The organism is Ralstonia mojiangensis, assembly GCF_023955645.1.
Taxonomy (GTDB): Bacteria; Pseudomonadota; Gammaproteobacteria; order Burkholderiales; family Burkholderiaceae; genus Ralstonia; species Ralstonia mojiangensis.
Genome location: NZ_JAMXHU010000005.1, coordinates 1 through 115,343 on the forward strand (window position 1 = coordinate 1; position 115,343 = coordinate 115,343).

Below are 115,343 nucleotides of genomic sequence, written 5' to 3' on the forward strand. Positions count from 1 at the left end.
ACATGGTGACACTGTCAGACGACGGCACCACGCGCCGCGCCGATGGCTTCCGTCTGGTGGCGTATGACATCCCGCGTGGTTGTCTGGCGGCGTATTACCCTGAGACGAATCCGCTGGTGCCGCTGTCTTCCGTGGCCGACCAGGCCCGTACGCCGACGTCCAAGTCGATTCCGGTGATGCTGGTTCCGAGCCAAGTCGAACGCACCGTTGACGCCACCGCGGCCAACACGGCGGAAGCCTGATGTCAACCGAGCCGGCGTGGTCTGCGCTGCAACTGGCGCTGCTGGCCGCATTGCGCGAGACCGATGCAGGCAAGCCGGTGTCGCTGCCGTGGCTGACCAAGCGCGTAGGCGAGCGCGCCAGCACAGTACTGCGCGCGCTGCATCCGCTGGCTGACGCCGGCCTGCTGCGCGTCGCCATGGACGACACACGCTGGCTCATCGTGCTGCTCGACGCTGGCCGCGTTCTGCCCGATTTCACTGCATGACTTTTCTGCCCCGCCACCCCGCCGGCTTGCCCGTCGTTTCCACCATCGCGACGAAGCGCACGCGCGCCGGCACGCAAGAAGACACCTCCACCGCTGTCGCCGATGAAGCACCGGTCGCGCTGGTCTTCAACGGCATCACGCATGCAGTGATGATGGCGTCGCCAGCCGATCTGGAAGACTTTGCACTGGGTTTCGCGCTGTCTGAAGGCATCATCGACAGTCGCGCCGATTGGCGTGGTGCAGATGTGGAAGCGCATCCGCATGGGCTTGAAGTGCACGCAGAAATCGCTTCGCATTGCTTCGTGCGGCTGAAGGAACGCCGCCGCGCGCTGGCCGGGCCGACCGGCTGCGGCCTGTGTGGCATTGAAAGCCTGCAGTCCTTTGAAGACGCGCCGACACCGCTTGTGCCGGCTGCATGGATGGCTTCATTGACCGACGCACAAGTGCTGGACGCCATGCAGGCGATGACGGCGCATCAGCCTGCCAACGCGCTCACCGGCGGCTTGCATGCCGCGGGCTGGGTACCTGCAGACGGCAACGCGCCGCTGCATGTGCTGGAAGACGTGGGCCGTCACAACGCGCTGGACAAGCTGGTCGGCCGGCTGGCCCGGCTCGGCATCCGCCCCGCAGACGGGTTCATCGTCATGACAAGCCGCGCGAGCTTCGAACTGTCGCGCAAGTGTGTGCAGGTACAGGTGCCGCTACTGGCAACAATCTCCGCACCGTCCTCGCTGGCGATCCGCCACGCCAAGGCCGGACAGCTGACACTGCTGGCGTTCTGCCGCGGTGATGGCGTGACGCGGTTTGCGTAGCGCACAGCACGCCCGAGGCTAAATCTCCACCTTGCTCCCCAGCTCAACCAGTCGGTTGGCAGGAATCCGGAAGAAGTCCGACGGTTTGGCGCTGTTGTGCTGCATCCAGGCAAACAACGACTCCCGCCACATCGCCATGCCGGGTAGCGGCGACGGCACCACCGTGGCGCGCGTAATGAAGAACGAGGTTTCCATATCTTCAAAAACGATGCCCAGCCGCTCACCCACGTTGCGGACAATCTCGTCAACGGCCGGTGTTTCCTTGAAGCCGAAATCGACCACAGCGGTGTGGATATCGTCGCCAATGGTTTTGATGGCCAGGCGCTTGGCAGGGTCCACATACGGCACGGCCAGCGTGCGGAAATGAATGAACAGCACGCGCTTGTGCAGCACGTGGTTGTGCTTGAGGTTGTGCAGCAACGCCAGGGGCACGAAGTCGATGCTGGGCGTGAGATACACGGCCGTGCCGTCCACCCGATACGGAGGATGGCGCAGTAGCCCTTCCATGAACGGCTCGAGCGGAATGCCGCCTTCCACATTGCGCGCCTTCAACAGCTGCGTGCCCGAGTGCCACGTCACCATCAGGAAGAAGATCAAGCCCCCCAGCAGCAGCGGGAACCAGCCACCCGCGGCAATCTTCAGCAGGTTGGCGGAGAAGAACGACAGATCCACTGCCAGGAAAACCGCGCCGATGCAGGCCACCAGCGACAGGCGCCACTTCCAGGCGTTCCGCATGACCACCGTGACCAGACCCGTCGTCAGCACCATGGTGGTCGTTACCGCAATACCGTAGGCCGCGGCCAGGTTGTCGGACTTACCGAAAGCCAACACCACCGCCACCACCAGCACCAGGAGCATGTAGTTCACCACCGGCACGTAGATCTGGCCGATCTCCACATCCGACGTATAGAGAATCTTCATGCGCGGCGCATAGCCCAGATGCACGGCCTGCGCCGTCATCGAAAACGCACCTGAGATGACAGCCTGCGACGCAATGACGGTGGCCGCGGTGGCCAGTAGCACCATCGGGCCCACTGCCCAATTTGGCATCAACAGAAAGAAGGGGTTCTGCACGGCGCTTGGCTCGCGCAGCAGCAAGGCGCCCTGGCCAAAGTAGTTCAGCAGCAGACACGGCATGGCGATGTAGAACCACGCGTAGCGGATCGGGCGTGCGCCAAAGTGGCCCATGTCGGCATACAGCGCCTCGGCGCCCGTCAGCGCCAGAAACACTGAGCCGAACACGATGAACGCCAGTACCGTGTGCCGAAACCCGAATTCGATGGCGTACACGGGGCTCAGTGCCACCAATATCTGCGGCGACTTCACCACTGAAACTATCCCCATCAGCCCCAGCAGCACGAACCAGATCACCATGATCGGCCCGAACAGGCGCCCAACCACGTGCGTGCCCTGCTTCTGGATCAAAAACAGGGCGATCAGTACGATCAGCGCGAGGGGTAACACCCATTTCTGCAACGCGGGCGCCATGATCTCCATGCCTTCAATGGCGGAGAGCACCGAAATGGCGGGTGTGATGACGGCATCGCCATAGAACATGGCGGCGCCCAGCAGGCCGAGCAGCATCAACGTGCGTGTGAACCGGGCGCTACCGCTGCTTGCACGCATGGCCAGCGCCGTGAGCGCCAGAATGCCACCTTCGCCGTTGTTGTCAGCGCGCATGACGAACAGCACGTACTTGATGGACACGACCAGCGTCATCGCCCAGAACAGCATCGACAGGATGCCGAAGACGGTCTGATCGGAAAACGGAACCCCATGCTCGGGGTTGAAGCATTCCTTTAACGCATACAGGGGGCTGGTGCCGATGTCCCCGAAGACCACGCCAATTGCGCCCACCATGGTGGCCATCAACGCGGGATTTTTCTTGGTTTTACTGGCTGCGGCGGTCGTCATGGGTAGGCTGCGACTGGAACGACGGGGGCGCACGCAATTTTCGTGCACCGTCTGCCGCGCTGGCTTTACGGTGAGCCGAGTGCGGCAGAAGCCACTAAAGCTTAGGTGAAAACGCTCGGTTTTGCGCGGGTGTTTGCACCGATAGCGAGCCTGCGCGAACCCTGCTGAGCGCCAGAAAACGACGGGGCTACCCGGTCCGAAAAGAAAGCTTAAAAAAACAGACTTTGACGGGGAGACGCGCCAAGCATATATTCACCAAACGATCGTTTGGCCGGTTAGGCCGGGTCTGCCTGCTGCGTTTGTATTTGGCCGGCGGCCGATCGATTTCTCAACTTCACGACTCAAAATCATGGCTACTGGTACCGTCAAGTGGTTCAACGACGCAAAGGGTTTCGGCTTCATTACCCCGGATGATGGCGGCGAAGACCTTTTCGCACATTTCTCCGCTATCAACTCCGCAGGCTTCAAAAGCCTGAAGGAAGGTCAGAAGGTGTCGTTCGAAGTTACGCAAGGCCCCAAGGGCAAGCAAGCTTCGAACATCGTGCCCCAGTAACTAGGAGCACGCGGGCGCGGTAGCCCGGTTTTGGCTTGCCGCGCGAGGTTTCCTCGCGCGTGTATTGGCCGGGATATTCCGCCAGGCAGGTTGTTCAGTACGTGTTTGCCATCAAGCAGTCGGATGGCCGCCGGAAGCGGTGGCCTGGTTTGACGAACCCCTATTGGGAGCATGCAATGGCCAGCCGAATTGAAGAGAACGCCGTTCAATATGATCCGCCCGCCGGGGCAGCTGCAGAAATGCATGCTGCCCCGAGTTTCATTCGGGATTCGGAAATCCAGTTTTCGCGCTCGCAGACATTCCGTGAAGGCCAGCGCGTCAGCTTTGATGTAGAGATCGGGCCCGATGGCGAACTGATCGCCGTCAACATCAAACCGATATGACACGCCGGTTTCAACTCAGCATGTTCAAAAGAAAAAGGGAGGCACTGCCTCCCTTTCTCATGGGTGATGCGCCGGCTTACTTGGCTGTCGGCATCACGAACTCGGCGCCCTTGGCGATCGAATCCGGCCAGCGTTGCATCACACTCTTGTAACGCGTGTAAAAACGCACGCCTTCTTCGCCATAGGCGTGGTGGTCTCCGAACAGCGAGCGCTTCCAGCCGCCAAAGCTGTGCCACGCCATCGGCACCGGAATCGGCACGTTGATGCCGACCATGCCCACCTGGATCTGCCGCGCAAATGCACGCGCCACGCCGCCATCGCTCGTGTAGCACGACACGCCGTTGCCGAACTCGTGCGCGTTGATCAGCTTCACCGCCTCGGCCAGATCGTGCACGCGCACCACCGACAGCACCGGACCAAAGATCTCTTCCTTGTAGATCGTCATCTCGGGCTTGACGTGGTCGAACAGCGTGCCGCCCGTGAAGAAGCCCTCGGCGTGGCCGTCGACCGTGTGGCCGCGGCCGTCCACCACCAGCTCGGCGCCCTCTTCCAAGCCCTTGGCGATGTAGCCTTCCACCTTGGCCTTGTGAGCAGCCGTCACGAGCGGACCCATTTCGCTGTCGGCCTGCATGCCGTTGCCGGTCTTGAGCGCGCGGGCGCGCTCTGCCAGGCGCGGGACCAGCTTGTCAGCCACGTCGCCCACCGCCACGGCCACCGAAATCGCCATGCAACGCTCGCCGGCCGAACCGTAGCCGGCACCGATCAGCGCATCCACCGCTTGGTCGAGGTCCGCATCGGGCATGACCACGAGATGGTTCTTTGCGCCGCCCAGGGCTTGCACGCGCTTGCCGCGCTTGGTGCCCTCAGCGTAGATGTATTCGGCGATGGGCGTGCTGCCGACGAACGAGACGGCCTGCACATCCGGATGCTCGAGCAGCGCATCGACGGCATCCTTGCCGCCCTGTACGACGTTGAACACGCCATCGGGCAGGCCAGCCTGCTTGAGCAGGTCGGCAATCATCAGACTGGGGGTCGGATCACGCTCACTCGGCTTGAGGATGAACGTGTTGCCGCACGCCAGTGCCACCGGCGCCATCCACATCGGCACCATGAACGGGAAGTTGAACGGCGTGATGCCGGCCACCACGCCCAGCGGTTGGCGCAGGTTCCAGTTGTCGATGCCGCCGCCGATGTTGTCGGTGAAGTCGGTCTTGAGCAGATTTGGAATGCCGCACGCGAACTCGACCACTTCAATGCCGCGCGTGACTTCGCCCTTGGCATCGGAGAACACCTTGCCGTGCTCCCGCGTGATGGCTGCAGCCAGGGCGTCCTGGTTCTGGTCGAGCAGCTCCTTGAACTTGAACAGAACGCGCGAGCGCTTGAGCGGCGAGGTCTCTGCCCAGTCGGCGGCGGCCGCATGCGCGGCGGCCACGGCGGCGCCCACTTCGGATTTGCCACCCAGCAGCACCTGCGCGCTCACGGCGCCCGTGGCGGGGTTGAACACATCGGCGGTGCGTGTGCCGCTGCCTGCATGGCGTTGCCCGCCAATGTAATGGCTGACAACGGATTCCGTCACGGCAGGATCAATCGGTCGGTTCATTTCAGGCTACCTCTTGCAGAACGGTGCGAACGGTGTCGAAGATACGCGCGATCTGCGCCTCTTCGATGATGAGCGGCGGGGAGAACGCCAGGATGTCGCCGGTGTAGCGCACCAGCACGCCACGCTCCAGGCATTTCAGGAAGACTTCGTAAGCGCGCGCGCCCACCGCGCCCGGCCGCGATTCCAGCTCGATGCCGGCGACCAGGCCCAGGTTGCGGATGTCCTTCACATGCGGCGCGCCCTTGACCGAATGCGCCGCTGCTTCAAACGCCGGCGACATCGCACGAGCGCGCTCGAACAGCCCTTCGCTGCGGTACAGATCCAGCGCTGCGACCGCCGCGGCCGCAGCCAGTGGGTGAGCTGAATACGTATAGCCGTGGAACAGCTCGATCGCACCTGGCGCGCCGGCATCGACGACGGTGTCGTGCACCGACTGGCGCACGGCCACGGCGCCCATCGGCACGGCGGCGTTGTTGATGCCCTTGGCCATCGTCAGCAGATCTGGCGTCACGCCAAAGAATTCCGCCGCCGTTGCCGCGCCGAGGCGGCCAAAACCGGTAATGACCTCATCGAAGATCAGGAGGATGCCGTGCTTGTCGCACAGCGCGCGCAGACGCTCCAGATAGCCCTTGGGCGGCACCAGCACGCCGGTGGAACCCGCCAGCGGCTCGACGATGACGGCAGCGATGGTGGACGCGTCGTGCAGCGTCACAAGCCGCTCCAGTTCGTCGGCCAGGTGCTCACCCCAGGCTGGCTGGCCCTTGGAAAATGCATTGTGCTCAGGCGCATGGGTGTGCGGCAGGTGGTCCACGCTCGGCAGCAGGTTGGCCGAGAACGCCTTGCGGTTCGGCGAGATGCCGCCCACCGAGATGCCGCCGAAACCCACCCCGTGATAGCCGCGCTCGCGGCCGATCAGGCGTGTGCGCTGCCCTTCGCCTCGCGCGCGGTGGTACGCCAGCGCAATCTTGAGCGCCGTATCCACCGCTTCCGAACCGGAGTTGACGAAAAAGATGCGATTCAGCCCTTCCGGCATGATCTCGGCGACCTTTTCTGCCGCACGGAACGCCAGGGGGTGGCCCATCTGGAAGGTGGGCGCGAAATCCAGCGTAGCGGCCTGCGTGGTGATGGCGTCGACGATTTCCTTGCGGCAATGGCCGGCGTTGACGCACCAGAGACCCGCCGTGCCGTCCAGCACCTCGCGGCCGTCGCCGTCGCGGTAGTACATGCCCTGGGCAGACGTCAGCAGGCGCGGCGCAGCCTTGTACTGGCGGTTGGCCGTGAACGGCATCCAGAAGTAGGACAGATCGGTGGTTTCCAGCGGGTGCGGTGCGGGTTTCATCGGTCACTCCGAAAAAACAGCGAAAGGGAATGGACTGGCAAGCCAGCCGTTGGAGCAAACTGTACAGAGTCAAATCCGACACGGACATGCACAGATGGCGGTTCTATAAGAAACTGTATAGGCGCCTACCACCGCTCCATTGCCGCATCGCAACATGCAACTCGAACTCGATCCTTCTCATCCCCAGCGTACGTTGGTCGACCAGATCGTCCAAGGCATTCGTGCCGCGGTCGACAGCCATACCCTGCTGCCGGGCACGCGGCTGCCTTCCGTGCGCAAGTTGGCACAGGCCCACGATGTAAGCACCTTTACGGTGGCGGAGGCCTACACGCGGCTGGCGGCGCTGGGCGCCATCGTCGCGCGGCCGCGCTCGGGCTACTTGGTGGCAGCGCGCACCCCCAACCAACCGGCGCCAGTGGCCCCGCGCTGGGAGCCGCCCACACTCAACGCGGCGTGGTTGCTGTCGGATGTGTTTGCCGATCGCTCCATCGCTATCAAACCGGGCTGCGGCTGGCTGCCGAACGATTGGCTGGACGAGCGCGGCGTGCAGGAAGCCATGCGCGCGGTGAGCCGGGTTTCCGCGCTGCGGGTGGCGGGCTACGGACATCCGTGGGGTTATGCCCCGCTGGGCGAATACGTGGCGCAGTCGCTTGCGCTGCGTGGGCTGCCGGTGGAACGCTCACAAGTGCTGCTGACCAGCGGCGCCACGCAGGCGCTCGACCTGATCGTCCGCACCCTGTTCAAGGCCGGCGACGTCGTCGCCGTGGATGATCCCGGCTACTGCAACGTGCTCCAGGTGCTCAAGCTGGCCGGTCTGCGGGTGGTCGGGGTGCCACGCACGCCAGATGGGCTCGACACAGCGGCATTGGAAACCATCCTCCACGCGGACGATGCGGATCGGCCGCGCGCGCTCTTCACCAGCTCCGTGCTGCAAAACCCCACCGGCTCCTCGATGACCGCGCAGAACGCTTACCGCGTGCTGCAACTGGCCGAACAGCACGGCCTCTGGATCGTTGAAGACGATCTGCACCGCGAGCTGGCCGACCCCGCCGCGCCCATGCTGGCCTCGCTCGACGGCCTGCGCCGCACGTTGTACGTGAGCGGTTTCTCCAAGACGATCTCGCCGTCATTGCGTGCGGGCTACGTGGTGGCTGACGCCGCCATCACGCGCGAGCTGGCGCGTACCAAGATGGCCGTGGCACTCACCTCGTCGGAGATCACCGAGCGCATCGTGCACGCTTTCGTCACGCGCCCCGTCTATGCAGAGCACGTGGCGCGGCTGATTGCGCGGCTTGGCGAGGCTCACACGCAAGTCGAGGCCCTCATGCGCCAACATGGTGCCGAATTGTTCGATACACCGGGGCGCGGCCTCTTTCTGTGGGCGCGGCTGCCGGGCCACGCAGATGCCTCTGCGCTGGCCAATCGGGCCATCGACCACAACATCTGGCTTGCACCGGGGCAGTATTTCCGGCCACATGACGAGCCCAGCCCGTGGCTGCGCTTCAACGTGGCGTATTCCGCTGAACCGGCACTCTGGGAATTCCTGTCGCACGCGTAACGGCGCTGCCCGCATGCGTCGCAATGACGTATTGCATGCAATCAATCACGTTACTGGCACTCAAACGTGAAATCGGCGTGACTGGATGGTTTCAGCGTCACAAAAGCGCGACACGATGCGCTGTCGCCTACCGTTCTCTTGCGCCGTACCGATTCCCAACGCCACTTGCAGCCCAACCTGCACAAGGAGTGCCATGGACATCAAAACCGTCCGCGAAACCGCGTTCGCAATGCCGCTCACGAGCCCCGCATACCCGCCAGGCCCGTACCGCTTCATCCACCGCGAATTCTTCATCATCACGTACCGCACCGACCCGGCCAAGCTGCGCGCCATGGTGCCGGAACCGCTGGAAGTGCCTGAACCCCTTGTCGCCTACGAGTTCATCCGTATGGCCGACTCCACCGGCTTTGGCGATTACACCGAGAGCGGCCAGGTCATCCCCGTCGCCTACGAAGGCAAGCCCGGCACGTACACGCTGGCGATGTATCTGGACGACCACCCGCCCCTGGCCGGCGGACGTGAAATGTGGGGTTTTCCCAAGAAGCTCGCCACGCCCAGGCTCGTGACGGACAAGGACACGCTGATCGGCACGCTGGACTACGGCCCCGTGCGCGTGGCAACCGGCACCATGGGTTACAAGCACCGCGAGCTGGATCTGGCCGAGCAGAAACGCCGCCTGGAGCGCCCCAACTTTCTGCTCAAAATCATTCCGCATGTGGACGGCAAGACCGCGCGCATCTGCGAGCTGTCGCGCAACTACATGATTGATGTCGACATGAAGGGTGCCTGGACGGGGCCGGCGTCGCTGGAGTTGGCGCACCATGCGCTGGCGCCCGTGGCCGAACTGCCCGTGCTGGAGATTGTCGAAGCCCGACACATCATTGCAGACCTGACCCTTGGCATGGGCGAGGTCGTGTTCGATTACCTCGCGCAGTAACGCCTGCCCGACGCCATCCTTTTTTTCCGTCAACCCTCGGAGTACACACATGTCTGATTTGAAAGGCAAAGTCGCTGTCGTCACGGGTGCCGCCAGCGGCATCGGCAAGCAGATCGCCCTCACGCTCGCCGGTTCGGGCGCGGCCATCGCCATCGTTGACCTGAACGAAGACGGCGCCAAGGCCGTCGCCAAAGAGATCACCGATGCGGGCGGCAAGGCGATCGGCCTGCGCATGGACGTGACCGACGAACAAGCCGTGGACAGCGGCATAGACCGCGTAGCTGAAGAGCTCGGCTCGGTCGACATCCTCGTTTCGAACGCCGGCATCCAGATCGTCAACCCGTTCGTGAGCTACTCGTTTGCCGACTGGAAGAAGATGCAGGCAATCCATGTCGACGGTGCCTTCCTGACCACGCGCGCCGCGTTGCGCCACATGTACAAGGATGACCGTGGCGGCGTGGTGATCTACATGGGGTCGGTGCACTCACACGAGGGCTCACCGCTCAAATCGGCCTACGTGGCGGCCAAGCACGCGCTGCTCGGCCTGAATAAGGTGCTGGCCAAGGAAGGCGCCGCGCATAACGTGCGTTCGCACGTGGTGTGCCCCGGTTTTGTGCGCACGCCGCTGGTCGAAAAGCAGATTCCCGAGCAGGCCAAGGAACTCGGCATTACCGAAGACGAAGTCGTGAAAAAGGTCATGCTGGGTGATACCGTGGACGGCGTGTTCACCACGGTGGAAGACGTGGCCGAGACGGTGCGCTTCCTGGCCACGTTCCCGAGCGCGGCGCTGACCGGCCAATCGTTCGTGGTGAGCCACGGCTGGTTCATGCAGTAAATCTCAGCACACGCAAGGAGGTTGGAGGAGATATGCCCGCACCCAAACTACGCGTGGCCGCAAGCAAGCGGCCCACGCCGGCAGAATCGTCGCGCCCGGCAGATGCGCCGCTCACCACGGCACAGCGCATCGTGCTGCCGGCGTACGAGAACATCGCGCTGGTGCTGCAAGGCGGCGGCGCTCTTGGCTCGTACCAGGCCGGCGTGTTCGAAGGGCTGGACGAAGCCGGCATCGTGCCGAACTGGATTGCGGGCATCTCCATCGGGGCGCTGAACACAGCCATCATTGCCGGCAATGCGCCCGAGCATCGGCAAGCAAAGCTGCGTGAGTTCTGGCAGATCATCACGCAGCCGACGTTCTCGCCGCCGCTGCCTGACATCCTGGAAAACGCCTGGTTTGACGGCAATGCGCATCTGCGCAAATGGCTGACCGCCATGCAAGCCGCCGACACATTGCTTGAAGGCCAGCGCGGCTTTTTCACACCGCGCTTTCCCGCTCCGCTGCCAGCCAACGAAGTCGACCCGCTCGAAGCCAGCTATTACGACACCACGCCGCTCAAGGCGACGCTGGAACGCCTGTGCGATTTTGATCGCATCAACGATGGCGGCATCCGCGTGTCAGTGGGCGCCGTGAACGTGCGCACTGGCAATCTGGAAGCGTTTGACAACACCGAGCGCCGTCTGCGCGCAGAGCACTTCATGGCATCGGGCGCGCTGCCGCCAGGTTTTCCGCCTGTGTTGATCGACGGCGAGTATTACTGGGACGGCGGTGTCGTCTCCAACACGCCGCTGTCGTATGTGCTCGGTACCAAGCCGCGCCGCGACACGCTGGTGTTTCAGGTGGACCTTTGGAGCGCGCTGGGTCCGGTACCCAATACGATGATCGGCGTGGCCAGCCGGCAGAAGGACTTGCAGTACTCCAGCCGCACGCGCCTTACCACCGACTGGATGGAGCGCTCGCAATCCACGCGCCGGCTCATGCGCAAGCTGCTCGATCACCTGCCACCCAAGGAGTTCGAGCGCACGCAGTGGTACAAGCACGCGCAGGAAATGGCCTGCACCAAGCGCTACAACGTCTTCCACCTCATCTACGCCGCCAAGGAACATGAAGGGCCGGGCAAGGACATCCAGTTCGGGCCGTCGACCATGCGGGACCATTGGGCCTCGGGCCTGGCGGATATTCGCGAATCGCTCTCGCATCCGGAGTGGCTGGAGATGCCCGATAACGACACGGGCTTCGTCACGCACGACATCCACCGCCACCCAAGCGTCGAGCGGGAAGACAAGCGGCTCTGAGCAGGCTACTTCTGTGCGGCCGGCATACGCAGCGCCGTCGACAGCGGCGGCCGCGGCAGCGCGGCCGTCCAGGCACGGCGGATCACCGCGCTGATCTGCTTGTAGACCTCTTTCGAGATCACCGTTTCGGCCAGCATCGTGTCGATCTTGCTCTGGCCGATATAGAGCGCGAACAGCACCAGCAGACGCTTTTCCAGCGCGGCGCTGTAGTCCCCAAACTTTCCGCGCAGTTCGGCCAGACCCTCTTCCGCCGCCTCAATCCGGGCAATCAACACGCCGTCGAGGAGGTCTGCCATGCGCTCGCCCAACACGGGCTGCAGCGACGCACGGTTGTACGCGCGCAAGCGCTCCAGCACCGTCTGGCGACAAATGAGCAATTCAAAGCGATCAGCCAGCGCGTTGGCCAGCGGGCGGTCGATATGCACCACGCGGTGCAGCCAGACCGCGAACCGGTAGCCGGCGTGCTTGGCCAGGATGCGCCGCGATGCGCGCTTGTAGCCAAGACGCCCCTCTGTGCGGGCCGCGTCGATCATGTCGGCGGTGTTGCGCATCATCGCGTCAAGGTTGCGGATCGAGACGAGGCCGTTACCGTACTCGGGAATCAACTCGCGCTCGCGCGTTGCAAGCGAAACAAGGCCGATGGTCAGGCGCTCACGTTCGGACAGCGCCTCCTCAAGGTTCAGCTCGACCGCGCCGGCCGCGACCTCCCGCCGATACACCTCCGCTGCCTGATCCGTCGCCCCCGAGGTGAAATGGAAATGGCCGCCGATGCGGCGCATGGTCGATTCCACTTCTTCCGTCGACATGTTCAGCGCCTGGCCTTGCAGGGCCTGCTCTTGCGGCGACAACTGATCCAGCCCCAGCCGGCGCATCACCCAGCGCAGCGTGGCGCCGTTGAAGAGCACGCTCACCAGCACAAAGCCGGTGGCGAGGATGGTGACGAAATGGCGATCCGCCTCGTGCACGGCCTGGTTCTCCGCCACGCCCAGTGCCAACACCAACGTGACGGCGCCACGCAAGCCGCCCCACGCAATCGCAAGCTTGTAAGCATGGCTGACTGGCGCAGAGAGCTTGAGCCACGCGAGCGCAGGCAACAGACCGAACAGCACCGCGAGTCGTGCTCCAAGCGCAGCCAACACGATCACCGCCAGCCAAAGCGCATCTTTCCACACCACGCCGTGCAACAGCTCCGGCACGCGCACCGCAGCCAGCAAAAAGACCACCGCCCCGGCCAGCGCAGCAATCTGCTCCCAAATGAGTTGCAGATGCGACCAGTTGCGCGGCGTCAGGCGCGTGCGCCCTAGCGCGCCGATCACCAGCCCCGCGCAAACCACCGACACCACGCCCGACACGCCCAGCATGTTTTCGGCCACGAGATACAGCGGATACGGCAGCGCCAGCGTCCACGCGGCTTCAGCCTGGGCAATGCCACGCAGCGCCGGCAGCAGGAATGCGGCGATGCGCCCGGCAATCAACCCGAACACGACGCCGCCACCAAACGCCTTGGCCAGTTCGCGCAGGCCGGTGCCGACGGTGGCATCACCGCCGTGGCCTGTCAGCATGGCAAGCAGCACGCCCATGATGGCAATGGCGGCCGCATCGTTCAGCAGCGCTTCGCCTTCCACCAGGCGGATCAACCGTGCTGGCGCGCCCACGTCGCGAAATACCGCAATCACAGCGGACGGATCGGTCGTGGCAATCATCGCGCCGAGCAGCAGACATGTGACGATGCCGAACGGCGTGACAGCGGCCGCAGCGAGTCCGATCACGCCCGTGGCGACCACCACGGCGACGATGGCCAGCATCAAGATCGGCGCGGCATCGGGCGCCATGCTGCGCACGTCCACCGACAGCGCTGCCTGAAAGAGCAGCGGCGGCAAGAACAGCCACAGATACGCCTCTGCCGGCCAACTCGGATCCACGAGCGGGGCGAAGAACGTGGTTGCGGAAGCCGGCGCGCTGTTCTGCACGATCACATAGGCGCCGCCGATGCCGATGCCCACCAGTGCCAGCAATGTCGATTCCGGCAGCGTCAGCCGCGAGGCCAGCATCTGCACCAGCGCCACCACGGCGAGCAAACCGCCCGCCACCAGCAACAGGATGACGACGCCGTTCACAAGGCGGCCTCCCGCGCAGCCAGCCAATCCGCGCGCTCTGCATCGGTCAGGTCCGGCACGACAGCCGTGCCGGTTTCGGCGGCGGCCACTGCGGCTTCCAGCACGGCCATGACGGCCACGGCTTGCACGGGCGGGACCGGGTTTGCGCGCTCGCCGAGGATGGCGTCGCGCACAGCTGCGTAGTAGGCGCGCTGATCGCCCGGGGGTGTTGCAATGCTGGTTTCGGCTGAGGTTGCGCCGTCGATCAGCAGGCCCGCGTCGTCGTCCGCGCCCCAGCCTTGCGCACCGGGCTGCATGCCGGCAAGTAGCTGCGCTTCCTGCTGATCCATCCGGCGCTTGATGAACGAACCGCGCGTTCCATGGACGACCCAGCGCGGCGAGCCGCCCGCCACCAGCATGCTCGCGTGAAGAACCGCTCGCCGCTCGCCCGCTTCAAGCACGACATGCGCCCAGTCCGGCGTTTCGGCGCCCGCCCGCTGGCGTGCAAACGAGGCGCTCACTGCATCCGGCAGGCCGAGCAGTTGCAGCGCTTGGTCGATCAGGTGCGGGCCAAGATCAAACCAGATGCCCGTGCCCTGCCCCGCCTGCTCACGCCAGCGGGCACGAACCTGCGGGCGATAGCGGTCGAAATGCGCCTCGACGTGCATGGCCTCGCCGATGCCGCCACCGGCAATCGCGGCTTGCACAGCGAGGAAATCGCTGTCCCAGCGGCGGTTCTGGAAGACCGACATCACGCGCCCCGTTTCACGCGCCAGCCGAGCCAGATGCCGCGCCTCTGCCAGCGTGACGGTAAACGGCTTATCCACCACGACATGCTTGCCCGCGCGCAACGCAGCTTCAGCCAAAGGCGCATGGCGGTCGTTGGGCGCGGCAATGACGACGAGGTCGACCTCCGAATGCGTTGCCGCCGCCTCGGGCGTGCAGACCACGGCGTTGGGCCGATCCGCATGCACGGCGTCAGGCCGGTTGGAGCCAATGACGTGCAAATGCAACCCCGGCGAAGCGTCGATCAATGCTGCGTGAAACAGTTTGCCGGCGTAGCCGTAGCCCACCAAAGCGGCTCTCAATGGCATCTGATGTGATGAATGCGACATGTGGAAAAAAATGGCAAAAACAGGCGAATGAGACGATGGCGGCGCAACTTGGTGCCCAAAACCTTAAGGGTAATACATGAAAAATTGCCTCGCGCGGGGCCGGCAAACGTTGCCCATCGTCAAAAACACGCCTTAACTCTCTTGTAAATAGGAATTGTTCTCATTATTATCTGCGCCTTCACATTCTGAAGGCGCCAACCTCGGGGGAGGGAGTCGCGCCCTACTTTTCACTTTACGGGAACTGCAATGCCGCCGAAACGTTTGTGCCTGTCTCTGGCCGTCCTTGGAACGCTGCCGTTTGCCCAGGTGGCAACTGCCGCCGACACTGTTGCGGCCGCCGACGCCGGCACCTTGCCGACTTCCACGGTCAAGGGCACGCGCAGCAGCACGAGCTACGACACGCCCATCGTGAACACCGCCACGAAGATTCCCGTGCCGTTGCGCGAGATTCCGCAGTCGGTGAACGTCGTGCCGCGTGCGGTGATCCAGGACCAGGGCGCGCTGTCGATCAACGACACGCTGCGCAACGTGCCGGGCGTGTCGGCATCGCTGGGCGATGCGCAGCGCGATCAGGTGACCATTCGTGGTTTCTCGTCGATCAATGACCAGTACGTCGACGGCCTGCGCGACGACTCGCTCTACTTCCGCGACCTGTCCAACATTGACCGCATTGAAGTGCTGAAGGGCCCGGCGGCCGTGCTGTATGGCCGTGGTTCGTCCGGCGGCATCATCAATCGCGTGACCAAGAAACCGCTGGCAACGCCGCTAGCCGAGGTGGGCGTGGTGGTGGGCACCGAGCGCCAGAAGCGCGCCGAGTTCGACCTGAACACGTCCATCAACGACGACGCCATCCGCGCACGCATCACCGGCGCCGTTGAAGATTCGGGCGGTTTCCGCAACGACTATTTCCTGCGCCGCCAGGCGATCTCGCCGTCGTTCCTGTTCAATCTCGCGCCGGATACCAAGTTGACGGTGCAATTCGACTACCTGCACGACAAGCGTATTGCAGACCAGGGCGTGCCGTCGTATCGCGGCCGCCCCGTCGACGTGCCGATCGAGACACGCTATGGCTCCGCCGACGCCGCTGCCGGTAACGTCGAATCCACCGTCAAGAGCGTGACCGGCACGCTGGACCACCGCTTCAACGACAAGTGGTCGTTCCACAGCGTGGTGCGCAACTATGAGTACTCGCTCGGCCGCAACAACTACACTACCGTCAGCCGCGTTACCGATGGGCCGATCCCAACCGTCACGCTCGCTGTCAACCAGCGCAACCGCAGCGACCGCGGCACCCTGTGGCAGAACGAGCTCACGCAGAAGGCCGAGACCTGGGGCATCCAGCACACGCTGCTGTACGGCATCGAGCTGGGTTACCAGGACAAGAGCGACCGCGTGGCCGCTGCCCCGGGCACCACGACCTACAACCTCTTCAACCCGACGCTGCAGGTGTTGCCGACCGTACCGGGCAACGCGGTGCCGACCAACTACGGCCTCTCGCACAACGAGACGTACGCGGCGTACGTACAGGACTTGATCAAGTTCTCGCCGCAATGGACGGTGCTCGCCGGCCTGCGCTATGAAATCCTCAAGCAAAGCCGCGACGACCTGACCCCGCGCAATGTGGATCTGTCGCGCACCGACAAGCCGGTCAGCCCGCGCTTGGGTGTTGTGTATCACCCGATCGAGCCGCTTTCGCTGTACGCGTCGTACAGCCGCTCGTTCCAGCCGCTGGCGGATAGCTTCACGTTCTTCCCGAACAGCAGCGCGCTGGCTCCCCAATCGACCACGAACTACGAGATCGGCGCCAAGTACGACCTCTCGGCCGGCGCGAGCGTCACAGCTGCGCTGTTCGACATGAAGCAGACCAACCTGACGGCGGCGGACCCCGTCACGCTGCTGGGCGTGCCCATCGGCACGCAGCGCACGCGCGGCCTGGAGCTGTCGTTCACGGGCGAGATTGTGAAAACCTGGTCGCTGATGGCGAGCTATGCCTACCTGAACGGCCGCCTGGAGAACCCGAACGACCGCAGTGGCAGCGTGGCCGTCAACGGCAATCAGCCGTCGCTCACGCCGCGGCATAGCGGCTCGGTATGGCTGAAGCACGATCTGCCGAACGGCTTCTATGTAGCCGGCGGCGTGCGTGCGGAAGCTGCGCGTTATGCATCGCAGTACAACCTGACAACGCTGCCCGGCTACATGACCGTCGACCTGGGCGCCGGTTATCGCAGCAAGCACGTTGATGTCACGCTGAACCTGCAGAACCTGTTTAACCGCGCGTACTACGTGTCGGCGCACGGCGGCGCAGAGAACTACAACATGCCGGGTGCTCCGCGCATGGCGCTGCTGGGCGTGCGCTACAAGATGTAAGTGGCTGTACGAGATGCTGCGACGGTTGCTCTTCCGCCTGCACTGGCTGATCGGTTTGTCGGCCAGTGTGGTGCTGGCCATCGTTGGCGCCACCGGCGCGCTGATGGCGTACGAAGACGAGTTGCTTCGGGCGATCAACCCCGGTGTGCTCAGCCTGCCCGCGCACACCGGCCCCGCGCCAACGCTGCCGCAAGTGGCTGCGCAGGCACGCGCTGCCATGCCCGAGCGGCCTGTCACCTTCATCACCGCCGCATCCGACCCAACCGAGCCGTGGCGCGTCTGGTATGCGTGGCCGCCCGGCAAACACGGCGGCAGCAGCCGCGGGGAGCTGCGCTACATCGATGCCGCCACCGGCACGCTGCTGCCCGAAGCGCGCGCCCAGCATTTCTTTGCCACCGTCAAACTGCTGCACCGGACGTTGCTTGCTGATGAGGTCGGCAAGCAGATCGTGGGAGCCAGCACGATTGGGCTCGTCGTGATGGCACTGTCGGGTTTGTACCTGCGCTGGCCGCGCCGCGTAACGAACTGGCGAAGCTGGCTGGTCATCCGCTGGGACCGGGCCGGCCGCATCCGCTGGTGGGATGTACATACCGTCGTCGGCACGCTGGTGCTGCCGCTGTATTTGCTGGCGGCCTTCAGCGGGCTGTATTGGGCGTATGACTGGTACCGCGATGGCCTGCAGCGCCTGGCCGGCATGCCTGTCGCCGCCAAGGCAAAACCGGTGAAAGGCGCGCGACAAGCGCTCGAAGGTGCGGCATTGGAGCGCACGTGGAACGCTTTCCTGGCCAACGCGTCCAACTACGGAACCGCCACCCTGCGTATCGACGACGCCCGTACCGGCAAGGTCGATATCAACTGGCTTCCCGCCGACGCACCGCACGACCGCGCCTTCAACCGCTTGACGATAGACGCCAGTACCGGCGCGGTCCTCCGCAACGAATCCTTCGCAAGCAAACCGCCAATGCAACGTCTGCTGGCCGGTATGTTGCCGCTTCACAATGGACGCTACTTCGGGCCGATCGGCGTCGTGCTAGTGTTGATCGGAGCACTGATGCTGCCGGTGTTTGCGGCAACGGGGTGGTGGCTGTATCTGGATCGGCGCCGACGCGCGCAACCGCAGCGCAAAAACGCATCCGCAGCGACACGTCCTTGCTGAAAACGTAGGGGCATCGACGCGATGTCGTGCGCCTCAACACAACAAGGACAACACCATGGTGATCGAGAAATCCCGCGACCTTTCCCTGCGCCCGCTGGAGCGCAATGACCTGCGTTTCGTGCACGAGCTGAACAACGACGCGAAGATCATGCGTTACTGGTTCGAAGAACCGTACGAAACCTTCACTGAACTCTCACAACTCTACGACCGCCACGTGCACGACCAGCGCGAGCGCCGCTTCATCTGCGAGAACGATGCTGGCGAAGCCGTGGGTCTGGTCGAGTTGATGGAGCTGAACTACATCCACCGCCGCGGCGAATTCCAGATCATCATCGCACCCGGCTGGCAGGGTCACGGTTATGCGTCAACGGCAACGCGACTCGCCGTCGACTACGCATTCATGGTGCTGAATCTGCACAAGCTGTATCTCGTTGTCGACGTGGTGAACGAACGTGCGATCCACGTGTACGAGAAATGCGGCTTCCAGCGCGAAGGCGAACTGATCGAGGAGTTCTTCAGCAACGGCGCGTATCACAACGCCTTGCGCATGTGTGTGTTCCAGCGCGACTACGTAAAGACGGTCCGCGACGGCAGCTAACGCACGCCGGCCAAAACTACGCCGTGTGCAGCCACGCGTGCAATTCGCGCTGCCCGGTTTCGGTCATGCTCAGTGCGCGCGAATGCTTTTGCCGCGCCAGCCACCCCAGCGCGATGCAGCGCTCCGCCACGGCGGCCCCGAGCGCGCCCGCAAGATGCGGGCGGCGTTCACTCCAATCCATGCAGCCGTAAGCGAAGCGGCGTCGGCCGTTGCGCAGTGCGTTTACGTCGACGCCGATGGCTGCCAGAGCCTGTTCACCCTCAGGCGTGACGTCATACGCGCCGTGCGTTGCGTCGAGCTGCGTCAGCCAGCCGCGCGACAGCAGTTTCTCCGACACCTCGGTGCCAAGCTGCCCGGCCAGGTGGTCATAGCACAGGCGCGCCGCACGCAGGTTTTCAGGCACGGTCGAGCGTCGTGGGTCGGCCGGCTTTTCTGGTGCGACCACCAGCAGCGATTCGATCATCTCCGCCACCGCCGGCGAGCGCAGCCCGAAGTATTTGTAGCGCCCGCTGGACAGCGAGGTAATGAGCGCATCGGCCTCAAGCCGGCGCAAGTGCGCGCTGGCCGTGGCTGGCTCCACGCCGGCGCCGTAAGCGAGTTCCTTGGCGGTAAGCGAGCGGCCCTCCATCAACAGCAGCAGCATGCGGATGCGGGTGGGGTCGCCAATGGTGGCGGCCACGCGGCCGATGTCCGGTTGGGTGGTCGATTCGGTGGCAGAGGAAGATGCGGTCATGGTTCGATGGAGACCAAACTGTTGGCGCGTGACAGGCGGGCGGGCAGTCCAGACAATGGGAGCCATCTTACTCCCGCGCCTCACGCTGATGACTGCCCTGGACATCGCCCCGCCCGCCGACGCGCTGCAAGCCATCGTGCATGCCGACCCGGCCCCCTATTACGCCGAACTTGCCGCCAAACGCCCCTTCTTCTTCGATGCCGCCCTCGGCTGGTGGGTCGCCGCCAGTGCTGAAGCCGTGGACGCGGTGCTCGGCAGCGCTGCCTGCCGCGTACGACCTGCCGATGAACCCGTGCCCCCGACCGTGGCCGCGACGCCCACGGGCGCATTCTTCGGGCGCCTCGTGCGCCAGATCGACGGGCCGGACCACAGCGCGCGCAAGGCGAAGGTGATGGCCGCGCTGGGCCGGCTGGACGTGTCGGCGCTGGCCGGCCGCGCGCAGCGGCATGCTCGCACTGCGCTGCCCGATGCAACGCATCTGCCCGCTGCGCTGGAGACCGATGCCCACTTCGCCGTGCCACTCGCCACGATCGCGCAAACGCTGCTGGGCGATCACGCCGATGCGCCTGCCTGCCAGGCTGACATTGCCGCGTACTTGGCCGCGCTCGGCCCGGGTGCCAGCGCAGCAGCCGTTGCACAAGCCGATGCCGCCGTCGACCGCCTCCAGCGCCGCTTTACCGACTCACCGCTCGCTAGCGGTGGTGATGACGGCGACGCAGAGATCACCAACCTCGCCGCCCTGCTCGCGCAAACCTACGACGCCTGCGCCGGGCTGCTCGGCAACTGCATCGTCACGCTGTCGCGGCACACTGGCTTGGCGACACGCCTGCGCGCACAACCGCATGCCATCGAGCCCTTCGTGCGCGAGGTCCTGCGCCGCGATGCGCCTGTGCAGAACACGCGCCGCTTCGTCGCGCACGATGTTGTGCTGCTTGGCCACCCGCTGCGCGCGGGCGACAAGATCCTGGTGCTCCTGGCGGCCGCCAACGTGGATGGCATAACCAACCCGGACCCGCTACGCTTCGACATCGACCGCACAGCGCCGCGCCTGTGGACGTTCGGCGGCGGCGCGCACCGCTGCCCCGCCGATGCATTGGCAACCACCATCGCGTGCGAAACGGTGCGGCATCTGCTGAGCCTGCTGGATGTCGATCGGTGGCTGGCTGGCCTCGGTGAGGTGGAGTATCGCCCCTCGCCCAATGCGCGCATTCCCCGCTTTCAGGCTTGAAGTTGCACCAACGAACGCATCACGAAAACACCTCCACAGGAGACTTGCCATGATCGCCGTCATCTTTGAAGTCGAGCCCGCACAGGGCCAGCGCGACACCTACCTCAACCTGGCCGCACAGCTGAAGCCCCTGCTCGAGCAGGTCGACGGCTTCATCTCGGTGGAGCGCTTCCAGAGCATCACCAACCCGGACAAGATGCTCTCGCTCTCGTTCTTTCGCGATGAAGAAGCCGTCAAGGCCTGGCGCAACATGGAGCAGCACCGCGGCGCCCAGCACGCCGGCCGCGACCACGCGTTTGCCGACTATCGGCTGCGCATCGCCCATGTGGTGCGCGACTACGGCATGACCGAGCGCGCCGAAGCCCCGGCCGATAGCCGCGCCGAGCACGCCTGAGCGCCCCGTACGGCGCCCCAATAGAGCCCGGTGTGACGCCTTTTGCGCTCACCGGGCACCGCCTTTGCTTAGTCAGTTAGAACCCGCACGGCCGAGCGCGCCGCACCACGGCATCGGCATGCCCCGTGCGCAACGATTGCAAAGGAATTGTCATGTCTACCGCTTTTCATGAGGCCGAACGTGAGCCGCAAGCCGCTCCTGCACGTACCGTTCAGAGTCCTGTGCGTTATGCCGTGGTCGGCGCCGGTTGGATTTCCCAAGCCGCGTTTCTGCCGGGCGTGGCACAGAGCGGCAACTCCGTCGTCACCGCGCTAGTCACCGGCGATGAGGTCAAAGCCACGGCACTGGCCGACCGCTATGGCATCGAGCACGTGCACGGTTATGCCGACTACGACCAGTTGCTGACTTCCGGAGATATCGACGCGATCTACCTCGCGCTGCCCAACGACATGCATCGGCAGTACGCCCTGCCCGCCCTGCAGCGTGGCATCCACGTCCTGCTTGAAAAGCCCATGGCGACCAGCGAGGCCGATTGCGAAGCGATGATCGAAGCGGCCCGCAACGGCAACGCGAAGTTGATGATTGCCTACCGGCTGCATTTCGAGCCCGCCACGCTGGCCGCCATTGAGCTTGTGCGCGCCGGCAAGCTCGGGCGCATCCGCGCGTTCTCGGCCATGTTCAGCCAATCGGTGGCGCCGTCCAACCATCGCGCCAACCATGGTTACTGGGCGGGGCCCGTGTCGGACATGGGCGTGTACCCCATCAATGCGGTGCGCAATCTGTTTGGCGAAGAGCCGGTGGAGGTTTCAGCCTGCGGCGTTCGAGACCCCGATCTGCCGTTCAACTTCGATGACACCGTCAGCGTGACGCTTCGCTTTGCCGATCACCGCGTTGCGCAATTCGTGGTCAGCTACAGCGGCGCAAGCATCGACCAGTACCGCATTCTGGGCACGAAGGGCGATCTGGAAGTTTCACCTGGCTTCATGTTTGGCGTGGGGCTGAAATACCGCGCCACCATCGACGGCAAGACGCACGAACAAGCGTTTGACGCGACCGACCAGTTCGGCGGCGAGCTGCAGTACTTTTCGGATTGCATTCTCAACAACCGAGAACCCGAACCCAACGGCGAGGAAGGCTTGGCCGACGTGCGCGTACTGGCCGCCATTGAACGTGCGCTGGAATCCGGCCAGCCGCAAAATCTGGGGCCGTTCCAGCGCCAGGGCCGCATGGAGACTGCGCAGGTACGCAAGCTGCTGCCTGTGCCATCGCCAGAACTGGTGGACGCGGCAGAACCTAGCCAGGGATAAGAAAAACCGGGAAAGAAAAACGCCCGCAACGAATGGCGGGCGTGGGATTCAGGATTTACAGATTGATGCGCTGGACGGCGTCGCGCATGCGCTTCCGGATCGAGACGTCCGAGTTGGTGTTGTTGCTGGAGCCGTCGGTTTCCATGGCGTTATCGCACCGCCACTCGGTGGCTTCACCGTTGTCGGTCAGCGCACAGACGCGGTGGGTCCAGCGGTCCCACACGAACACATCGCTGCCGGCCTCGCCAGAGAGCAGCGGCTCAAAACGGTACATCCACAAGTACCCGACACCCAGCAGGGTGACCAGAAAGATCGCCATCCAGGACGCTTTGATTCGGCGCCACATTCTCTTTTCTCCTCATGGAGCCGCTGCGCCGGACGCGTCTGACAGTGCGTCGCTGGGCCAAAAGCGCGGTGCTCCGAGGGGCAAATCGTAACATGGGGCACTCGCGCCCCTGCTCAAGCAGGGGCGTCAATGCGGCAGTGCCGCAACACCGATGCCTCTCCCGGCGGCCTCAGTTGAAGACGTCCTGGCGGTAGCGGCCAGATTGCATCTGCGCAGTCAACCAGTCCGACGCGGTCGCAAGGTCGCTACCGTAGCGCGCTTGATGCATGCGGATGAGCGTGTCGCGCACGGCGGGCGCCATCGCACGGCCGTCGCCACACACGTACAACGTGGCGCCCGCATCGAACGCCGCCCACACGGCTTCGCGCGCACCCCACAGCGCATGCTGGACGAAGCGATGGGGATGATCGGCCACGCATGAATACGCCGGGAAAACGCGCACGACACCTGCGTTTTCCCACGCGCGCAAGGTGTCGCGATACAGAAAGTCGTGCTCGGGGTGGCGGCAGCCGAAACACAGCAGCGACGTTGCCACCACCTCGCCTGCCGCCTGCTGCGCGGCGCGCTCTTCCAGGAAACCACGGAACGGCGCGATGCCCGTTCCGGCGCCGATCAGCACCATTGGCTTACCGGCATCGGCGCCGGGGGCAAACGGAGGGTTGGGCGTGCGCACGGCAGTAGCGATCTCTGCGCCTGCACGCAGCGTCATCAGGTAGTTCGATGCCGTCCCGCGATACGTGCCGACTCCGGACCATGCCGGCCCGGACACCGTGCCCACCGTGAGCGCGGCAACACCCGGCGACACACGCGCCGACGAAGCGATGGAATAGAAGCGCGGCCGCATTGCGCCAAGCCGCGCGAGAAACGCCTCAAGCGTCAGTTCAATCGCCGGAAAGCGGATCAGCAGGTCAAGCACGCTCACGTGCGCAGTTTGGATGTCCTGGTCGAAGCGCTGCGCTGCATCGTTGCCCTCCAGCCAGACCGCAAGTTGGCCACGCGTGAACGGACAGCGCGTGGCCGCATGCAGCGCGGTGATGTCGCGCACGGTGGCGGTGTCCTGCAGCTCGACGAAATCGCGCAGCAACTGGCGCACGGACACCGCCTGGTTGAGCGGCAAGTGCCGCACGTGAGCATGGCGCGCGGTCAGCGTGACGAGCGCGTCGCCCTCCAACCCGAGTCGCGCGATGGCCGCGTCGACACGGTCGTCGGCATTGCGCGGGTAGACGGCGAGGTGGTCTCCGGTGGCGTAGGTCACGCCGTCGGGCAACCGCACGGTGAGGTGACGCGTGGGGCCGCGCGGGGCTTCCTGCGTGAAGTCCCAGAGGCCCGTGGGGTCGCTGACGAGTTCTTCGTTCGCGAGCACCGTCATCGCGCGGGCGGCGGGCGGCAGCGTGGCGGCGCGCACGGCATCGGGGGCGAGATAGTCGACGTGGACGGATGGGCCATCGGTCTGCGCCTGACGGGCGCCCAGGGCGCTCCACAGGCTGCGCGTCCAGGCATCGACGGCGGCATCGAAACCGGCGTTGCCGTCAGCCTCGCCGCGCGGCACGATGGCTTGCGCACCGGCCGCCGCGAGCATCGCTTCCACCCGCTTCGGAAATGCCTGGTACGCGGGCCATTGCAAGTTGCCGCAGCCAAGCACTGCGTAGCGCAATCCTGTTGCCTGCCGCGTAAGCGCATCGGCAGCATCGAGCCGCGCTTCCAGCGTGCGGGCGCTATCCGGCGCACGGCCGTTGTACGTTGCGGCCACCGCGATCAGCACGCCGTGCTGCGGCAGCGCGTCGGCAATCGTATCCAGCGGCGCCACCTTGGCGTCGAAGCCGGCGCGCGATGCGGTGGCAGCAAGCTGCTCGGCGATGTCCTGGCAAGTGCCCAGGCTGCCGCCGTACAGCACATGCATCGATTCGCCGCCGCCGGCGAGCGCGGCTTCGGCGTCGTTTTGCGTGACCACCTCTGTGCGCGACGGCATGGCGATCGACAGCCGCTCCCGCGTATTACGCAACCGCGCGCGCAGGCGGAAACCGTCCGGTTTGAGGGTCAGCGTTTCTTTGATGTGAAAGCCGTAGTCGTACGGGTCGGACAACGCAAAGCGCTGCAGGATCACTGCGAGCGCCAGCTTGGCTTCAGTCAACGCAAACTGGCGGCCGATGCAGGCGCGCTCGCCGTTGCCGAAGGGCTTGTAGGCGTGCGGGTGGAGCTTGGCTTCGTTCTCTGGCAGGAAACGGTCGATATCGAAGACTTCGGGGCGATCCCACACTGCCGGATCACGATGCAGCGCCAGCAGCACGGTCACCACGCGCTGGTCCTTGCGGATGGCGTACCGGCCGCCAATGCGCGTGTCTTCATATGGCGCCACACCAAAGCTCGGGGCGGTCGGCCACAGGCGCAGCGTTTCCTTCAGCACGCGCTCGATCACGTCGAGCTGCGCGAGGTGCGCATACTGCGGCACGGTATCGCCCGGCAGCACGCGGTCAACCTCCGCGTACGCCTGCGCCAGCACCGCCGGATGGCGGAGCAGCATATACAGCGCAAAAGTCAGCAGGCCGCTCGTGGTTTCGTGCCCGGCAATCAGGAAGGTGATGACCTGGAAGCGGATGTTGGTGTCATCCAGTGGCTCGTCCGACACCGGATCGCGGGCGTTGAGCATCAACCCGAGCAAGTCGCTCGCGCCGCTGCCGCCATCTGTTGCCTGACGGCGCGCGCGGATCACCTCGTCCACCAGTTGGTGCATGGCGGCCACGTCGTGCGCAAACCGGCGATGGTGCTCGCGCATGAAGCGGTCTTTGAGCGGCAGGCGCGTGAGCTTGCCCATCGCTTCGGACAGCACCCCCACCATGGCCGCCAGGAACGGATGCAGCTCCGGCGTGTTGAACGAATCAAAGCGGTATCCGAAGCCCGCCAGCGAGATGGTGTCGAGCGTCAGCCGTGTCATGTCGTCGGCCACGGGGATATCGGCATCCGGCCCCTGGCGCGCCCATTTGTCGGCCAGCGCATTGGCCACCTCGAGCATCACGTCGAAGTAGCCCTTCATCGCGCGCTGGCTAAAAGCCGGCAGCAGAATGCGATGCGCCTTGCCCCAGTTGGGTTCGTCCTGATGCGCGGTGAAGAGGCCATCGCCCGCCCCGGCCCGCAGGAACGACAGCGGCGGCCCGATCAGCTTGCGAAAGCGCGTTTCATCGCACAGTTCGGCCACGAGATCGGCGGAATAGACGAACGGCACGCGCCGCCCGGCAAAGTCGAGCTGGTAAAGGCCTTGGGGAAACTGCCGACTGGTTTCCAGGAGCGTCTGGGCCAGGCGGTCTTTGGGAAGTTGAAGCAGGTTGCCCAGCCACGGCAGCCCCTTGGGCTGCGGGATGGGCTCCGCCGCTGCGGGCGATGCATTGGCGGGTAACTCGGAGGCGGAACGCATGCGCGGTCGACTGCGAAAATGGATTGTCCGCCAATGTACGCGCCGCCCCGCTCCACATCAAACAAAGTCGCCATGTTTGAATGCCGCCCCCTAAAAGTGAACCGGGCGGCCCGTAGGCCGCCCGATCTGGGGATGACGCGAAGCGTTGAATCAGCGCCTGCGCGGCTGTGAATTGAATGGCGCGTTGACCTGCGCTTCGAGTTCGCGGATCTGACGCTGCAGCTCGTCCACGCGCGCCCGAGCGGCACGGCGTTCGATATCCAGCGCGTCGGCTTCGGTCCGGGCAGTCTTCTGCCGTTCCTGCGCCTGGGCCTGCTGCTGACGTTGGATGTCCAGGTCGGTCTTCAGGCCACGGAGCTGTTCCTGCTGGGCGGCAATCTGGCGCTCGGAGCGCTCTTTCTGGGCTTCCAGGCGGATGCGCTGCAGCTCCAGATCGGCCATCGTGCGGGTTTGCCGGGCGAAGTCGCTGTACAGGCGTTCGGCAAAGGCTTCGTTGGTGGTCTTGATGACACGCCAGAGATCCTTCTGCTGGAACAGCGTGACGTAGTAAGTCAGGTCGCTCTGGGCAAACAGCAGGCTGGCGCCATAGGCACCGTTGTACGTGGTTCGCAACTCCGAGAGTTCGTGCGCCTGCATGCGCTGTTGCAGCTCGAATACGGCGCTGGTCGAAGCCCGGCTGCCCGTGCTGGCCGCGCCGCTGGGCGTGGCTGGCGCACTGGCAACGGGTGCAGCTGCAGCCGGCTGGCCAACCATGGCGGTCAACGCCGGCACGGGCGCAGCAGCGGCAATCGGTGCAATGGCGGTGGGCGGTGCGGCTGGGCTCTGCGCCACGGCAGATGTGCAGGCGGCCGTACCGGCCAAGACTGCGACTGCGGCCGCGATGGCCAATCCCCTCTGAAACGCCTGATGCGACGCTTTCCCTGATTGTTGTTGTGTTCTCATCTCGACCCTGTGGATTCTGCGCAGGTGTTGCAGCCGAAAACTATACGCGATCCGCCGCCCGAGTGGCGCGCCGGCCGCCCGCCCCGCAGTAGTGTGTTGTATGGCGTCACTCCAGTTCGCGCAGCTCGGCTTCGCCGTCGGCAATCTGGTATTTGCGCATCTTTTCCCACAGCACCTTGCGGCTGATGCCCAGCGTGGCGGCGGTGTCCTGGCGGCGCCAGTTGTTGGCGTCCAGCGCGGCGAGGATACGGCGACGCTCCTCTTCGCCACCCGTGCCCCCATTCCCACCGCTGCTGCGCTCGCCATAGCCGCCATGGCTGCCCTCGCGCTCGAAAGCATCGCGCTGCAGGCCGGCGAACAACGGCAGGATGCGGGCTTCGTCCCAGCGGCCGAACTGGCGCAGCGTAATGCCGATGCGCTCTGCCAGGTTGCGCAGCTCACGCACATTGCCGGCAAAGTAGGCGCGAGCGACCGACGCCCGCACCCATTCCGGCACCGGCGGCATGGCATCAAAGGTTTTATCGCCCAGCAAGTGCCGCAGGAAAGAAAGCAGCAGCGCGATCTTGTCGTCCGCGCCGCGCTGCTCCAGGCTGGGGATGCGCAGCTCGATCACAGCCAGGCGGAAATACAGATCGGCGCGGAACTTGCCCGTGGCGACCATCTCGCGCAGGTTCTTGTTGGTGGCAGCCACGAGGCGGAAATCCAGCTTGACCGGCACGGTCGAGCCCAACCGCGTGCATTCGCTGTCTTCCAGCACGCGCAACAGCTTCACCTGCTGATATAGCGGCAGATCGCCCAGCTCATCGAGGAACAGCGTGCCGCCGTTGGCCTGTTCAAAGTAGCCGCGGTGCGCGTACATGGCGCCCGTGAATGCGCCCTTGGCATGGCCGAAGAACTGCGATTCGAACAACCCATCGGGAATCGCGCCGCAGTTGACCGCCACGAACGGGCCCTTGCCGTAGACGCTGTTCTTGTCGTGCAGCAGGCGCGCAATACGTTCCTTGCCGGCGCCGGTTTCACCGTAAAGCATGACATTGCTGTCGCAATCCGCAAAAGTATCGACCTGCTCCAGCAACCCATGCATGGCCGGCGATGCGGCTACGAGGTCGCTCTGATCCTGCGCCTGGGCCTGCGCAGACGACATCGACGGCAGGACCTTGCTGATCTGCGCACGCAGCTCGGTGGCGCCAAAATCCGGACCCAGCACGTACGTGTATTCGGGCGGGAAGCGGCTCGAATCATGCTGCGTGTCCGCCGCAACCCAGATCACCGGCATGCCTTGCGCAGCCTGCCAGTCGAGCACCGTAAAGCCACCGCTTTCCACCACCGACGCGCTGATCACCGCTACCGCCGGCTTCAGTCGCGGCTCGGCCGGCTGAAAATCGATCCCGCCCGCACGGATGACCTCCGCCCCAAACGGCGCCATGAACCGTGCCACACGATCGGCAATATCGTGACGGCCTTCCCAGACAAAAATCTCAAGCGTTTCGTACGCCCAGCGATCGGTTTTCATGTCGTCGCTTCCATGTCAGTAAACCAACTCGACGGCGTCGCAGTCGAGCGAGAGGAGTTTGATGTCGGCGTAGCCGAGTTGGATGCCGAGGACTTCAAGTAGAGGGGTGAGGACCGCGTCGAGCGTCGCGCCAATCACCGCTAGCACCGGCGACAGAATTGCCGCACCAATCGGCCCCAGTGGAATTCCGAGGACCGTCAATTGCAGTTGATTGAGGTTGCTGTTCAGGACCGAACCGAACACCGCCTGTGTCGCCACGCGTGGTGGTGAATTGCCGCTCGTATCAGTCTGCGGATTCAATCCGATCTGCGTAGCGGCAATAGTTTCATCAGACCAACCAGAATTGCCTGCCGGCGACACATTGGCCTTGATACTCACTGCGCCGATCCCAAGCAGATTGACAAGAGGCGCTGGCGCGGCAGATGAACAATTCAACGCGCCACTGACTGCCGTATCCGCCCCCATAGCAATGCATAGCGAAACGGGCTGAGGTTGCACCGAGATGGTGGCTGTCGAGTTCAGACGAGGAACGACGCAATTGGTTGATTTCGCGTGCCCTTGCGCGCCGGCCACCTGCAAACCAATCGGCAATGTAATGCCGGCGAGCCCCAAGACGTTGGCATTGATGCCTAAGCCCAACCGGACCTGCGCCGTCCGTGCTTGCGTTCTCCATTGCCCCGCATTCGGCCCCGACAAAAATTGCCCCGGTGGCCCAACCGCAATGGCCGGCGGTTCAATGATCTTCAATGAGAGCGTGACCGTCCCAAGCCCTAGGATGTTGAGCGCAACAGGCGCCACATTCACGGCCGACTGGCTATTCGCAATCTGCGCAGCCGTTGTCAGGATATCCAGCACGTTGACGGTGGCATTGAGTGCAGATTGTTCATTGCCCGCCAGCGCCAGCACCTGCAGCAAGCCCGGCGACGAGGCTCCGCCATCGCCAATATTGATCGGCACATTCAGATCGTTGCCAAACGACAGCGCATTGCTGGCGCCTGCCCCACCTACCGACACCCCGGCCAGCCCGGACTGCGACGCCACCGAGATCACAGCATTGAAAAGCGTCCCCAGGCTGGGCGACAGCGACAGCAGTTCCTGCATCGAACCCGCACCCAGCGCCACCGCAAGATCGGCCAGGCGGATGTTGGTCGTGGCCAGCCCCTGATACGAAACGGCATCGATATTCAGGTTCGTGTGGAGCAGGTATCCGAGCAGCTGATTCAAGAGGCCGTTATTGACTGAGGCGAGCCCGGACCCGAGAGAGAACGCGACGATGGACGTGTTCTTTGCAATCGCCGTCGCCATCAGTTGCCGCCGGCCCACCATGAAGAAATACGGCACGTTCTGGGTAATCGTCACCTGTGCGGCGTTGGTGTTGCCGTCGACTGCTGCCTGCGCGGTGAAATACGTGGGCGCCGTGCCCGCGCTGGCATCCCAAACGCCCGGCACGACTGCCAGCGTGACATTGGTGCCATCCACCGTCAGTCCGTTCTGCACCACCGCCTGTTGTGCGGCGGCAGGCAGGTCAAGGCGCTGGGCCGCGGCCATGGCTGCCAGATCGGCCGAGCGTTGCAGCGCGCGCTGCTGATAGAACAGGTTGCCGATGTCGATCGACACCAGCACCGCCAATCCAACCGTGGCGATAAAGGTGGCCGTCATCACGCTTACCGCGCCGCGCAGGCGGCGGCGGAGCTTGGCGGCTCGACGAAGGCGGGAAGTGGCTCGTGTCACAGCGGCGTTCTGTGAAGGGTCAACGTGCGGTAGTGGCTTGACTCGAGCTTGTCGACTTCGCACTCGGAGCCGTCTGCGAGAGGCCAGGCATAGGTCGACTGAACGAATCAAGATAGCGCTGATACGCCAGCGCGGCCTGCTCCCCACGTAACGGGACGAACTCGCCCGCATACGTCCCCTCGCGCTGCGCTTTGAGCAAGGCGTGCGTGGCATCGCCCATGTTGCTACCCACGTTGGGCGCGGCTTGCGTAGCGTTCTGCGGACTGCCGCCCGAAAAGCCTTGCGCGCCAGCCGGGTTGCTCAGCAGCCATACCGCCATACCGGCAGCCATCAGAATGCGGGGGATCATTGCGCGGTCTCCAAGGTGTCAAGCAAGCGGCCGCGCTGCAATGCCAGCGGACGGGATTGAGGCGTGATAGCAGGCGTGGCCGCCCCGGCTACGCCTGAGGCAGATGGGCCGAGCGCCACCGCACGGGTGGCAACCGCCGCCGCGTCGCGAGCGATACGCCGATCGCGCCAGGCGCCGCGCACGCGTGCCACGTCTTCGTCAATGGCCTTGCGCGCGGATGCCGTCAGTTGGGCGTGCGACGCGAGCGACGCAGCATCGTCCTTGCGATCATTCACCGTGAGCCAGATCACCAGGTTGCCCGCGATCTTCGGGCTGGCTGCGGCCATCTGCTGCGCCTGCATCAACGGCACGCGGGCTTGCTCGACCTCACCCGACCGCATCAGCGCGTAGCCAAAATCGCTGGCCGTGCTGGCGTCGGTCGGATTGGCTTGGGCAGCCACCTGCAGGCGGCGGGCCGCTTCGGCAAAGTTGCCTTGACGCCCTGCAACGATGCCCAAGCCGCGCCACGCTGCGGCATTGAGCAATCCGCCTTGCGTGCCTGCGCCCATGGCAGAGGTGGCGCCCACAACCGCGCGGTACTCGGCATCGGCAGCGGCAAGTTGATCGGTTTCGCGCAGCGCATCCGCGCGTAGCAGCATGATTTCGGGTGCGCGGCCATAGCGTTGCTGGTAGGCATCAATATGCGCGAGCGATGCGTAATACAGGCCCTGCTCCTGCATCTTGCGAATCAGCGAAAGATACGTCGCCGGACTGGTGATCTCGGACTTCTCCTGGCTCTGGCGCTGACGAGCCATTTCAATGTCGGCATCGGCGCGCAGGCTCATGTCGGACGTGGCCATCGAGCCGCAGCCAGCCAGGAGGATGGTCAACATGGCCACGCCGGCCCAGCTGGCGCGCGCGGTGTTTGGGAAGCGTGTCATCTCAATGTCCCCCGGTTTTTTGCAAGCTGCGCATCACGCCCATGAAGCCCGGCCCCGCCGTGACGATCAGCAACGCGGGCAATAGCGTCAGGACCATGATCATCGTCATCTGCACGGTCAGCTTGCCCACGCGCTCCTTCAGCCGCGCGCGGCGGTTCTCCTGCAGACGGCCGCCGAACTGCCGCAGCGGCTCCTGCACCGCGCCGCCGAAGCGATCCACCTGCGTGAGAAGCGTGATGAGGCCCTTCAGGTCTTCGTTGTCGAACAGGCGTGCAATGCGCAGCAATGTCTGCTCGCGAGGGCGGCCCGAGGCGAACTGCTGGTTGGCCCGGCCAAACTCACCCGCCAGCACGGGCAGCATGCTGTGGAATTCGTTGGCAATCACCTGCAGGCTTTGGTCGATCGACAAGCCAACACCCTGAAGCAGCCGCAGCATGTCGACCATGACGGGCAGCTCATCGTCCATACGGCGCCGGCGGCTTTCCTTGCGGCGCCCGAGCAGCCACTTCGGCGCAAGGTAGCCCAACGCGATGCCGACAAAACTGAACACGAACACGAACAGGAGCGATGACGCATGCAACGCGCCGAACACAGCAAGCAGCGGCGGCAGCAGGATACGAGTCCCACCAAAGACGGTGCGGGCGTGTTCGCCGTAGTAGCCGCATTCCTCGAGCAACTTGCGGTCTTCCTCCGTCACGATGCGGCGGCCCAGGCCGGTGTCGATCCAGCGCTGCCCGACCTTGGCAATCTGTTGCTGGATCTGCTGCGCTTCACGCGGGCCGTGCGGGCGGGGCTTGGCAGCGGGCTGCACAACCGGCGACGCGGTGGGCGCTGCGGGGTTGGCCGCCGTCGCGCGCATGTCGGACAGCGCCGTATCGAGCTTGCGAGCGCTGCGATGTCGCGTGAGCGTTGCACGCAGCGCGAGTCCACCGAACACCAGCACGCCCGCGGCAGCCGCGGTCAGACTGAGGGTAACCAGGGTGTCGTCCATGCGTTCTCCTCAGACCGATTTCGCGAGCTTGGCCAGCATGACCGCACCGAGCACTTCCATGCCGAAGGCCGTCAGAATCAACGTCTTGCCGAACGGATCGCGCCACATCGACATGATGTACGCCGCGTTGAACATGACGATGACTCCGCCCACCACAATCGGCAGCAGGCCGATGATCCATGCAGACAATCGCGTCTCGGCCGACAGGGCAAACAGCTCCCGCTGGGCCTGCTGCCGGTCGCGCATGAACGCAGCGGTGCGCTCCATCACAATGTCTGCACGCCCGCCGTAGCGCAACGCCAAGCGCAGCACCGATGACAGCAGGATCAATTCGTTCACGCGGTACTGTTGGCCGACGGTCAGCACCGCAGCGTCGAGATCCTTGCCAGCGCGCTGCATTTGCGTGATGGCGATCAGGCAGTTGCGCAACGGCTGCTCGGTATTGGCGCTGGCTGCCTGAAACGCCGCGGGGACCGCGCTGCCAATGCTCATCAACCGCACCACGCCATCGAGAAAGCCAGGCAATTGCGCCAGCAGGCGCTCGTTCATCTTCCGGGTGCGGTTCCAAAACAGGAAAGCGACGATCACCACGTACAGCGCCAGCGCCGTCAGGGCTGAAAGCGCGCTCGACATCGCCCAGACGGCGAGCGCAATCATGAACGCGGGGCCAATAAGAAATATGTAGAAGCGCCGGCTCGGTTCGATATCTGCGCGGCGCAGTGCATCCTGCCAGGCGCGGTTCAGCGAGTCGGGCACGCTTGCGGGCACGGGCTCGACATTCGGTTGATAACGCGCATTGATCTGTTCGGTCTGTGCGCGTACGAAGCTGCGCGATGCCTCGCGCTCGCGACGGCGCACGGCCTCCGCCCAGAGCATGAGCGATGCACCCATCAGCAGCAGCGCGAGGCAACCGAACCAGAGCGTCATGCTAGACATGGAAACGGCCTCCGCCGCCGAATCCGGTCATGCCACCGTCCATCCCGCCGCCTTCGCTGTTGCGCATGCGGGCCAGCTTGGGCGAATGCGGCTGCAGGCCGAGCGCCGTCCAGCGGTCGACCTCTTCGCCATCCGGGCCGATGTAGGGCTCGTAGCGGTACAGCTCCTGCGTGGAGATGATGTTGTCCCCCAGCCCGGTCACTTCCGTGATCGACAGGATGCGGCGCTTGCCGTTTGACAACCGCCCGATCTGCACGATGAAATCAATGGCGTTGGTGATCTGCCGGCGCAGGCTCACCTCACTGCCTTGGAAGCCGGCAAAGCCCGCCAGCATCTCCAACCGGTAGAGGCATTCGCGCGGGCTGCTGGCGTGAATGGTGCCCATCGAGCCATCGTGGCCGGTGCTCATGGCTTGCAGCATCTCCAGCACTTCACCGCCACGCACTTCGCCCACGATAATGCGGTCGGGCCGCATGCGCAGGCTGTTGCGCAGCAGCTCCCGAATCGTGACGACGCCGGTTCCCTCAAAGCCGCCGGGCCGGCTTTCCAGGCGCACCACGTGCGGGTGGTTGAGCGACAGTTCGGCCGTGTCTTCAATGGTGATCACACGCTCTGACTCGGGAATGTGATACGCCATCGCGTTAAGCAGCGAGGTCTTGCCCGAGCTGGTGCCACCGCTCACCAGGATGTTGCAGCGGGCGCGCACAGCAGCTTCGATCAGCGCGCCGATCTCTTCACTCATCGTACCCAGGCCGAGCAGGTCTTCGGGCTTGAGCGGGTCTTTCCGAAACTTGCGGATCGACACCACTGGCCCTTCGAGCGCCAGCGGCGGAATGACCACGTTGATGCGGCCACCGTCGGGCAAGCGTGCGTCGACCATCGGGTTCGATTCATCCAGCCGGCGCCCGATCGGCGCAAGGATGCGGCGCACGATGCGCAGCAGGTGGTTGTTATCGGCAAAGCGCACCGGAATGCGCTCGAGAATGCCGTGGCGTGACACGTAAACGTCCAGATGGCCGTTGACGAGAATGTCTTCCACCGCCGGATCGGCCAGCAGATCTTCAATGGGGCCAAAGCCGGCCAACTCTTTTGTCAGCGCCTCGGCAATCTGCCGGACTTCCGTCTCGTTGACGGGAATGCGGCGCATGCGCGTGAAGCCTTCCACTTCCAGATCGACAAAGCGCTGAATGGCTGTGCGCGACCAGCGACCGAACTCGGCACCAAGTTCTTCGATGCGCGTCAGCAAGTGTTCGTGCGCGGCTTCCTTGATGTCCTGGAAGGCCTGCGAAACGGCAAACGCGCCGTTGCCGGCGTCCGGCTGGTTGGAGAACTCGATGGGTTGGGTCATGTCGCGTTCCGTTCGGTGGTACCGATATCCAGTTCAGTGGCGTCTGCCGACTTGCGTTTGGAGCGTGCGCCAAAGCGGCCGCCCAGTCGCGCACTCACGCCTGACACCCAGCTTGAGACACCTGAAGCTCGCTCGCTCTGCTGGGCGTAGCCGAGTGTCTGGGCAATCTGCGCAAGCGCGCGCACATAGGCATCGGTGGGGTGCGTTTCCGCGAGCATCGCTCCCTGGTTGGAGGCAATGACCAGCGCTTCGCGGCGGTTCGGCACGGTCAGCACCGAAGGAATTTCCAGCCGCTCGGCGATCTGCGCTGCGTCCAGCGACAAGCGCGTGTCGAATTTCGAAATGGTCAGATGCAGGTGATCGCGGTCAATTTCTCGCTTCTTGAGTTCCTGCATCAGTTCGGCCGCCGACACGATGGCGCCCACGCTCTGCTCGGTCACCAGCATCACGTCGTCGGCGGCTTTAATGATCTGCGCGATGAAGTCGATGTTGCCAAAGCCGCCCAGGTCGACGACCTGCAGGTCGAAGAACGTACGCAGCCGGCTCAGCAAGCCGAGCGCTTCAGAGAACGAAATGTCGCGCATCTCAGCCAGCGAGATCGGCAGCGGCAGGACGGCAAGCCCGTTCGGATGACGCGACAGCGCGGTCTGCACAAACACCTGATCGAAGCGGCGCAGGTTGCGCACAGCCTCGACGAAATGGAAATTGGCCTGCACGTTCAGGTACAGCGCGCCATCACGCAGCGGCTGACCGAGGTCGAGCAGCATCACATCGCTGGCCGACGTGCGGCGCACAAGCGTGGCCAGATTGGTGGCCAACGTGGTGGCGCCCACGCCAGGGCGTGCGCCCAACACGGCCAGCACGCGGCCACGGCGGGTCGGCTCAGCCGATGCGCGCTCCGCCAGCAGGCGACGCACCACGCGTACGGCCTCGGCCGGTGCGCCGTCCACATCGACGAAATCCTTGACCCCTGCGCGCAACGCAGCCAGCATCGCGCGGCCGTCGGCAGCGGAACCCACCGCCACCAGCGGCAAGCCCGGAAACAAGCGCGTGAGTTGTGCGACCAGTTGCGTCGCCTCGTTGATCGCGTCGGCCCCCTCGCCCAGCTTTTGGTCGTGATCGGGCACATCAATCAGCGTGGGCGACGAGGCAAAGCGCACAAACACGACTTCGGGGTTCACTGCGCCAATCTGCTCGATGAACGCATCGTGGCCAGTCGTCTCGGCCACCAGCACACCCAGCTCGCGAATTGCCCCGGCCAGCCAGCGGTGCACACCTGCCGCCTGGGCATCGCCCTGCATACCGCCACGCGCGCCGCCGTGCAGAAGGAAGTAATCCATGCCGGCCCCTTACTTCGAGAACCCGGGCATGGTGGCCGGATCCGCCACCCCCAGGGCAAACGGCCGCCACACAGCGTCGCCTGCGGTATCGCGATCCTGCCCGCCGCTCTGTCCCGGCAGCATCTTGTCGATCGGCGCATTGCGTGCCATCGGCTTGACCAGATGGGGCGTGACGATGATCACCAACTCCCGTTCTTCCTGGTTGTAGTTCAGGCGCTTGAAGAACGTCCCGATGATCGGCACGTCACCCAGGAACGGCACCTTGTCGACGTTGGACAGCGTCGATCGGCTGACGAGCCCGCCGATGACAAAGCTCTCGCCATCGCCGAGCTCAACGGTAGTATCGGCACGGCGCGTGACGATGGCCGGCACCGTTGCGCCATTGAGCGTGACGCCTCGGCTGAAATCCAGGTCGCTCGCTTCAGGCGCCACTTTCAGGGCGATGCGGTTTTCCGACAGGATCGTCGGCGAGACCGTCAGCCCGATGCCGAACGGCTTGTACTCGATGGTGGTGGTACCCAGCGCTTGCGGCACGGGAATTGGAATCTCGCCGCCGGCCAGAAAGTTGGCGCTCTGGCCTGACAAAGCAACCAGGCTTGGCTCGGCCAGCACGCGCGCCATGCCGTTCGATTCCATCAAACTCAGGTTGCCAAAGAGCCCCTTGCTGACTGATCCGATCAGCAGGTTGAATGCCGAGCCGATCGGCATGGTCGACTCGGTCGACAACCCTGTCGAGCCAAATGTGTACTTGGTCAGCGATGACGGGGAGAACGTGCTGAAGCTGAAACCGCCACGCGTGCGGCTAAAGGAGAAGCCCGCTTCCTTCAGCACAGTCTTGCTGAACTCCACCACACGCACGTCGACCTGCACCGTGCCCGGCACGTTCATCGAGGTGGTGTCGATGACGTTGCCGCCCTTAGGTTTTTCCCCGCCGCTGGCTACGGCGGCCGAGCGGCGCGCACGGGCAAGCGCGTAGACGTCTTTAGGCTGGCCTGACACGACGGCGCTATCGCCCTGCGCAACCACGACCGGATCGCCAGCCAGAGGCGCCGCGGCGTCCACTTGGACGTTGTAAGTCGTCGCAACGCCGCCCTGCGTCCAGACCATCACGTTGGCCGCGCCCGGCTTCTTGGCGATGATCAAAACGCTCGTGGCTGTACCGCGCCCCTTGAGCAGCAACGCATCGGCAATTTCAGGGTTGCCGATGGCAATGCGCTCGAGCGGTTTGCCCAGGCGAATTTCGCGCTGACTGCCTGTCAGGAGATGAAGCGTCTGGCCGGTCGGAGCCGTCTCGGCAAATGCGCTCGGCACGAAGGCGGCGCAGCCCAACGCGAGTACGCCCATCCAACCGCGAACCATGGCGGCATCAGTCATGTTGCTCCTCACGTTTTCCTGCGCGGATGATTTCTACGCCGCCGGTGGCGACCGTATTGGTTCGTGCGGTTGCGCGCGTTGACGCCACCACGGGCAGCGGCGGCACCTGGAGCACCGGCGAGCGTCGCGCCGCCCCTGTCAGGCTGGCAAGCGATACCCCGGCCTGTGCCACGTCCATCGGATTGCGGTTGGCGGCAGCCAACAGGGCTGCGTCCTGCGGCTTCACGGTCGGCTCGGCGTCGTCCCCCGGGTTGCGCAGCGCCAGCAGCAGGCGGCCGCTCTGATGCGCCATGGCCAGTTGGCTAACCGCCTCCACCGGCACGGCCAACACCGCCGTCTTGGCCTGATCGACCTTGCGCGTGACTCCGTTGTTCTCGGGCTGCTTCTGCGCCCCTTCATTGACGGCCAGCGGGCCAAACGCCAGCACGCGCAGGTGCGGCAACAACAGGCGCGCCTGGCTGTCTTCAACCTCCTGGCCATCCTTGCGCATCACCAGGAAAACATCGACGTAATCGCCCGGCATCACGCGGTTGCCCACACCGATCACCTCATCCACGTTGATGGCGACCGCGCGCTGCCCGGCCTCCACTTGCTGCGCAAGGCCCGACGACAGTTGCGAGGCAATCAACGGCACGCCGACGCCGACCGGCAGAATGGGTTCACGCCCAACCACCTTCGTCACGTCCGAAAACGCCTCGGCCGGATTGATGGGCAGTTGCTCGACGGCCAACTGGTCCGCGGTGATGGGCTTGCCCGCCTCAAGCGGTTTCGTGGTCACGACCACCGGATAGACGGTCTTGCCGTCTTTCTGCGCGGCGACGGGCGCCGGCGGGCGATGCGCCGTCTTCCATGCCACGGCGCCAAGAATGGCGGCCAGCAGCAACAGCGCGGCGGCGAAGATCTGGAGGTGTTTGCTGGTCATCTGGGCGGCGTGTCCGAGCGATCGATCAAGAGGGGCAGCGAACTGGAAAGTGTCAGGAGCCAGGCACCAGCTGCACGACGGCTGAACCCGTCAATGTGTCCGGCGCGGGCAACAGGGGTATCGACGGCAGCAACGGGTTATTGCCGGAGGTCACGGGCAACGTCAGGACCACGCTCAGGCATTGCATGCCTGCCACGTTCTGGCAATTCACGAGCGGGGTGCTGTTTTGATTGGTCTGGACCCGCCCGGTAAGGAAGGTGGGAAGTACCGACGTCACGGCCGCATAGGCAGCTGCCACGCGCTGCGTGTTGGACGGCTGATAGCGAAGCGCGGCGCGTGCGCCCTCTTCCGCCGCCAGGGTCAGCGCCTGCTGCATGGCGAGGATCACGCCGTAGTAGACGATGCCGAGCATGAGCACTAGCAGCACCGGCACGACGACGGCAAATTCGACTGAAGCTGCGCCGCGGCTGCCGTGCCGCCGGGGGCGGCGGACGCCATGCGTGCGGACTTTCGGGTGCGTGCGAGCACCCTCCCGTTCCCGTTGCAATGTCGGCATGGCCGACTCCTTTCTTATAGGCTGGCCGCTTGGCGGCTCTTGTTCAACGCTTCAACTGTCTGAACTACATGCCTGGCAGCCATGGCATGCGCATCACTGAGGGCACCCATGGCAGGCTCAGCAGCCCGATTGCCATATAGGCCGCGTACGGAATGCCTCGGCGCCCTGCCTGAGCGGTATCCCAGCGTGCGATCGCCGGGCACACGCGCATCACGATCCAAGCCGAAGGAGAAGACGCATCAAGCTGGCGTAACCCCATGATGGCGAGCGCGTGCAAGCCGGAAATCATGCTCGAGACAAGCCAGACGGCCACAAGGCCATGCCAGCCAGCAAGCAGGCCGACGACAGTGAAGAACTTCACGTCGCCGGCACCCATCCAGCCAACCGCATACAGGGGCAGGAAGCAGGCAAACGCAATCGCCCCGCCGAGCCAGAAGTCCTGCCAGTCATAGGCAAGGTGCTGTACCCCACCGAACTCAATCAGAGCGACGGACAGCATTACCCCCGCGACGACAAGCCAGTTCGGCACCCGCCGTGAGCGGAAATCCAGCGTGATTGCAATAACGGAAAGGACTACGACCCCTGCCCAGCCGGGCGTATCGACGTGGCCGTACCAGGTTGCTAGCAAGCCACGTTCTTGTTGACGGCTTGGCAGATAGACGCAAACACGCTCTCAAGCTTGGTACCGAGCGTGGACACGATCGTCACGATCGCAGCGGCAATGAGGCCAGCGATCATGCCGTACTCAACGGCAGTGGCACCTTGTTCGTCACGGATGAACTTCAGAACGGCGTTTTTCATGATTCTCTCCTGTTTGCACTCGCCCGCGGATGTGTTGATCTCGACCAGCTTTCGGCGCTCCAACCTTAGCCAGTTCATATTTGCTAATAACGGATAAAACGCATGGGGATTTACAGCGATGACACGAATAGCAAAAAATTTCGCCGTTCGCGCCGTTCCACTAATGGAACGAAATTCAGATATCACCAAACGAAGCGTCCCGCACACGCTTGATGATCACCGCACGCCCCCCATGGGCATTCATTTTTTCAGGCGTGTCACGTATGTCACGTAACACCCCGTAACAACTTTATAGGCGTGCAGCGCCGCAAACAAAATAACTCAATTGAGGTACTTGCCTCAAATTAGAGTGAAGTCTCTATTTAATTTTATTAAAGACACGCCAACCCTCTGAAAACCAATGGAAATCCCCTAATGACGGTCAGACTAGATCGATTATCTGAACGGGTTTCCCATTAATCCTCGGGGCCGATCTGAACGCTCCCCATTTCTGTCCAGGCAAAAAAAGGATGCGCGAGCGACGGGAACACGCCCGCGCACCTTCAAGAGCACAGACAGGTACTGCTCAGTGCGCCAAGCTGCCAACGCCGCCCAGCAAGTTGGTGACAGGGGCCAGCGGATTGCTGCCCGATGCGCCGCCGGCTGCGCTGGTCGCGCCGCTCAGCAGGTTGGTGACGGGCGCCAGCGGGTTGCTGCCACCGGCTGCACCGCCCAGCAGGCCCGTAACAGGAGCCAGAGGGTTGGAGCCGCCTGTTGCGCCGCCCAGCAGGCCGGTCAGCGGAGCCAAGGGGTTCGTGCCACCAGTGCCGCCGCCCACGCCGCCGAGCAGGCCGCCCAAGGGGTTGCTGCCCGCCGAACCGCCGGTCGTGGCAACGCCGCCGATTGCCGCGACGGTGGTGCCGAGGGAAGTCACCACCGGGCCAAGGTTCGAGACCACCGGCACGCCTGTTCCGGTGATGGTGTTGCCGGCGCCGGCCACGCCGCCGCCAACGGTGCCCAGCAGGTTATTCAAGGCTCCGCCCAGGCCAGTGGAATCACCAATCATCTGGGTGGCGCCGCTGACCTGCGTGGTAACCGGCACGATGGCCGTGCTCAGTTGTTGCGTCACCTGCTGCACCGCGCCGGAAGACAGCGCGCTGCCCAGCAACGTGCCGCCGCCGATCAGCGCCTGGCCGATCTGCTGAACGCCGCCACCCACGGGTTGCGTAATCGGTGCCAGCGGCGCGCCCGAGCCTTGACCCAGGCCCTGCACGAGCGAGCCGGCGCTCACGGTCGCCTGGCCAAGATCCGTCACGACATTGCCAGTGCTGGCCACCGTCGTGCCGATCGGATTGGGGTTCTGCCCCATCTTGCCGAGCCCGGTCTGGATGCCCAGACCGAGATCGCTGACAGCTTTGCCAGTGTTGTCCACCGTGCCGCCGAGCCCTGCTTTAGCTTGATCCGACAGGCCCGGAATGTTTGCGTTTTGAAGCGTCGAGCCGAGGCTGCTGACCGCTTGGCCGGTCGCCACAACGGTGTTGCCGGTGCCGTTTGCGACCTTGCCGACGGGCGTCACCCCTGTTGTGTCGCTCGGGCTCGGATTCGGCGAACTGCCCGAGCCAGAGCCTCCCGAAGAACAAGCCGCCAGCATGAGAGCGGCAACAGCGCAGGCCAAAGGCGCAACGCGAATGGAGTGTCGAATGTGAGTCATGGTCCGTCCCTTTCTTGGAATGATGTGTCTTGATGTCTGAGCTCGGTACTGCGGACTGCGGGCCACATTCTGCAAATGGCATGCCAGGCGCGTCAGAGACGTGACTCAGTTCTCAAAGGACGGCGTACTTATTGGTTTTGCGGACAGCACGTCAGGTGTTACCCGACCTTAAACATGGGCTGTTACCCCACTCAAATCCGTGTTCCGAGCGTTACGACGTAACGTGACACGGAACACATTCACCCCAGACATAACCTCAAAAGCAAACGTTTAACCCCTACTTTGGTAGGGTATGTAAATCCCGCATTCTGGTTAGTTTCCACAATCTCTCCATTTTTATTGAGGCAAACGCGGCAAATTCCCGGGCCCCATTACGCATTGCGTAATAATCGTGACATGGCACACCGTTTGCAGAGTCCGGCCACCTCACATCGACAGTGAGACATTTTCCAGCTGACTAAAGCGGACTTTTTAAAACGGGAGATCCATCATGAATAAGAACATCAAGTGCCTGGCCGCCACCATGGCAAGCCTGTTGGTTTTGGGTGGTTGCGCCAGCTCCGGCTCCGGCGATCTCGGCAGCTCGTTGGGCGGCTCGAACGGCGGCGGCTCGAATAACAACGGTGGCGGCTCAACGCCAACGCCTTCGCCGGCACCGTCCCCGTCGCCCTCCCCCTCGCCGTCGCCTTCTCCGTCCCCCAGCCCCACTCCGACGCCGGCACCTGCGCCGCTGACCCCGACTGGCGCCGTCCTGAACAATGCGGGCGGCATCGTCACGTCAGCCGGCTCGACCGTGAGCGGCCTGGGCAACACCATCGCCACCGCACCGTTGCCCTCGCAACTGAGCGGCGTGCAAAGCGGCCTGGGCGGTGTGGTTGAAAACGCTGGTGCGACGGTCTCAGCGCTGGGCGCGGGCGTTCAGAACGGCTTGGGCAGCATCGGCCGCAACGCCAATCCGGTTGGCACCACGGTTTCCAGCCTCGGTAATGTGGTGACCGGAGCGGGCAACACGGTCACGAGCGCCGGCACGCTGGTCAACAACCTGGGCACGGGCCCGCTGGCGCCGCTGGCCCCGGTGACGACGCCGCTGGCAGGCGTGGTGACGCAAGTCGGCCAGGCGGTTGCCAACGGCGGCGGCACGCTGGGCACGGCCCTGTCGACCGGCCCTGTGGAACAACTCACGCAGCAACTGAGCACGGCCATCGTGCCGCTGACTTCCCAGATCACCAGCGGGACGCAGACGCTGGGCGCGGCCACGGGCCTCGGTGCGCCGGCAAATACACTGCTGGGCACGATTGGCGGCGCGGTGGCCAACGGCGGCACCACGCTCACTGCGGCCAATGTTCCGGTGGTGAGCGGCCTCGGTGGCGTGGTGACGGCCACGGGCAACACGGTTGCCGCGCTGGGCGGCGTTGTCTATTCGCCGACGGCATCGGGCGGCAACCCGCTTGCCCCGATCACCGGCCTGCTGGGCGGCCTGGGTGGCGCGACGGGTGGTAGCAACCCGCTCGCTCCGATCACGGGTGCGCTCGGCGGCCTCGGCGGCGCGGGTGGCTCCAACCCGCTGGCCCCGATCACGGGCTTGCTGGGTGGCCTCGGTGGTGCGACGGGTGGCAGCAACCCGCTCGCTCCGATCACTGGCGCGCTCGGCGGCCTCGGCGGTGCCGGTGGCTCCAACCCGCTGGCGCCGATCACCGGCCTGCTGGGCGGCCTGGGCGGTGCGACGGGTGGCAGCAACCCGCTTGCACCGATCACCGGTGCACTTGGTGGTCTCGGCGGCGCTGGCGGCTCCAACCCCCTCGGCCCCGTCGGCACAATCACAGCACCGGTCGGCAACGTGGTTACCACGGTGGGCACGGGTCTGACGTCGGCCGGTGCGGCCACACCGCTGTCGCCGGTCACTGGCGCGGTGGGCGGCCTGCTGGGCACGGTGGGCACCGCTTTGGGCGGCACGCGCCACTGATCAACGAGCCACGCTTCGGCGGACCGGGTATCACGCCGGTCCGCCGATGTCACGTTTCAAACGCACTGATGCCGCGCAATGCGGCATCGTCATTGGGCTGGCTGCCACGCACCGACGCATCCCAGTATTTACCTGGGCCGTTGCGTCGCGTGAACGCTCCCTCTATGTGTCTTGTTGTAAAGCACCATGTCTCGCGGTTATCGTTTGATGCAACGCGCGGCTGCACGGCTTCGCGACACCACAAACGAAAACCACGGAGGAGACAGGCGTGCGGACCACCACCATGCGGTTGGCCCTGGCCACAGGCGTAGCACTGACCGGCCCGGCACTGAGCTGGGCCCAGAGCAGCCCCACCCAAGGCAACCCGATCGACACGCTTCCCAAGGTCGATACCTCCCGCCCGCCCCAGCAGAAGATCCAGGTGGAAGTGCAGCGGCCGAATCCGGCGCTGGAAAATCTGCTCGCGACGCATCTCACACCGACCAAGTTCCAGATCGAAGGCGTCAAGACGCTGCCGTTCCCCGAGGTCGCCGCGCATTTCGCTCCGTTGGCCGGGCATGACGTCACCGTCGCGCAACTGCTGCAGGCCGCGAACGATGTCACCAAGCTGTATGCCGACCGCGGTTTCCCGCTCTCGTTTGCCTTTGTGCCCGCACAAACGTTTGAAGGCGGCGTCGTGCGCGTCACCGTGGTGGAAGGCTACGTGGCACGTATGCGCATCGAGGGCACACCCGGGCCATTGGAAGGCCGCCTGCGCGAAATCTCGCAGCGCCTGATGGATGAAAAGCCCTTGCGCCGCGAGACCTTCGAGCGCGTGACGGGCGTGCTGGCGCTGCAACCGGGTGTGCAGATCACCGCGACCGTGCAACCGCCCACCACCACCGATGGCGCAAGCGAACTGGTGTTGAACGTGAAGCGCCAGCCGTACACCATCGGCACGGGCGTCGAATACCGCTCGCCGGGTGTGCGGGCAATCATCACGGGCACGCTCAATAGCGTGACGCCGCTGGGCGAGCAGATCACCGTCTCGACGCTGCAACCGCGCGGGTCGGATCACGAGACGTTCTACTCCGCCACGTGGGCGCAGCCGATCGGCACCGATGGGCTGCTGGCCAAGCTCACGTGGTCGCACTATCGCGGCATGCCCGAGAATCTGCCGCTGGAGCAACTGGGCTATCAGTCGCGCTACCTGACCGACACGCAGCGGCTTGGATTGTCGTTGAGCTATCCGGTGCTGCTGTCGAACTCGCGCAACCTGACGGTAACGGGCACCTTCTACGGCAACGACGACAAGCAGCGCTATACACCGCAAAACCCCGGGTTTGCGCAAACTGAACTGGATGCCAAGGTGCGCGTGGCCGGCGCGGAAGCGCTATACACCGAGGTGAAACCCGGTGAAACGCGCCGTGCGTCGCTTGGCATTTACCAAGGCATCAACAGCCTCGGCGCAGGCAAATCGGTCAACAACAACGTCGACCTGAGCTTCCTGCGCACGCGCATCACCGCCAGCGAAGCCCACGACCTGCCCCTGGGTTTTGGCGTGGTCGTCTCGGGGGCTGCGCAGTACAGCGGCGCGGTGTTGCCGTCTTCGGAGCAGATCAGCTTTGGCGGGCGCTTCTTCGGCCTCGCCTATCCGGCCGGTGAAGTGGCGGGTGATCGCGGCTGGGGCGCGTCGGTCGAACTCAATCGCGCCTTCCAGGTATCGATGGATTACCTGAAGACCGTGCAGCCCTACGTGCTGTACGACACCGCCAAGGTCTATTCGAACGCAGGCACGCTCGTGCATGATCAGCTCGGGTCGATCGCGCTGGGCGTGCGCTTCTCCGATCGGAAGTACTACACGCTGGACCTCGCGGTCGCGCGCCCCGTGGGCGACAAACCGATCAACTCAAGTTCGCGCAGCCTGCGGTTCAACGCGGCCTATACCTACCAGTTCAACTGACACACGCCGATCATGAACATGTACACGAATTTTTTATATTTTTTATATTTTCAGCGCTGAAAGTCGGCCATACTCCCCTCTCAAGAGGGGGATACATCGCCGCTGGAATTTGGGAGCATCAAAAGCGGAATGTTAAGTTTTTCCAAAGAGTTGCCGATTACCACAGAAGTCGCGCAGAACAACAATAATCATTACAGCGACGGCGGCATCACGCCGCAACACGCCGACAGCAAGGGATTGCACTCTGAGCTGTCGCAATACGCACCGGGGGCCATCATGCTGCAACGTCTATCGGATGACGCAGAATTCCATCGACTCGTCGATACCATCTACGAGGCGGTACTCGAGCCTGCGCAGATGCCCATCGCCCTGGCCCTGCTCTCCGTCTATGCCGGCGCCGAAAGCGCTCACTATTTCGTCTGGGACAAGCACACCGAAACACCGCGTCACGGCGTTTCGTCGGGCTGGTGTCAGCATTGCCCGCAGCAAGGCCACTGCAACGCCTTCTGCCAAGACCCCCAACTGCTCAGCGCAGCACAACCTGAAGAAACGTCGACGGCATCGATGACGCTGATCGACACGCCGGACATGCGCGTCACGATGCGCCTGCGCACGCGCGAGGACGATGCATCGGAAGTCGGCGCCCTTGAGCGCGAGACCCGCCTGCAGCGCGTGCTGCCTCACCTGCAGCGGGCTGCGCGCATGCAGCAGCGCCATCTGGAGCTGAACGAACTCGCCGCACTCGGCATGGCCGGGCTGGATACGCTGGACTTCGGCGTGATGGTCATCGAGCGCACCATGCGCGTGAAATACGCCAACGCGTGGGCGCGCACAATGACAACAGAAGACGACCGTTTGTCGATCGATGGCAGCATTTTACACTCAGAAGACCACACGCACGACGCTGCGCTGCGCAACCTCATCGAACATGCCGCCGGGTCGCTGGGCGTGCAGGGCGCGGCCGGCTCGTGGATGTACCTGGCGCGCGATGGCCGCCCGGTGCCTTTCATTGCTACGCCGCTCGCACCTTCCGATGCAATGCGTTCGGCCTGGGCTTCGCCGCTGGCGCTGGTGCTGGTAGGCAACTCCGAGGCCCGCTCGGTCATGGACGCCGGCGTGCTCGCCTCACTCTTTGGGCTGACCAACAAGGAATGCATCGTCGCTGCGCGGCTGGCCGCAGGTGAAACCCTGCAGGAAATTGCAGAGCGCGAATTCCTCTCGCTGCACACGGTCCGCGTGCATATCCGCGACATCCTGCGCAAGACCGGCACACACCGGCAGTCTGAACTTGTGCGTCTGCTGCATCTGTTGCCCAGCGTCGATCTGGAACGTGCAGGCGCCGCCACTCCGGCTTCACGCCGCCGCGGACGCCTCAACGCCTGAGCGCGCGCGATTTTCCTCCCCACTTCATTTGAGTTCGGACGCCCAATCACGGGCGTCTAGCCATCCGCGTATACCCGGCTCACGTTTCGGCGGTTTCTGCCGATCTTTCAAGACAGGCGTGGCGCCGTGATGCTTGCCTGATGCGAAGCGGTAGCGGCGAATGATCCCGACGCATTCTGTGAATAGCGCGCAACAAACGCACTTTTTCGCGGCCTGAAACGACAGGTTTTTGCGCTATCCTCGCCGCAAAACACAGACTAGGCGCTGGTCGTAGATCGGGGGGCCGCGCCGGATGCGCTCGCATGCATAACGATTTCCATATTGCGCTGCTGCTGTTTGCGTGGGTCAGCACGGGGTTGACCACGTTTGCCGCACTGGACGCTGCGACACGTCTGCCGGGGGGTTCGACGATCGCAAAACGCCGCAACTGGCGCATTGCCTGCGCGGCCATTCTTGGCATGGGGTTGTGGTCGGGGCTTTGGCTCGGCCAGCTTGGCTTGCATCGGCAGGTCGGCACGCCCATATCCACGCCGATAGCGGCGACACTCATGACGGCGCTGGCAGCATCGCTGGCGGTTTTCTCTATCGTGCTGCCGGACACGTCGTCCTCCAATGGCGCACAGGCTCCGCAACGACGCAGCATTGCCATGGCCGCCGTGGCGCTTGGCATCGGTTTGTTGACGATGGAGTTGTATCTGACACGCCCCTGGGCGCATGACGAGGCCTTGCCGCTGCGCCGCGCCCTGCTTGGCTGGGGCGGCGGCGCGCTGGTGCTCGGCGCAGGCGTATGCCTGGCGATGTGCATGGCGTTTCATATGCCTGCGGCCCAGCGCCGCGCCGCCGTGGGTTTGCGTGCACGTGCTGCTGCCGTGCTGGCCACAACGGCTGTGCTGTCGCTTGCACTGTGGCCAGGCGCCGCCGCATGGCCGGTCGACGAGTCGGCGATGCATATCGTGCCCATCATCATGCTCAGCGCCGGCGGTGTGTTGATCGCGCTGGGCTTGCATGCTGCGCTGATGATGCTTGAAACCCGTGTCGACTCGGCGCAGGCGCACCTGGAAGCATCGCTGGCGCGCGTGGCAAGCCAGACGCCCCGGCCTCAACTCCATGACACGCTGACCGGTCTACCGAACCGCCTGCATCTGCGCGAAGCATTGGAGGCAGCAATTCTGTCGTCCACGCGGCGCGGACGTCCGTTCGCCCTCTTCTATCTGGATCTCGACAACTTCAGTCAGATCAACGACCAATACGGCCGCAACGCCGGCGACCGTGTGCTGCAGATCATCGCCGAGCGCCTGCGACAGACCATTCGCGGCGAAGACACCGTGGCACGGCTTGGCGGCGACGAATTCGGCATCCTTGTTGAAGGTCTGGCACTGCCCGAAGCTGCCGCCACCATCGGTGACAAGCTGCTGTTCCGCCTGCGTGAATCGGTGGAAGTGGAAGGCCGGCGCCTGCGCGCGACCGCCAGCATTGGCGTGGTCGTGCATCCGCACAACGGCGCGACGGCAGACACGCTGCTTGAACATGCCGACACGGCCATGTTCGATTGCAAGCAGTCCACCGGCAATGCCTATCGTTTCTTCGAGCCGCGCCTGAATACCACCGCGCACCGCGTGCTGCAAATCCAACGAGCGCTTTCGCATGCGGCCCTCAACGGGCAACTCTCGGTGTACTACCAGCCGAAGTACGATGCGCGCACGCAGGCCATGACCGGCGCTGAAGCATTACTGCGCTGGAACCATCCGGAGCTCGGCCCGGTATCACCGGCGGAGTTCATCCCGCTGGCCGAACGCACCGGCACCATTGTCGAACTGGGTGATTGGGTGGTTGAAGAAGTCTGCCGCCAGATCATGCATTGGGATGCCGTTGGCATGTCACCGCAGCGCATTGCCGTCAACCTCTCGCCACGGCAATTCCAGCAGCCGGATCTTGTGCAACGTCTGTCTCAGATCCTGCATCGCTATCAGGTTGCCGCGCATCGGTTGATGTTCGAGATTACCGAGACGGCGGCCATGCGCGATGCCGGCCAAAGCATTGCGGTCATCCGTCAGATCCAGTCGCTCGGCTTTGAGGTGGCCATCGACGATTTCGGCACCGGTTATTCCAGCCTCAGTTATCTGCAGCGCTTTCGCGCCCAGCAGATCAAGATCGACCGCGCGTTCGTCTCTGCGCTCGACGACAACCCGGCCGAGGCGGCTGCCATCATTCGCGCCATTTGTGCGATGGCGCATTCGCTGGACATGACCGTGGTCGCAGAAGGCGTCGAAACCGAAGCGCAAATGCAGGCTCTGGTAAATCTGCAATGCGATCAGGTGCAAGGCTATCTGCTCGCCCGTCCGATGCCGGCCAAGGACTTTCAGGGGTTACTTGGAATCGAGTACGCCTGAACAGACGATCTCGAATAGGCGGCACGGAAAATGCGCCATTTTGATGCATTCGAGACAACCTTTCGGAAACCTTTCACCTTCATATTCGGAAATATTGGCGAAGAGTTGATGCGATTGCCGAAGCAATGAAGCAGTCACATAAGAAAGGAATTGAGTTGGGATTGCGGAGTTGGTGCACTGGCTTGATTGCAATGCGGCCCAATGGTTTTGCAATGGTTCATATGTTTACGATTTCGACACATCGCGCAAACGCCCGCCCCATGCAGGTTTGCGCAAAGCACAGTGCGGCGGAAAATCCACGCCGTTGACATGAGGTCTTAACGAAATTCAATTCTCACCTGCAAAGTCGTTATAATGCCCTGGGCTACGGGGAGCGTGCCCATGTTTCAATTGCAAAGTTGAGGAATCCATAATGCCGACTTACAAGGAAATCGTTCAGAAGATCTCTGAACTGCAGCGCCAAGCCGACGAACTCCGGGCAAATGAACAAGCGACGGTGATCGCTGAAATCAAGCACAAGATCGTGGAATACGGCCTGACCGCCGAAGACCTCGGTTTTGGCGCCAAGGGCGCCGTGGCCTCGAAGAAGGCCGGTCGCAAGGTGCCGGTGCGTTACCGCGACAACAACGGCAATACCTGGACGGGTCGTGGCAAGCGCCCGGGCTGGCTGGTAAAGGAGTTGTCGTCGGGCCGGAAGATGGAGGATTTTCTGGTCGCCTGAGCAGCGCTTCATGCGCAGCATTCCGAGCCCGCACAAAGAGGCGCGCCGGAAACCACAAAAGAGAAAGGCCGGCAGATTTGCCGGCCTTTTGCATGTCTGCGCGACAGACGCCCGACGCAGTTACACCTGGAAGCGCCCCACTGCCGTGCGCAACAATTGCGCCTGCTCTTCCAGCGACAGCGCGGCCGCGGCCGCCTGTTCCACAAGCGCGGCATTCTGTTGCGTCACTTCGTCCATTTGATTCACGGCCTGGTTGACCTGTTCGATGCCGGAACTCTGCTCCTCAGACGCCGCAGAAATCTCGCCCATGATGTCGGTCACACGCTTCACGGCAGTCACCACGTCCTGGATCACCACGCCGGCCTCTTCTACGAGTGCCGAGCCGTTCTGCACACGGCCCACCGAATCGCCGATCAGCTCCTTGATCTCCTTGGCGGCGCTCGCTGAGCGTTGCGCCAGGCTGCGCACCTCGCCCGCCACCACGGCAAAGCCACGGCCCTGCTCACCCGCGCGGGCGGCCTCCACCGCAGCGTTCAGCGCCAGGATGTTGGTCTGGAAGGCGATGCCCTCGATCACGCCGATGATGTCGGCAATCTTCTTGCTGCTTTCGTTGATGCCGGACATGGTCTCAACCACGCGCCCGACCACCTCGCCGCCCTTGACGGCAATATCCGAGGCATTGACGGCCAGCGTGCTCGCCTGACGTGCGTTGTCGGCGTTCTGCTTCACGATGCTCGTCAGTTCTTCCATGCTCGACGCTGTTTCCTCCAGCGACGACGCCTGCTGCTCCGTGCGCTGCGACAGGTCGGCATTGCCGGCGGCAATCTGCTTGGTGGCGCTGGCAATGGAATCCGCCGAGTTCTTGATGTCGCCAATCGTGCCGGTCAGCTGCTGCTGCATCTGCGACATGGCGAAAAGCATACTGTCACGATCGCCCGGGCGGGTCTGCACCCGCAACGCCAGATCACCACTGGCGATGCGCGCGGCAATGTCTGCGGCATAAGCTGGTTCACCGCCCAACTGACGTTGCAAGCCACGCGTCACGGACACCACAACCACGGTCATCAGCAAGCCAATACCGAACAGCAAGCCCAGCGACTGGATCAGCGAGGCGCGGAACGCCGCATCGACATCGTCGATATACAACCCCGTCGTCATCGACCAATCCCAAGGCTGGTAATACGAGACGTAGGTCAGCTTGGGTTCAGCCTTGTCGCTACCGGGTTTGGGCCACAGATAGCGCACGAACCCGCCGCCGGCCTTGGCCGTTTGCGCAATGTCGACAAACAAGTGCTTGCCTTCCGGATCCGTTGCACCGGACATATTCTTGCCGACCATCTCGGGCTTGATCGGATGCATAACCGACACGGTGTCGGTTCTGGACAGCGAGAAGTAGCCGTCTGTGCCATAGCGCATGTCTTTCAGACGCGCGATAGCCTGGGCCTTCGCTTCGTCCACCGTCATCTTGCCGTCCTGCGCCAGTTGGGCGTATTCCTTGATGACGCTGAACGCCGTCGCGCTGACATTCTGGAGATCGCGTTGCCGCTCTTCCATTCGTACGGTGCGCGCGCCCCATGCACTCCACAATGTAATGACAAGCAGGCACAGCCAACTCAGGACGAGCGGCAGCCACAGCTTCTGACGAAGCGTGAGTCGATTCATCTTCCTTCCCTCCAAGCGTTTCTTGTGTCCGCGCATGGCACAGCTGCTATGCGCGGCGCTCCCCTGGCGCGATTACACGCGCTCTGCTTGAGCTATCGAGCACATATGCGAAAAACTTGAGTAGGACATGCACTCAAGTGCCAGTTCGCTATTGAGGAAGGGAGAGAAAAAAGAAGACGCCTTAGCGCAAGGCGTCAGGATTGATGCTGGGAAGCGTGCCGCCTGTGGACGTCGTGGGGGGCACGGGCGTGGATGTCGATTCTGTTTGCGGTGCGGCAGCCTCAGCAGCCGGATGATCGACAGGCGTCCAGGATTCCCACAAGCCATGGCGACGCAGCGTTTCGGGCGCGTCGGTGGCGGTGGAGGATGACGCCACGGCAACTTCTGCCGAGGCCACCTTCGCCACCACCTCGATATGCGATCCCGCCATGCGCACGGCGTGGCCGCCGGCGTCACGCACTGCCACGCCGTGCGCGGCAATCTGGCGATAGCTGCCATCCTTGTGCCGCATACGGAACTCCGCCACGTACGCCGCCGTGTTGCCATCAACGTGCGCCTGGATGCGATTAAGCACCATGGGCAAATCATCCGGATACACCAAGCGGAGATATTCACTCGTGCTTGGGCCGATCTCCTTGAGCGAGTAGCCGAGCATGCCGGCAAAGCGCGCGGAAAACTGCGCTGCGCGCGTGACCAGATCGAACTCCCAGAGGCCAACATCTGCACCGTCGAGCAGCAGTTGGTGGCGAGCAACGAGCTCTGCTTCGCGACGACGGTAGCTCTGCTCCAGGTCGTTGAGTGCCTGTACGGTTTCCTTGCGCAGACGAATTTCGCGCGTCGCGATGGCGGCGGCGGTGTCGCCAGTGGCGCGATCTCGATAACCCAGCAGGAAAGCAGCGAGCACCGTTGCAACCGCGCCAATTACCAGCAGCAACTGCAAGCCTGCAGGCGCATTGCGGGGCATAGCTGGAAGCGTCGAAAACGAGCCGGCGAGCGACGCCGTGTACACCGCATCCACCGTCAAGGCGATGCCAAACAGCACGCTCACAAACAGACTGACGCCTGGGCGGCGTACGGCCACCCCAGTCGCCCCCGAGCGCGCCGAAAACGCAAACTGCAGTGCAGCCGCACACGCCACCGCCGACAGCACCATGACGATGCCGAGCAGCCCAGCGTCTTCCCAGGCGGTGGCGCTGAAGCTCGTCACGCCCGCCAGCAGCAGCACCGCCACCGGGCCGCTCACGCTCAGCAACACGCCGAGCAACATGGCGCGCACCAGGCCTGCACGCCCGCCCAGCACACACCACAGCGCCGCAACGGCCAGACTCCAGCAGAACGAAGCCAGCGTCATCACAAGCACGGCGGTGTCTTCATGCAAAGGCCAATGCGCAAGCAGCGGCAGCAGCGGCACCGCCCACAGCCCGACCGCCGAGAACAGCGCTGTCATGACAAGCGGCACGCGTGTGCGCGAGGCCGTCGCACTGCGCAAGTCATCGAGCAAACGCAGCAGCAAGCTGCCCGCGCCGCATGCCACGACAAATGGCAGCAACGCAGGCAACAATGCGCCCGCCAGCGCACTGATCAGGTGAGCGATGAACGCCTCATCCACGAGGGAGCGTCTCCTGTTGGTTCGAGCCGTTCAATGAATCAACCACGGGTCTGGAAGCCGTCCGGATTCATGCTCTGCCAACGCCATGAGTCTTCACACATGCGCTCGATGCCGTATTGCGCGCGCCACCCCAGGAGCGAGGCCGCCAGTGCCGGATCGGCATAGCACGCTGCAATATCGCCGGGGCGGCGGTCTACGATCTGATACGGCACCGGCTTGCCACTGGCGCGCTTGTAAGCCTCCACGACTTCCAGAACCGAATACCCACGGCCCGTGCCGAGGTTGACGGTAAAGCCGCGGTTGTCCCGGCGCAGGGTGTCGAGCGCCGACAAATGGCCGCGCGCAAGATCCACCACGTGGATGTAGTCGCGCACGCCCGTGCCGTCGGGCGTGGGCCAGTCGCCGCCGTATATCGAAAGTTTCTCTCGCTTGCCGACCGCCACCTGTGCCACATACGGCATCAGATTGTTGGGGATGCCGCGCGGGTCTTCACCGATCAGGCCGCTGTGGTGCGCCCCAACCGGATTGAAATAACGTAGATAGGCAATCTGCCAAGCGGCATTGGAAATCTCCAGATCGCGCAGCACCTGCTCGCCCATCACCTTGGTCTGGCCATAGGGGTTGGTGGCCGACAGCGGAAACGATTCGGTAATCGGCACGGTATGCGGATTGCCATACACCGTTGCCGACGAGCTGAACACGAGCTGGCGCACATTCGCATGCGCCATGGCCGCGCACAGCGTGACCAGCCCGCCCATATTGTTGTCGTAGTAAGCCAACGGCTTCTGCACCGATTCACCCACCGACTTGAGCGCCGCAAAGTGAATGACAGCGGAGATGCGCGAACTGGCAAACAGGTCGTCGAGCAGGCGCCGGTCACGCACATCGCCCTGCACGAACTTCGGCGTCTTGGCGGTGATCTGCTCGATTCGGGACAGCACAGTCGAGCTGCTGTTGCACAGGTTGTCGAGGCCGATCACCTGGTAGCCCGCATCCAGCAGTTCAACCCAGGTGTGCGAGGCGATGTAGCCGGTAGCGCCGGTCAGCAGAATGGTTTCTGTCATGGGGTGCGAGGTATCGAGGAAGGAGAGAGCTAGCGTGCCGGTTTGAACCCGGCATCGTCGTTCTACGCTGCGCTGACCTGCTCCGCAGCGCGCAAAACAGCGCGATCATAACAAAGCCTGCCAACGGTTCGCGGGCAGTTTGAAGCCCCTGTTGCCCAAAAAGGCACTACGGCTGGCCGTCGGGATGGGCCGCCGCTTGCCACTCAGCATAGGCTGCGCGCAAACGCCATGCCGAAGTCGCATCGCGCAGGCCCAGTGCGTACCCCACCTCAGCAGGGTCCGCGCCTGCGTCGAACAGCGCGGCGGTGTAGCCGTTGCGCAGCGTCTGCGGTGACAGCCGCTCGCTGCGGTGCAGCAACGCCGGCAACCCGGCCAGCCACGCCTCCACGCGCCGGTACACCGATGCGGCGTGCATGACGCGCCCGCCGGCATCGGCAACGAACACGCGCTCGCCCGGCACTTCTGCGTGTGCGCGCACCGCCAGCCAGGCAGCCAACGCGGGGCGTGCGGCTTCCAGCATGGGCGCCTTGTACGACGGGCCGCGCGGGCGCTCGACCGTGATCACCTCCAGCGCATCATCCACTTGGCGGAGCAGCAGCGATTGCACCTGCGCGACCTTCAGCCCCGCGCCATGGCACACGGCTACAAGTGCGCGGTCGCGCGCCAGCTTGAAGGCGCTGGCGTTGACGGCGGCCTCGCTGGCCTGCGCGCCCACTTCCAGTGACGCCTCAATTGCTGCACGTTCAGTCAATGAAAGGAACGTGGTCGGATCGTTCTCGCCTTCGGCCAACTTCTGCTGCACCGCAGAGCTTGCAGGGTTGTGCGTGCCAGTCCGTTGCTGCTCGATCTGATGGAAGACGCGCTCAATCAGGCGCGCGTAGCGGTAGCGATGCAGCTTGGTCAGGCCCGACTCGTCGAGAAAGGCAGCGATGTCGCCGGCACTCCAATCGGCCAGCGCGCGCTGGTGCGACTCGGCCCAGCGCAGCCATTTGCGCCACATCGCGCGATACACCGTCGCCGACGATTCGCGATAGCCGCGGGCGGCCAGCCAGTGTTCGAAGGCTTGAGCAGGCCGCTCAGCCCAGTCTTGCAGGCTGGGCTGAAACAGATCCGGAACGGGCGTGGCAGGCGGCGTGAACGAGGTCAATGCGGTAGCGGAAATGCAGAAAAACGGGCGCGGGCGGACCGGGGGGTTGGCAATTCGCGTATCCTGCCGAGCGTAACACGCAGCCCATGTATCCCATTGCGGACCCCATCGTGAAGAAAACAGACCTCGAAAAACTCAAGGGCCTCAAGATCGCCAACAACATCAAGCGCGGCAGCCAGCGCACCGGCAAGCCCGGCCAGGGCACCGGCAAGGCGATTCCCCAGAACAAACTCCTGAAAGCGCTGCTCGGCAAGCCCGCGGAAGACGACACGAAGAAGTCGGGAAAATCCTGACGCGCAGTCCACACATCTAGAACCCCGCCCTGTTGTTCCAACGGGCGCTTGGGTGCTACCGTCCGGCGCGTTTCCACATCATCGCAGCGCCTGTGCCCTGCGCCGGACATGCCCTCCTCCACGCCCTCCTCGCCGTACCCCCACCTGCTCCAGCCCCTCGACCTGGGCTTCACCACGCTCAAGAACCGCGTGCTGATGGGCTCGATGCACACCGGTCTGGAAGATGGCAACCACTTTGACCGGCTGGCCGCCTACTTTGCCGAGCGCGCACGCGGCGATGTCGGCCTGATGGTCACGGGCGGATTCGCACCCAACATTGCCGGGTGGACAAAGCCCTTTGCGGGGCGCCTCGCCACGCATGGCGCCGCACGCCGCCACCGCACGGTCACCAACGCCGTGCACGAGGAAGGCGGCAAGATCGCCCTGCAGATCCTGCATACCGGCCGCTACGGCTACCACCCGTTTGCGGTGGCGCCCACGGCGTTGCGCTCGCCCATCAGCCCGTTCACGCCACGCGAGTTGTCAGCGCGCGGTATCGAACGACAGATCCGCGCCTTTGTGCGCTGCGCCCAACTGGCCCGTGAAGCCGGCTACGACGGCGTCGAGATCATGGGTTCCGAGGGTTACTTCATCAACCAGTTTCTCGTCACGCACACCAACAAGCGCACGGACGACTGGGGCGGCAGCTATGCGAACCGCATGCGCCTGCCCGTGGAAATCGTCCAACGCACGCGCGAAGCCGTCGGCAAGGATTTCATCATCATCTATCGCTTGTCGATGATCGACCTGATCCCGGACGGCAGCTCGTGGGAGGAAGTCGTGCAGCTCGCCAAGGCCGTGGAGCGCGCGGGCGCCACCATCATCAATACGGGCATCGGCTGGCACGAGGCGCGCATTCCCACCATCGCGACGAGCGTGCCGCGCGCAGCGTTCGCGTGGGTCACGAAGAAGATGAAGGGCGAGGTCGGCATTCCGCTGGTGACGTCCAACCGCATCAACACGCCGGAGGTGGCGGAGGCCGTGCTGGCCGATGGCTGCGCCGACATGGTGTCGATGGCGCGCCCGCTGCTGGCCGATGCCGACTTCGTACGCAAGGCCGCCACGAACCGCGCGCAGGACATCAACACTTGCATCGCCTGCAACCAGGCGTGCCTGGATCACGCGTTCAAGGCCAAGATTGCGAGTTGCCTCGTCAACCCGCGCGCGTGCCATGAGACCGAACTCGTCATCCGACCGACGCCCGCCAAGCGGCGGTTTGCGGTGGTGGGCGCAGGGCCTGCGGGCTTGTCGGCAGCCATCACGCTGGCCGAACGCGGGCACGCCGTAGACCTGTTCGACGCGGCCCCGGAACTCGGCGGCCAGTTGAACATGGCCAAGACGATTCCCGGCAAGGAAGAGTTTCACGAGATGCTGCGTTACTTCAAGCGCCGGGTGGAGGCCACCGGCGTGACGCCACGCCTGGGCGTGCGGGTCGATGCGCAGCAATTGCTGGCTGCCAAATACGACGAGATCATCATTGCGACCGGCGTGTCGCCGCGCAACCCGAAGATTCCGGGGCAGGACCATCCGAGCGTGCTGTCGTACATCGACGTGCTGCGCCATCGCAAGCCGGTGGGCAAGCGCGTGGCGATTGTCGGTGCGGGCGGCATCGGCTTTGACGTGGCGGAATTCCTCGCGCTCGATGGCCATTCGCCCACGCTGGATCTGCAGACGTGGCGTGCTGAGTGGGGCGTCGGTGATCCGACCGAAGTGCGCGGCGGTGTCGATGGCATCCGCCCTGAACCGCAAACACCCGCGCGCGAGATCGTCCTGCTGCAGCGGCGCGCCGGCAAACTCGGCGGTGGACTGGGCAAGACCACGGGCTGGATCCATCGCACAAGCCTGAAGAACTTGGGCGTGCGCATGGTGGGCGGCGTCAACTACGAGCGCATCGGCGACGAAGGCCTGCTCGTGAGCTACGGCGAAAAACGCGAAGCGGCCGAATGGCTGCCGGTTGATTCCATCGTGCTGTGCGCAGGGCAGGAACCGCTGCGAGAACTCGTTGAACCGCTGCAGGCTGGGGGGGCAAAAGTGCACATCATCGGTGGCGCAGATGAAGCGCTTGAGCTCGATGCCAAACGTGCGATCGACCAAGGCACGCGGCTGGCTGCATCGCTGTAGCGCGGGGCCGACTGGATAGCGCGCCGCATGAAAAACTCAGCGTTCGCTTCATGTTTCGCGCTTTCAATGAGAGTTAAAAAAATAGACGCATGAAAGGGCTTTCCTGCGCTTGCTGAAGTGCGCGCCGTGACCTTAGATGCCATTGCGCAAGCCGCTCAACCGGCCATCAGGCCGTAGTAGCACGCAAGAGGAAGCGGCACGCCTTGCGGTGGGGTGGGACGGTGCATGGGCACAACCACGGCCATCGCCGGAGGATCGCGCCATGCCCGACCAGCCTTCCAACTCCGGATCATCCGATCTGCTGCGTGCTCTTGGCGCAGACCTGTCGACCCATCCGAGTGTGCTCTCCGAGCGCGAGCGCGAACTGCTCGCCAGTCTCGTCGCACAGCTCAAGACGCAGACCACCGATCCGAACGTAGGCAACGCGATTCATACCGCGCTGTCCAACACGCTCGGCAAGCGCGCCAGCGATGTCCTCGGTGCGGCCATCGCCTCGCATCTCCTGGGCGCCGGAGGCCGCGTACCGGCACAGGTCAATCCGGCGGTAGGGCCGGTGGTCGCGCATCCGGTGGCGCCCGTGGTGTCTGAGCCAGGCATCTTTGGCCCGATTGCCCCATCGCCCATCGGCCCCGTCGCGAATGACCCGAGCGGCGGGCCATGGGTGTGGCCGCCGTTGAACCCGCCGCCGCTTTTTCCGCCATCCATTCCGCCTGTCCCGCCGAACCCGGGGCCGGGCCCGGTGCCCGTTCCCATCCCCATTCCGGTCGATCCACAACCCGTACCGGTTCCCGGCGTACCGCCCTGGTTTCCGATTCCCGTGCCGCCTTCGCTGCCGCCAGACGACCCGTTCTTCCCGCACGGTCCCCAACCCATCTTTCCGCCGATCCCACTCGGCGATCCGGGGGTTCCACCGCCTCCGGAACCGATTGATCCGGGCGATCCGCAACCGATCGACCCAGGCTGGCCGGGCGACCCCCAACCTGGCGAGCCAGGAAATCCGGAACCGGTCGATCCTGGCGAGCCCGGCCCGGTCGGTCCTGTCGGCCCCGGCGACCCGGGGGACCCCGGCGGCCCAGGCCCTGTTGGGCCGGGAGAACCGACTGGCCCCATCAATCCTGGGCCGGTAGATCCGGGTGGCCCCGGACCTGCGGACCCTGGGAGCCCAGGAGACCCAGGCCCCGTCGATCCGGGCCCGTCAGACCCCGGTTCGCCAGAACCTGGGCCATCCGACCCGGAGGGCCGGTGGAACGGCGTGCTGGATCCTGGCGCGCTCGAATCCATCGTCGACCAGTTCGCCAGCATGGCGGTGTTGCAGCAAGTGGCCGGTGCAGTGGCTGCGGCGGGCGCGCGCTTTGAAACCCAAGTCGTCTACACGCGTTCGATCGAAGCCAGCGAAACCCTGGCTCCTGCGCCGGTGCGCATCCAGGTGCTGCGCGACGCTCCGCAGATCGACAAGCTGCTCGTAGGCCCCGTGGAGCAGGCCTTGCCGGGTGCCGCCCGCCGACTTGCGCCGCGTGCGCGGCAAGTGGGCCGGATTCGTGTGTCTGTGCTCGCGCTGCAGCCCGGTACCAGCACGCGCGTCGATCTGGCCAACCAGCCTGCGCACGCCAACGACGTGGTGCTGGTGGCAACGCTCGGCAGCACGGGCACGGCCAATGCATCGCTGCGCATGCTGCGCGGACCGCTGCGCCTGGCGGGTGTCGACCCTCGCCGTGGACAGATCGTGGTACCGCTCTCCACGGGGCGCGCCGTGGTCGTGCCCGCTTTGCGGCCTGCGGAGATCGTCGCCCCTGTCGGACCCAACGCCAGGCCGCTGCTGGTCGCTGTCGTGCTGGCAGAGCTTTCGGTCAAATAAAACGGAGGCCAGCGTGATCGCCCCCATGCTTGACTATCAGCCGGACGTTCTCGCACCGCGTGCAGCGGTGCAGCGCATCCGCGCCCGCGCGATGTCGGATCAGCCGCTGCGTATCAATCCGCGGCTGCGCTTTGGGCAATCGGAGCAAGGCTGGCTGCTGCATGTTGCAGACCCTGACCGTCGCATCGGGCGCACCTTCGCCGTCAGCCCGAATGTCTGGAGCAGCCTGCGCCGGATGCTGCCCGGCGACGTCGCCCCGTCAATGGACCCGTTCATGCATAACGTGCTCGTTGACGCTGGCGTGCTGGTATCGGCCGCCCAAATCGATGCCGCGCAGGCGCCGGCGCTCGAAGCCGCGCGGGCGTCGTTCGCCCGGGAAAACTATGGCGTGGTGACCGACGCCCTGCACCCGTACGAGGTGGCAGTCTTGCGGCGCTACCTCCGTCACGGCGTACGCTCGGGCGCCATCCGGTTTGGCGACCCGCAAGTGCCGCGCCGATACCGCGCCCACAATGATCCGATGCTGCGAACGCTGCAGGCGCGCCTCACGCCGTTGATCTCGCACGTGGTGGGCGCTCTGGTCAAACCGTCGTACGCCTACCTTGCGGCGTATACGCAGGGCGCGGTCCTGCACCGGCATGTCGACCGGCCGCAGTGTGAATACAGCCTGACGATCGCCGTGGACTACACGCCCGAACCGACCCTCGAAGCCTCGTGGCCCATCCGTCTGGGCCTGCCCGATGCCGAAGTGCTGGTCTATCAAAGCCTGGGTGATGCGCTCGTCTATGCCGGCCCGCGCGTGGTCCATTTTCGTGAGGCCTTGCCCGAAGGACACATCTCGACCTCGCTGCTGCTGCACTACGTCAACCTCAACTTTCGTGGGTCGCTCAATTGAAATTCGAACCACAGCACTTGCCGACGGCATCCTGGCCCGACCTGTTACCAGTGGAGCTCGTCCATCCGCCATGGTGGGCGTCATGCGACGAATTCCTGCCGCCCAACGAGTTCGAGCTCGTGCGCGAAGCGGCGCTGGCGGACCCGGCCGCATTCCGACCTTCTGCCGTACTCAACGCGGCCGGCGGCGGCGTCGAACTCGACATCCGCAGATCGCGCGTGCGCTACGACGAGCCGACCATCATGGCGCTGTTCGAAGAGCGTCTGCTCGCCTGTGCCGACAACATCTTCGAGCGCTTGCGCATCGCGCCGTTTCCGGTTCAGCGTCTGGAAGTGCAGCTCACCGTGACTGGTCATGGCGAATTCTTCAAGGTTCACAACGACAACACCCATGCGCAGTTGCGCACGCGCCGCGTCACGTTCATCTACTACTTCCACCGCGAACCGAAGACGTTTGAAGGCGGCGACCTGCGGCTCTATGCATCGCGCACCGATGGCCGGCGCTGGCGCGAAACCACAGATTTCGTCGACATCGCGCCCGTGCAGAATCGGCTGATCGTGTTCCCGAGCTTTCTCATGCACGAACTGCGGCCCGTGAGCGTGCCGTCGGGCCGCATGGAGGATGGCCGCTTCACAGTCAACGGGTGGTTCCACAGTTGAGAGTTGAGGCCGCTATGGCGGCAAGCCTGTGAAGGATTTGCATCCTGCTTCCGTTTTTACACACACTGCCCCCGCCACGCGCGCGAAGAATGGCGAAATGACAACGTGAGGTGCCGCCGCCCTCTGGCCGGCCCGATTCTTGCGTGAAAAGGCGCATCACGCACATTCCCAAGAACCGGTTTGTCCAAAAACGTCTCTCCTCAGTCTTCTGCCAACGCAGCGCCGCTGCCCTCGCTCGATCTGGGCCAAACGGCATTCCTCCTGGACTTTGATGGCACGCTCGTCGACATCGCGCCGCAGCCCGATGCTGTGCATGTCTCCGCGCCGCTGCGTGAAACGCTGGCCGCACTGCACGCCGCAAGCGGGGGCGCATTGGCGATCATCAGTGGGCGCACGGTGCACGACGTGGAGTCTCGTCTGTCGCTGCCGGGGCTCGTCATCGCCGGTGTGCACGGCGCCGAACGCCGCTATGCAGACGGCGGCTTCGTTCGCCTGAACACCAACACCGATGCGCTCGCGCGGCTGGAGAGCGAGTTGCGCGCCGAACTCACACAGTTGTCGACACAGTTTTCCGGCGTGGTGCTGGAGAGCAAGGGCATCGCTTTCGCCCTGCACTACCGCCACGCGCCCGAGGCTGAGAACGCCGTGCTGACGGTGGCTGACCGCCTCGCGCGCCGCTATGCCGACCACGTGCGCCTGCAGGCCGGCAAGATGGTTGTAGAACTCAAGCCGCGCGGCGCCAGCAAGGGCGACGTGGTGCACACCCTGATGACCGAGCCGCCCTTCATGGGCCGCACCGTGCTGTTTGCCGGCGACGACCTGACCGATGAAAGCGCCTTCGATGCCGTCAATGCGCTGGAGGGCTGGTCGATCAAGGTGGGCGCGGGCCCGAGCCAGGCCCGCTGGCGCATGCAAGACGCCGCGGCATTCCGCGCATGGCTGACAACGCTTACGGCCCCGCCAGAGCGAGGTGCCGCATGAGCCGACTCATTGTGGTCTCCAACCGCGTGGCGCCCGTTGCCGAAGGCCAGGGGACGGCCGGGGGCCTGGCCGTGGGTGTGTTCGATGCGCTGCGTGAAACCGGCGGCATCTGGTTTGGCTGGAGCGGCGAAACCGCGACCACCGTTTCGCACGAGCCCAACATCGTCACCAAGGGCAATATCACCTATGCCACCGTCGGCCTGAACCGCAAAGACTACGACCAGTACTACCGGGGCTTTGCCAACGCGACGCTGTGGCCGATCTTCCACTACCGCGTGGATCTCTCGCGCTACGAGCGTCAGGAGTACCACGGCTACCGCCGCGTGAATGCGCAGTTCGCGCATCAGCTCAAGGCGCTGGTGCAGCCCGATGACATCCTCTGGGTGCACGACTATCACCTGATCCCGTTTGCCGCCGAGTGCCGCGCGCTGGGGCTGACCAACCGCATCGGCTTCTTCCTGCACATTCCGTTTCCGTCGCCGGAAATCCTGACGACGATTCCGCCGCATGAAGACCTGATGCGTGCGCTCTGTGCGTACGATCTGGTCGGTTTCCAGACTGAGACCGATCGCGTCGCCTTCTACGACTACATCGAGCGCGAGGCGCGCGGCTACATCGAACAGAAGGAACAGAACGGCCCCGTGCACGCCTACGGGCACACGCTGCGTGCCGAGGTCTACCCGATCGGCGTGCACCCGGACGAGATTGCGCAGCAAGCCAAGGCATCGCTGGCGCGGCGCAATCCATTCACGCGGCATGCGAGCCCGCGCGGCGAGCGCGCCGTGGGTCAGGGGCAAGGTCAAGGCCAGCAGCCGCCGAGACTCATCATGAGCGTGGATCGGCTCGACTATTCAAAAGGATTGCCTGAACGGTTCCGCGCATTCGAGCAGTTGCTGGACGATTTTCCGGACCACCGCCGGCACGTGACCTTCATCCAGATTGCGCCCACGTCGCGTCAGGACGTGCAGAGCTATCAGCAGATCCGGCAACGGCTCGAAGCGGAGTCGGGCCGTATCAACGGCAAGCATTCAGAGCTGGACTGGACGCCCATCCGCTACATCAACAAGCAGTACGAACGGCGCGTGCTGATGGCGCTCTTCCGCAGCTCGCAGATCGGCTATGTCACGCCGTTGCGCGATGGCATGAACCTTGTCGCCAAGGAATACGTGGCCGCTCAAGACCCGGAAGACCCGGGCGTGCTGGTGCTCTCGCGCTTTGCCGGCGCGGCGCGCGAGCTGGATGCCGCACTGATCGTCAACCCGTACGACACGCGCGGCATGGCCGAGGCACTGAACCGCGCATTGACGATGCCACTGGAAGAGCGCAAGGCGCGCTACGCCCACATGATGGATCGGCTGCGGGCCGCCAACCTCACCATCTGGCGCGAGCGGTTTGTGGCCGACCTGCGCAACGCGCCGTCGTAGTAGTCAGGCGCCTGCGCTGCCGGTGCGCGACATACGCTCGGCGGCTTCCGGTATGTCTGACGATGCGTCGGCCTGGGGCGACAGCATGTCGGCCAATACGGCATTCATGCGTGCCCAGTGCGAACCGGGCCAATAGATACGCCGACAGACATCGCAGGTGCTAAAGAGGCGTTGGCGCTCGCGCACGCGGGGCGGCACGCTGGCGGAAGCCTCTTCCGGGCTCAGCATTCGCAGCGGCACATTGCATTCGAGACAGCGTGAGAACGGCTTGGCCACATCAGCCAGCCGAAGACGCGCGACGATTTCGCGCATCTGCGCCTGCGGCTCCCGCGCGCGGATGAATGCGCCCCGCCGGATGCCGCGTCGCTTGAGAAGCTCACGGTCACGCGAGAGCACGATCCAGTCTTCGCTCAGGGCCAGCGCTTCGATGGCCGCGTCGGCATAGTTGTTGTCGTAGGCGGTGTCAAAGCCCGCCATGCGCAGCAGCCGAGCCGTCGCCCCCAGGTGGGCGTCGCACAGAAGATGCAGCGGCGCGGTCGGCAACAGGGGCTCCACGGCTGACACCGCAACGTGCCCCCGGCCGGGCAACATGGCCTCCAGCCCCATGGGTGCGCCATCCACCAGTACTTGCCCCACTTCGGTATGCGGCACGCCAAGCGCCTCGATGGCGTGCTTGAGCGTGGCGCCCTCTGCCCACGCGCGCACGACGGGATGCCCGCGCAACGCCATCGGAAGAAGCGGCGTCAGACTGGAATCGAACGTGAGGATGACGGTCTGCATGCCTGCCACGATACTCCCAACCCCACATCGGCGCCCTGGCGCCCCCGGTTCCCGCGCCAATAAAAATGCGGCATGACCGGTGAAGTCACGCCGCAACAGGGAGGAGGAGAAATTCAGTTGGTGCGCGGTTTATGCGCGCGATGCAGCGCCACCGTTCGGGTAGCTCGCATCGCCATTCCACGACAGGTAGCCATACGTGTCGGCCTGGCGATCCGCGCCTTGGCTGTACGGATCAAAGCGATCGTTCTTCCACGACAGATAGCCGTAAGTGTCTGCCTGGCGGTCGGCGCCTTGGGTGTATGGGTCGAAGCGGCCCGCCTGCGTCGCGGCCGGAGCGTCAAAGTTGGGCTGGATGGAAGCCGTTGCAGGCTGCGACAGCAGTGCGGCGGAAGCCGACACGGTGGCCACCATGGCCAGGACGGCGCGGCGGGAAAAAGCGGAGAAGAGGCGGGAGTTCATGATCTGTTCCTTGTTCGTTTGCGCTCGTTGTTGCGCTTGGAGGGCAGAATAGATCGTTGCTCCCGCCTGATAAATGCGACTTTGCAGAAATAACTGTTCAGGCGGCGCTAACAATCTGCAGCCGCGGATTTTCCTTGAGCTGCAGGCACGGGTGGTCGGCAAACAGCGTCGCCACCCAGTCGACGAACACCCGCACCTTGGGCGACAGATGCCGGTTGTGCGGATACACCACCGAGATGGGCACCGGCTCGGAAATATGATCCGGCAGCACCTCCACCAGCGCGCCCGACATCAGGTGCTCGTACACCAGGAAGCGCGAGGTCTGCAGCAGCCCCAGGCCATGCAGGCCGCATGCCACGGCCGACTCGGCATCGTTGACGGAGACCATGCTGCGCACCTTGTGGATCTGCTTCTGCCCGTCGATCACGAAATCCCAGTCCATGCGGCGGCCGTTGCGCGCAGAGAAGTAATTCACCGCTGTGTGGTCCTGCAGGTCTTCCAACGTCAGGGGCGTGCCGCAGCGGGCCAGATATTCGGGCGACGCGCAATTGACCATCGACAACTGGCCGATGCGGCGCGCGACAAGGCTGGAGTCCTGCAACTCCCCGCCACGCACGGCGCAATCCACGCCCTCCTGCACGAGGTCGACAGTGCGGTCGCTCATGCCGATCTCCAGCTGAAGATCGGGGTACGCCTCGTGAAAATCGCGAATGCGCGGCACAAGCAACCGTTTGCCAATCGACGCAGGCACGTCGATGCGCAAGGTGCCGCGTGCCCCCGATGCGCTTTGCGAGAACGCGGCCTCCGTCTCTTCCAGGTCGCCGAGCAGACGCACGCAGCGCTCGTAATACGCAGCGCCATCGGCAGTGACATTCACGCGGCGCGTGGTCCGGTGCAGCAGGCGCACGCCAAGATGCGCCTCAAGGCTTTGCACCAGGTTCGTCACCGTGGCGCGGGGTAACTGAAGGCTGTCGGCAGCCTTGGTGAAACTGCTGGCCTCCACGACACGCGTGAAAACCTGCATGGCCTGCAAGCGATCCATCTGCGGCTCCTTAGGGACGGACTCCACGGGGCGGGCGCACTGCCCGAATCAAACGGGCAATGCGCCGGACCTGTGGAATCAAGGGGTCTGCTCATGCTCGAGAAACGCACGCGCTCTGAGCATGAGGCGCGATCAGGAAGGCGGCGACTACGGGTTTTCGCAGTGCAACAAGATCGGCCTCGAGCAATGACACTTTGTAGCACAACCGTAAATATTGATTGTTCGGCTGCAACTAATAGTGATGTCTGATTATAGGCATTTATCCGCGGTCGTCTAATCACCATCATTCAGCCCATCGATATCCGGGTTATCCGCAAAGGTAAGCCCCGCCTGACATCATGGGTTCTTCTCCGCCGCGCCTCGTTGTTTCGGATCGTTCGCTGACCAGCGATGCGGCTTCAGCCGCTGTTCGTCCAGCACGGCCGTACGCAACGTCCGCCCCCTCAAATGTTGCAGTGAATAACAAATTGCGCGGCGCAGCATCCAAGCTGCCTGAGCAAGCTTCTGCGTGCGAGGAAACGGCTGGTGCGGGGCCGCTGCCGCGCGAGGTCACGTCCGAAGACTATTGGACGCAGGGTTACGCCAGCCGCATCCGCCTGCGTGTGTACCGCCCTGAAATGCACGCCGACGATGCCGCCGCGCCGTTGCGCCGCCCCGGCGTGCTGTACCTGCATGGCGGTGGTTTCGTACGCGGCTCGATTGACGATGCCGATGCGCCGGCGCGCCTCCTGGCCGCCACATTGCCGGCAGTGGTGGTGACGGTCGGCTATTCGCTGGCACCGGCTGCACCTTTTCCTGCCGCACCCGAAGATGTGTACGCCGCGCTGTGCTGCATGGCAGACCATGCCGGCGCATGGGGTATTGACCGTCGCCGCATGGCGGTGGCCGGGCATGACGCCGGCGGCAACCTGTCTGCCGCGCTCACGATGATTGCGCGCGACCGCGGCGGCCCGAACCTGCGCGCGCAGGTCCTGATCGCGCCGATGCTCGATCCGACCATGGCCCGCGTGCGCCCTGATCACCTCGCCGACGCCGATAACTCGGCCGAAGTCTGCGCCGATTGCTATCGCCAATACCTGCCCCGCCCGACCGAGCGCGTGCACCCCTACGCCGCACCGGTGGAATCGCGCCGCCTGCAGGGCCTGCCCCCCGCCCTGCTGCTCACCGCGCCGCAAGACCTGTTGCGCACCGAAGCCGAGCGCTATGCCGCGTGCCTGATTGAAGCAGGCGTCGTCACGCAAGTCGTGCGCGTGAACGAGGCCTGCCATGACTCGATTGCCATGAGCGCGGTGGCGCAAGACGAGATGACGTGCTTCCTGCGCTGGCACCTCGGGATGACGCGTCAAGCCGCTGCGCCACGCAAACGCCGTGCACGTGCGGATCGAAAGGACCGCACCTCCATCGACCCGACCGCGGAGACGCCTGGCTGAACCCATACAACAAGAAACGGAGTGCGAGGCCGCCCGCGTGTTTCTACGCTGCGGCCAACGCGCTTTTATCCAGTCTTTTTCTCTTTGCTTACCCAACAAAATTGAGAGAGTCATCATGAGCCTGTCCAAACGCACACTCGCCATTTCGGTTGCCGCCGTGCTCGGCGTTGCAGCTGTGGGCACCTACGGTCTGGTCTCCAGTGCCGGCGCATCGCAGCAGCCGGCAGCCGCCCCCGCCGCCACGCCGGTGGATGTGGCACCGGTCCTGGCAAAGAACGTGGCCGAATGGGACGAGTTTTCCGGCCGCATTGAAGCCGTTCAACGCGTTGAAGTCCGCCCGCTGGTGAGCGGCACCGTCACCGCCGTCCACTTCAAGGACGGCAGCATCGTCAAGAAGGGCGACGCGCTGTTCACCATCGACCCGCGCCCCTACGCTGCCGAAGTCGCCCGCACGCAAGCCGCGCTGACGGCCGCCAAATCGCGCGTGGCCTACACCACGTCGGAGCTGGACCGTGCACGAAAGCTGGTGGCCGACAACGCCATCGCGCGCCGCGAGTTCGAAGAGAAGGAAAACGCCGCACGCGAGGCACAGGCCAACCTGCAAGGCGCCGCTGCCGCGCTGGATGCCGCCAAGCTGAACCTGGAGTACACGCACATCGTGGCGCCGGTCGCGGGCCGCGTGTCGCGCGCGGAGATTACGGTCGGCAACGTCGTTTCCGCCGGTGGCGCTGCCCCGGTATTGACGACGCTGGTCTCGGTCTCGCCGATGTACGTCGCGTTCGATGCGGATGAGCAAAGCTACCTGCGCTACTCCGCCAAGGCGGCCCAGGGCACGAAGACACCGGTCTACATCGGGCTGGCCAATGAAGACGGCTACACGCGCGAAGGCGTGATCCAGTCCGTCGACAACCGGCTGGACGTGCGCTCGGGCACCATCCGCGTGCGCGCCACGCTGGACAACGCAGACGGCCGCCTCACGCCGGGCCTCTACGCCCGCGTGCGCATGAGCACCGGCGCACCGCACGACGCCATCCTGATCAGCGACAAGGCCATCGGCACGGACCAGGACAAGAAGTTCGTCCTGGTGGTGGATGCCGCCAACAAGACGAGCTATCGCCCGGTGGTGCTGGGCGCCTCCATTGACGGCCTGCGCGTGGTGAAGTCGGGCCTGAAGGCGGGTGACCGCATCGTCGTGAACGGCATCCAGCGCGTGCGCCCGGGCGACGCCGTGGCACCCAATACGGTGACCATGGATAGCCTGGTCACCAAGCGCGTGGTGTTGCCGGGCGCACAGCCGGAAGCCCCGGCCGCACCCGCCGAAGCCAAAGCCGAAACACCCGCCGCGCCCGCCGCCAAGGCCGAAACCAAGCCCGCGAACGCCAAGACCGCAGCCAACGCCCAACGTCTTCCGGCCGACCGCGCCTGATTGCACCGATTGCGCTAAATCGCGACTGAAACTCATCGCTCACAGCCATGAACTTCTCTAAATTTTTCGTGGACCGCCCGATCTTTGCGGGCGTGCTATCCACGCTGATCCTGCTGATCGGGATCATCTCGATCTGGCGATTGCCGATCTCGGAGTACCCCGAGGTCGTACCGCCTTCGGTGGTGGTGCGCGCGCAGTTCCCGGGCGCCAACCCGAAGGTGATTGCCGAGACCGTCGCCTCGCCGCTCGAAGAGCAGATCAACGGCGTCGAGAACATGCTCTACATGCAGTCGCAAGCCAACAGCGACGGCAACCTGACCACGACGGTCACCTTCAAGCTGGGCACCGACCCGGACAAGGCACAGCAGCTCGTGCAGAACCGCGTGTCGCAGGCGCTGCCGCGTCTGCCCGACGTGGTGCAACGCCTGGGCGTGACTACCGTCAAGAGCAGCCCCGACCTGACGATGGTGGTGCACTTGCTGTCGCCCAACGACCGCTACGACATGACGTACCTGCGCAACTACGCAGTGCTCAACGTCAAAGACCGTTTGGCACGGATCAGCGGTGTGGGCCAGGTCCAGCTCTTCGGCTCGGGTGACTACTCGATGCGCGTGTGGCTCGACCCGAACAAGGTGGCCGAGCGCGGCCTGACTGCCAACGAAGTGGTCAAGGCCATCCGCGACCAGAACGTGCAGGTGGCGGCTGGCGTGATCGGCGGTTCGCCCTCGGTGCCGGGCACGGATCTGCAACTGTCGGTCAACGCGCAAGGCCGGCTGAAGACCGAGCAGGAATTCGGCGACATCGTCCTCAAGAGTTCGCCCGACGGCGCCGTCACGACCCTGCGTGACGTGGCCCGCATCGAGCTGGCTGCGTCGGAATACGGCCTGCGCTCGCTGCTGGACAACAAGCAGGCGGTGGCCATTCCGATCTTCCAGGCGCCGGGTTCCAACGCGCTGCAGATTTCGGATGACGTGCGCAAGACGATGGCCGAGCTGAAGGAAGACTTTCCCGAAGGCGTCGACTACCGCATCGTCTATGACCCGACGCAGTTCGTCCGCTCGAGTATCGAAGCCGTCACGCACACGCTGCTGGAAGCGGTGGCGCTTGTGGTGCTCGTGGTGATTCTGTTCCTGCAGACGTGGCGTGCTTCGATCATTCCGCTGCTGGCGGTGCCGGTGTCGATCATCGGTACGTTTGGCCTGATGCTGATGTTCGGCTTCTCGATCAACGCGCTGTCGCTGTTCGGGCTGGTGCTGGCGATCGGGATCGTGGTGGACGATGCCATCGTGGTGGTGGAAAACGTCGAGCGGAACATCGCTGAAGGGTTATCGCCACGCGAGGCCACCTACAAGGCCATGCGCGAAGTGAGCGGCCCGATCATCGCCATTGCCCTGACGCTGATTGCCGTGTTCGTGCCGCTGGCCTTCATGACGGGCCTGACCGGTCAGTTCTACAAGCAGTTCGCGCTGACGATCTCGATCTCGACCGTCATCTCGGCCTTCAACTCGCTCACGCTGTCGCCGGCGCTGGCCGCCCTGCTGCTCAAGAGCCATGACGCGCCGAAGGATTGGCTGGCGCGCACGATGGACAAGGGCCTGGGCTGGATCTTCCGCCCGTTCAACCGCGTGTTTGGTGCCGCATCGGAATCGTATGGCCGCAGCACGTCGCGCGTGATCGGCCGCAAGGCAGTGATGCTGGGCATCTACCTGGCCTTGATCGGTGCGACTGCGCTGCTGTTCAACAAGGTGCCGGGCGGCTTCGTGCCGATGCAGGACAAGCAGTACCTGGTGAGCTTCGCGCAGCTGCCGGACGGTGCCTCGCTGGACCGCACGGAAGACGTGATCCGCCGCATGTCGGACATCGCCCTGAAGCACCCCGGCGTGGAAAGCGCCGTGGCGTTCCCTGGCCTGTCGATCAACGGCTTCACCAACAGCCCGAGCGCCGGCATTGTGTTCGTCACGCTCAAGCCGTTTGACGAGCGCAAGACGCCCAACCTGTCGGGCGGGGCAATCGCAGGGCAGTTGAACCAGCAATACGGCGCCATCAAGGACGCCTTCATTGCGGTGTTCCCGCCGCCGCCCGTGCAAGGCCTCGGCACGGTGGGTGGCTTCAAGCTGCAACTGGAAGACCGCGGCTCGGTCGGCTACGAGCAGCTCTTTGCCGCCACGCAGGCCTTCATGGCAAAGGCACGCAAGACGCCTGAGCTGGGCCCGTCGTTCTCGAGCTACCAGATCAACGTGCCGCAGTTGAACGCAGACCTGGACCGCGTGAAGGCCAAGCAGCTTGGCGTGCCGGTGACCGATGTGTTCGACACCATGCAGGTGTACCTGGGCTCGCTGTACGTGAACGACTTCAACCGCTTCGGCCGCACGTATCAGGTGAAGGTGCAGGCAGACGCGCCGTTCCGCGCCCATGCAGAAGACATCCTGCAGTTGAAGACGCGCAACGCCGCTGGCGACATGGTTCCGCTGTCATCGCTGCTGCGGGTCTCGCAAGGCTTCGGACCGGACATGGTGGTGCGCTACAACGGCTACACCGCTGCCGACATCAACGGTGGCCCCGCGCCGGGCTTCTCTTCGGGTCAGGCACAAGCGGCGGTGGAACGCATCGCACATGAAACGCTGCCCAAGGGTGTGCGCTTCGAGTGGACGGATCTGACGTATCAGCAGATCCTGGCCGGCAACTCGGCCGTGTGGATCTTCCCGATCTGCGTGCTGCTGGTGTTCCTGGTGCTGGCCGCGCAGTACGAAAGCCTGACGCTGCCGCTGGCCGTGATCCTGATCGTGCCGATGAGCCTGTTTGCCGCCATGCTGGGCGTCTGGCTCTCGCATGGAGACAACAACATCTTCACGCAGATCGGTCTGGTGGTGCTGGTGGGGCTGGCGTGTAAGAACGCCATCCTGATCGTCGAGTTTGCGCGCGAGCTTGAGCTGCAAGGACGCACCATCGTGGAAGCCGCCATCGAGGCCTGCCGCCTGCGTCTGCGCCCGATCCTGATGACGTCGATCGCTTTCATCATGGGCGTGGTGCCCCTGGTGGTGTCGACCGGCGCCGGCGCGGAAATGCGTCATGCCATGGGCGTGGCCGTGTTCGCGGGGATGCTGGGTGTGACGCTGTTCGGCCTGTTCCTCACGCCGGTGTTCTACGTGCTGCTGCGCACGCTGGCGGCACGCCGCGGCCAGCGCTCTGAAGATGCACCCGACCGCGATCTGGACCTGGATGGCGCGCTGCCCGTGCCGTCGACCCAGCACTAGGAGTCGCTAACAAAACCTAGCGCAGCGGTCCTGGCTAGGCGCGACGACGCAGACAGTACAAAGGTACGGCAAGGAGGAGCAACGACGCCAGGAAGGGTTTGTTAGCGACTCTAAGGTCAACACTCATCAAGACATCGTTATGAACGCGTCGACACAACAACAAACCGGTCCGGCCATGCGCGCCGGCCGCTGGACCCCGCTGGCGCTGGCCGCCGCGCTGTTCCTCGCGGCCTGCTCGCTCGCCCCGACCTACGAGAAGCCGGACGTTGGCACGCCCAACGCCTTCAAGGAAGCAGCGCAACCAGCACAAGCGGCCGATGCACCGCTGGCGGCAAACGAGCAAGGCAAGTGGAAGACCGCCGAGCCCGCCCTGCCCGCCGACGGCGCGTGGTGGAAGATCTTCAACGACCCGGCGCTCGACAAGCTCGAAGCGCAGGCCGCTGAAGCCAGCCCCACGCTGGCCGCCGCAGCTGCGCGTGTGAACCAGGCACGTGCCTTCGTGCAGGCCAATCGTGCATCGCTGTTCCCGGAACTGGATGCGGGCTTCGGCCCGACGCGCCAGCGGGCCTCGGCGGCATCGGCGGGCTTGCCGGTCGGTGCGCCCGTGCAGCCGCAGACGTACTGGCGTGCGCAGTCCACCGTGGCGTATGAGGTCGACCTGTTCGGCCGCGTGCGCAACAACATCGATGCCGCCGGCGCCGATGCCGAGCGTGTCGAAGCGCTGTACCGTGCCGCCCGCCTGTCATTGCAGGCCGACGTGGCGCAGACGTACTTCAGCCTGCGCACGCTGGATGCGGAAGAGGCCTTGCTGTCCCGCACGCTGGTCGGCCGTGAAGAGGCGCTCAAGCTGGTGCAGCGCCGCTTCAACACGGGCGACATTGGCGAGCTGGACGTTGCCCGCGCCGATGCCGAACTGGCCACGGCACGCTCCGACCGCATCGGCGTACAGCGCCGTCGCGCGGTGCTGGAGCACGCACTGGCAACGCTGCTGGGCAAGGCACCGGCTGATTTCACGATGGGCACCGACCCGCTGCAATCTGGCGACGTGCGCGTACCGGCTGGGCTGCCTTCCGCCCTGCTGGAACGCCGCCCCGACGTAGCCGCCGCCGAGCGCTCGATGGCGGCAGCCAACGCGCGCATTGGCGTGGCGCGTGCGGCGTTCTTCCCGCAGCTGCAGCTCACAGGTGGCTTCGGCTACGAGTCGCACGACATCGGCGACCTGCTCAAGTGGGGCAGCCGTACGTGGATTCTCGGGCCGCTGGTGGGCACTGCACTATCACTGCCGATCTTCGACGGTGGCGCACGCAGTGCCGGCGTGAAGCAGGCCCGTGCCGCGTACGAAGAGAACGTTGCCAACTACCGCGAAAGCGTGCTCGTCGCCTTCCGCGAGGTGGAAGACAACCTCTCGGAACTGCGCCTGCTGGCCGATCAATCCAAGGCACAGGACGATGCCGTACGCGCTTCCACGCGTGCAGCGCAACTCTCGCGCACGCGCTACAACGCGGGGTCGGTCAACTACCTGGACGTGATCGATGCTGAGCGCAACATGCTGTCCGCCGAACGTATCGGCGTGCAACTGGCCGGCAGCCGCATGAACTCCACCGTGGGGCTCATCAAGGCGCTGGGCGGTGGCTGGGGTGATCTGCCCCCGGCCGCACCGGCTAACGCAGCCAACGCGGCCCAGGGCGCAACGGTGGCGCAGCAGTAAGAATTTCTCTCCTCTCTCTCTGGAAAGCGAGATCTGCGCGGCTTCGGCCGCGTTTTTTTTCCTTTTCTTGAGTGAACTGGGCCGATTGCAGCGGCGGACGCTTCTTCCACGTCCCGACTCCATGCAAGAGGCTCGGGGCTTCAACAGCGGTGCGCATATTGCGGATACCGCTTCGCAGCGCGCGGCAATCGAACCTTGCCGAAGCACCCCTGTCCCTTAACGCACCGCCGTTGGCCCGCAGACGGCCGAGCGCCGCAGTTTTCGGTGCGTGCATCCGTCCTAAACATTCGATTTCGACAGTCGGAGGGTGGAGCCTCACCATCAAACAGTGGCGCACGGCCCTCGGAAGCCCGAACGCGGGCCAAAAACATCCGATACATCGGACCTTCGAGACCCGAGCGTCGCCCTCAAACCGTCGATATTGGCCCTCTGAGGCTCATGCTCAACGGTCCGAGGGTGGAAGCCGGCTGTCTGAGGTCGAAGATTTCGACCTCAGACTGTGGAAGGTGACTGTTTGAGGCTCGCGTTCGACCCTCGGAGGGTCGACCTCGACGGTTCGAGGGTCGACCTCGACGGTTGGAGGGTCACGTTCGAGCCATCAACGCCCGTCATCGACCATTCCAGGGTCGCGCTCCAGCGTATGAGCCCCGTTTTCTTGGAGGTACGCAGGCCACGTTGGCCAACGAAGCCCCATGCCTGCGACGCGCGAAGGCACCTCGCAGTCCGGTGGCGCGCCTACGAGAGACGCCGCCCCCCCGCCCCGCGCGCGTTCCAGCTCATGGCCCACGCATAGAAGCCGACCAGCGTGCCGAACTGCAGGAACACCGCCCACAGCAGAAAGATCTGCGGGTACCAGAGCATCGACCCTTTGAGCAGCACCACCGATGCCAGCGTGTACTGAAACGGAATGAACACCGTCAGATACGCCATGCCCATGACGGACAGCACCAGCTTGCGGATCAGGCCGAAGTCCAGCACGTTGTAGATCAGCGCATAAAGCCACGGCGTGATCAGCACCACCACGACCGACGCCTGCGTGAGCGAGCCGATCGAGCCGCCGCCGTCATACGGAAAGCTCGCGGGCCACATGAAGAAGTAGAACTGGGCGCTGGCCTGCACCACGCCAATAAAGCGCAGCCAATACGCCAGCGGCAACGCGCGGCCGCCGATGAAACGCGTGCCGAACAGCAGCGCCAGCGTGACGATCATCCCCACCAGCCATTGCACAGCGGTGGGCAACGCGGCATCGCTGTGCGGATACGGAATGGCGCCGAAGCCCGGTACGAGGGCCTTCACGGCCGCCACGCGAACCTGCCCTTCCAGCGCCACGCTCCAGAACCCGATGATGCGTTCCCACAGGCTGGCGATGGTCGGCCAGAGCGCGCAGTAGCCGGCGGTGAGCGCCAGCGGAATCCCAAGCACGTCGATCCAGCGCGTGAGCGGGAACGATAGGCGCCGCATCGCGCGGTGCATGACGATGCGATCGCCGCGATAGCCGATCACGCGCTTGGGCTCATGCCCGCGCAGCCGGCGCTTGGTGGGCAGGTCGTCGGCGTGCCCTTCCTCGATCGGCTTGGCGTTCATCGGAAGCTCCAGCGCAAGCCGATTTCACCGTAGGTGCGGTTGTAGAAGGGGTTGTGGTAGTACTGCGCGCCGATGATCAGCAGCAGGTCACGCGCGACACGCTCGCGCCACTGGATGGCGTAGCTCATGCTGTTGTAGTCCGCGCGCTCGGTGCCGGTGGTCAAGACTTGGTAGGCCTCGCGGGCGTGTTCCACGCGCAGCACGAGCGCGCGCTTTTCGTCGTTGCCGATCGTGGCCGCAATGTACTGGCTCGGGCCGAACACCATGCCCGGATTGGCCCGGTTGAAACGCAGGCCGCCCTCCAGCACGACCGACGGGAAATACGCCAGCGTGCTCAGCACCAGCCCCTGGTCATTGCGCACGCTGTCCTGGCCCTGCGCGTAGTAAGCGCCGATGCCGGCCACGAAACGGCGGTCGGGCCCGAACTTGCGATAGCCCGCCACATCCACACGCCACTTCGAGAACAACTCGCTGTTGCCCGTGCCCGCGCCGACGAGAACGTAGTAATCCTCAGAGAGATCGCGCGTGAGCGAGAGCGCGCCGTACTGGCCTGCAAAACCAAAGCGGCTCTGCCGATCCAGCTCGGCCTGCCAGATGCCGTACGAGGTGACCATCATGCCGCGCAGGGCCACGGCGGTGGCGCCGCCAAAGCCATCGCTCATACGGCCGGTGTCGAGCACGGCCTCGATGGCGGCGCGCTCGGGGGCGTAGGGTTCGGGCAGCGGTTGGGGCACGGTGGGCGCGTTGGCGCCGGGCGTCGGCACGGGCGTTGCGGCCAATGCCGTGGCGTCTGCCGGCGGGGCGGCACCTTCCGGTGCAGCCGGTTGTTCTGCTTCCGTTGCGGCTTCTTGCGGTGTTGCCGGCTCTGCCGGTTGCATCGCTTCGGCCGGTTGTGCAGTTTCTGTCGGTTGCGCCGGTTGCGCCGGTTGCGCCGGTTGTGCGTCTTGCGCCGGCTTGGCGGCATCCGGGGCGGCGGCCGGCTCGACAGCCTGAGCCCACGCCGCTGGCGCAGTCATGCCGCAGATGGCCGCGGCCATCCACGCGATTGGAGTTCGGTTCACGCTGGTATTTCCCCGTCTGTTATTGACAGCGGGCGCCGGCCTTTTTTTGATGCGCGGCGGCGGCCCTTTCTGCTTGTTGTCTTGTGCTTAGCTGCCCGTATTCAACTTGGCAGCAATGGCGAGCTTGGTGCCGGCGCCTGCCACCACGCGCCAGTTGTTGCCTTCCCTAACCACGCTGGCCTGGCCCGCCTCGACGCGCGGCTCGGCATAACGATCCGCCGCAAACAGCCATGTCAGGTCGTTCAGTGTTTCCGGATTCTCAGCAATCACACGCACGTCGCCGCGCTCCGATGTCGTGTGCCACACGGTCTTCTCACGCCGCTCGGCAAACTCGGCCATCTGCGTGATGGTGTGCCAGCGGAAGCGCTTGCGTGCCTCTTCCGCGTCGGCGGCTTCCATCAGTGCGTCAATGGCGTGCAGGTAGCGCACCGCTCCGGGCGGGTGGAAGTAGATCAGGCGGATCTCGCCGGAGTCCGTGGTGAACTTCACCAGCGAGGTCAGCCACGCCGCAATCTCCGCTTCCGGAATGTGCGCCATGTCGGCTTCTTCAATGGTCGCGTACTGGCCATACGTCTGCACAGGGAATGACCAGATGTGCTCGTCGCGCCGGCCATTGCGATAGGTGCGCGTCGGCCCCTGGCCGATGTTGCCGGTGAAGTAGTAGCCCTTGACGTTGTGCTCGTCCAGCCAGCGCGTCGCCCATTCGGGCTGGTTGCCGGTGGGGGCGGAATACTCGGTCTGCGGTTTGCCGGTCAGTGCCTCGATGGCGTCTGCGTTCTTCTGCAGGTAGGTCTCCATGGTGGCCTGGTTCTCTTCCGTCACGTTCAGGCCGAACCAGTCGTGAATCCAGCCGCCGTGGCTGCCCACCTCGTGCCCCTGCTTCATCAGGCCGTGCACCACTTCCGCAAACGCGGGGTTGTGGGCGAGGTTGACGCCCAAGCCGTCGCCAAACTGGCGCTGGTCAGGGCCGGCGGTGATGTGGAAGCTGAACGGGCCGCGCTTGAAGACGCCGTCTTCAATCAGCTTGTCGGTGGCGTCAATACAGATGCGCGCATCGCAGTGCCAGTTCAGCACGAGGCCACCCACACCCTGCGGCGCCGGCGACAGGCGCGGCTGCTCCAGCACGCGGCCGGCAAAGTAGCTGAGGAAGCCGTGCATCAGCACGCCGTCGGTACGCAGCTTCAGATACGTTAGCGGCAGGTTGACGAACAGCACGTGGCCTTTGCCCACGGTGCGCTCGCCCGCGATGATCGAGTTGTCTTCGGAGCGCAGCAGCACCTTGCCGGCGTAGTCGCCGTGTGTGCGCAGGGTCGGGTACTGCAGCATGTCCTGGCCGTAGCCCGACAGCACCGCACGCCCATTCGACACAATCCAGCGCCCCGGCGGAATATGCAGATCGACCATTGCATCGGGCTGGCCATAGACGGTGGCCTGGCTGGCCATCTTTTCGCGCAGCGTCGAATAGAAACCGTACTGCACGCCGGCCAGCGTCGACATACGCGAGGCGCCATCTTCGTAGAAGCCCTTTTCGTTGAGGATGCCGGCGTCGTACACCTGCATGAGCGCACCGCCGTTTTGCACGAACTGGCTGATCTGGTTGACGAGCGCGGTGGTCATCGACCGGTGCACGGTGTCGGGCAGGATCACGCCGGCAAACACACGCTCGCCATTCAACCCGTGGCGCACGAAATCCGACGCCGACATGGTGCGCAGGCGCAAGCCCTCTTCCAGCGCGGCGTCTTCCCACGCCTGCACGTAGATGCGGTTGTCTTGCCCGAGGTTGTCGGGCACCACCAGCACGATGTCATCTGTCTGCGGGCGGCCCGGGCCGGCGCTGAGGTTGCGTGCCAGCAGCAGCGCGCAGGCCGCAAAGGCGATCAGGATCAACAGACTGGCCAGGTGCTTGCGCCAGTTGATGCGCTTGGAAGGTGTGCTCATTCGGAAATCGCCAGTGCATGCGAGAGCCCGATCAGCGCGCCCTCTTCCATCAAGTTCCAGCGGCCTGCGGCGCGCCATTGCGGCGCGGCCTGCAGCCACTTCTGCGCGGTCGGTGTATCGCCCAGCGTGTAGGCAGCCCAGGCGATCAGGCCCCACGGGAACGGGTCTGCCTTGCCCGACAGCCACGTCTGCCCGTAGCGGAACTTCCACACCGCCCATTTACGCTGGGCGGCGGAGCCAGTCTCCAGGTCATGCACCCACGGATAGACGGGCGCAACCGCCGTCGGGTAGAAGCCGTACGGCGTGGGCGGCAGGCTCACGCGTGCGGGCTCCAGCGCGCCATTCCGTTGGTAACCATAGGCCTGCGCAAGGCCGTCCATCATTTGCTTGTGTGTGGGCAGCGCGGCCAGCTCCAGCGTGTAGTGCAACGATGCCTTGGGGTCGGCGCGCAAGTGCTTGAGTGCGCCGGCCACTTCCACGTTGTCGGCAAAGTAGGCTTCCGGCCGATCGGCAAATGCCTGGAACGTCGTGCGCTTCGGGTCCCACAGCGTCGCCAGGTGCATCAACGCGAGGCTGCAGCTCGCCAGCAGTTGCGGCGGGCCATGCAAGACCTCATTGACGAGCAGGCACCAGAACACCGCTTGCGAGTCATCCGCGTCGGCGTGGCCACATGCGGCCCAGCCGTCTGTGCCATTGCGGCAAAGGCGTGGGAACGTGCCATTGGCCTGTTGATACGGCAGCAGCCAATTGGCCAGCCCAACGGCCGGGGCTTGCACGTCGGCACCCAGGCGGTGCGCGACCAGCAGGGCTTCGATAGCGACGTAGGGCTCGACGTAATCGCCCTGGGCGAATACGGTCATGGCGCCGTCGGGCGTGGTGAAGTCTTCAAACATCGTCGCACCGTGCGCAGCGGCAGCCGAAAGCACAAGCCCGACCAGCACGGCAAAGCAGCGGCGAATGCAAGCGCTCCAGAACGTGACCATGCAAGCCTCCTTACCCTTCCACACGCGCGAACTCGTGCGCGGTAATCACGCCATGCACGACGCAGCCCGGCGAGACGAACAGGCGGTTGCAGACGAGCGTGGTCGGTGCATCTGGGCGGCCGATACGGCAGTTGGGTCCGAGGACGATGTCCTCAAAACCGATCAGCGGGCCCAGCACTGCGCTGCCCGCACCGATCTCAAGATTCTTGCGCGCAGACAGCGTACCGGCGATGCGCACGCCGTCTCCCGTGCGCAGGTGCCCATGCGTCTTGATACTGCCTTCGAGCACCATGCCACCCGCGACGCGGCAATCGCCGCGCACCACGTAGTCGCAATCGGTTGCCTCGTCGGCGGCCAGCGTGGCATCGCCGTCGAGCACGCGGCGCTCCGTGGCCGGCTTCGGCAAGCCGACCGGCTGCGCCGCGCTGCGCACGTCGCCAAACATCACCTCAGTGGCGCCCGCACGTTCGAAGCGCGCCGGTGCAGCCATCACGATGCGTTCCTCCGCCGTGACACGGCCTTCGACACGCACGTTGGGCAGCAACCGCACATTACGGCCATGCACCCAGCGCTGCACCACCACGTTCTCGCCCAGTTCGATATCGCCTTCAGCCAGGCAGGCGCGCAGGCGGGTATCACGCTCGACTTCGACATCCTGCTCGACATACAGGTCGGCACGCACGCGGCTGCGCGGGCCCAGCCACGCGTTGCCCCGAAACACGACGATGTGGTTGACCTTGTCCAGCATGCGCACCAGACCTGATTGCTCGGCAGACGGCCGGCCGCGCGGGTCGCGCCCCACGCTCAGTTCCGCGCTTACGGGCACCTGGTAGGCGGCACCCGCAGCGCGCATGGCGTCAACATCCACGCCGTACTGCTCTTGCAGCCGGCGGCGGAAGCTGTTGGCAAAGAAGGTGAGATTGTTCGGCTGGTCACGCCGCATCGGCAACGGAGCGGAATCGGTGGGGCGCAGCCATTCCGACAACGCCGGCAGGAACGGCAGCACGAGCAGGCCCGCCACCGCGCCGCTCAGCAGCAGCACGCTTCCGATCATGTGCCCTCCGGGCCGGTGCGCACGGGCACCTCGCCAGCCATGATGTTGACCACACCCGCGGCTTCCGTGCGGAAGCGCTCGGTCTTGTCCCACACCAGTTCGCGCTTTTTCACGGCGTCGATGACTTGCGTCACACCCGCGCGCGCGATCGTCATCATGCTGACCAGGAAGCCGAACAGGTTCAGCGGCAGCAAGCGGATGCGGTTGCGATGGCCATCGAGGTAGGTGGCCGCCGCAATCTCGAAGAAGGCCGCGTTGGTACCCAGCCCGCCGTAGCACAGCAGCGCCGCCAGAAGAATCCAGCCCGAGACGATGGACTGCGCCGCCGCATAGAACAGGATGACCGCCACCACCCAGCCGGCCAGCTGCACCATCGGCATGACGAAGATCAGCAGCAGCAATGCGCCGTCCAGCCGTTCCAGCCGGCTGATGCGGTCGTTGGCGAGCAGCTTGCGGATGTTCTGCACCATCACCTGGTTGTGGCCGCGCGACCACCGGCTGATCTGTTTGAGCCGCACGGGCCAGACTTCGGGCACCTCTTCGTAGCACTCGGAGCGGTTCTGGTAGACCGTCTTCCAGCCGTGCTGCAGCAGGCGGAACGTCACATCGGTGTCTTCGGCCAGCGTGTCGATGTTCCAGCCGCCGATGTCGTCCAGCGCGCGGCGGCGGATACCGCCCACGGTGCCGCCGTATTGCGGTACCAGGCCCAGGTTCATGCGGGCAGTCTGGTCGACCTGGTAGCCGCCGGAGCGCTCCAGGTCGAGCAGCCGCGTGAGCAGGTTTGCGCCGGCATTCACGGGCACCACGCGGCCCATGATGGCGCCCACTTCCGGGTCGAAGAACGGCGCCACAAGCTGTTTGATGAGGCCGCGCGCCGGCAGGTAGTCGGCGTCGAACACGATCATGATCTCGGCGTCGATCAACTGCGTGGCATCGCGCAGCGCCGCCGCCTTGCCGGGCCGGCCTTCGGTGCGGTGGAACAGCTGGAAGCGGCCGGGGTTGCGTGCCGCAATCTCGTCGATGATCTCGCGCGTGCGGTCCTTCGAGCGATCGTTGACCGGCATGATGGTCAGCTTGTCCTGCGGGTAATCCACCAGCAGCAGCGCGTTGAGGCAGTCGGCAATCACGCGCTCTTCGTTGTGCGCCGCCACGCAGACCACCACGCTCGGCCACGCGCCCTGTTCGATGTCGAGATACGGCTGGCGCTGACGGCCGAACAGCCGGTTCAGCGTGAACAGGTAGTGCCGCGCGGTGTAGACGACGAGCAGCGTGATGATGCAGAACGCAAGCACCAGCAGGATATCGATCGCAAGCGTGGACATGGTCTTCGTTGCCTTCGGCCGTCAGGCCGCTTGAAGTTCTTCGCCCAGAAACTCCTGGACATGCGCACCGCCCAAGGCGGCCACGATGCGCTGCGAGGCGAGCCCGTCGCCGTATGGGTTCAGGCGTTGCGAGAACGCGCGCCAGGCGTCGTCGTTGTCGTACAGGTGGTTGACGGCGCCCACGATGCTGTCCACCTCCGTGCCGACCAGGCGCACGGTGCCGGCCTGCACAGCCTCCGGGCGCTCCGTCACGTTGCGCATGACGAGCACCGGCTTGCCCAGCGACGGCGCTTCTTCCTGCACGCCGCCCGAGTCCGTCAGGATCACGTGGGCGCGCTGCATCAGCCGCACGAAGCGGGCGTAATCCAGCGGTTCGATCAGATGCACGTTCGGCAGGCCCGCCAGCGCGGCCTGCACGGGCCCGCGCACGTTCGGGTTCAGGTGGATCGGATAGACGATCTGGATGTCGTCGCGGCGCGCCAACGTGGCCAGTGCCTCGCAGATGTTGGCAAAGCCTGAGCCGAAGTTCTCGCGGCGGTGGCCCGTCACCAGCAGCACCTTGCGGTCGTCCTTCAGGAACGGGAAATGCGCATCCAGCTCGGCACGGAAGGCGGCGTCCTTCAGGATGCGCTGGGTGGTCTGCAGCAGCGCGTCGATCACGGTGTTGCCCGTCACCAGGATGCGGCCGCCCAGGTTCTCAGCCTGCAGGTTGCGGCGCGACGAATCGGTCGGGGCAAACAGCAGATCGGCACACACGTCGATGGTGCGGCGGTTCATCTCTTCCGGCCACGGTTGGTAAAGGTCGCCTGTGCGCAGGCCGGCTTCCACATGGCCGATGGGAATGCGGCGGTGGAACGCCGCCATGGCCGACATCATCGCGGTGGTCGTGTCGCCGTGCACCAGGATGCGGTCGGGGCGCACCGTCTCCAGCACGTCATCAAACGCCGTGAGCAGGCGCGCGCTCAGTCCGTTCAGCGTCTGGTTCTGCGTCATCAGTTCCAGGTCGTATTGCGGCGTGATATCGAACAGGTCCAGCACCTGCTGCAGCATCTGCTTGTGCTGCCCCGTCACGCAGACGACGGACTCCATGGCCGACTGCTCGGCCAGCGCCTTGACGAGCGGCGCCATCTTGATCGCTTCGGGCCGTGTGCCGAAGACGGAGAGAATTTTCATAGCCGGGTAGAAAGAAGCACGGCATGCGCATCGCAGACGCACATACAGCACACAGGACTGACGAAGGGAATCGGGTGACGCCTCCTCCGTGCCTCCTTCTTGTTCTTATGCGACCGTGGGGGCGGGGAAACCGGGCGTCGTGCAGGCCGCAATTTTCTCAATGAACACGCCATTACCGCCACCCCTCGTTTTTTTAAACAGAAAGGCTGACTAGGATTACCCCTTCTTTAGGGGGTGTGGGAAATAACGGGCGCTAACGGAGAAAATGAGCTGAACGATCGCGTGCGTTGCTGAAACTGTCCGCAAGGCGCGGAGCCGCACTGATATTGGCGTTGCAGCAGGTTGATTGCCTGAACGCGGATTATCGATGAATCAATCTGGGTTTCATCTTCGGCTTTTCTTGAAGCCGAAGCATGCGTAATTGCAACGCAAATGAAAACACAAAAAGGATAAATGATTCCCACCCATTAGTGGGGTATACCGATTTATCTGAAAAAAAAACGCGGCGTCTTCCAAACGCCGCGCGCTGTGCACTTTGGGGGAAGCACAGGAGTTAAATCGATTCGAGTTCGCGGCCGCGTGTCTCCGGCAACGTGAGTGCTGCCACGATGAGCAGCCCATAGGCGCCCGCCGCGAAGATGCCAATGGCATGCCCCAGCGACGAATGCGCACTCACCTGCCCGATCAGGAACGGGAAGCACGCGCCCACCGCCCGGCCCACGTTGTAGCAAAAGCCCTGGCCCGAACCGCGCACCGCCGTCGGAAACAGCTCGGTCAGGAACGCGCCCATGCCGGCAAAGATGCCCGAGGCAAAGAAGCCCAGCGGCAGGCCGAGCAGCAGCATGGTGCTGTCGGTCACCTCCAGTTGCGTATAGGCCAGCGCCACCACCATCGAGCCCACGGCAAACAGGATGAAGTTGCGTTTGCGGCCCAGGCGGTCGGTCAGCACCGCGCTGGTCAGGTAGCCGATATACGAACCGATGATTACCACGGCCAGATAACCGCCGGTGCCCAGCACGGTCAGATGGCGCTCGGTTTTCAGGAACGTCGGCAGCCACGTGGTGATGGCGTAGTAGCCGCCTTGCGCGCCGGTGGTCAGCACGGCGGCACGCAGCGTGGTGCTCAGCAGCCGGGGAGAGAAAATCTCGAAAAAGCTCGTGCGCTCTGTGGCTTGTGACTTCGCTTCCTGAAACACCTCCGGCTCTTTCACCAGCCGGCGCAGGAAGAACACGAACACCGCCGGCACGATCCCCACGAGAAACAACGCGCGCCATGCGGTTTCAGGCGGCATCACGCTAAAGAACCACGCATACAGCAATGCCGATGCGCCCCACCCCAGCGCCCACCCCGCTTGCACCATGCCAACGGCCTTGCCGCGATCCCGCGAGCGAATGGCCTCGCCGATCAGCACCGCGCCGGCCGTCCACTCGCCGCCAAAGCCGAAGCCCATGAGCGTGCGGGCAATCAGCAGCTGTTCGTAGTTCTGCGCGAGGCCGCACAGGAAGGTAAACACGGCAAACCACAGGATGGTGATCTGCAACGCGCGCACGCGCCCGATACGGTCTGACAGGATGCCCGCCACCCAGCCGCCCGCCGCCGATGCCAGCAGCGTGCACGTGCCGATCAACCCCGCATCGGCCTTGGAAAGGCCCCACACGCCGATCAACGTGGGGATGACGAAGCTCAGGATCTGCGTGTCCATCGCGTCGAGCGCGTAGCCCACCTTGCAGCTCCAGAACGTACGGCGCTCCTGCGCGGAGATCTCTCGGTACCAGCGGAATAAACCGCCGGAGTTGGCTGCGGCAGTGGCGTCCGTCCCGGCGGGCGCTCGCGCAACCGTTGCTTCGGTTGTCATGGTGTTTCCTCCTTGTTACTGATGCTGTCTCGATGCGTCTATCGCTTATTGCTATAAACCAGCGCCTCTGCGTGCGCCAGTTGGAACCCCGGTACCCGTCCGTCTTGCGGTCTTGCGGTCTTTCCGCCTTTTGGTCTTTCTGACTTTTGGTCTTGCAGCTGCGTGTTCAGGCCAACGCCGCGGTACGCAGGTCGGTGATCAGCATGTGCCCCGGTGCATGCGTGATGCACAACTCAGGCCGGGCCTGTTGCACCACCGCCTGGGGTGTCACGCCACAAGCCCAGAACACCGGCACTTCGCCCGGCTGCACAGGCACCGCATCGCCCCAATCGGGCTGTGCGAGATCAGCAATGCCGATGGCCGCCGGATCGCCAAAATGCACCGGCGCGCCGTGCGCACGCGGCATGCGCGAGGTGATCTCGATGGCGCGGATGGCATCGGCCACCGACATCGGCCGCATTGACACCACCAGCTTGCCCGCCAGGCGGGACGTACCGATCGTGTCGACCGACGTGCGATACATCGCCACGTTGCGCGACATGGCGATATGGCGCAGCGGCACGCCCGCTTCCATCAACGCATGCTCGAACGAGAACGAGCAGCCGATGGCAAAGGCGACCATGTCGTCGGTCCACAGCGCTTCAACATCGGCCGGCTCGTCGGCCAGTTCGCCGTTGCGATAGACGCGATAGCGCGGCACGTCGCGGCGCACGTCAACGTCCTGCCCCAGATGGCGGAACACGGGCACGCCGGGTTCGGTCACGTCCAACAGGGGGCACGGTTTCGGGTTGAGCTGGCAGAAGCGCAGAAACTCGTTGGCCCACGTATCGCGCAGCATCACGATATTGGCCTGCACGTAGCCATCGCACAGGCCGCTGGTGTGGCCGCGCAGCACGCCCGAGCGCGCCGCAAGGCGGGCGGAATACGGATTTGCGTACGCCACGCTGGCACCCGGGCGGGTGTGTACGGGCATCGGCGCCGGGTGTTCCGACACTCTTTTTGCCTGGGCTGTCTCCACTGCCGTCATCATTCAAGCTCTTCCACAAGGTTGTTCGTGCGGCAAATTGTGAAAGCGCGATGAAACGCGGTCCAACGAAAGTTTCGGATTGCAGGCGATAGGAAAAGGTGATTGCCAAGGCGGGTGCCGCATCCGCGCGTGTAGAATCCGTCGCCCCCTCCGTTTTGCCGCTCTTCGCCTGACATGGACTACCAAGCGATCCTGGACACCATCCACCGCGACATCCAGCCGTATCTCGGCCAGGGGCGGGTTGCCGATTACATCCCCGAGCTGGCCGGCGCGAATGCGGCAGATTTCGGCATGGCCCTCGTCACGCTCGGCGGCGACGTCTACACGGTGGGCAAGGCGAATGTGCCGTTTTCGATCCAAAGCGTCTCCAAGCTGTTTGCCTGCACGCTAGCCTTCCAGCTCGAAGGCGAAACGCTCTGGCACCGCGTCGGCCGCGAACCCTCCGGCAATGCTTTCAACTCGCTGGTGCAGCTCGAATACGAGAACGGCATCCCGCGCAACCCGTTCATCAATGCCGGTGCGCTGGTCGTGACCGACGTGCTGTGCCGCCGCTTCGTTCAGGCTGAGACCGCACTGGTGCAATTCATGCGGCGGCTGGTCGACAACCCGCGCATCGACTACGTGCGGCGCGTGGCCGAATCCGAACTGGCCCATGCCGACCGCAATCGCGCAATGGCCCACTTCATGAAGAGCTTCGGCAACCTGCACATGCCGGTGGAAACCGTCATCGATGCGTACTGCCGCCAATGCGCCATCGAGATGGACTGTACCGACCTCGCCCGCGCGGTCCTGTTTCTCGCCAACGGCGGCGTCGTGCCGTGGAGCGGCGAGCGCATCGTCGATGCCAGCCCCGCCAAGCGCCTCTCTGCCCTGATGCTGACCTGCGGTACTTACGACGCGGCAGGCGACTTCGTCTATCGCGTGGGGCTGCCGGCCAAGAGTGGCGTGGGCGGCGGCATCGTTGCCGTGCTGCCGGGCGAGTTTGGCGTGTGCGTGTGGTCGCCGGGGCTGGACGTCAGTGGCAACTCGCTCGCCGGCCTGCAAGCGCTGGAATGGCTCACGACGCTGACCGGCCGCTCGATCTTCTGACGCTGCCGCCACGGCACGCTTGCGTGGCTCAGGCGGCCTAGGCGGCTTCCGTGTTGCGCTCGACTTCTTCGGCAATGGCATAGCGCGGGCCGACCGACAGGCAGAATTCCCGCGCCATCGTGCGCGCCAGGCCAACAATGGCTTCGTGCACCTCCAGCCCCGCTCCAGCGCGCCACGACGCGATGATCGGCAAGGTGGGCAACGCGGGCTCCACATCCAGTACCGTCAACGCGCCGCTCTCAATGCGGTCGCGTACCAGCACGGTGGGCAACGCGCCCACGCCGAAGCCATCGCCCACCAGGCGCGTCATGGCGGCCACCGAATTGACGCAGTTCACGCGCGGTGATTCCACCCCGCTCAGGTGCAGCAGGTTCAGCATGTCTTGATGCGGCCGCGAGTTGCGCACGAAGGTGATGAGCCGTTCGCGCGCCAGTTCACCCAGGCTGCAGTACGGGTGGGCCAGCCGGGAGTTGGTGGCGACCACCCAGTGGATTGGATACTGCGCGAGCTGCACGTTGCGCACACTTTCGGCGCGCAGCAGATCGGTCTGGAAAGCAATGTCGAGCGCGCCCTTCTGCAAGTGCTCGACGAGGTGCATCGCGCTGTCGGCCACGAGTTCGATTTCCAGCGCAGGAAACATCTCGGCGGTGCGCGCGATGAGCGGCGAGAGCCACGTGTGGATGACGCTGTCCATCGCCCCCACCCGCACGCGCCCTTCAAAGCCCGGACGTTGTGCCACGGCTGCCTGCAACTGGTGCAGCGTGCTCACCATGCGGTCGGCATATTCGAGCACCTTGTGGCCATCGGGCGTGAGTTGCACGCCGCGTGTGTCGCGGTCAAACAGGCGCACGCCCAGCTCTTCTTCCAGCGCGGCAATCCGCGCCGAAATGGACGCCTGCGTGGTGAACAGCTTGTCTGCGGTAAGGCGAAAACTACGCAGCCGCGCCACCCAGACAAAGGTTTCCAGAAAACGTAGGTTCATGCCCTGCCCCTCGTGTTGTTGTAGGTGGCTCGCTTGCGTTGCACCCGCTGCGCCATCGGCCCCGTGCAGCGCGTTCAGGTTACGGATTTTCGTGCTGCGGCGCACGCTCATGCACGCCTGTTCGGCGGTTTTTACCAAAGCCCCGCCAAAACTGCCACGGACCCTCGTAGTTTCTACAACGCAGGCGCCTCCACGCCTGCGGCGCACTACGTAATTTGCCAATAGCTGCGCTGGCAACCGGCGTCCAGAATGCCCTTATCACCCGCTTGCTTTCAATCAGGCCCACCCCGCATGGGGCGCAGCTGGAGGACACCATGCCTGCCATCGACGAGATCAACGGCCGCATCGTCTACTACCGTCCGCCGCCCCCTCCGCCTCCACCGCCCACCCCCGCCCAGAAACAAGCCGCAGCCGACGCAAAAACCAAGACCGACGCGGCCATCCAGACAGCCAATACGGCGGTCAACGACTACATCAACAACGGCGACGACTCCACGGCCGCGCAGGACAAGCTCGACAAGCCGCTTTCGGACGTCATCAACTCGGTGCAGAACGAGTTGCGCCGGCAGGCCGACGAAGCGCCCCGCGGCGGCGAAAAGAAAGCCATTGAAGACGCGGCGGACGCCATCAAGAAACGCGACCCCGATGCCAAATGGCTCGACAAGATCGTCGACGATGCAAAAGACGCGGTTGAGAAGCAAGACCTGAGCCAGCGCACCGCATCGGAAGCGCGCGACGGCGTGCTTGATGCCCAGGACAAGCTGCAGGACGCGCAAGACATCAAGGTCACAAACCGGACCATTGCTGAAGACAAGCAGGACTCGATCAACGCGGCCCAGGCCAACCTGAACAAGGCCATCGAGGATTTCAAGACTGCCCTTGGCGGCGAGCTTTCCACCTACGAAAACTTTGGCTCGGGCGACAACCTGCAGGCCGCCAACGACGCCACCGATGCGCTGGCAAAAGCCCACCCTGATTGGGACGACGGCAGCCTTGCCCTTGCCAGGAACATCGCCACGGCCGATGCAATCCAGTACCAGATCAACCACATCAACCCGAACGACCCAACGCTGTCGGCACAGGACAAGGCGCTCGCCACCGACGACCCGGTGCAGTTTGCATGCGTGCAGCTTGCGCGGCCGCATGCCAATGACAAGAACGCCGAGCAGATCTACGAGCAGATCGGCGCAGCCAGCTACGACGTGCGCGTGAACTACACCAAGGACCAGGTCGCGGCCAAGATGAAGGCGGGCGATGCCCAGGGCGCGCTGAAGATCCTGTCGACCAACATGAACGACGTGTCGGTCACCAGTGCCGACCCCGACGCACGCGACCATCTGTATCAGGTGGCCGGCGCGCCCTTCTTCAACGCGCACAGCGACTACTTCAACAAGCAGATCAGCGACCTCACCCAGGTCTACAAGTACAACCCGGACGACCCGGACGCCAATCGCAAGATGGCCGACAGCACCGTCAAGTACGACGCCGTCGGCAATTGGATGAAGGACCTCGCCAAGGTGGCACCGCCCGAAGTGGCAAACAACCTGCTGACCACCGTAGAAGATCGCTTCAACGACAACGGCCACTGGTTCCAGAGCAACGCCGGCGCCGACACGTCTGGACTCGTGCCCCACGGCTCGGACTTTTATGGCGGCTTGAGCCTGACGGCTGCTGTGGCCGATTCGCCGCGCTTCGCCAGCGACCAGTCGAGCACCGACCACGCCCAGCAGGTTGCCAACTGGCTGACCACCAACTCCAACGCCAAATCGTTCCTCTACAGCATGCAGACCTCTGGCTCAGGGGGGAGCATGCCGTCGTGGGTGCCGGTGCAGAACGCCGTGGGCGACGGCAACGGCGCCACCGTCACCGATGCGCTCATCCAGCAGCACGGCAAGGACTTGCCCAACGTCGACATGCTGCAACGCGCCTTCGACCGCGGCAACGAGAAGGTCCAGCAAAAGCAGGCAGAGGCTGACTACAAGACCTTCCAGTCCGACCAGAATGCGGGGCTGAAGAACATCTTCGGGCAGATGTCCAAGGCCACCTTTGGCAAGGACACGCCGCTTTACAACGACAAGGCGCAGACCTTCAGCGGACCCGATTCCGACACGCAGCTCAAGAACTACATCGGCGGCGCGCTGATGATCCAGGCCGACAACGCTGGCGCGCAGAGCAGCGGCGCCACCGGCACCGCATGGTTCACCGGCGGCAACAGCACCAAGGTCATCAACGAGGTCAACAAGACGATCCACGAGGCGGGCGGAGACAACCCGACCGTGAAGGCCATTCCCATCGCCTATGTGGACAAGAGCGCGGGCGTGATGCCGACGGCGTTGTTCGAAGTGGCCGACAAGAATGGGGGTAAGCCGCACTACATCGACGATCGCGGTTGGGACTACAGCAGCCTGGATGATTACCGTCACAACAACGCCCTGTCCGACGGCGGCACGATCTACGTGCCGAAGAATCTTGCCGGCACAGTCTCGCTCGACAGCAGTGGCATTCCGGACGTCGATCACTTCAGTGCACATATCACCACGACGGGGCAGAAGATCCGGCACGTTGTGGACATCGTGGCCGGTGTAGCCACGGCGGTGGGCGGGGTGATCCTGTCGGTCGGCACATTCGGCGGCGCGTCGATTGTGGGCGGCGCCATGGTGGCGGTGGGAACAGGCTGGATCGTTGGCGAATCGGTCGACCACCTCAACACGCTGGCCGACCACGGCCGCTCATGGTCACCCACCAACCCCGAGGCCTTTAACGACTGGCTAGCCATCGTCACATCCGCAGCGGGTGAATACAGCCTGGCGGGCAAGGGTGTGTCCGCACTGTCGGAAGCGGCGGCGGCCTCAAAGATGTTCACGCTCACGCGCTCGGCTTCGGATTTGGTGGCCGGCGGTGGCGGCATTGTCATGACGGGCGCGCAGGTCAAGGACCTGCTGATGTACGGCGACCGGATGTCGGGCTCGCAGAAGGCCGAATCCATCATGTTCCTGGGTCTCGGCCTCGGCCAGGTGGGTGCAACGCGCATGCTCGAACGCGTTGGACTGTCACAAGGCACCGAACGCGTCGGCCTGCTCAACGCACTGAAGAACAACGCCGGCCGCTACAAGCCCACCGAGGTGGTGCCCGAGCCCACCACGGTGGCTGCCAATGACCCAGCCAGTGCGGGCCGGCCGACCACCGACCCGACCACCGAGCCAGTGATCACGCAAGCCGGCGGCAAGACGACGGAGCCTGCCGGCACCACCGCGGGCAACGATGGGAAAGACGGCACGACGGGCAAGCCCGGCACGGACCCGACCGCCCCGATCGACCCGGTCACAGGCAAGCCCAAAGCCGCCGGAGACCCCGTCACTGAACCAGGCAAAACGGGTACACCGGGCGACGAAAGCAATCCGACCAAGCCGGGTCCCACACGCCCCTCGCGGCCGCTGCCGGGTGCCCTGGACGACCTCGCCAACCCGGAAATCACGCTCACCAGCTTTACCGACACGCAAAAGGCTCTGGACGCCGGCACGCAGAATGCACTGTCGCAGCATGCCGATCTGTTGCTCGATGCCGAGAACTACCGCACCGACGGCACAACCAATGGCCGCCACCCGCGCGGCATTGGCGTGCGCAGGCTGGCCGCCAAGCTGGCCGAGATGAGCGACGAGCAGCGACGCCTCATCCTGAGCAAGGCCGAGTTCGCGCACGACACCGCCAACATCAAAGACCCCGTGCGCATGAGCTGGCGCCAGCGCATGCAGCTCTATCGCGGCAAGTCGTCGGTATTCGGACGCACGGCGGATCGGATCATGTCGCCGGTGGACCGCATCCAGGCGCTTTTCGTGGATCGCGGCATCCGCAAGTTCTTCGTCAAGGGCGGCACGGAAGACGCCGCCACCGCGCTGAAAGACACGCAGCGCATTCTGCTGGTGACGGGCTTCACCGTCGGGCGAGACCCGGTCTCGGGCCGCGCCCTGCCCGAAACGGACGGCCCCGTCGGCACCGCTGAAATGGCGGCCAAGCTCGCGCTGGCCGGCCGCGACATGACCATCGCCACCGATTCGGCCAACATGCCGGTCGTGCAGTCGGTGCTGGCGAGCCTCGATGGCGGGCATCTCGTCAAGCTGGAGCCGTTCGATGCCAAGCGCGGGCAGCCCGCTCGCGATGCCGCAAACGAACTGCTTGACCGCGTGCAGCCCGATGCAGTCGTCGCCATTGAACTGCCGGCCCGCAATGCCGACGGCGACTATCTCAACATGCGCGGCATCTCCGTGGCGGAGGTGAATGCCCCGAAGGATCAGATCGTGCTCGAGGCCAACAAGCGCACGGGGATTGTCACGGTAGGCGTGGGCGACGGCGGTAACGAGGCCGGCATGGGCAGCCTGCGCAGCAATATCCCACCCGTCACGCTCGCCGATAACACCACGATCGATTTCGCATCGACCGTGCCGGTGAAGTATCCCGTGACTGCGTGGAACTCCAACTTTGGCGCACAGGCCATCCTGGCCAACATGCTGCACCAGATGGGCCGCATGGACCTCATGACCACGCCGGAAGAGCTGCACGCAGCCATCAAGGCTTCAGTGGATGCGGGGGCAGTGGACGGTGTCAGCCGCAAGAGCGAAGCCAGCGTCGACGGTTTCCCCTCACAGGTGCATCAGGGCATGCTCGTGCTGCTGCGCGAAGCAATGAACCACATGCCCACGGACAAGACCTTCGACGAAGCCACGCCCGCGGAGCCGTTTACGTTTGCCGCATTCGATTCCAGCAACGGCGGGCTGATCGCCGCCAAGAACATGCTGGCGACCATCAAGGCGCAAACGGGCGAAGACCTCCCAGTGGCCATCGTGGTCGACCACGGCAACGCGCCCTATGGCCCCAAGAGCCCGGAGGCGCTCATCCGCCTGGTAGGCAACGGCCTGCAGACGGCGCAGCGCCTGAAGGCCGCCATGGTTGCCATGGCGTGCAACACAGCGTGCACGGCCTTCCCCAAGGCGCTGGACAACGTGGACGTGCCCGTCATCGATTTGATTGACGTCACCTCACGCGCTATCGTCCAGCACGGCGGAGACCGCCCGGCAGTGATCGCCACCGCCGGCACCGTCAAGAGCCTCGCCTATCAGGAGAAGGTGGCCTCACTGAGCGACGGCACCGTCCACCCGCAGGCCGTAGCTGCCCACAAGTTTGCGGATTTCGTCAACGACCTCAAGCACAAGAGCGACGATCCGGCGGTCAAGAAAGAACTGCAGGCGGCATCCGACCTGTACGTGTCGGAACTGGACCCGAACACCACATCGCTGTGGCTGTGCTGCACGCACTATCCAGCCATGAAGGACTTCCTCGTGACGTCGCTGCAGAAGCGCGGCATGGATATTCCCGTGGTCGACCCGATGCAGTACCAGGCCAAGGCGGTGCTCGATGCCATCGGCCAGCAGGAATGGAAGGTGCCCAGCGCGGCGTATTCGTCCGATCCGTATGTCGTCACTTCTGGCAAGACCGGGCCGGTGAGCGAGTCGGCGCAGAACCTGATGGACCTGCCCGATGTGCCAGTGCAACGCGTGCGCAGGTTTGGCCCCGGCAGGACGCTCGACAGCATGATTCCCTCGAACCCGCGGCTTGAGCCCAGCCCCATCACGAATGCCGTGCAGGCGCTGTTCACCGGCGACTCGGCCCGCATTGAAAACCCCTTGGGCATCGACCGGGCCGCCGCTGCGCTGCAAGACAGCAATCGCATTCTGGTAATGGCCGGTGCCCGCAACGCACACGGCGCGGTGGATACCGATGGCATAGCCGGCGCCGCTGTGTTCGGGCATGACATGCAGGCGGCGGGCAAGAGTGTCGTCTACGTGGTCCCGCATGAAGCCGTGCCGGCACTCGATGCCGCCCTGCAAGCGCGCGGTGCCGCCGTCAACGACTACAGCATCGTGCCGTTCAACGCGGAGCCCGGCGAGCAGGCGCGCACAACGGCGCAAGATCTCATCGATCAGGCGTCGCCCGACACGATCGTCTCCATCAACGTGCATGGCCGCAATAGCGAGAACCGCTACGTCGATCAAAACGGCAACGACGTCACTGACCAGACCGTCCCGCTGGACGAGGTGGCCATTGCCGGCTGGAAGACCGACGGCGTGACCACCATCGGTGTCGGCTCGCGCGGGCATGAAGCCGGCATGGGCAACACGCGCCGCACGGCCCCGCAGGTGACCCTGCCCGATGGCACGGTGGTGGACCCGCGTTCAGTGGTGCCGGCGGACCACTATGTGAGTGCATCGAACTCCAACTGGGGCGCGCACGGCCTGGCGGCTTCGGTGCTGGAAGCCGCCGGCCGCACGGATCTGCTGACCACTCATCAGCAGCACATGGACGCGCTGAACGCCACCGCCAGCGCCGGTGCGGTCGATGGCGCGACGGGCCAGGCCACCGGCACCGTCGGCGGGCACGACAGCAACACCTACCAGACCGTTGTGCAGATGATCAATCTGGCGGCAGGCAAGAAGCCCGACGTGCCGCCACCCACGCCCGCAAGCGCGACAGGGCCGAAGGGACCGGAAGGCCCGCAGCCCGATAATTCCGCGCCCGGCACGCAGCCGACCACCCCGGCCATCAAGACCAGTGAAGCCGGCGACGATGGCAACGGCACCCCGCCCACCGAGCCCGACAGCGCCGCCAGCGCCGGCGAACCCAAGCGCAAGCCGTGGATCCGCTGGATCTTCGCGGGCTCGCTCACCGGGGCGTTCTCCACGGCTGCGAGTTCCGCCACGCTCACCGGAAGCGCCGCGACGCACGCGGTATTCGATCCGTCCGTCACCAGCCCGCTGTCGTTCATGTATCGGGGCGGCATCGCAGCGCTGCGTGCCAACAAGACGCGCGCCGTGTCTGACCAGGTCGGCAAGTTGGGCACTGAAGATTCAGACTCGGCACTGGCCTGGCTCAAGACCAACATGTCGGATCACGGGCGCCGCTGGGGCGTGACAAAGGGCGACCGGCAAACCATCGCTGACGCAGTCGCGCGTTTCCAGGACAACCCGGATGCGCTCGCCGGGGCGCTGTCCAAGGTCGACGACCCCAAGGCCAAGGACGACCCCGATGTCCAGGCACTGCTGGCGCTCAAGGGGGCGCCGGGCAAGCTGCTTTCGCCCAAGAGCCCCGTGGGGCGCGCGAACGACACGCTGCAACTGCTGACACTTGCGCTCAATAACGGCAACACGGCTTACTGGTTTGCCACGCATGGCGCGCACCTGAACACGCCGTCGTTCTGGAGCAATGCGCTGTTCCTGAGCGCCAACCTGGCGCTGTCCAGCCGCAACTTTGCCGGCCGCCTTGGCGCTACGTTCAACGACAAGGCGACCAACACGAGCCCGTGGCTGAACCGTGCGCAGGCGTTCACGATGTCGCTGTACACGGTCGGCTCGGTGCCCCTGGCGATGAACGATGCGCTCATGCACACCAATAGCCCGGCCATGGGTGCCACCAAGGCCGCACTGGACCTGGCATTCGGTGCGGGCGCCCTGCGCATTGCCGGCGACCTCATGCCCAAGGTCGGCCAACGGCTGCCAAGCAACGCCATGCTGCCTGGCGGTGTGATCCTGGGTGTGGCGGCGGTCACGCGCTTCGGCATCGAGTTGTTCGTGCCCAACCAGGCGGCCAAGCCGGCCGTTGCGCAAGTGCAGGCCAACGGCAACGGGCAGGATCAGAACGACCAGCCCACTGCCGCGTTCCCGCTGCCCGACATGCAGGGCGTAAGCGGTGATCTGCTGCGCGCCAATGCGCCGCATGCGTTGCCATCGATCGGCCCAGGCGCCTTGCCGCAGTATGCGATCGTTGGCCCAGGCGGCACGCTCTGGCAATTGAGCGCGGCCGATTCTGCCAAGCTGCTTGGCACCACGGGCCCGGCATCCGACGCGCGCACGGCTGCCGCGCTCGACAAACTGGCACCGATGAACAGCCAGTTCGACTGGGCAGCGCTGGATGGCAATCCATATACGCAAGGCGCAACGGGACAGGACCCGGATCTCGTCGTCCCGGGTGACATCGTGCGGATCGGATAACGGGGAAAGCGGGCAACGACCGGCAGGCGCAGCAGTCAGGCGCTTGCCGTTCTTTTTTTTTCGTTCCCTTACGCGCTCAGGAGGTGGACGACACGTACGGATTGCCCACCGCATCCGCGCCTTCAGCCCAACGCAGCAGCGCCGCCACATCGCGGAACAGCGTGCGGTCAATGGTGGTATCCATCGGCACGGTGTCGTGCAGGCGCTCCGCCAGGCCTGCGTTGGCCGCGGTCGGCACGAGGTGGTATTCGGCCATCTGCCGGATGCGCTGGACAGATTCGCCGCTGCCCTTGGCGATCACCATCGGCAACGTGCCATCGCCGGGGTAATACAGCGCCACCGCATGCCGCGCGCTGAACACGATGGCGGTAGCAATGCGCATGCGATCTTCCAGCGCGCTGTATTGCACCTCCAATGCAAGCTGGCGACGGCGCCCCACGATGTGCGGATCGCCTTGCAGCTCGCGATGTTCACGGCGCAGTTCTTCGGTAGACATGCGGTTCTTCTTGAAGAATTCGAAACGCACGTGCCAGTAGTCCAGCGCGGCCATCAGCACATACACCACCGCCGCCCAGCCGAACAGCAGAAGAATCATGTGTGCGACCACGGCCAGGATGGCCGCCGGCCGCCCGTAGCCCGCCTGCAGCGGCAACGCCAACGACCCGCGAATCACCACGAACAGCGTCAGCGCCAGGCAAGCCACCTTGAACAGCATGATGGCCAGGCCGATCAGGTTGCGCACGGAGAACATACGCTGGATGCCCTCCCCCGGATTGAGCCGCGACATTTTCGGCGTCAGGCGTTTGGGCGCGAACATGCCGCCCACCTGGGCAAATGCACCCAGCACCGCCAGCACGGTCACCAGCACCAGGACGGCTGCGCTCAACAGGATCCACTCTGCCCCCGCCGATACCAACGCCTGCCGCACCGCCGCGGCCGGGTCGCGCGCCTGCGCCACGGCGCCCACGTTCTGTATCAGCAGGCCGCGCATGCGTTCGAGCAACCACGGGCCGCCTTGCCACAACAGCACGAGCATCCCGATAAAGACCAGCGCGCTCGTCACGTCCGTGCTGCGGACGACTTCGCCTTCGCGCCGTGCGTCCTCCAGACGGCGCTGTGTGGGCTTGTGCTGTTTCTCGCTCATGAGCCGGGGCTGTGCAGCAGCGCGCGCAACAGCCAGACCATCTCGCCATTGCCGGCCAGGAAGGTGCGCATCGATTCAAAGACAAAGCCGAGGAACAGCACCATCATCAGCACGGCCAGCAGGCTTTTTACCGGCTGGGCGAACAGGAACACATTCAACTGCGGCACCGAGCGGTTGATCAGCCCGATGCCCAGCTCTGCCACCACCAGCACGATGATCACGGGTGCGGCCAGCTTGAGCGTCCAGCCGAGCACGCTATCGGCCTCGTGCACCGCAAACTGCTCCAGCGCAACCGATGCGCTTGGCAACATGCGCTCAATCGGCCAAAGCTTGTACGACTCGAAGAACGCACCGAGCATCACATGCAGGCCGCCGCCCGTGACGAACAGCGTGACAGCCATGAAGCCGAGAAAGCTGGCGGTCGGCCCGCTCTCATGCCCGGCCACCGGGTCAAAAAAGGACGCGTTGCCCGAGCCGGTCTGAAAGTCGATCAGGTGGCCGATGTTCTCGATGGCCCAAAGCAGCGCGCCAAACGCCATGCCGAGCAGCACGCCGATCAGCGCTTCCTTGAGCGCCAGCGCCATCCACAGGCCGCCGCCCTGCACGTTCATCGCCGCGCCAGCCATGGACGGCGCCACGAACACCGCCAGGATGGCGATGAACCCACTGCGCACCATGCCCGTCACCACCCGCCCGCTGAACACGGGCACGATGAACATGATGGGCAGCAGACGCGGCAGCACCAGCAGCGCCTGCCGGAACAGGCCTTCCATGGAGTGGGGATCGAACCCTTGCATCGGCTCAGGCGGTGATCTTCTGGCCGACAGACTGGCGCGCAAGCTGGGCCTCAAGCGCGGCGTCTTCTTCCTGCCATTCCGCCGCGCGGCGCTGGGCTGCCACCACGCGCTGCTCGGCGCGGTCGACGGCTTCACACTTGGCGTTCGCACGGGCCACATGCCGCTGGGCGCGTGCCTGCGCCACCTGCTCGGCCGCCAGCGCAGTGCCGGTCTGCGTGGATTCAACGTGCGCGTTGACGATGGCACGATCCAGCGCCAGCCGCGCGGCATTGGCGCCGCACAGCAGCGCGACGGCGCTGCGCGCATCCTCACGCACGGCCTGTTCAATGGCAGCGTCGTGCGCAGAGCGCGCCGATACCGTCTGCTGCAACCCTTGCTGCGCCGCCGCGTTCTGCGCGGCTGCCTGGGCCACCAGGGCAGCCTGCTTCTGCGCACGCGCCATGGCGCCGAGTTTGCGCGCCTCGCGCACGCGGGCGAGCTGACGCAGCACGTCGCTCATAGCGCCCCCACCACGGCTTCGAGGTCGGCCACGGTACGCTCCAGCTTCACACGCGCATCGGCGTCTTGCTCAAAGAAGCGGGCGAGCGCGGCATGGGCGCGCAATGCGGTATCGCCCAGCGCATCACTGCCTTCGCGGTATTCGCCGATCTGCACGAGCAATTCGATCTCCTGGTATTTGGCCAGCAGCTCGCGCACGCGTTGCGCGGCGGCACGGTGCGCAGGCGTGGTCACTTGCGGCATCACGCGGCTGATGCTGGCCAGCAAATCAATAGCCGGATAGCGCCCCGCCAGCGCCTGCTTGCGCGATAGCACGATGTGCCCGTCGACGATGGAGCGCACCTCTTCGGCAATCGGATCGCTCTCTTCGTCGCCCTCCACCAGCACGGTGTAGAACGCGGTGATGACGCCATGTGCACCGGCGCCCGCGCGCTCCAGCAACTGCGGCAACACCGAGAATGTCGACGGCGGAAAACTGCGTCGCGTGGGCGGTTCGCCGCTCGCCAGCCCGACCTCGCGCTGCGCCCGCGCAAACCGCGTGAGTGAATCCACCAGCAGCAGCACGTTCTTGCCGCGATCACGGAAGTATTCGGCCACGGCGGTGGCCACCAGCGCGCACTTCACGCGCTCCATAGCCGGCCGGTCAGACGTAGATACCACCAGCACCGTCTTGCGCCGCGTCGCCTCCGGCAGGCACAGCTCCAGAAATTCACGCACTTCGCGACCGCGCTCGCCAATCAGTGCGATGACGTTGACGTCGCTCTGCGCGCCGCGCGCGATCATGCCCAGCAGCGTGCTCTTGCCCACGCCCGACGGCGCAAAGATGCCCAGCCGCTGGCCAATGCCCACCGTCAGCATGGCGTCGATAGCGCGCACCCCGGTTGAGAGCGGCGCGTCGATGCGGCGGCGTGACAACGGGCTGGGTGGCTCTGCATGTGTTGAAACACGCTCCTTGGTGAACAGCGGCCCGCCGTCATCCATGGGCGCACCCAGCCCATCGAGCACGCGGCCAAGCAACGCATCGCCCACGCCAAAGCGATGCGCGCTGCCAGAGGGAATCACCTCCGTGGCGGCCGACAAGCCGTGCACGCTGCCCAGCGGCGTCAGCAAGGTGGACTGCCGCTCGAAGCCAACGACTTCCGCATAGACGCTGCGCTCGCCAGGCGTGCGCAGTTCGCACACCTCGCCCAGCCGCGCCTGGATGCCCGAAGCATTGAGCATGAGCCCAACCGCACGGTGAATACGCCCGCGCATCTGGACGCCCGCAGCCATACCGTCGGTGCGCTCCAGCACGTCGCGCAGGCTACGTTCCAGATCGCCCGCGTCAATGATGTGACTGACAGCGGGTTCGGTCATGCTTCGCCCCCCACCAGAGCGGCGTGCAGCGCTGCCAGTTGCGTGTCGATGCCGGCTTCGACCACGCCGGATGCGGTCTCCACCACCAATGCCTCTTCCGACATGCTGGCATCGGGCACCACGCGCACGCGGCGGGTACCGTCGGTCACGGTTCCCAGCACACGCTCCAGATCCGCCACCTGCTGCGGGGCGATGCGCACCGTCAGCACGGGTTCGTGTTCGACCAGGGTTTCGATGCGCGCGAAGGCCTTGGCGTAGATCGCCTCGCGCGGCAGATCGGCCGCCAGTTCGCGCACGGTGCGCGTGACGAGTTCGGCCATCAGCTGCTTCATGGCCGCCAGGGCCCGCGCGTTGGCGAGCGCATCGGCATACAGCCGCGTGGCGGCTTCGCGTTCGCCCTTTTCATAGCCTTCGTCGTAGCCCACCTTGAGTTGTTGCTCGCGTTGCGCCTCGGCATCTTCCAGCAGGCGCTCGCGTTCTTCCTGGGCGCTGCCGAGGATGCTCGTGGCATCGAGCAGCGCCGCATACTCGTGCTGCTTGAGCACCTTGCGCTCGCTCAGGATATGCAGCTTGTCGGTGGTAATCAGAAAAGCCAGTCCCATGCCGGCACCTGTTCAGGAATCAAGCTCAGCCGCAGCAATTCGCCCAGTTCTGCGCGTTGCGTGCGGCCTAGCAAATACGGCGGCCGATCGGCATCGGCCGCGTTGCGCGGAAACTTCAACGCCAGCCGGCGGATGACGGCCGGCCCAAACGGCACGAGAAAATCAGTCAACAACCGGCGCCCACGGGCGCGCAGCGTTTCCACTGCCAGGCGGGGGTACTGGCGCTGCGCCTGCAAGGTCTCGGCAACGGCCTCGAAGGCCGGCATGCGTTCCAACGCAAATGCCACAAGCGGCGCGCCGAACGCGAGGTCGATGGCCTGCCGGGTCTTGCGCGAGACCTCGCCCTCGCGCAGCCATTGGCGATGCAGGCAAAGGCCGCAGCACACGGCCATGCGCTCCAGCGCGTCAGCGGGCAACAGGGCGATGCGCTTTTCCACGGCGGCAAAGTCGTAGTCCCATTCGCCCTGCAACTGATGGGCTTGGAGCAGCGCCCGCGCCAGCACGGCGCGCCCTGCCTCGCCATAACGGGCTGGATCGCGCAGCGCAAGCGGCCAATCCGCCGGCAGCCACGACGCGTCGATATAGCGATCCGGCCGCAGGTTGAACGTGGCAACCAGCCCTGCCAAGCGCGCATCGTTGGTCATGACGCCCGCTCCGGCCGGCGTCCGCTGAGGTTGTCGAACGCGCCACGTCGCCATGCCACGAGACCTGTTACAACGAGTGCCGCGACGATCAGCAAGCCGAGCAGCCACACCAGCGGGTTGCGCGTGCTGAATGTGCCGAGCAACGCCGCGCCCTTTCGCACGTCCACCGGCACCGGCTGGGCGCCCTGCAGGAACAGCGATACGTTGTCGTAGCTCAGCCCTTCAATGCTGTGCGCGACGAGGTCTTTCACCATCGGCGCCATGGCGGTGAGGTTCACGCCGGGCCGGTAGCGGATGTACACCGCAGCGGAGGCTGGCTTGGCCTTGTCGGCCAGCGGGTCGTTCTCGGGAATGACGACATGCACGTGCGCGAGCATCACGCCATCCACATCGAGCAGCGTGCGCGACAGCTCCTGCGAGACGCCGTAGATGTAGCGAACGCGTTCTTCAGCAGGCGTGGCCACCAGCCCCTGTTTCTGGAACACCTGACCGAGTGACGCCAGGCGCGGGCGCGGCAGGCCCTGCGCACGCAGCACCGCCAGCGAAGGACCCATGTCGGCCTGGTCGACGGTAAGCGTCCAGGTGCGGCCCTCCTGGCCCTGGCCGTCCTGCACGAGCTTCTGCCCGCTGATGCCAGCCGCCGACAGCGCGGACACCATCTCGTTGACCTCGACCTCCGACAGGCCGGTGTACAGCTCCTGCTCGCACCCGGCCAGGCCGAAGAGGCAGGCAAGCGCCATCAGCACACCCAGCAATCGGTTCATGTCAGCCTTCCTGGTTCTTCAGCAGCGAGTGGCTCACGCCGTTGGCGGCCTGCGCAAAGCTCATGTCCATCTGGTACTCGGCCAGCGTCATCGAGGCGAAGTAGCTGAAATCGGCCAGCTTCACCATCGTCATGGTCACGTCCATGCTGTCGAGCGAGTCGAGCATCTCCTGCCGCTTGGTGTTGATGCTGGTGTAGCGCTCGTTGAGGTCGTGGCCGTAGTCGCGCCACTGGCCCATTGCACCGTCGGCGCCGGGCCCGCGCGTGAACGAGAACGACACATCCGGCACCGGCGATGGCGTTGCGTGGGAAGCCATCGGAATGGGCTGTGCCGGCAGCGTGGCCGGCTGCACCGTCGTGGTGGCAACCGGGCGCATCATGCCGCCAAACTGCTGGGCGTCGGTGGGCACGGCGGCTTGCGTAGCCGGAGTGCCGATGCCCTGCTCGACCTGCCCCGGGCCCTGGGCCGCATACGCCGCGGGGTTCACCTGCGCGGCCTGGCTGGCACCGGCAGCGCCGCCGGCTTGCGCCTGTGCAGCCTGAGTCGCGGCAACGGCCGCAATCGCATTCGCTTCGATCGACATCGTGCCCTCCTGAATTCGGTGAAGCGGCGGCAGGCCGCGCCCGCCGCCGCTGGGGTTGCGCGTCAGCTGGCGCGCGCGCCGTCGCGGACGGCACCGGCTGCCGAAGCCGCCGTATTGCTCAGCGATTGGGCCGCGCCGATGATGCCGCTGGCTGCGGCGCCCTTGGCTGCGGCTGCCTGCACTGCCGTGGCGATCTTCAGCTGGTCATCGCCGGACTGGTTGATGCTGCCGATGGCGCCGTCAACGCCGGTGGTGGGTGTACCTGCCATGGTGCTCTCCTGGATGTCAGTCAAAAGGGTCAAAAGGATCAAACGGAACTACCGGAACTACCAACTGCCTGGCGGGGGCTGCCGGCCTCGCATCTGCCGGCGACCTCCGTACGACACACCTCACGCGCGGGAAAGGGGGACCCGCTGCGCTACGGTGTTTGCGGCTGGATCGGCCACGTGACCGATTGCCCGCCGCGGTCGAGCACCACACCATCTGAAGCGATGCTCTTCACCTGGAGGCCGCCCTTGAGCCGGGCGCCCTCGAAATACAATTGGCCGTCGCGCGTCTGCACAAAGCGCGTACCGTCTTCGTCTTCATATGTGCTCACGATGGCGGGCAGGCCGTCGGCGCGCGGCGTTTCCGCCACGACGTTCGGCGGCGGCGGGCCATCCCACGCCACGCGGTCGACCACCTCGACGGCCGGCTTGGCGTCGCGCGCGTAGTTGCGGATGCGCTGCCATGCCTGCGCACGGTCGGCCGTGCCGCTCACCACGATGCGGCCATGTCCGTCGTAGGCCACGTTCAGCGCGGCCGTGCCGCTTGTGCCGCCCGCACTGAAGTACTGCTGCGCAGCGGCCAGCAGATCGCTCACCACATACACCTCGCCAATCGACACATCGGACAACCCACGTGCGCGGCTCAACAGCGCCTGATGGTCAGCCTCGGTCGGCACATAGCCGGACACGCGCGACGTGCCGTCTGACGCCGGCGTCACCACGATCTCTGCCGGGTCACCCAACGCGTGACGGACCTGCGCTGCACGCGCTGCCGGGTCTCGCCCCCACAGCGACCAGCCGTCATGCCCGGCAAACGCGACCACGCCGCCGGCCAGCAACACCGCAAGCCACAGGCCGATGCCGGCCGCCAGCCACGTTCGCCCGCGCCCCGCCTTGGTGGACACCCGCGACAGCCACACCGCTGCAGCCAGCGGCAGCCACGACGGCACGCGCTCTGCCAGCACCGCAGCACCCGCGCCTTCCACCGCGGCGGCCGGCATGCGGATCGTTCCGACCTTTTCGATGCCGACACGGATGTCGCCCATGGCAATCACATCGCCCGGCACCACGCTGCGGCGCGTCTGGCCGAATGGCTGGCCGTTGAGCGTTGGCTCGGCGTCGTCCAGCCGGCGTGCAGAGACGGCAATGCCGCCCACCTCGAACATCAGCTCGCGCGCCGCGACACTGCTGTCGGGCACGATGATTTCGCAGTTGGGCGCGGAGCCGACCACGTTGGCGCCCATCCGCAGCGGCATCGATCTGCCGTACAGCGGTCCGCTCAGGAAGCACAGCTTCCAGGGCGATTTATCCGAGTGCGGCGAGGGTTGTGAGGCTGGCTGGTTCATGCAGTCGTGAAACAGGCGGCGTGGGCAAGGTGCCGACACTGGCCGGCGGCTGGTTGGGTGCCGGCGTGTTGGGCAACGGGCCCGGTTTCCAATCGGTTGATCCCGGCACCGGCATGCCAACGCCCGGAATCGACACGGCGGGCACGTCGTTCGGGTTGGTGCTGGCGGCGGTCAGGATGCGCGGGGTCAGCAGATAGAAGCGCTCCATGTGCTGACCGGTTTTGTTGGTGTACTTGAACAGGTTGCCGATGAAGGGCACGTCCGACAGAAACGGAATGCCCGACTTGGTGTTGTTCAGGCTGTCGGAGTTGAAGCCGGCGATCAGCAGGCTCTTGCCCTCTTCGATCATCGCCTTCGTCACGATCGAACGCTCCTGCACCACGGGCAATTGCGACACCTTGTCGTTAGTCAGATTGCCGTCGTCAATGTCGATCGACATCATCACGCTCATCTGGCCGGCCTCGTTGACGATGAGCGGCGTGACCTTCACGCTCGTGCCCGTCGTGATGCCGTACAGCGAAGCATCCTGAAAGCCCGACACCGGCACATAGAAGTGGATGAGGTTTTCAAGAATGGCCTCGGTGTTGTCCAGCGCCAGCACCTTCGGCTTGGCTTGCAGTTGTGCATTGCCGCTCTGCGTGAGCGCATTGATGCGCGCCAGCAGGTAATTGCGCAGGCTGCCGCCAATCGATGCTGTGAGCGCCATGCCGATCGGCGTGGTGCTGCCGGTCTGGCCGTCTTCGGTGGTGCCGAGGTTGAACGTGAGCGGCGGATTGTTGCCGTTGCCGGATTGGAAATCGCCGTGCGTGGTGTGCAGACGCCAGTCGACGCCCAGGCTGTCGAGCGAATCCGTGCTGATGTCGATGATCGTGAGGTTGATCTCCACCAGCCGCGGCTTGGTATCGAGCGAGGCAATCAGGCGCTCGTACTGCGCCATGTGCTCGGGCACGTCGCGGATGAGCACGGCGTTGATGCCGGCGTCGGCCTCGATGCGCGGCAGGTCAGGCGGTGCACCGCCGCCGGATGCTGCGGGCGCCTGTGCGCCGTAGCCGGAATCGCCCTGCGCGCCGGCCAGCGGAATCTCGATGCGCGGCACGTTGATGCTGTCACCGGAACTGAGCTTCATTTGCCGCGTGGGGCCAGTCAGCCGCATGGCGCGCGTTGGCGACATGCCGGGGCTGCTTGCACCGGGGTTGGGCGCGCCCAGCAGGCGACGCATCATGGTGGCAATGCCGGGAATCGTCACGGGCTTGCCAGACCGATTGATCTCCACATCGCCCGCCCACGCGTACTTGAGCGGGAACGCGCGAATCTCTGCGCGATCCATGCCGCGCGACGGATCGGCAATCGATGCAATGGCCTGGCGCACCAGTTCCACATAGCGCTTCGGGCCAGACGCGTAGACGGTATTTTCCTTGTCGCTCACAACCAGCGGAAAGCGCTGATCGGTGATCTGCATGGCGCGCAGGATCTGCGCAAGCTCCGGGCCACTGCCCTTCGGAATCGGGAAGACCTGCGTCTGTGAATCATCTGCACGGTCCACGTAGATGAGCGAACCGTCGTAGTACCACGTGAGCCCGTAGGTGGCGCATACGGTATTGAGCGTGCTGGCCGGCGGGCCCGAGAACTTGCCGTTGATGGTGCCTTCCACCTTCGGATCGACGACCGCCGTCACGCCTTGGGATGCCGCCAGCTCGCGGATGAAATCGCCCACCTTCTTGCCTTCAGCCACCAGCGTGTACGACCGGTTGCGCCAGCGCAGCTCGGCCGCCTGCACCAGGGCCGCCGTCGTCAGCAGCCATAGGCACGCTGCTGATGCACTCCACCGCAGGAATCGATAGCGTTTGTTCACGCGTGTTCTCGCTCGGTTATGTTGTTGTTTATTCGGCGCCATCTCGCGATCCCCCCGCTAGAAAGGCGCCACACCGCCGTAAAACACCTGATCGAGTGCCATGCGGGCAAAACGCAGCACTTCGCGTCCGCCCCACCCCGCCAGCACCACGATGGTCACCATCACAGCAATCAGCCGCACCGACAGGCCGATGCTCTGATCCTGGATCTGCGTCACTGCCTGCGCGATGGCAATCAGCAACGCCGATACCGTCGCCACCGCCACCACGGGCAACGAGACCAGCAGCACCAGAAGCAAGCCCTGGCGCGTGGCTTCGAGAATGGTGGCGCTCATGTTCATGGGCCTGTCTCCTTGCGTGTTCCGTGCGTTCTGTGTGTTCAGGCGGGGTTGGTCACCCAGCCCACGGTGTTGAGTTCGATCGCTTCGTCGATCTCCTGGTACGACAGCACCGGCAGATCGCCAAACACCGGCTGCAGCATCGTTTTGACGTAGCGCCGGCAATTGAGCGACACCATCACCGCCAGCGGGCGGCCATGGCGGTCTTTCTCCAGCGGGCGTGTGCCGCCAAGGATCTTCACCACCTGGTCGGTAATCGCCTGCTTGGCGTCACGTGTGAGGCTCAGCACGCTGCCCTGCTTGGTGTGCACGACGGCTTGCTCGATGCGTTCCTGCAAGGACTGCTCGAAGAGCACCACATCGAGCACGCGGCTGGTGCCGCAGAACTGCTCGGTGATCTGGCGGTGCAAATCCACGCGCACCAGTTCCACCAGGCCGATCACGTCTTCGGGCTCTTTGGGCGACCACGTGATCAGGCTCTCGAAAATGGCACGCAGGTTGCGGATCGACACGCCCTCCTGCACCAGCCGGCGCAGCACTTCCGTAATGCGCTGCGGAGGCACCAGGCGCGTGAGTTCGGCCACCAGCTCGCCGTGCTCGCGGCGCATGATCTGGATGAGGTTCTGTGTTTCCTGAATGCCGATGAGCGAAGCGGCGTTGCGCTCGATGAGCGTTTCGACTTCGGCGGCCAGGCGGTCTTCGGCGGGCACGGCACTGTCTGAAATCGCATCGCGCTCCGGCAGCGTGCCTTCGGCGGCCAGCACGTCCTGCACAAGCAGCGCGTAACCGTGGGCAGGCAAGGCCGCATCCCAGGTCAGTTGTACGCGTGGGAACACCGCGCCGAGCCTGCGCTGCACGCGCGATTTGGCTTCGGCCAGGCGGGTCTGCAAAGCAACGAGTTCGATCTTGCCGCGCAGGTCTTCCGACAGGCGCACCGCAATGGGCGCCGCAATGCCTTCTGCCGGCGAGCCAGCTTCGGGTTCGGCCAATCGCCGGGCATCGGGGCCGAGCACAAGCAGATCGAGCGGCGGAGCCTGCCGGCGCTGGCGCATGCGGAGGAATGCAGCCGAAGCGGTGCCGATCGCCAACAGCAGGAACGACCACTTCGGAAACCCCGGCACCAGCAGGAAGGCCAGCAGCACGCCGCTGGCCATCAGCATGCCGCGCGGGTGGGCGGTGATCTGCGCACCGATCTGCTGGCCAAGGTGGCGGGCCTCGCGGTCACGCGTCGCCACGCGGGTGGTGACAATGCCGGCTGCAATCGACACCAGCAGCGACGGAATCTGCGAGGCCATGCCGTCACCCACCGTCAGGATCGCGTAACGGTGCAGCGCATCGCCAATCGACATGCCGTGCATCAGCGCACCCACGGCAATACCGGCCAGGATGTTGATCACCGCGATGATGATGCCGGCAATGGCGTCGCCCTTGACGAACTTCATCGCGCCGTCCATCGCGCCGTGCAGTTGCGATTCCTGCTCCAGTGCTTCGCGGCGGCGCTTGGCTTCGTCCGACGTGATGATGCCGGCGCGCAGATCGGCGTCGATACTCATCTGCTTGCCGGGCATTGCATCCAGCGAAAACCGCGCACCGACCTCCGCCACGCGCTCCGAGCCCTTGGCGATCACGATGAACTGCACCACCGCAATCACCAGGAAGACCACGCCGCCCACGACGAAGTTGTTGCCGACCACCAGCTTGCCGAACGTGTCGATCACGTGGCCCGCGTTGGCCTGCAGCAGGATCAGCTTGCACGAGGCGATGTTCAGCGACAGGCGGAACAGCGTCGTGAACAGCAGGACCGCCGGAAACGACGAGAACGCCAGCGCCGACGGCAGATAGATCGACACGCACAGCAACACGATGCTTGCGGCCAGATTGAGCGAGATCAGCCCATCGAGCACAACGGTGGGCAGGGGCAGAACGAAGAGCGCGACCACCGCCACCACGAACACGGCAATCGCGATGTCGTAATTCACCAGCCGCGCCCAGCGCATGCCGGTGAGCGGAACGTCCAACGCTGCAGCAAGATTCCGAGGCTTTGCCATGGAGCGCCTTTGGGCCCGTTTTGGGGGCCGTTTTGGGGCCGTTTGAGCCGTTGTCCCACGAATGTCCGTAGAAGCCAGGCGCCGTTTCGCACCCGCTTCCCTTGCGAAAAGTGTAGAAGTGAGGGGCCTGTCCGCTCAACGCTGAAACTCGTAGTCGAGCGGTCAATCTCTGACGAAGTTTCGGGGTCGACTACGCTTTTCGGTAGTTCATCGCGGCGTGCGCACGCCACTACAGTGAGTGCATTCACTTGCCACGCGAGAGGCCACGGTTGACTGCTTCGAATGTGGGTGCCGGCGATGTCCGCGCGCCAGTCCTGTTTGGCGAAGAACACATCGTGGTCGATGCGGAATCGATCCGCCTGGGTGCGATGGCGCGCGCCGAGTCCTTCTCTGAAACCGCGCAGGATCTACGGGCCGCACACGGTGCGCAGGAACGGCAATTGCTGCTGCGCGCCGTCTTGCGCAGCATCGGCTTCGACTGGCTCTGCTACTACCGCCTGACACGCATTGGAGAATCGATTACGCGCGTGCTGTACTTCCGTGCGTATTCCCCGCCGAACTGGCCCAAGCGCTACGTCGAGGAGCGCTACTTTGAAGTCGACCCGCGCCTGGCCTTTGCGCTGCGCCACGAATGGCCCCTCGTGTGGGACCTGGCCGACCTGGGCGCCACGCTTACCGCGCCGGCGGATGCGGACCGCCTGCACCGCCTGCTGCAAGACGCGGAGCGCTCCGGCCTGCGCAGCGGCATCAGCTTCGGCGTCGTCAGCCCACGCAGCCTGGAACACAGCGTCATCTGCTTTGGATCGGGCAATAACGCCAAGGGCTGGATTGCCGATAACGTGGTCGGCCAAGCCTATGCCGTGGGGCTGGGCCTACATGAATTTCTCATGCAACACGCCAAGCCATTGCATGAAGACACGCACGCGCGTGCGCTCACGCAGGTGCAACGGCAGATTCTGGAATTCATCACCAGCGGGTTGTCGGACAAGGCGATTGCCGAGCAGCTCAACATGTCGCCGCACAACGTCGACTATCACCTGCGTCAGCTCAAGAAGAAATACGGTGCACAGAACCGCGTGCAGCTGGCCTATATGGCCGGGCGCATGTTCATGACATGAATACGCTCGACGCCCGCATGCTCTGCGCTGTGGACCAGACATTAGCGCGTGCGCTGTCGCGCCTGTATCTGGCGCGCGCGGCACTACCGTTTTCCGTAGGGAACATGCCCTACGAAGCGCGTTGCGAAGCGCATGCCGTGCAGGCTGCGGCACAGGCCTACCGCTTCACGTTGGGCGATGCCCCGGGCTGGCTGCTGCTCGATGCCGCCGCTGAACGTGCATGGCTGGCCGACGCCGCAGATGCGCACGTGCCGCAAGCCCTGCGCTGCGCCGTGCTGGCCGACGCTCTGGCACCGCTCACTCGGGCCATCGAGCAACGCAGCGGACGCGCGCTTATGTGGTTGCCAGAGACCGCCTCGCCCGACGTACGGCTGGACCGGCCAGACGTCCTGCAAGTGATGATCACCCGCCGCGATGACGAATCCGTCGGAGACGGTGCCGCACCGTGGCTGGCACGCGCCGGTCTGCTGTTCGACGCGCCGCAGGTGCTGGCCGAACTGTGCCCGCCGGAGCTGGCCGCGGAGCCCATTCCGCTGGCCGCGTTCATGGGCACGCAGGTGCCGCTGCGCTTCGAGCTGGGCGCCACTTTTCTGTCGCGCCGCGACTTTGCCAGCATTGCGCTGGGCGACATCGTGCGCATCGAAAAATGGCTGCCCGCAGGCAATGCGCTGCGCTGCGTGGCCCGTGTGCGGGGGCAACTGCACCTGCGTGTGTTCGGACAAGTGCAAGGCAACCGCATCGTCGTGGAAACCGTAGAGGAAAAGCCGATGACAACAGAGAACCCAGCCCCCAATACCGCTGCATCCGGCACGGAACCCTCCGCGCGCCCGCTTCCCACCGACAGCCTGGACGACATCGAACTGGTCACCACTTTCGAGCTGGAAGAGCGGCGGCTGTCATTGGCCGAACTGCGTGCGTTACGGCCCGGCACGGTCATGGAGCTGGCGCAGCCGCTCAATCAGGCTGTCATCCGCATCCTGGCCAATGGCATGCCGGTTGGCGAAGGCCACCTGATTGCGGTCGGCAACCGGCTCGGTGTGCGCGTGTCGCGCTTCATCGGTCAGGCGGCACCGGGGCAGGCATAACTAACGCCCCCTCCCTCAACAAGAACAACGCATCGACACACTCGACACACCCAATGGGAAACCTGCCCAATCCCGTAGCGATGATTGCCGTGGTGGCGGCGCTGGGCATCGCGCCCTTTGCCGCGCTCATGGTCACGAGCTACACCAAGCTGGTGGTGGTGTTTGGCCTGCTGCGCTCGGCGCTGGGCATTCAGCAGGTACCGCCCAACATCGTGCTCAACGGCATCGCGCTGATCCTGACGGTGTTCATCATGGCGCCGGTCGGCATGGACATGGTCGACAACCTGCGCGGGCGCAACTTCAACCTGAGCAGCCAGATGAGCGTGGATGACGTGATCGCCATCCTTGATGCCGCGCAGCCGCCGGTGAAGAAATTCCTGGAGACCCATACGCTGGAATCGGAGCGCAACTTCTTCGTCAAATCCGCCACGAGCATCTGGCCCAAGGAGCGCGCCGCCGGCCTCAAGAACGACGACCTGACGGTGCTCGTGCCGAGTTTCACCCTCACCGAGCTGATCAAGGCGTTCCAGGTGGGCTTCGTGCTCTACATCATCTTCGTGGTGGTCGACTTGGTGGTGGCCAACCTGTTGCTGGCCTTAGGCATGCAGATGATTGCGCCGACCACCATCTCGGTGCCGTTCAAGCTGCTGCTGTTCGTGATGCTCGATGGCTGGTCGGTCCTGGTGCACGGGCTCGTGCTGTCTTATCGATAGAGGTGGCGACCATGCGTGCCAGTGCTTTTATCGTTGCCGCCATGGCGTTTGGGGCCTGCATGGCAGCCACGTCTGCCGTGGCGGGGCCACGCATTGATGCGCGTGCCTTCGCCACGCTGGCTGCCACATGCGCGCCACGAGTTGATCGCCTCACGCTCGAAGCGCTGGTGCGCACGGAGTCTGCCTACAACCCGTATGCGATTGGCGTGGTGGGCGGCAGGCTTGTGCGCCAACCCGCCACGCTGGAAGAAGCCGTGGCAACCGCGCGTTCACTGGAGCGCCAGGGCTACAACTTCAGCGTCGGGCTCGGCCAGGTCAACCGCTACAACCTTGCGCGCTTTGGCGAGACACTGGAATCCGCGTTCGACGCCTGCCGCAACCTGCGTGCAGGCGGCACCATCCTCGCCGAGTGCTTTGCACGCTCATTGCCGCGCTACGGCGATCAGCAGCAGGCGTTGCGCGCGGCGCTGTCGTGCTACTACAGCGGCAATTTCGAGACCGGCTTCCGCCATGGCTATGTGCAGAAGGTCGTCGCCAACGCTGGCGACGTGCCTGCCATCGTGCCCGACGCTGCCGGTGGGCGAATCGAGCCGATTCCTGTCGTGCCCGCCGGCGGCGCTACGCCGGCTGCAAGGGCACCCCGCCCCGTCTCTGCACCAGCGCAACCACGGGTGCTGACCGGCAGCGCGTGCACGGGCCGGACCGGCCGGCAGGTGATGATCGTTGCGTGCAATCGCGCCGACGGTGCGTCGTGCCTGCGCTGCGTGGCACTGCCGCGCTGATGCCGCGCGGCAGCTTCCACATCGCCCCTTCCCCTGTCAGATCAGGTTCAGGCGGCCCGCAATGTAGGCCAGCTGAGCGCGGTTGGTCGCGCCGTAGCGGCGGCGAATCAGGCGCAAGTGGTAGTCAACGTTGTGCGCCGTGGTGTGCAGCTTGATGGCGATTTCCTTGTCGCTCATGCCCGCGGCCAGGCACGTCAGCACACGGCTTTGCATGATGGTGAGCGGTGCCTCTTCCCCGGATACGCACGTGTTGCGCGTGAACGTTTGCAGTGGCGCCCGCCAGACCTGATGCAGCGCCATGCCAAAGAGGATCGACTGGCCAAGCACACTGTCGCTGATCCATTCCCGCCCTGCATGCGGCGAGCTGAGGCTGACGATTGCATGGTTCATGCCCTTGCCCGCACCCAGGCTGAACATCACGCCGCTGCGCAGGCCGTGTTCGTCCATCGCCTGAAGCAGCGCGCGCATTGTCGGCTCCATGCGCGCCTGGCCGCGCGCCAGCGATGCCAGATCCCACACCAGCGGCATGCCGGTGGCAAACACCGCGGGCAGGCGCGGGTCGACGGTGAACAGACGCTCGTCGCAATAGCGCTGCAGGAACCGCGGCGCCACGTAGTTCTTGAGCATGGCCACCGTGGGCGGCGCGTTTTCGTGGCGCTCGGTCAGCGCGTAGGTGAGGGACGAAAAACCCATCAGCCCCATCAGCCCGGACACAATGCGTGCGCGCTCGGCCACCCCGCGTGCGGCCTGCAGTTCGGCAGCCAGGCGCAGGCGACCCGGCTGTGCGGGCGCGGGCTCGAACAGCAGCGCGTGCTCGTCCACGGGAACAACGTCCGTGCCGGACGGCAGCGGCACGAAGAAGCGATCGCCGTTGGCGGCATCGTCTGCTGCGGTGCGTGCGGCCAGGGAATCGGCGTGCCCGGGTAGCGATGCGCTGTCCGCCTTCGGGGACAGTGCATCCAGGTCGAGCTGGAGGGAAGCGCTTGGGCAGGTGGAAACACCTGACTGCGCGTCCGCCCCCTTGAGCGCGGTGCGCATGTCCATCAGCAGCGCCACGTCTTCGGCGCGGGGGAAACGTACTGCCTGCAAACCATCTGAGCGATGTGCGGCGGCCATTGCCGTCCTCCGGTCATGTTGGAAACACCTGCTTGGCCGCCGGAAAGCTTCCGGCCATAGCCAAGACTGTTTCCCCCCCGGGGGATGACATTTGCTGTGCGGTGACCCTGAGCACCGCTGGGCATGGATCGTGAAAAGCGACGTCCGGCCTACGTTTTGGCGCATTGTTGCAAGCCGATGGCAAGGTTGTCCAACAAAACTTTTTAGTGCCCCACCATCGACGTGGCTTATGTTGCAACGCAGCGGAGGACGCCGCTGACAGCTGTGGCAGGACGGCGCATCCATGCCCCTTGCGGCATGCCGGACATCACTGTGTCAGGATTGACCGTGCGTTATATCCAACCCTATATTGCGAATAATTAACCCAATCTGTCGCCGGCGCCCAACGCGTCACCTCGTGGTTTGCGGGAATCATCCGGCCAGCCAACCGCACCTTCGCAACGTATCCGCATGTCCGCTTCCATCTGGACGCCTCTGCTGCTCTCACTCAAGGTGGCCGGCTGGGCGACCGTCCTGAACCTCGTGCTGGGCGTGGGCGCGGCTTACGCGCTCGCGCGCACGCGCAATCGCCTGCGCGACGTCATCGATTCAATCCTGACGCTGCCCCTCGTCCTGCCGCCCACGGTGCTCGGTTATTACCTGCTGGTGCTGCTGGGCCGGCGCGGCACGATCGGGGGGTGGCTCGACAGCCTCGGGATTCAGCTCGTCTTTACGTGGCAAGGCGCGGTGATTGCCTCCACCGTGGTGGCGTTTCCGCTGGTCATGAAATCCGCACGCGCCGCCTTTGAAGGCGTGGATCACCAACTGGAAAATGCGGCGCGTGTGCTGGGGCTGCCGGAGGCTGCCGTGTTCTTTCGCGTCACGCTGCCACTGGCCGCACGCGGCATTGCTGCCGGCGTGCTGCTGGCCTTTGCGCGTGCATTGGGCGAATTTGGTGCCACGCTCATGATTGCCGGCAACCTTCCGGGCCGCACGCAAACGCTGTCCGTCGCCATCTACGAAGCCGTGCAGGCCGGCGACGACGCCACGGCCAATACGCTGGTGCTGATCACATCGCTCACCTGCATTGTGGTGCTGGTGGTGGCCAGCCGCCTGCTGCAAGGGCGCGCGCCGATCCTGCAGGAGCAACTGGCATGAGCGGCGGCATGATCGACCTCGTCGTGCAGAAAACGCTCACCAGCGCAGCGCGCGTGTTCTCGCTGGACATTGCCGTACGCTCGGACAGCCGGCGCGTGGTGCTGTACGGGCCGTCGGGCGCCGGCAAGAGCCTCACCTTGCGCGCCATTGCCGGCCTCATGACGCCCGAGCGCGGCCGCATCGTGCTGAACGGCCGTACGCTGTTCGACCACGCCGAGAGCATCAACCTAAGCGCGCAGGAACGTCGCGTCGGCTACCTCTTCCAGGACTACGCGCTCTTCAACCACTTGACTGTGGCGCAGAACATCGCGTTCGGGCTCAAGCGCGGGTGGTTCAACCCGCCACGCCGCACACGCGACCCTCGCGTGCAGCAGTGGATCGACACGTTCGAGCTGGGCGCCGTCGCGGCCAATTACCCGACGCAGATTTCCGGCGGGCAGCGCCAGCGTGTGGCGCTGGCCCGCGCGCTGATCGCCGAGCCGTCCATGCTGCTGTTAGACGAGCCCTTTGCCGCACTGGACCCGGCGCTGCGCACGCGCATGCGTTCCGAGCTGTCTGCCCTGCAGGCGCGGCTGCAGGTGCCGATGCTGATGATCACGCACGATCCGGCCGATGTGGAGATCTTCGGAGACCACGTATTCGAACTGCGCGATGGCCGCGTCGTGGCCGATGCCGTGCGCGCGCCCGATGCGGCGCCGCTATCGCCGTATCCGCATCTGACGGCGGTGGTGAACCGCTAGAAAACACCTAACGCGAGCCCGGTTGCCATGGCCTGCCCGAGGGTGCGGCAGCGCTCCAGATCGACTGCACCAATCTGCTTGGGGGCCAGGATGGCCTCGGGCGTTTGCGCATGCGTGCAGACGATGATCGGCTCGGCCACGGCCTTGAGCCGCCAGCCGGTGGCAATGCGCTCAATCTGGCGCACCG

Annotated in this window: 92 protein-coding genes and 2 pseudogenes (1 of these 94 running past the window's edge); 39 read left to right on the forward strand and 55 right to left on the reverse strand. The window is 64.8% G+C overall.

Going from position 1 to position 115,343, the window contains the following annotated elements; genetic code table 11:
- The 3 genes and pseudogenes from NG898_RS20540 to fdhD all read left to right on the forward strand — a co-directional run.
- Positions 1-242, forward strand: a pseudogene (locus NG898_RS20540) (CbbBc protein); the annotation flags it as partial.
- Positions 242-487 carry a MarR family transcriptional regulator gene (locus NG898_RS20545; RefSeq protein WP_252694178.1) on the forward strand — a complete coding sequence of 82 codons (246 nt, stop codon included), beginning with the start codon at positions 242-244 and terminating at the stop codon, positions 485-487. The pseudogene NG898_RS20540 and the gene NG898_RS20545, both read left to right, overlap by 1 nt.
- Positions 484-1,299, forward strand: coding sequence for a formate dehydrogenase accessory sulfurtransferase FdhD (gene fdhD, locus NG898_RS20550; RefSeq protein WP_252694179.1), 816 nt, complete (start codon positions 484-486; stop codon positions 1,297-1,299). Before NG898_RS20545 ends, fdhD begins: the two co-directional genes overlap by 4 nt.
- Before the next feature lie 18 nt (positions 1,300-1,317).
- Here fdhD and NG898_RS20555 read toward each other — a convergent pair whose 3' ends face one another.
- A complete protein-coding gene (locus NG898_RS20555; protein WP_092971902.1) occupies positions 1,318-3,213 on the reverse strand; it encodes a potassium transporter Kup in 1,896 nt (631 codons plus the stop codon).
- A 349-nt stretch (positions 3,214-3,562) separates the two neighbouring features.
- Here NG898_RS20555 and NG898_RS20560 point away from each other — a divergent pair, with 349 nt between their 5' ends.
- Together NG898_RS20560 and NG898_RS20565 are read left to right on the forward strand one after the other, a co-directional pair.
- Entirely contained in the window at positions 3,563-3,766 is a 204-nt protein-coding gene (locus tag NG898_RS20560; protein WP_004627322.1) for a cold-shock protein, read from the forward strand.
- A 176-nt stretch (positions 3,767-3,942) separates the two neighbouring features.
- Positions 3,943-4,149, forward strand: coding sequence for a cold-shock protein (locus NG898_RS20565; RefSeq protein WP_252694180.1), 207 nt, complete (start codon positions 3,943-3,945; stop codon positions 4,147-4,149).
- Positions 4,150-4,225: 76 nt separating this feature from the next.
- Here the strand turns inward: NG898_RS20565 and NG898_RS20570 are convergent, their stop codons facing one another.
- The gene (locus NG898_RS20570) at positions 4,226-5,749 is read right to left on the reverse strand and encodes a CoA-acylating methylmalonate-semialdehyde dehydrogenase (protein WP_252694181.1); all 1,524 of its coding nucleotides are present in this window, start codon (positions 5,747-5,749) and stop codon (positions 4,226-4,228) included.
- A 1-nt stretch (position 5,750) separates the two neighbouring features.
- Complete coding sequence (aptA, locus tag NG898_RS20575; RefSeq protein WP_252694182.1) at positions 5,751-7,088, reverse strand: omega-aminotransferase AptA; 1,338 nt, start codon at positions 7,086-7,088, stop codon at positions 5,751-5,753.
- Positions 7,089-7,242: 154 nt separating this feature from the next.
- Here aptA and NG898_RS20580 point away from each other — a divergent pair, with 154 nt between their 5' ends.
- The 4 genes from NG898_RS20580 to NG898_RS20595 all read left to right on the forward strand — a co-directional run bounded on the left by NG898_RS20580 (position 7,243) and on the right by NG898_RS20595 (position 11,713).
- Positions 7,243-8,646, forward strand: coding sequence for an aminotransferase-like domain-containing protein (locus NG898_RS20580; protein ID WP_252694183.1), 1,404 nt, complete (start codon positions 7,243-7,245; stop codon positions 8,644-8,646).
- Between the two features lie 193 nt (positions 8,647-8,839).
- Positions 8,840-9,583, forward strand: coding sequence for an acetoacetate decarboxylase (locus NG898_RS20585; RefSeq protein WP_252694184.1), 744 nt, complete (start codon positions 8,840-8,842; stop codon positions 9,581-9,583).
- A gap of 49 nt (positions 9,584-9,632) precedes the next feature.
- Complete coding sequence (locus NG898_RS20590; protein ID WP_252694185.1) at positions 9,633-10,418, forward strand: 3-hydroxybutyrate dehydrogenase; 786 nt, start codon at positions 9,633-9,635, stop codon at positions 10,416-10,418.
- Between the two features lie 32 nt (positions 10,419-10,450).
- Positions 10,451-11,713 carry a DUF3734 domain-containing protein gene (locus NG898_RS20595; protein ID WP_252694186.1) on the forward strand — a complete coding sequence of 421 codons (1,263 nt, stop codon included), beginning with the start codon at positions 10,451-10,453 and terminating at the stop codon, positions 11,711-11,713.
- A gap of 5 nt (positions 11,714-11,718) precedes the next feature.
- On the opposite strand, the gene NG898_RS20600 is transcribed toward NG898_RS20595, so the two are convergent.
- Together NG898_RS20600 and NG898_RS20605 are read right to left on the reverse strand one after the other, a co-directional pair.
- Positions 11,719-13,830, reverse strand: a complete 2,112-nt coding sequence (locus NG898_RS20600; RefSeq protein WP_252694187.1) for a cation:proton antiporter — start codon at positions 13,828-13,830, stop codon at positions 11,719-11,721.
- Positions 13,827-14,903 carry an oxidoreductase gene (locus tag NG898_RS20605; RefSeq protein ID WP_252694188.1) on the reverse strand — a complete coding sequence of 359 codons (1,077 nt, stop codon included), beginning with the start codon at positions 14,901-14,903 and terminating at the stop codon, positions 13,827-13,829. The genes NG898_RS20600 and NG898_RS20605 overlap by 4 nt, the downstream gene beginning before the upstream one ends.
- Before the next feature lie 267 nt (positions 14,904-15,170).
- Here NG898_RS20605 and NG898_RS20610 point away from each other — a divergent pair, with 267 nt between their 5' ends.
- From NG898_RS20610 to speG, 3 genes are read left to right on the forward strand one after another with little or no spacing between them, the layout of a single operon-like run.
- Positions 15,171-17,291 carry a TonB-dependent receptor gene (locus tag NG898_RS20610; RefSeq protein WP_252694189.1) on the forward strand — a complete coding sequence of 707 codons (2,121 nt, stop codon included), beginning with the start codon at positions 15,171-15,173 and terminating at the stop codon, positions 17,289-17,291.
- A gap of 13 nt (positions 17,292-17,304) precedes the next feature.
- A complete protein-coding gene (locus tag NG898_RS20615; protein WP_252694190.1) occupies positions 17,305-18,447 on the forward strand; it encodes a PepSY-associated TM helix domain-containing protein in 1,143 nt (380 codons plus the stop codon).
- A 55-nt stretch (positions 18,448-18,502) separates the two neighbouring features.
- Entirely contained in the window at positions 18,503-19,045 is a 543-nt protein-coding gene (gene speG, locus NG898_RS20620) for a spermidine N1-acetyltransferase (protein ID WP_252694191.1), read from the forward strand.
- A gap of 16 nt (positions 19,046-19,061) precedes the next feature.
- On the opposite strand, the gene NG898_RS20625 is transcribed toward speG, so the two are convergent.
- Positions 19,062-19,778 (reverse strand): ArsR/SmtB family transcription factor, encoded by a 717-nt coding sequence (locus NG898_RS20625; RefSeq protein ID WP_252694192.1) that lies wholly within the window; start codon positions 19,776-19,778, stop codon positions 19,062-19,064.
- 88 nt (positions 19,779-19,866) lie between these two features.
- Between NG898_RS20625 and NG898_RS20630 the strand changes: the two genes are divergently transcribed.
- The 3 genes from NG898_RS20630 to NG898_RS20640 all read left to right on the forward strand — a co-directional run bounded on the left by NG898_RS20630 (position 19,867) and on the right by NG898_RS20640 (position 22,707).
- Positions 19,867-21,006, forward strand: coding sequence for a cytochrome P450 (locus tag NG898_RS20630; protein ID WP_252694193.1), 1,140 nt, complete (start codon positions 19,867-19,869; stop codon positions 21,004-21,006).
- A gap of 49 nt (positions 21,007-21,055) precedes the next feature.
- Positions 21,056-21,400: an antibiotic biosynthesis monooxygenase family protein gene (locus tag NG898_RS20635; RefSeq protein WP_252694194.1), complete on the forward strand. Its 345-nt coding sequence runs from the start codon at positions 21,056-21,058 to the stop codon at positions 21,398-21,400.
- A gap of 152 nt (positions 21,401-21,552) precedes the next feature.
- A complete protein-coding gene (locus NG898_RS20640; protein WP_252694195.1) occupies positions 21,553-22,707 on the forward strand; it encodes a Gfo/Idh/MocA family protein in 1,155 nt (384 codons plus the stop codon).
- 55 nt (positions 22,708-22,762) lie between these two features.
- On the opposite strand, the gene NG898_RS20645 is transcribed toward NG898_RS20640, so the two are convergent.
- The 17 genes from NG898_RS20645 to NG898_RS20725 all read right to left on the reverse strand — a co-directional run bounded on the left by NG898_RS20645 (position 22,763) and on the right by NG898_RS20725 (position 41,875).
- Positions 22,763-23,053, reverse strand: a complete 291-nt coding sequence (locus NG898_RS20645) for a hypothetical protein (protein ID WP_092971917.1) — start codon at positions 23,051-23,053, stop codon at positions 22,763-22,765.
- A gap of 169 nt (positions 23,054-23,222) precedes the next feature.
- The gene (locus NG898_RS20650; RefSeq protein ID WP_252694196.1) at positions 23,223-26,462 is read right to left on the reverse strand and encodes a bifunctional cytochrome P450/NADPH--P450 reductase; all 3,240 of its coding nucleotides are present in this window, start codon (positions 26,460-26,462) and stop codon (positions 23,223-23,225) included.
- Between the two features lie 150 nt (positions 26,463-26,612).
- The gene (locus tag NG898_RS20655) at positions 26,613-27,404 is read right to left on the reverse strand and encodes a DUF2968 domain-containing protein (protein ID WP_252694197.1); all 792 of its coding nucleotides are present in this window, start codon (positions 27,402-27,404) and stop codon (positions 26,613-26,615) included.
- 106 nt (positions 27,405-27,510) lie between these two features.
- The gene (locus tag NG898_RS20660; RefSeq protein ID WP_252694198.1) at positions 27,511-28,917 is read right to left on the reverse strand and encodes a sigma 54-interacting transcriptional regulator; all 1,407 of its coding nucleotides are present in this window, start codon (positions 28,915-28,917) and stop codon (positions 27,511-27,513) included.
- Between the two features lie 15 nt (positions 28,918-28,932).
- On the reverse strand, positions 28,933-30,579 hold the full coding sequence (locus tag NG898_RS20665; protein ID WP_260800596.1) for a TadG family pilus assembly protein: 1,647 nt from the start codon (positions 30,577-30,579) through the stop codon (positions 28,933-28,935).
- A gap of 88 nt (positions 30,580-30,667) precedes the next feature.
- Positions 30,668-30,997, reverse strand: a complete 330-nt coding sequence (locus NG898_RS20670; protein ID WP_252694199.1) for a DUF3613 domain-containing protein — start codon at positions 30,995-30,997, stop codon at positions 30,668-30,670.
- On the reverse strand, positions 30,994-31,917 hold the full coding sequence (locus NG898_RS20675) for a tetratricopeptide repeat protein (protein WP_252694200.1): 924 nt from the start codon (positions 31,915-31,917) through the stop codon (positions 30,994-30,996). The genes NG898_RS20670 and NG898_RS20675 overlap by 4 nt, the downstream gene beginning before the upstream one ends.
- Position 31,918: 1 nt before the next feature.
- Positions 31,919-32,908 carry a type II secretion system F family protein gene (locus tag NG898_RS20680; protein ID WP_252694201.1) on the reverse strand — a complete coding sequence of 330 codons (990 nt, stop codon included), beginning with the start codon at positions 32,906-32,908 and terminating at the stop codon, positions 31,919-31,921.
- A gap of 9 nt (positions 32,909-32,917) precedes the next feature.
- Positions 32,918-33,844: a type II secretion system F family protein gene (locus NG898_RS20685; protein ID WP_252694202.1), complete on the reverse strand. Its 927-nt coding sequence runs from the start codon at positions 33,842-33,844 to the stop codon at positions 32,918-32,920.
- The gene (locus NG898_RS20690) at positions 33,837-35,192 is read right to left on the reverse strand and encodes a TadA family conjugal transfer-associated ATPase (protein WP_252694203.1); all 1,356 of its coding nucleotides are present in this window, start codon (positions 35,190-35,192) and stop codon (positions 33,837-33,839) included. Before NG898_RS20690 ends, NG898_RS20685 begins: the two co-directional genes overlap by 8 nt.
- Positions 35,189-36,532, reverse strand: coding sequence for a CpaE/TadZ family protein (locus NG898_RS20695; protein WP_252694204.1), 1,344 nt, complete (start codon positions 36,530-36,532; stop codon positions 35,189-35,191). Before NG898_RS20695 ends, NG898_RS20690 begins: the two co-directional genes overlap by 4 nt.
- Positions 36,533-36,541: 9 nt before the next feature.
- Positions 36,542-37,906, reverse strand: a complete 1,365-nt coding sequence (locus NG898_RS20700) for a type II and III secretion system protein family protein (RefSeq protein WP_252694205.1) — start codon at positions 37,904-37,906, stop codon at positions 36,542-36,544.
- Positions 37,899-38,828: a Flp pilus assembly protein CpaB gene (gene cpaB, locus NG898_RS20705; protein ID WP_252694206.1), complete on the reverse strand. Its 930-nt coding sequence runs from the start codon at positions 38,826-38,828 to the stop codon at positions 37,899-37,901. The genes NG898_RS20700 and cpaB overlap by 8 nt, the downstream gene beginning before the upstream one ends.
- 52 nt (positions 38,829-38,880) lie before the next feature.
- Entirely contained in the window at positions 38,881-39,384 is a 504-nt protein-coding gene (locus NG898_RS20710; protein ID WP_252694207.1) for a TadE/TadG family type IV pilus assembly protein, read from the reverse strand.
- A 64-nt stretch (positions 39,385-39,448) separates the two neighbouring features.
- Entirely contained in the window at positions 39,449-39,913 is a 465-nt protein-coding gene (locus NG898_RS20715; RefSeq protein WP_252694756.1) for an A24 family peptidase, read from the reverse strand.
- Between the two features lie 92 nt (positions 39,914-40,005).
- Entirely contained in the window at positions 40,006-40,185 is a 180-nt protein-coding gene (locus tag NG898_RS20720; protein ID WP_252694208.1) for a Flp family type IVb pilin, read from the reverse strand.
- 565 nt (positions 40,186-40,750) lie between these two features.
- On the reverse strand, positions 40,751-41,875 hold the full coding sequence (locus NG898_RS20725) for a collagen-like triple helix repeat-containing protein (protein WP_252694209.1): 1,125 nt from the start codon (positions 41,873-41,875) through the stop codon (positions 40,751-40,753).
- Between the two features lie 490 nt (positions 41,876-42,365).
- Here NG898_RS20725 and NG898_RS20730 point away from each other — a divergent pair, with 490 nt between their 5' ends.
- The 5 genes from NG898_RS20730 to NG898_RS20750 all read left to right on the forward strand — a co-directional run bounded on the left by NG898_RS20730 (position 42,366) and on the right by NG898_RS20750 (position 50,274).
- Complete coding sequence (locus NG898_RS20730; protein ID WP_252694210.1) at positions 42,366-43,838, forward strand: collagen-like triple helix repeat-containing protein; 1,473 nt, start codon at positions 42,366-42,368, stop codon at positions 43,836-43,838.
- A gap of 268 nt (positions 43,839-44,106) precedes the next feature.
- Positions 44,107-45,780 carry a ShlB/FhaC/HecB family hemolysin secretion/activation protein gene (locus NG898_RS20735; RefSeq protein WP_252694211.1) on the forward strand — a complete coding sequence of 558 codons (1,674 nt, stop codon included), beginning with the start codon at positions 44,107-44,109 and terminating at the stop codon, positions 45,778-45,780.
- Positions 45,781-45,909: 129 nt separating this feature from the next.
- Positions 45,910-47,163: a helix-turn-helix transcriptional regulator gene (locus tag NG898_RS20740; protein ID WP_252694212.1), complete on the forward strand. Its 1,254-nt coding sequence runs from the start codon at positions 45,910-45,912 to the stop codon at positions 47,161-47,163.
- A 302-nt stretch (positions 47,164-47,465) separates the two neighbouring features.
- Positions 47,466-49,553, forward strand: coding sequence for a putative bifunctional diguanylate cyclase/phosphodiesterase (locus NG898_RS20745; RefSeq protein WP_252694213.1), 2,088 nt, complete (start codon positions 47,466-47,468; stop codon positions 49,551-49,553).
- 412 nt (positions 49,554-49,965) lie between these two features.
- Entirely contained in the window at positions 49,966-50,274 is a 309-nt protein-coding gene (locus NG898_RS20750) for an H-NS histone family protein (RefSeq protein WP_004627393.1), read from the forward strand.
- Positions 50,275-50,394: 120 nt separating this feature from the next.
- Here the strand turns inward: NG898_RS20750 and NG898_RS20755 are convergent, their stop codons facing one another.
- The 4 genes from NG898_RS20755 to NG898_RS20770 all read right to left on the reverse strand — a co-directional run bounded on the left by NG898_RS20755 (position 50,395) and on the right by NG898_RS20770 (position 55,756).
- Positions 50,395-51,936, reverse strand: a complete 1,542-nt coding sequence (locus tag NG898_RS20755) for a methyl-accepting chemotaxis protein (RefSeq protein ID WP_092971937.1) — start codon at positions 51,934-51,936, stop codon at positions 50,395-50,397.
- A gap of 181 nt (positions 51,937-52,117) precedes the next feature.
- On the reverse strand, positions 52,118-53,545 hold the full coding sequence (locus NG898_RS20760; protein WP_252694214.1) for a PAS domain-containing protein: 1,428 nt from the start codon (positions 53,543-53,545) through the stop codon (positions 52,118-52,120).
- 38 nt (positions 53,546-53,583) lie between these two features.
- A complete protein-coding gene (gene galE, locus NG898_RS20765) occupies positions 53,584-54,609 on the reverse strand; it encodes a UDP-glucose 4-epimerase GalE (RefSeq protein WP_045201552.1) in 1,026 nt (341 codons plus the stop codon).
- Positions 54,610-54,775: 166 nt separating this feature from the next.
- Positions 54,776-55,756: a tyrosine-type recombinase/integrase gene (locus NG898_RS20770; RefSeq protein WP_252694215.1), complete on the reverse strand. Its 981-nt coding sequence runs from the start codon at positions 55,754-55,756 to the stop codon at positions 54,776-54,778.
- Positions 55,757-55,842: 86 nt separating this feature from the next.
- Here NG898_RS20770 and NG898_RS20775 point away from each other — a divergent pair, with 86 nt between their 5' ends.
- The 7 genes from NG898_RS20775 (at position 55,843) to otsA (ending at position 64,023) form a co-directional block, all read left to right on the forward strand.
- Positions 55,843-56,049: a hypothetical protein gene (locus tag NG898_RS20775; protein ID WP_092971941.1), complete on the forward strand. Its 207-nt coding sequence runs from the start codon at positions 55,843-55,845 to the stop codon at positions 56,047-56,049.
- A 108-nt stretch (positions 56,050-56,157) separates the two neighbouring features.
- On the forward strand, positions 56,158-58,209 hold the full coding sequence (locus NG898_RS20780; protein ID WP_252694216.1) for an NADPH-dependent 2,4-dienoyl-CoA reductase: 2,052 nt from the start codon (positions 56,158-56,160) through the stop codon (positions 58,207-58,209).
- A 262-nt stretch (positions 58,210-58,471) separates the two neighbouring features.
- Positions 58,472-60,064 carry a hypothetical protein gene (locus NG898_RS20785; protein ID WP_252694217.1) on the forward strand — a complete coding sequence of 531 codons (1,593 nt, stop codon included), beginning with the start codon at positions 58,472-58,474 and terminating at the stop codon, positions 60,062-60,064.
- 13 nt (positions 60,065-60,077) lie between these two features.
- The gene (locus NG898_RS20790; protein ID WP_252694218.1) at positions 60,078-60,959 is read left to right on the forward strand and encodes a hypothetical protein; all 882 of its coding nucleotides are present in this window, start codon (positions 60,078-60,080) and stop codon (positions 60,957-60,959) included.
- A 17-nt stretch (positions 60,960-60,976) separates the two neighbouring features.
- A complete protein-coding gene (locus NG898_RS20795) occupies positions 60,977-61,618 on the forward strand; it encodes a 2OG-Fe(II) oxygenase (RefSeq protein ID WP_252694219.1) in 642 nt (213 codons plus the stop codon).
- Positions 61,619-61,798: 180 nt separating this feature from the next.
- Positions 61,799-62,599 (forward strand): trehalose-phosphatase, encoded by an 801-nt coding sequence (otsB, locus tag NG898_RS20800; protein WP_252694220.1) that lies wholly within the window; start codon positions 61,799-61,801, stop codon positions 62,597-62,599.
- Entirely contained in the window at positions 62,596-64,023 is a 1,428-nt protein-coding gene (gene otsA, locus NG898_RS20805; RefSeq protein WP_252694221.1) for an alpha,alpha-trehalose-phosphate synthase (UDP-forming), read from the forward strand. Before otsB ends, otsA begins: the two co-directional genes overlap by 4 nt.
- Positions 64,024-64,026: 3 nt before the next feature.
- Here otsA and NG898_RS20810 read toward each other — a convergent pair whose 3' ends face one another.
- The 3 genes from NG898_RS20810 to NG898_RS20820 all read right to left on the reverse strand — a co-directional run bounded on the left by NG898_RS20810 (position 64,027) and on the right by NG898_RS20820 (position 66,304).
- Positions 64,027-64,803, reverse strand: coding sequence for a Mut7-C ubiquitin/RNAse domain-containing protein (locus tag NG898_RS20810; protein ID WP_252694222.1), 777 nt, complete (start codon positions 64,801-64,803; stop codon positions 64,027-64,029).
- Between the two features lie 129 nt (positions 64,804-64,932).
- Positions 64,933-65,262 carry a hypothetical protein gene (locus NG898_RS20815; protein WP_252694223.1) on the reverse strand — a complete coding sequence of 110 codons (330 nt, stop codon included), beginning with the start codon at positions 65,260-65,262 and terminating at the stop codon, positions 64,933-64,935.
- 97 nt (positions 65,263-65,359) lie between these two features.
- Positions 65,360-66,304: a LysR family transcriptional regulator gene (locus NG898_RS20820; protein ID WP_092971951.1), complete on the reverse strand. Its 945-nt coding sequence runs from the start codon at positions 66,302-66,304 to the stop codon at positions 65,360-65,362.
- A gap of 338 nt (positions 66,305-66,642) precedes the next feature.
- Between NG898_RS20820 and NG898_RS20825 the strand changes: the two genes are divergently transcribed.
- From NG898_RS20825 to NG898_RS20840, 4 genes are all read left to right on the forward strand, one after another.
- A complete protein-coding gene (locus NG898_RS20825) occupies positions 66,643-67,734 on the forward strand; it encodes an alpha/beta hydrolase (protein WP_252694224.1) in 1,092 nt (363 codons plus the stop codon).
- Positions 67,735-67,849: 115 nt separating this feature from the next.
- Positions 67,850-69,160, forward strand: a complete 1,311-nt coding sequence (locus NG898_RS20830; protein WP_252694225.1) for an efflux RND transporter periplasmic adaptor subunit — start codon at positions 67,850-67,852, stop codon at positions 69,158-69,160.
- 47 nt (positions 69,161-69,207) lie between these two features.
- On the forward strand, positions 69,208-72,414 hold the full coding sequence (locus NG898_RS20835; protein ID WP_252694226.1) for an efflux RND transporter permease subunit: 3,207 nt from the start codon (positions 69,208-69,210) through the stop codon (positions 72,412-72,414).
- Positions 72,415-72,553: 139 nt separating this feature from the next.
- Complete coding sequence (locus NG898_RS20840; protein ID WP_289813090.1) at positions 72,554-74,122, forward strand: efflux transporter outer membrane subunit; 1,569 nt, start codon at positions 72,554-72,556, stop codon at positions 74,120-74,122.
- A gap of 735 nt (positions 74,123-74,857) precedes the next feature.
- Here NG898_RS20840 and NG898_RS20845 read toward each other — a convergent pair.
- The 9 genes from NG898_RS20845 to NG898_RS20885 form a co-directional block, all read right to left on the reverse strand.
- Complete coding sequence (locus tag NG898_RS20845) at positions 74,858-75,706, reverse strand: hypothetical protein (RefSeq protein ID WP_252694227.1); 849 nt, start codon at positions 75,704-75,706, stop codon at positions 74,858-74,860.
- A complete protein-coding gene (locus tag NG898_RS20850; RefSeq protein WP_252694228.1) occupies positions 75,703-76,767 on the reverse strand; it encodes a YaiO family outer membrane beta-barrel protein in 1,065 nt (354 codons plus the stop codon). The genes NG898_RS20845 and NG898_RS20850 overlap by 4 nt, the downstream gene beginning before the upstream one ends.
- 87 nt (positions 76,768-76,854) lie before the next feature.
- Positions 76,855-78,705 carry a polysaccharide deacetylase family protein gene (locus tag NG898_RS20855; RefSeq protein WP_252694229.1) on the reverse strand — a complete coding sequence of 617 codons (1,851 nt, stop codon included), beginning with the start codon at positions 78,703-78,705 and terminating at the stop codon, positions 76,855-76,857.
- Positions 78,702-79,688, reverse strand: a complete 987-nt coding sequence (locus tag NG898_RS20860) for a hypothetical protein (protein WP_252694230.1) — start codon at positions 79,686-79,688, stop codon at positions 78,702-78,704. Before NG898_RS20860 ends, NG898_RS20855 begins: the two co-directional genes overlap by 4 nt.
- A 10-nt stretch (positions 79,689-79,698) precedes the next feature.
- Positions 79,699-80,742: a bactofilin family protein gene (locus NG898_RS20865; protein WP_252694231.1), complete on the reverse strand. Its 1,044-nt coding sequence runs from the start codon at positions 80,740-80,742 to the stop codon at positions 79,699-79,701.
- Positions 80,739-82,064 carry a glycosyltransferase family 2 protein gene (locus NG898_RS20870; RefSeq protein ID WP_252694232.1) on the reverse strand — a complete coding sequence of 442 codons (1,326 nt, stop codon included), beginning with the start codon at positions 82,062-82,064 and terminating at the stop codon, positions 80,739-80,741. The genes NG898_RS20865 and NG898_RS20870 overlap by 4 nt, the downstream gene beginning before the upstream one ends.
- Before the next feature lie 21 nt (positions 82,065-82,085).
- Entirely contained in the window at positions 82,086-83,237 is a 1,152-nt protein-coding gene (gene wecB, locus NG898_RS20875; protein ID WP_252694233.1) for a non-hydrolyzing UDP-N-acetylglucosamine 2-epimerase, read from the reverse strand.
- Positions 83,238-83,790: 553 nt separating this feature from the next.
- Entirely contained in the window at positions 83,791-85,092 is a 1,302-nt protein-coding gene (locus NG898_RS20880) for an MFS transporter (RefSeq protein WP_252694234.1), read from the reverse strand.
- A 166-nt stretch (positions 85,093-85,258) separates the two neighbouring features.
- On the reverse strand, positions 85,259-86,065 hold the full coding sequence (locus NG898_RS20885; protein ID WP_252694235.1) for a putative hydro-lyase: 807 nt from the start codon (positions 86,063-86,065) through the stop codon (positions 85,259-85,261).
- 228 nt (positions 86,066-86,293) lie between these two features.
- Here NG898_RS20885 and NG898_RS20890 point away from each other — a divergent pair, with 228 nt between their 5' ends.
- On the forward strand, positions 86,294-87,208 hold the full coding sequence (locus NG898_RS20890) for a glutaminase (RefSeq protein ID WP_252694236.1): 915 nt from the start codon (positions 86,294-86,296) through the stop codon (positions 87,206-87,208).
- Positions 87,209-87,245: 37 nt separating this feature from the next.
- Here the strand turns inward: NG898_RS20890 and NG898_RS20895 are convergent, their stop codons facing one another.
- Positions 87,246-88,190, reverse strand: coding sequence for a LysR family transcriptional regulator (locus NG898_RS20895; RefSeq protein WP_252694237.1), 945 nt, complete (start codon positions 88,188-88,190; stop codon positions 87,246-87,248).
- A 314-nt stretch (positions 88,191-88,504) separates the two neighbouring features.
- Here NG898_RS20895 and NG898_RS20900 point away from each other — a divergent pair, with 314 nt between their 5' ends.
- On the forward strand, positions 88,505-96,229 hold the full coding sequence (locus tag NG898_RS20900; RefSeq protein WP_252694238.1) for a glutamate cyclase domain-containing protein: 7,725 nt from the start codon (positions 88,505-88,507) through the stop codon (positions 96,227-96,229).
- Positions 96,230-96,305: 76 nt separating this feature from the next.
- Here NG898_RS20900 and NG898_RS20905 read toward each other — a convergent pair whose 3' ends face one another.
- From NG898_RS20905 to NG898_RS20965, 13 genes and pseudogenes are all read right to left on the reverse strand, one after another.
- Positions 96,306-97,373: an EscU/YscU/HrcU family type III secretion system export apparatus switch protein gene (locus NG898_RS20905; protein WP_252694239.1), complete on the reverse strand. Its 1,068-nt coding sequence runs from the start codon at positions 97,371-97,373 to the stop codon at positions 96,306-96,308.
- The gene (sctT, locus tag NG898_RS20910) at positions 97,370-98,146 is read right to left on the reverse strand and encodes a type III secretion system export apparatus subunit SctT (protein ID WP_235193233.1); all 777 of its coding nucleotides are present in this window, start codon (positions 98,144-98,146) and stop codon (positions 97,370-97,372) included. The genes NG898_RS20905 and sctT overlap by 4 nt, the downstream gene beginning before the upstream one ends.
- Before the next feature lie 28 nt (positions 98,147-98,174).
- On the reverse strand, positions 98,175-98,669 hold the full coding sequence (locus NG898_RS20915) for a hypothetical protein (protein WP_252694240.1): 495 nt from the start codon (positions 98,667-98,669) through the stop codon (positions 98,175-98,177).
- Positions 98,666-99,940 (reverse strand): FliI/YscN family ATPase, encoded by a 1,275-nt coding sequence (locus tag NG898_RS20920; RefSeq protein WP_420803718.1) that lies wholly within the window; start codon positions 99,938-99,940, stop codon positions 98,666-98,668. The genes NG898_RS20915 and NG898_RS20920 overlap by 4 nt, the downstream gene beginning before the upstream one ends.
- Before the next feature lie 80 nt (positions 99,941-100,020).
- The gene (sctL, locus tag NG898_RS20925; RefSeq protein ID WP_252694242.1) at positions 100,021-100,626 is read right to left on the reverse strand and encodes a type III secretion system stator protein SctL; all 606 of its coding nucleotides are present in this window, start codon (positions 100,624-100,626) and stop codon (positions 100,021-100,023) included.
- Entirely contained in the window at positions 100,608-101,270 is a 663-nt protein-coding gene (locus tag NG898_RS20930; protein WP_252694243.1) for a SctK family type III secretion system sorting platform protein, read from the reverse strand. Before NG898_RS20930 ends, sctL begins: the two co-directional genes overlap by 19 nt.
- The gene (gene sctJ, locus NG898_RS20935; protein WP_252694244.1) at positions 101,267-102,034 is read right to left on the reverse strand and encodes a type III secretion system inner membrane ring lipoprotein SctJ; all 768 of its coding nucleotides are present in this window, start codon (positions 102,032-102,034) and stop codon (positions 101,267-101,269) included. Before sctJ ends, NG898_RS20930 begins: the two co-directional genes overlap by 4 nt.
- 1 nt (position 102,035) lies before the next feature.
- Positions 102,036-102,617 (reverse strand): hypothetical protein, encoded by a 582-nt coding sequence (locus NG898_RS20940; protein WP_252694245.1) that lies wholly within the window; start codon positions 102,615-102,617, stop codon positions 102,036-102,038.
- Between the two features lie 62 nt (positions 102,618-102,679).
- Positions 102,680-102,886 (reverse strand): hypothetical protein, encoded by a 207-nt coding sequence (locus tag NG898_RS20945; protein ID WP_024978640.1) that lies wholly within the window; start codon positions 102,884-102,886, stop codon positions 102,680-102,682.
- Between the two features lie 149 nt (positions 102,887-103,035).
- Positions 103,036-104,229 carry an FHA domain-containing protein gene (locus NG898_RS20950; protein WP_252694246.1) on the reverse strand — a complete coding sequence of 398 codons (1,194 nt, stop codon included), beginning with the start codon at positions 104,227-104,229 and terminating at the stop codon, positions 103,036-103,038.
- The gene (gene sctC / locus NG898_RS20955) at positions 104,189-106,123 is read right to left on the reverse strand and encodes a type III secretion system outer membrane ring subunit SctC (RefSeq protein ID WP_392397896.1); all 1,935 of its coding nucleotides are present in this window, start codon (positions 106,121-106,123) and stop codon (positions 104,189-104,191) included. The genes NG898_RS20950 and sctC overlap by 41 nt, the downstream gene beginning before the upstream one ends.
- A 15-nt stretch (positions 106,124-106,138) precedes the next feature.
- Positions 106,139-106,414, reverse strand: coding sequence for a type III secretion system export apparatus subunit SctS (sctS, locus tag NG898_RS20960; protein WP_024978637.1), 276 nt, complete (start codon positions 106,412-106,414; stop codon positions 106,139-106,141).
- A gap of 44 nt (positions 106,415-106,458) precedes the next feature.
- A pseudogene (locus NG898_RS20965) lies at positions 106,459-108,409 on the reverse strand (FHIPEP family type III secretion protein).
- A gap of 325 nt (positions 108,410-108,734) precedes the next feature.
- Between NG898_RS20965 and NG898_RS20970 the strand changes: the two are divergent.
- From NG898_RS20970 to NG898_RS20985, 4 genes are read left to right on the forward strand one after another with little or no spacing between them, the layout of a single operon-like run.
- Positions 108,735-109,583 (forward strand): helix-turn-helix transcriptional regulator, encoded by an 849-nt coding sequence (locus NG898_RS20970; RefSeq protein WP_252694247.1) that lies wholly within the window; start codon positions 108,735-108,737, stop codon positions 109,581-109,583.
- The gene (gene sctQ / locus NG898_RS20975) at positions 109,580-110,668 is read left to right on the forward strand and encodes a type III secretion system cytoplasmic ring protein SctQ (protein WP_252694248.1); all 1,089 of its coding nucleotides are present in this window, start codon (positions 109,580-109,582) and stop codon (positions 110,666-110,668) included. The genes NG898_RS20970 and sctQ overlap by 4 nt, the downstream gene beginning before the upstream one ends.
- Before the next feature lie 53 nt (positions 110,669-110,721).
- The gene (gene sctR, locus NG898_RS20980; protein WP_092971978.1) at positions 110,722-111,381 is read left to right on the forward strand and encodes a type III secretion system export apparatus subunit SctR; all 660 of its coding nucleotides are present in this window, start codon (positions 110,722-110,724) and stop codon (positions 111,379-111,381) included.
- A gap of 11 nt (positions 111,382-111,392) precedes the next feature.
- Entirely contained in the window at positions 111,393-112,163 is a 771-nt protein-coding gene (locus NG898_RS20985; RefSeq protein WP_420803712.1) for a lytic transglycosylase domain-containing protein, read from the forward strand.
- A gap of 36 nt (positions 112,164-112,199) precedes the next feature.
- Here NG898_RS20985 and NG898_RS20990 read toward each other — a convergent pair whose 3' ends face one another.
- Complete coding sequence (locus NG898_RS20990; RefSeq protein WP_252694249.1) at positions 112,200-113,279, reverse strand: helix-turn-helix transcriptional regulator; 1,080 nt, start codon at positions 113,277-113,279, stop codon at positions 112,200-112,202.
- A gap of 450 nt (positions 113,280-113,729) precedes the next feature.
- On the opposite strand from NG898_RS20990, the gene modB reads away from it, so the two are divergent.
- Positions 113,730-114,416 (forward strand): molybdate ABC transporter permease subunit, encoded by a 687-nt coding sequence (gene modB / locus NG898_RS20995; protein WP_252694250.1) that lies wholly within the window; start codon positions 113,730-113,732, stop codon positions 114,414-114,416.
- Positions 114,413-115,156 (forward strand): ABC transporter ATP-binding protein, encoded by a 744-nt coding sequence (locus NG898_RS21000; protein WP_252694251.1) that lies wholly within the window; start codon positions 114,413-114,415, stop codon positions 115,154-115,156. The genes modB and NG898_RS21000 overlap by 4 nt, the downstream gene beginning before the upstream one ends.
- On the opposite strand, the gene NG898_RS21005 is transcribed toward NG898_RS21000, so the two are convergent.
- Positions 115,153-115,343, reverse strand: partial view of a flavodoxin family protein gene (locus NG898_RS21005; protein WP_252694252.1) — the 3' end only. 307 nt of this gene lie beyond the right edge of the window; 191 of the gene's 498 nt are visible here — the last part of the coding sequence; its start codon lies beyond the right edge, outside the window — the gene reads right to left on this strand; the stop codon is at positions 115,153-115,155. The two genes, NG898_RS21000 and NG898_RS21005, sit on opposite strands and share 4 nt — an antisense overlap.

Coding starts and splice junctions, on each gene's coding strand:
- NG898_RS20840 (WP_289813090.1), top strand. CDS start 72,554: ATGAACGCGTCGACACAACAACAAACCGGTCCGGCCATGCGCGCCGGC.
- wecB (WP_252694233.1), bottom strand. CDS start 83,237: ATGAAAATTCTCTCCGTCTTCGGCACACGGCCCGAAGCGATCAAGATG.
- NG898_RS20645 (WP_092971917.1), bottom strand. CDS start 23,053: ATGTGGCGCCGAATCAAAGCGTCCTGGATGGCGATCTTTCTGGTCACC.
- NG898_RS20625 (WP_252694192.1), bottom strand. CDS start 19,778: ATGACCGCATCTTCCTCTGCCACCGAATCGACCACCCAACCGGACATC.
- sctL (WP_252694242.1), bottom strand. CDS start 100,626: ATGGGACTGGCTTTTCTGATTACCACCGACAAGCTGCATATCCTGAGC.
- sctC (WP_392397896.1), bottom strand. CDS start 106,123: ATGGCGCCGAATAAACAACAACATAACCGAGCGAGAACACGCGTGAAC.
- NG898_RS20720 (WP_252694208.1), bottom strand. CDS start 40,185: ATGAAAAACGCCGTTCTGAAGTTCATCCGTGACGAACAAGGTGCCACT.
- NG898_RS20870 (WP_252694232.1), bottom strand. CDS start 82,064: ATGTCCACGCTTGCGATCGATATCCTGCTGGTGCTTGCGTTCTGCATC.
- NG898_RS20570 (WP_252694181.1), bottom strand. CDS start 5,749: ATGAACCGACCGATTGATCCTGCCGTGACGGAATCCGTTGTCAGCCAT.
- NG898_RS20820 (WP_092971951.1), bottom strand. CDS start 66,304: ATGGATCGCTTGCAGGCCATGCAGGTTTTCACGCGTGTCGTGGAGGCC.
- NG898_RS20680 (WP_252694201.1), bottom strand. CDS start 32,908: ATGGACGACACCCTGGTTACCCTCAGTCTGACCGCGGCTGCCGCGGGC.
- NG898_RS20950 (WP_252694246.1), bottom strand. CDS start 104,229: ATGAACCAGCCAGCCTCACAACCCTCGCCGCACTCGGATAAATCGCCC.
- NG898_RS20835 (WP_252694226.1), top strand. CDS start 69,208: ATGAACTTCTCTAAATTTTTCGTGGACCGCCCGATCTTTGCGGGCGTG.
- NG898_RS20860 (WP_252694230.1), bottom strand. CDS start 79,688: ATGGTCACGTTCTGGAGCGCTTGCATTCGCCGCTGCTTTGCCGTGCTG.
- NG898_RS20990 (WP_252694249.1), bottom strand. CDS start 113,279: ATGGCCGCCGCACATCGCTCAGATGGTTTGCAGGCAGTACGTTTCCCC.
- NG898_RS20775 (WP_092971941.1), top strand. CDS start 55,843: ATGTATCCCATTGCGGACCCCATCGTGAAGAAAACAGACCTCGAAAAA.
- NG898_RS20940 (WP_252694245.1), bottom strand. CDS start 102,617: ATGTCGATCGAAGCGAATGCGATTGCGGCCGTTGCCGCGACTCAGGCT.
- sctT (WP_235193233.1), bottom strand. CDS start 98,146: ATGGAAGGCCTGTTCCGGCAGGCGCTGCTGGTGCTGCCGCGTCTGCTG.
- NG898_RS20660 (WP_252694198.1), bottom strand. CDS start 28,917: ATGAAAACCGATCGCTGGGCGTACGAAACGCTTGAGATTTTTGTCTGG.
- NG898_RS20700 (WP_252694205.1), bottom strand. CDS start 37,906: ATGACTGATGCCGCCATGGTTCGCGGTTGGATGGGCGTACTCGCGTTG.
- NG898_RS20855 (WP_252694229.1), bottom strand. CDS start 78,705: ATGAGCACACCTTCCAAGCGCATCAACTGGCGCAAGCACCTGGCCAGT.
- NG898_RS20545 (WP_252694178.1), top strand. CDS start 242: ATGTCAACCGAGCCGGCGTGGTCTGCGCTGCAACTGGCGCTGCTGGCC.
- NG898_RS20780 (WP_252694216.1), top strand. CDS start 56,158: ATGCCCTCCTCCACGCCCTCCTCGCCGTACCCCCACCTGCTCCAGCCC.
- NG898_RS20900 (WP_252694238.1), top strand. CDS start 88,505: ATGCCTGCCATCGACGAGATCAACGGCCGCATCGTCTACTACCGTCCG.
- NG898_RS20930 (WP_252694243.1), bottom strand. CDS start 101,270: ATGACCAACGATGCGCGCTTGGCAGGGCTGGTTGCCACGTTCAACCTG.
- NG898_RS20565 (WP_252694180.1), top strand. CDS start 3,943: ATGGCCAGCCGAATTGAAGAGAACGCCGTTCAATATGATCCGCCCGCC.
- NG898_RS20730 (WP_252694210.1), top strand. CDS start 42,366: ATGAATAAGAACATCAAGTGCCTGGCCGCCACCATGGCAAGCCTGTTG.
- NG898_RS20630 (WP_252694193.1), top strand. CDS start 19,867: ATGACTGCCCTGGACATCGCCCCGCCCGCCGACGCGCTGCAAGCCATC.
- NG898_RS20985 (WP_420803712.1), top strand. CDS start 111,393: ATGCGTGCCAGTGCTTTTATCGTTGCCGCCATGGCGTTTGGGGCCTGC.
- fdhD (WP_252694179.1), top strand. CDS start 484: ATGACTTTTCTGCCCCGCCACCCCGCCGGCTTGCCCGTCGTTTCCACC.
- NG898_RS20885 (WP_252694235.1), bottom strand. CDS start 86,065: ATGCCCGTACACACCCGCCCGGGTGCCAGCGTGGCGTACGCAAATCCG.
- NG898_RS20785 (WP_252694217.1), top strand. CDS start 58,472: ATGCCCGACCAGCCTTCCAACTCCGGATCATCCGATCTGCTGCGTGCT.
- sctJ (WP_252694244.1), bottom strand. CDS start 102,034: ATGAACCGATTGCTGGGTGTGCTGATGGCGCTTGCCTGCCTCTTCGGC.
- NG898_RS20650 (WP_252694196.1), bottom strand. CDS start 26,462: ATGCGTTCCGCCTCCGAGTTACCCGCCAATGCATCGCCCGCAGCGGCG.
- sctQ (WP_252694248.1), top strand. CDS start 109,580: ATGAATACGCTCGACGCCCGCATGCTCTGCGCTGTGGACCAGACATTA.
- NG898_RS20755 (WP_092971937.1), bottom strand. CDS start 51,936: ATGAATCGACTCACGCTTCGTCAGAAGCTGTGGCTGCCGCTCGTCCTG.
- NG898_RS20555 (WP_092971902.1), bottom strand. CDS start 3,213: ATGACGACCGCCGCAGCCAGTAAAACCAAGAAAAATCCCGCGTTGATG.
- NG898_RS20725 (WP_252694209.1), bottom strand. CDS start 41,875: ATGACTCACATTCGACACTCCATTCGCGTTGCGCCTTTGGCCTGCGCT.
- NG898_RS20585 (WP_252694184.1), top strand. CDS start 8,840: ATGGACATCAAAACCGTCCGCGAAACCGCGTTCGCAATGCCGCTCACG.
- NG898_RS20750 (WP_004627393.1), top strand. CDS start 49,966: ATGCCGACTTACAAGGAAATCGTTCAGAAGATCTCTGAACTGCAGCGC.
- NG898_RS20695 (WP_252694204.1), bottom strand. CDS start 36,532: ATGGATTACTTCCTTCTGCACGGCGGCGCGCGTGGCGGTATGCAGGGC.
- NG898_RS20895 (WP_252694237.1), bottom strand. CDS start 88,190: ATGAACCTACGTTTTCTGGAAACCTTTGTCTGGGTGGCGCGGCTGCGT.
- NG898_RS20605 (WP_252694188.1), bottom strand. CDS start 14,903: ATGCCATTGAGAGCCGCTTTGGTGGGCTACGGCTACGCCGGCAAACTG.
- otsA (WP_252694221.1), top strand. CDS start 62,596: ATGAGCCGACTCATTGTGGTCTCCAACCGCGTGGCGCCCGTTGCCGAA.
- NG898_RS20845 (WP_252694227.1), bottom strand. CDS start 75,706: ATGAACGCCAAGCCGATCGAGGAAGGGCACGCCGACGACCTGCCCACC.
- NG898_RS20745 (WP_252694213.1), top strand. CDS start 47,466: ATGCATAACGATTTCCATATTGCGCTGCTGCTGTTTGCGTGGGTCAGC.
- NG898_RS20635 (WP_252694194.1), top strand. CDS start 21,056: ATGATCGCCGTCATCTTTGAAGTCGAGCCCGCACAGGGCCAGCGCGAC.
- sctS (WP_024978637.1), bottom strand. CDS start 106,414: ATGAGCGCCACCATTCTCGAAGCCACGCGCCAGGGCTTGCTTCTGGTG.
- NG898_RS21000 (WP_252694251.1), top strand. CDS start 114,413: ATGAGCGGCGGCATGATCGACCTCGTCGTGCAGAAAACGCTCACCAGC.
- sctR (WP_092971978.1), top strand. CDS start 110,722: ATGGGAAACCTGCCCAATCCCGTAGCGATGATTGCCGTGGTGGCGGCG.
- modB (WP_252694250.1), top strand. CDS start 113,730: ATGTCCGCTTCCATCTGGACGCCTCTGCTGCTCTCACTCAAGGTGGCC.
- NG898_RS20690 (WP_252694203.1), bottom strand. CDS start 35,192: ATGACCCAACCCATCGAGTTCTCCAACCAGCCGGACGCCGGCAACGGC.
- NG898_RS20810 (WP_252694222.1), bottom strand. CDS start 64,803: ATGCAGACCGTCATCCTCACGTTCGATTCCAGTCTGACGCCGCTTCTT.
- NG898_RS20670 (WP_252694199.1), bottom strand. CDS start 30,997: ATGATCCCCCGCATTCTGATGGCTGCCGGTATGGCGGTATGGCTGCTG.
- NG898_RS20640 (WP_252694195.1), top strand. CDS start 21,553: ATGTCTACCGCTTTTCATGAGGCCGAACGTGAGCCGCAAGCCGCTCCT.
- NG898_RS20915 (WP_252694240.1), bottom strand. CDS start 98,669: ATGAGCGACGTGCTGCGTCAGCTCGCCCGCGTGCGCGAGGCGCGCAAA.
- NG898_RS20945 (WP_024978640.1), bottom strand. CDS start 102,886: ATGGCAGGTACACCCACCACCGGCGTTGACGGCGCCATCGGCAGCATC.
- NG898_RS20905 (WP_252694239.1), bottom strand. CDS start 97,373: ATGAGCGAGAAACAGCACAAGCCCACACAGCGCCGTCTGGAGGACGCA.
- NG898_RS20890 (WP_252694236.1), top strand. CDS start 86,294: ATGGACTACCAAGCGATCCTGGACACCATCCACCGCGACATCCAGCCG.
- galE (WP_045201552.1), bottom strand. CDS start 54,609: ATGACAGAAACCATTCTGCTGACCGGCGCTACCGGCTACATCGCCTCG.
- NG898_RS20825 (WP_252694224.1), top strand. CDS start 66,643: ATGGGTTCTTCTCCGCCGCGCCTCGTTGTTTCGGATCGTTCGCTGACC.
- NG898_RS20685 (WP_252694202.1), bottom strand. CDS start 33,844: ATGTCTAGCATGACGCTCTGGTTCGGTTGCCTCGCGCTGCTGCTGATG.
- NG898_RS20920 (WP_420803718.1), bottom strand. CDS start 99,940: ATGGCTGCGGGCGTCCAGATGCGCGGGCGTATTCACCGTGCGGTTGGG.
- NG898_RS20590 (WP_252694185.1), top strand. CDS start 9,633: ATGTCTGATTTGAAAGGCAAAGTCGCTGTCGTCACGGGTGCCGCCAGC.
- NG898_RS20740 (WP_252694212.1), top strand. CDS start 45,910: ATGTTAAGTTTTTCCAAAGAGTTGCCGATTACCACAGAAGTCGCGCAG.
- speG (WP_252694191.1), top strand. CDS start 18,503: ATGGTGATCGAGAAATCCCGCGACCTTTCCCTGCGCCCGCTGGAGCGC.
- aptA (WP_252694182.1), bottom strand. CDS start 7,088: ATGAAACCCGCACCGCACCCGCTGGAAACCACCGATCTGTCCTACTTC.
- NG898_RS20880 (WP_252694234.1), bottom strand. CDS start 85,092: ATGACAACCGAAGCAACGGTTGCGCGAGCGCCCGCCGGGACGGACGCC.
- NG898_RS20865 (WP_252694231.1), bottom strand. CDS start 80,742: ATGATCGGAAGCGTGCTGCTGCTGAGCGGCGCGGTGGCGGGCCTGCTC.
- cpaB (WP_252694206.1), bottom strand. CDS start 38,828: ATGACCAGCAAACACCTCCAGATCTTCGCCGCCGCGCTGTTGCTGCTG.
- NG898_RS20595 (WP_252694186.1), top strand. CDS start 10,451: ATGCCCGCACCCAAACTACGCGTGGCCGCAAGCAAGCGGCCCACGCCG.
- NG898_RS20675 (WP_252694200.1), bottom strand. CDS start 31,917: ATGACACGCTTCCCAAACACCGCGCGCGCCAGCTGGGCCGGCGTGGCC.
- NG898_RS20580 (WP_252694183.1), top strand. CDS start 7,243: ATGCAACTCGAACTCGATCCTTCTCATCCCCAGCGTACGTTGGTCGAC.
- NG898_RS20615 (WP_252694190.1), top strand. CDS start 17,305: ATGCTGCGACGGTTGCTCTTCCGCCTGCACTGGCTGATCGGTTTGTCG.
- NG898_RS20655 (WP_252694197.1), bottom strand. CDS start 27,404: ATGAGAACACAACAACAATCAGGGAAAGCGTCGCATCAGGCGTTTCAG.
- NG898_RS20830 (WP_252694225.1), top strand. CDS start 67,850: ATGAGCCTGTCCAAACGCACACTCGCCATTTCGGTTGCCGCCGTGCTC.
- NG898_RS20710 (WP_252694207.1), bottom strand. CDS start 39,384: ATGCCGACATTGCAACGGGAACGGGAGGGTGCTCGCACGCACCCGAAA.
- NG898_RS20560 (WP_004627322.1), top strand. CDS start 3,563: ATGGCTACTGGTACCGTCAAGTGGTTCAACGACGCAAAGGGTTTCGGC.
- NG898_RS20610 (WP_252694189.1), top strand. CDS start 15,171: ATGCCGCCGAAACGTTTGTGCCTGTCTCTGGCCGTCCTTGGAACGCTG.
- NG898_RS20815 (WP_252694223.1), bottom strand. CDS start 65,262: ATGAACTCCCGCCTCTTCTCCGCTTTTTCCCGCCGCGCCGTCCTGGCC.